This window comes from Mesorhizobium sp. B2-1-3A (assembly GCF_006442655.1).
Taxonomy (GTDB): Bacteria; Pseudomonadota; Alphaproteobacteria; order Rhizobiales; family Rhizobiaceae; genus Mesorhizobium.
On the sequence record NZ_VFWK01000001.1, the window covers coordinates 165,087 to 276,659 of the forward strand.

The 111,573-nt window shown below is 62.4% G+C and carries 109 protein-coding genes and 3 tRNA genes (2 of these 112 running past the window's edge); 45 read left to right on the forward strand and 67 right to left on the reverse strand.

Going from position 1 to position 111,573, the window contains the following annotated elements; all coding sequences use genetic code 11:
* A protein-coding gene (locus tag FJ977_RS00925; RefSeq protein ID WP_140767836.1) for an RNA methyltransferase crosses the window boundary here: on the reverse strand, positions 1-394 show its 5' end (the start). It extends 524 nt beyond the left edge of the window; the window shows 394 of its 918 coding nt (coding positions 1-394); its start codon is at positions 392-394; its stop codon lies beyond the left edge, outside the window.
* Positions 395-610: 216 nt separating this feature from the next.
* Between FJ977_RS00925 and FJ977_RS00930 the strand changes: the two genes are divergently transcribed.
* Both FJ977_RS00930 and FJ977_RS00935 read left to right on the forward strand, forming a co-directional pair.
* Positions 611-1,822 (forward strand): NADP-dependent isocitrate dehydrogenase, encoded by a 1,212-nt coding sequence (locus FJ977_RS00930; protein ID WP_032930036.1) that lies wholly within the window; start codon positions 611-613, stop codon positions 1,820-1,822.
* A gap of 81 nt (positions 1,823-1,903) precedes the next feature.
* On the forward strand, positions 1,904-2,530 hold the full coding sequence (locus tag FJ977_RS00935; protein ID WP_140767837.1) for a glutathione S-transferase family protein: 627 nt from the start codon (positions 1,904-1,906) through the stop codon (positions 2,528-2,530).
* 98 nt (positions 2,531-2,628) lie between these two features.
* Here the strand turns inward: FJ977_RS00935 and alaS are convergent, their stop codons facing one another.
* Both alaS and recA read right to left on the reverse strand, forming a co-directional pair.
* Positions 2,629-5,295: an alanine--tRNA ligase gene (gene alaS, locus FJ977_RS00940; protein ID WP_140767838.1), complete on the reverse strand. Its 2,667-nt coding sequence runs from the start codon at positions 5,293-5,295 to the stop codon at positions 2,629-2,631.
* A gap of 375 nt (positions 5,296-5,670) precedes the next feature.
* Positions 5,671-6,771, reverse strand: a complete 1,101-nt coding sequence (recA, locus tag FJ977_RS00945; RefSeq protein WP_013895892.1) for a recombinase RecA — start codon at positions 6,769-6,771, stop codon at positions 5,671-5,673.
* A 281-nt stretch (positions 6,772-7,052) separates the two neighbouring features.
* On the opposite strand from recA, the gene FJ977_RS00950 reads away from it, so the two are divergent.
* Positions 7,053-7,997 (forward strand): carbohydrate kinase family protein, encoded by a 945-nt coding sequence (locus FJ977_RS00950; RefSeq protein WP_140767839.1) that lies wholly within the window; start codon positions 7,053-7,055, stop codon positions 7,995-7,997.
* 77 nt (positions 7,998-8,074) lie between these two features.
* Positions 8,075-8,992 (forward strand): pseudouridine-5'-phosphate glycosidase, encoded by a 918-nt coding sequence (locus FJ977_RS00955; RefSeq protein ID WP_140767840.1) that lies wholly within the window; start codon positions 8,075-8,077, stop codon positions 8,990-8,992.
* 10 nt (positions 8,993-9,002) lie between these two features.
* Here the strand turns inward: FJ977_RS00955 and FJ977_RS00960 are convergent, their stop codons facing one another.
* Complete coding sequence (locus tag FJ977_RS00960) at positions 9,003-9,326, reverse strand: TfoX/Sxy family protein (RefSeq protein ID WP_140767841.1); 324 nt, start codon at positions 9,324-9,326, stop codon at positions 9,003-9,005.
* Positions 9,327-9,416: 90 nt separating this feature from the next.
* Here FJ977_RS00960 and FJ977_RS00965 point away from each other — a divergent pair, with 90 nt between their 5' ends.
* On the forward strand, positions 9,417-9,914 hold the full coding sequence (locus FJ977_RS00965) for a GFA family protein (RefSeq protein WP_140767842.1): 498 nt from the start codon (positions 9,417-9,419) through the stop codon (positions 9,912-9,914).
* Positions 9,915-9,948: 34 nt separating this feature from the next.
* On the opposite strand, the gene sufA is transcribed toward FJ977_RS00965, so the two are convergent.
* The 8 genes from sufA to FJ977_RS01005 form a co-directional block, all read right to left on the reverse strand.
* Positions 9,949-10,329 (reverse strand): Fe-S cluster assembly scaffold SufA, encoded by a 381-nt coding sequence (gene sufA, locus FJ977_RS00970; RefSeq protein ID WP_140767843.1) that lies wholly within the window; start codon positions 10,327-10,329, stop codon positions 9,949-9,951.
* 184 nt (positions 10,330-10,513) lie between these two features.
* Positions 10,514-10,906: an SUF system Fe-S cluster assembly protein gene (locus tag FJ977_RS00975; protein WP_080680448.1), complete on the reverse strand. Its 393-nt coding sequence runs from the start codon at positions 10,904-10,906 to the stop codon at positions 10,514-10,516.
* Between the two features lie 8 nt (positions 10,907-10,914).
* The gene (locus FJ977_RS00980) at positions 10,915-12,159 is read right to left on the reverse strand and encodes a cysteine desulfurase (protein WP_140767844.1); all 1,245 of its coding nucleotides are present in this window, start codon (positions 12,157-12,159) and stop codon (positions 10,915-10,917) included.
* A gap of 4 nt (positions 12,160-12,163) precedes the next feature.
* Positions 12,164-13,432 carry a Fe-S cluster assembly protein SufD gene (sufD, locus tag FJ977_RS00985; RefSeq protein ID WP_140767845.1) on the reverse strand — a complete coding sequence of 423 codons (1,269 nt, stop codon included), beginning with the start codon at positions 13,430-13,432 and terminating at the stop codon, positions 12,164-12,166.
* A 25-nt stretch (positions 13,433-13,457) separates the two neighbouring features.
* On the reverse strand, positions 13,458-14,213 hold the full coding sequence (sufC, locus tag FJ977_RS00990; RefSeq protein ID WP_015318168.1) for a Fe-S cluster assembly ATPase SufC: 756 nt from the start codon (positions 14,211-14,213) through the stop codon (positions 13,458-13,460).
* Positions 14,206-14,451, reverse strand: coding sequence for a hypothetical protein (locus FJ977_RS00995; protein WP_140767846.1), 246 nt, complete (start codon positions 14,449-14,451; stop codon positions 14,206-14,208). Before FJ977_RS00995 ends, sufC begins: the two co-directional genes overlap by 8 nt.
* A gap of 32 nt (positions 14,452-14,483) precedes the next feature.
* Positions 14,484-16,001 carry a Fe-S cluster assembly protein SufB gene (gene sufB / locus FJ977_RS01000; protein ID WP_140767847.1) on the reverse strand — a complete coding sequence of 506 codons (1,518 nt, stop codon included), beginning with the start codon at positions 15,999-16,001 and terminating at the stop codon, positions 14,484-14,486.
* A 183-nt stretch (positions 16,002-16,184) separates the two neighbouring features.
* Positions 16,185-17,363 (reverse strand): cysteine desulfurase family protein, encoded by a 1,179-nt coding sequence (locus FJ977_RS01005; protein ID WP_140767848.1) that lies wholly within the window; start codon positions 17,361-17,363, stop codon positions 16,185-16,187.
* Positions 17,364-17,601: 238 nt separating this feature from the next.
* On the opposite strand from FJ977_RS01005, the gene FJ977_RS01010 reads away from it, so the two are divergent.
* Together FJ977_RS01010 and FJ977_RS01015 are read left to right on the forward strand one after the other, a co-directional pair.
* Entirely contained in the window at positions 17,602-18,276 is a 675-nt protein-coding gene (locus FJ977_RS01010) for an alpha/beta hydrolase (protein ID WP_027042409.1), read from the forward strand.
* A gap of 21 nt (positions 18,277-18,297) precedes the next feature.
* Positions 18,298-18,948 carry an FMN-binding negative transcriptional regulator gene (locus FJ977_RS01015; protein WP_140767849.1) on the forward strand — a complete coding sequence of 217 codons (651 nt, stop codon included), beginning with the start codon at positions 18,298-18,300 and terminating at the stop codon, positions 18,946-18,948.
* A gap of 18 nt (positions 18,949-18,966) precedes the next feature.
* Here FJ977_RS01015 and FJ977_RS01020 read toward each other — a convergent pair whose 3' ends face one another.
* Genes FJ977_RS01020 through FJ977_RS01035 form a run of 4 tightly spaced genes read right to left on the reverse strand, consistent with a single transcriptional unit; the run spans position 18,967 to position 22,563 of the window.
* Positions 18,967-19,788, reverse strand: coding sequence for a phosphatase PAP2 family protein (locus FJ977_RS01020; protein WP_140767850.1), 822 nt, complete (start codon positions 19,786-19,788; stop codon positions 18,967-18,969).
* A 25-nt stretch (positions 19,789-19,813) separates the two neighbouring features.
* Entirely contained in the window at positions 19,814-21,463 is a 1,650-nt protein-coding gene (locus tag FJ977_RS01025; RefSeq protein WP_181179466.1) for a glycosyltransferase family 39 protein, read from the reverse strand.
* Between the two features lie 40 nt (positions 21,464-21,503).
* On the reverse strand, positions 21,504-21,836 hold the full coding sequence (locus FJ977_RS01030; protein WP_056562293.1) for a lipid-A-disaccharide synthase N-terminal domain-containing protein: 333 nt from the start codon (positions 21,834-21,836) through the stop codon (positions 21,504-21,506).
* Positions 21,829-22,563, reverse strand: a complete 735-nt coding sequence (locus tag FJ977_RS01035) for a glycosyltransferase family 2 protein (protein WP_140767851.1) — start codon at positions 22,561-22,563, stop codon at positions 21,829-21,831. The genes FJ977_RS01030 and FJ977_RS01035 overlap by 8 nt, the downstream gene beginning before the upstream one ends.
* A 369-nt stretch (positions 22,564-22,932) precedes the next feature.
* Between FJ977_RS01035 and tyrS the strand changes: the two genes are divergently transcribed.
* Positions 22,933-24,186: a tyrosine--tRNA ligase gene (gene tyrS, locus FJ977_RS01040; RefSeq protein ID WP_140767852.1), complete on the forward strand. Its 1,254-nt coding sequence runs from the start codon at positions 22,933-22,935 to the stop codon at positions 24,184-24,186.
* Positions 24,187-24,269: 83 nt separating this feature from the next.
* Here the strand turns inward: tyrS and FJ977_RS01045 are convergent, their stop codons facing one another.
* Both FJ977_RS01045 and FJ977_RS01050 read right to left on the reverse strand, forming a co-directional pair.
* On the reverse strand, positions 24,270-26,012 hold the full coding sequence (locus tag FJ977_RS01045; protein WP_140767853.1) for a restriction endonuclease: 1,743 nt from the start codon (positions 26,010-26,012) through the stop codon (positions 24,270-24,272).
* 160 nt (positions 26,013-26,172) lie between these two features.
* On the reverse strand, positions 26,173-29,553 hold the full coding sequence (locus tag FJ977_RS01050; RefSeq protein ID WP_140767854.1) for a DUF3971 domain-containing protein: 3,381 nt from the start codon (positions 29,551-29,553) through the stop codon (positions 26,173-26,175).
* A 95-nt stretch (positions 29,554-29,648) separates the two neighbouring features.
* Between FJ977_RS01050 and FJ977_RS01055 the strand changes: the two genes are divergently transcribed.
* Positions 29,649-30,116, forward strand: coding sequence for a peroxiredoxin (locus FJ977_RS01055; RefSeq protein WP_140767855.1), 468 nt, complete (start codon positions 29,649-29,651; stop codon positions 30,114-30,116).
* A gap of 31 nt (positions 30,117-30,147) precedes the next feature.
* On the opposite strand, the gene FJ977_RS01060 is transcribed toward FJ977_RS01055, so the two are convergent.
* Positions 30,148-31,290 (reverse strand): GNAT family N-acetyltransferase, encoded by a 1,143-nt coding sequence (locus FJ977_RS01060; protein ID WP_140767856.1) that lies wholly within the window; start codon positions 31,288-31,290, stop codon positions 30,148-30,150.
* A complete protein-coding gene (locus FJ977_RS01065) occupies positions 31,287-32,282 on the reverse strand; it encodes a sterol desaturase family protein (RefSeq protein ID WP_181179469.1) in 996 nt (331 codons plus the stop codon). The genes FJ977_RS01060 and FJ977_RS01065 overlap by 4 nt, the downstream gene beginning before the upstream one ends.
* Before the next feature lie 304 nt (positions 32,283-32,586).
* Here FJ977_RS01065 and FJ977_RS01070 point away from each other — a divergent pair, with 304 nt between their 5' ends.
* Positions 32,587-33,891 (forward strand): M23 family metallopeptidase, encoded by a 1,305-nt coding sequence (locus FJ977_RS01070; RefSeq protein ID WP_140767857.1) that lies wholly within the window; start codon positions 32,587-32,589, stop codon positions 33,889-33,891.
* A 93-nt stretch (positions 33,892-33,984) separates the two neighbouring features.
* Here FJ977_RS01070 and FJ977_RS01075 read toward each other — a convergent pair whose 3' ends face one another.
* Both FJ977_RS01075 and FJ977_RS01080 read right to left on the reverse strand, forming a co-directional pair.
* Complete coding sequence (locus tag FJ977_RS01075; protein ID WP_140767858.1) at positions 33,985-35,223, reverse strand: amidohydrolase; 1,239 nt, start codon at positions 35,221-35,223, stop codon at positions 33,985-33,987.
* On the reverse strand, positions 35,210-36,388 hold the full coding sequence (locus FJ977_RS01080) for a M24 family metallopeptidase (RefSeq protein ID WP_140767859.1): 1,179 nt from the start codon (positions 36,386-36,388) through the stop codon (positions 35,210-35,212). The genes FJ977_RS01075 and FJ977_RS01080 overlap by 14 nt, the downstream gene beginning before the upstream one ends.
* A gap of 211 nt (positions 36,389-36,599) precedes the next feature.
* On the opposite strand from FJ977_RS01080, the gene FJ977_RS01085 reads away from it, so the two are divergent.
* From FJ977_RS01085 to FJ977_RS01105, 5 genes are all read left to right on the forward strand, one after another.
* Positions 36,600-37,766 carry an ROK family transcriptional regulator gene (locus FJ977_RS01085; RefSeq protein WP_140767860.1) on the forward strand — a complete coding sequence of 389 codons (1,167 nt, stop codon included), beginning with the start codon at positions 36,600-36,602 and terminating at the stop codon, positions 37,764-37,766.
* On the forward strand, positions 37,763-38,527 hold the full coding sequence (locus FJ977_RS01090; protein WP_135864119.1) for an ATP-binding cassette domain-containing protein: 765 nt from the start codon (positions 37,763-37,765) through the stop codon (positions 38,525-38,527). Before FJ977_RS01085 ends, FJ977_RS01090 begins: the two co-directional genes overlap by 4 nt.
* A 40-nt stretch (positions 38,528-38,567) precedes the next feature.
* Positions 38,568-39,608 (forward strand): sugar ABC transporter substrate-binding protein, encoded by a 1,041-nt coding sequence (locus tag FJ977_RS01095; RefSeq protein ID WP_140767861.1) that lies wholly within the window; start codon positions 38,568-38,570, stop codon positions 39,606-39,608.
* Positions 39,609-39,727: 119 nt separating this feature from the next.
* A complete protein-coding gene (locus FJ977_RS01100) occupies positions 39,728-40,723 on the forward strand; it encodes an ABC transporter permease (protein WP_065005129.1) in 996 nt (331 codons plus the stop codon).
* A gap of 13 nt (positions 40,724-40,736) precedes the next feature.
* The gene (locus FJ977_RS01105; protein ID WP_140767862.1) at positions 40,737-41,507 is read left to right on the forward strand and encodes an SDR family oxidoreductase; all 771 of its coding nucleotides are present in this window, start codon (positions 40,737-40,739) and stop codon (positions 41,505-41,507) included.
* A 65-nt stretch (positions 41,508-41,572) separates the two neighbouring features.
* Here FJ977_RS01105 and FJ977_RS01110 read toward each other — a convergent pair whose 3' ends face one another.
* Both FJ977_RS01110 and FJ977_RS01115 read right to left on the reverse strand, forming a co-directional pair.
* A complete protein-coding gene (locus FJ977_RS01110) occupies positions 41,573-42,340 on the reverse strand; it encodes a hypothetical protein (RefSeq protein ID WP_140767863.1) in 768 nt (255 codons plus the stop codon).
* Positions 42,341-42,355: 15 nt separating this feature from the next.
* Positions 42,356-42,431: transfer RNA gene (locus tag FJ977_RS01115), tRNA-Val, on the reverse strand.
* 216 nt (positions 42,432-42,647) lie between these two features.
* Between FJ977_RS01115 and FJ977_RS01120 the strand changes: the two genes are divergently transcribed.
* Positions 42,648-42,724, forward strand: a tRNA-Asp gene (locus FJ977_RS01120).
* A 659-nt stretch (positions 42,725-43,383) separates the two neighbouring features.
* Here the strand turns inward: FJ977_RS01120 and FJ977_RS01130 are convergent.
* From FJ977_RS01130 to ugpC, 4 genes are all read right to left on the reverse strand, one after another.
* Positions 43,384-44,070 carry a GNAT family protein gene (locus FJ977_RS01130; protein WP_140767864.1) on the reverse strand — a complete coding sequence of 229 codons (687 nt, stop codon included), beginning with the start codon at positions 44,068-44,070 and terminating at the stop codon, positions 43,384-43,386.
* Positions 44,071-44,621: 551 nt separating this feature from the next.
* Positions 44,622-45,566, reverse strand: a complete 945-nt coding sequence (rbsK, locus tag FJ977_RS01140; protein WP_140767866.1) for a ribokinase — start codon at positions 45,564-45,566, stop codon at positions 44,622-44,624.
* 4 nt (positions 45,567-45,570) lie between these two features.
* Positions 45,571-46,023 (reverse strand): RbsD/FucU family protein, encoded by a 453-nt coding sequence (locus tag FJ977_RS01145; protein ID WP_140767867.1) that lies wholly within the window; start codon positions 46,021-46,023, stop codon positions 45,571-45,573.
* 27 nt (positions 46,024-46,050) lie between these two features.
* Positions 46,051-47,106, reverse strand: coding sequence for a sn-glycerol-3-phosphate ABC transporter ATP-binding protein UgpC (ugpC, locus tag FJ977_RS01150; RefSeq protein WP_140767868.1), 1,056 nt, complete (start codon positions 47,104-47,106; stop codon positions 46,051-46,053).
* A gap of 286 nt (positions 47,107-47,392) precedes the next feature.
* Between ugpC and FJ977_RS01155 the strand changes: the two genes are divergently transcribed.
* The 3 genes from FJ977_RS01155 to FJ977_RS01165 all read left to right on the forward strand — a co-directional run bounded on the left by FJ977_RS01155 (position 47,393) and on the right by FJ977_RS01165 (position 51,207).
* On the forward strand, positions 47,393-49,060 hold the full coding sequence (locus FJ977_RS01155; protein WP_140767869.1) for a sugar ABC transporter substrate-binding protein: 1,668 nt from the start codon (positions 47,393-47,395) through the stop codon (positions 49,058-49,060).
* A gap of 96 nt (positions 49,061-49,156) precedes the next feature.
* A complete protein-coding gene (locus FJ977_RS01160; protein WP_140767870.1) occupies positions 49,157-50,278 on the forward strand; it encodes a sugar ABC transporter permease in 1,122 nt (373 codons plus the stop codon).
* A gap of 11 nt (positions 50,279-50,289) precedes the next feature.
* Entirely contained in the window at positions 50,290-51,207 is a 918-nt protein-coding gene (locus FJ977_RS01165; RefSeq protein ID WP_056562348.1) for a carbohydrate ABC transporter permease, read from the forward strand.
* Positions 51,208-51,321: 114 nt separating this feature from the next.
* Here the strand turns inward: FJ977_RS01165 and FJ977_RS01170 are convergent, their stop codons facing one another.
* A complete protein-coding gene (locus FJ977_RS01170; protein WP_140767871.1) occupies positions 51,322-52,065 on the reverse strand; it encodes a creatininase family protein in 744 nt (247 codons plus the stop codon).
* Positions 52,066-52,068: 3 nt separating this feature from the next.
* Positions 52,069-52,635, reverse strand: coding sequence for an SIS domain-containing protein (locus FJ977_RS01175; RefSeq protein WP_140769651.1), 567 nt, complete (start codon positions 52,633-52,635; stop codon positions 52,069-52,071).
* 164 nt (positions 52,636-52,799) lie between these two features.
* On the opposite strand from FJ977_RS01175, the gene FJ977_RS01180 reads away from it, so the two are divergent.
* On the forward strand, positions 52,800-53,822 hold the full coding sequence (locus FJ977_RS01180) for an aldo/keto reductase (RefSeq protein ID WP_140767872.1): 1,023 nt from the start codon (positions 52,800-52,802) through the stop codon (positions 53,820-53,822).
* A gap of 88 nt (positions 53,823-53,910) precedes the next feature.
* Here FJ977_RS01180 and FJ977_RS01185 read toward each other — a convergent pair whose 3' ends face one another.
* From FJ977_RS01185 to clpP, 4 genes are all read right to left on the reverse strand, one after another.
* The gene (locus tag FJ977_RS01185) at positions 53,911-54,183 is read right to left on the reverse strand and encodes an HU family DNA-binding protein (RefSeq protein ID WP_006201846.1); all 273 of its coding nucleotides are present in this window, start codon (positions 54,181-54,183) and stop codon (positions 53,911-53,913) included.
* A gap of 297 nt (positions 54,184-54,480) precedes the next feature.
* Positions 54,481-56,892: an endopeptidase La gene (gene lon / locus FJ977_RS01190; RefSeq protein WP_140767873.1), complete on the reverse strand. Its 2,412-nt coding sequence runs from the start codon at positions 56,890-56,892 to the stop codon at positions 54,481-54,483.
* Between the two features lie 273 nt (positions 56,893-57,165).
* The gene (gene clpX, locus FJ977_RS01195; RefSeq protein ID WP_023759839.1) at positions 57,166-58,440 is read right to left on the reverse strand and encodes an ATP-dependent Clp protease ATP-binding subunit ClpX; all 1,275 of its coding nucleotides are present in this window, start codon (positions 58,438-58,440) and stop codon (positions 57,166-57,168) included.
* Between the two features lie 295 nt (positions 58,441-58,735).
* Complete coding sequence (gene clpP / locus FJ977_RS01200; RefSeq protein WP_056562366.1) at positions 58,736-59,365, reverse strand: ATP-dependent Clp endopeptidase proteolytic subunit ClpP; 630 nt, start codon at positions 59,363-59,365, stop codon at positions 58,736-58,738.
* A gap of 340 nt (positions 59,366-59,705) precedes the next feature.
* On the opposite strand from clpP, the gene FJ977_RS01205 reads away from it, so the two are divergent.
* Positions 59,706-60,296, forward strand: coding sequence for a hypothetical protein (locus FJ977_RS01205; protein WP_140767874.1), 591 nt, complete (start codon positions 59,706-59,708; stop codon positions 60,294-60,296).
* Between the two features lie 49 nt (positions 60,297-60,345).
* Complete coding sequence (locus FJ977_RS01210; protein WP_140767875.1) at positions 60,346-61,725, forward strand: pyridoxal-dependent decarboxylase; 1,380 nt, start codon at positions 60,346-60,348, stop codon at positions 61,723-61,725.
* A 30-nt stretch (positions 61,726-61,755) separates the two neighbouring features.
* On the opposite strand, the gene FJ977_RS01215 is transcribed toward FJ977_RS01210, so the two are convergent.
* A complete protein-coding gene (locus FJ977_RS01215; RefSeq protein WP_140767876.1) occupies positions 61,756-62,859 on the reverse strand; it encodes an FAD-dependent oxidoreductase in 1,104 nt (367 codons plus the stop codon).
* Between the two features lie 104 nt (positions 62,860-62,963).
* Here FJ977_RS01215 and FJ977_RS01220 point away from each other — a divergent pair, with 104 nt between their 5' ends.
* Positions 62,964-64,214 carry a cytochrome P450 gene (locus tag FJ977_RS01220; RefSeq protein WP_140767877.1) on the forward strand — a complete coding sequence of 417 codons (1,251 nt, stop codon included), beginning with the start codon at positions 62,964-62,966 and terminating at the stop codon, positions 64,212-64,214.
* A gap of 135 nt (positions 64,215-64,349) precedes the next feature.
* Positions 64,350-65,309 (forward strand): hypothetical protein, encoded by a 960-nt coding sequence (locus tag FJ977_RS01225; RefSeq protein ID WP_140767878.1) that lies wholly within the window; start codon positions 64,350-64,352, stop codon positions 65,307-65,309.
* Here the strand turns inward: FJ977_RS01225 and FJ977_RS01230 are convergent, their stop codons facing one another.
* The 7 genes from FJ977_RS01230 to FJ977_RS01260 all read right to left on the reverse strand — a co-directional run bounded on the left by FJ977_RS01230 (position 65,310) and on the right by FJ977_RS01260 (position 70,579).
* On the reverse strand, positions 65,310-65,660 hold the full coding sequence (locus FJ977_RS01230) for a cupin domain-containing protein (RefSeq protein ID WP_140769653.1): 351 nt from the start codon (positions 65,658-65,660) through the stop codon (positions 65,310-65,312).
* A gap of 89 nt (positions 65,661-65,749) precedes the next feature.
* A complete protein-coding gene (locus FJ977_RS01235) occupies positions 65,750-67,030 on the reverse strand; it encodes an O-acetylhomoserine aminocarboxypropyltransferase (RefSeq protein WP_140767879.1) in 1,281 nt (426 codons plus the stop codon).
* Positions 67,031-67,276: 246 nt separating this feature from the next.
* On the reverse strand, positions 67,277-67,798 hold the full coding sequence (locus FJ977_RS01240; RefSeq protein WP_140767880.1) for a CoA-binding protein: 522 nt from the start codon (positions 67,796-67,798) through the stop codon (positions 67,277-67,279).
* The gene (locus tag FJ977_RS01245) at positions 67,785-68,543 is read right to left on the reverse strand and encodes a GNAT family N-acetyltransferase (RefSeq protein WP_140767881.1); all 759 of its coding nucleotides are present in this window, start codon (positions 68,541-68,543) and stop codon (positions 67,785-67,787) included. Before FJ977_RS01245 ends, FJ977_RS01240 begins: the two co-directional genes overlap by 14 nt.
* Positions 68,544-68,550: 7 nt before the next feature.
* Positions 68,551-69,333 (reverse strand): AAA family ATPase, encoded by a 783-nt coding sequence (locus tag FJ977_RS01250; protein WP_140767882.1) that lies wholly within the window; start codon positions 69,331-69,333, stop codon positions 68,551-68,553.
* Positions 69,333-69,755, reverse strand: coding sequence for a VOC family protein (locus FJ977_RS01255; protein ID WP_140767883.1), 423 nt, complete (start codon positions 69,753-69,755; stop codon positions 69,333-69,335). Before FJ977_RS01255 ends, FJ977_RS01250 begins: the two co-directional genes overlap by 1 nt.
* A gap of 2 nt (positions 69,756-69,757) precedes the next feature.
* Positions 69,758-70,579, reverse strand: coding sequence for an enoyl-CoA hydratase (locus FJ977_RS01260; RefSeq protein WP_140767884.1), 822 nt, complete (start codon positions 70,577-70,579; stop codon positions 69,758-69,760).
* Between the two features lie 153 nt (positions 70,580-70,732).
* Between FJ977_RS01260 and FJ977_RS01265 the strand changes: the two genes are divergently transcribed.
* The 3 genes from FJ977_RS01265 to rpsI all read left to right on the forward strand — a co-directional run bounded on the left by FJ977_RS01265 (position 70,733) and on the right by rpsI (position 72,360).
* Entirely contained in the window at positions 70,733-71,197 is a 465-nt protein-coding gene (locus tag FJ977_RS01265) for a PaaI family thioesterase (protein ID WP_140767885.1), read from the forward strand.
* Positions 71,198-71,411: 214 nt separating this feature from the next.
* A complete protein-coding gene (gene rplM, locus FJ977_RS01270) occupies positions 71,412-71,876 on the forward strand; it encodes a 50S ribosomal protein L13 (RefSeq protein ID WP_010915638.1) in 465 nt (154 codons plus the stop codon).
* Between the two features lies 1 nt (position 71,877).
* Positions 71,878-72,360, forward strand: coding sequence for a 30S ribosomal protein S9 (gene rpsI, locus FJ977_RS01275; protein WP_013895952.1), 483 nt, complete (start codon positions 71,878-71,880; stop codon positions 72,358-72,360).
* Positions 72,361-72,423: 63 nt separating this feature from the next.
* On the opposite strand, the gene FJ977_RS36590 is transcribed toward rpsI, so the two are convergent.
* Entirely contained in the window at positions 72,424-72,558 is a 135-nt protein-coding gene (locus FJ977_RS36590; protein ID WP_281406787.1) for a hypothetical protein, read from the reverse strand.
* A 79-nt stretch (positions 72,559-72,637) separates the two neighbouring features.
* Between FJ977_RS36590 and FJ977_RS01280 the strand changes: the two genes are divergently transcribed.
* Positions 72,638-73,426 carry a class I SAM-dependent methyltransferase gene (locus tag FJ977_RS01280; RefSeq protein WP_027042359.1) on the forward strand — a complete coding sequence of 263 codons (789 nt, stop codon included), beginning with the start codon at positions 72,638-72,640 and terminating at the stop codon, positions 73,424-73,426.
* 73 nt (positions 73,427-73,499) lie between these two features.
* On the opposite strand, the gene FJ977_RS01285 is transcribed toward FJ977_RS01280, so the two are convergent.
* Positions 73,500-74,558 carry a glycerophosphodiester phosphodiesterase family protein gene (locus FJ977_RS01285; protein ID WP_140767886.1) on the reverse strand — a complete coding sequence of 353 codons (1,059 nt, stop codon included), beginning with the start codon at positions 74,556-74,558 and terminating at the stop codon, positions 73,500-73,502.
* Positions 74,559-74,643: 85 nt separating this feature from the next.
* On the reverse strand, positions 74,644-75,852 hold the full coding sequence (locus tag FJ977_RS01290) for an acyltransferase (protein WP_140767887.1): 1,209 nt from the start codon (positions 75,850-75,852) through the stop codon (positions 74,644-74,646).
* Positions 75,853-75,975: 123 nt separating this feature from the next.
* Between FJ977_RS01290 and speB the strand changes: the two genes are divergently transcribed.
* The 4 genes from speB (at position 75,976) to FJ977_RS01310 (ending at position 79,179) form a co-directional block, all read left to right on the forward strand.
* Positions 75,976-76,983, forward strand: a complete 1,008-nt coding sequence (gene speB, locus FJ977_RS01295; protein ID WP_140767888.1) for an agmatinase — start codon at positions 75,976-75,978, stop codon at positions 76,981-76,983.
* 30 nt (positions 76,984-77,013) lie between these two features.
* Positions 77,014-77,940, forward strand: a complete 927-nt coding sequence (gene argC, locus FJ977_RS01300) for an N-acetyl-gamma-glutamyl-phosphate reductase (RefSeq protein ID WP_140767889.1) — start codon at positions 77,014-77,016, stop codon at positions 77,938-77,940.
* Positions 77,937-78,779: an aminoglycoside phosphotransferase family protein gene (locus FJ977_RS01305; RefSeq protein ID WP_210243828.1), complete on the forward strand. Its 843-nt coding sequence runs from the start codon at positions 77,937-77,939 to the stop codon at positions 78,777-78,779. Before argC ends, FJ977_RS01305 begins: the two co-directional genes overlap by 4 nt.
* Before the next feature lie 76 nt (positions 78,780-78,855).
* Positions 78,856-79,179 carry a hypothetical protein gene (locus FJ977_RS01310; RefSeq protein WP_140767891.1) on the forward strand — a complete coding sequence of 108 codons (324 nt, stop codon included), beginning with the start codon at positions 78,856-78,858 and terminating at the stop codon, positions 79,177-79,179.
* A gap of 76 nt (positions 79,180-79,255) precedes the next feature.
* Here the strand turns inward: FJ977_RS01310 and FJ977_RS01315 are convergent, their stop codons facing one another.
* A complete protein-coding gene (locus FJ977_RS01315) occupies positions 79,256-80,350 on the reverse strand; it encodes a COX15/CtaA family protein (protein WP_140767892.1) in 1,095 nt (364 codons plus the stop codon).
* A gap of 152 nt (positions 80,351-80,502) precedes the next feature.
* Between FJ977_RS01315 and FJ977_RS01320 the strand changes: the two genes are divergently transcribed.
* Both FJ977_RS01320 and FJ977_RS01325 read left to right on the forward strand, forming a co-directional pair.
* Positions 80,503-80,718, forward strand: a complete 216-nt coding sequence (locus FJ977_RS01320; protein ID WP_140767893.1) for a DUF2842 domain-containing protein — start codon at positions 80,503-80,505, stop codon at positions 80,716-80,718.
* A gap of 106 nt (positions 80,719-80,824) precedes the next feature.
* On the forward strand, positions 80,825-81,229 hold the full coding sequence (locus tag FJ977_RS01325; protein WP_140767894.1) for a hypothetical protein: 405 nt from the start codon (positions 80,825-80,827) through the stop codon (positions 81,227-81,229).
* A gap of 51 nt (positions 81,230-81,280) precedes the next feature.
* Here the strand turns inward: FJ977_RS01325 and FJ977_RS01330 are convergent, their stop codons facing one another.
* The gene (locus FJ977_RS01330) at positions 81,281-82,339 is read right to left on the reverse strand and encodes a polysaccharide deacetylase family protein (protein WP_140767895.1); all 1,059 of its coding nucleotides are present in this window, start codon (positions 82,337-82,339) and stop codon (positions 81,281-81,283) included.
* A gap of 90 nt (positions 82,340-82,429) precedes the next feature.
* Between FJ977_RS01330 and FJ977_RS01335 the strand changes: the two genes are divergently transcribed.
* Both FJ977_RS01335 and FJ977_RS01340 read left to right on the forward strand, forming a co-directional pair.
* On the forward strand, positions 82,430-83,659 hold the full coding sequence (locus FJ977_RS01335; RefSeq protein ID WP_140767896.1) for a GNAT family N-acetyltransferase: 1,230 nt from the start codon (positions 82,430-82,432) through the stop codon (positions 83,657-83,659).
* Between the two features lie 21 nt (positions 83,660-83,680).
* Positions 83,681-84,517: a GNAT family N-acetyltransferase gene (locus tag FJ977_RS01340; protein ID WP_140767897.1), complete on the forward strand. Its 837-nt coding sequence runs from the start codon at positions 83,681-83,683 to the stop codon at positions 84,515-84,517.
* 27 nt (positions 84,518-84,544) lie between these two features.
* Here FJ977_RS01340 and FJ977_RS01345 read toward each other — a convergent pair whose 3' ends face one another.
* Positions 84,545-86,854 (reverse strand): Wzz/FepE/Etk N-terminal domain-containing protein, encoded by a 2,310-nt coding sequence (locus tag FJ977_RS01345; protein WP_140767898.1) that lies wholly within the window; start codon positions 86,852-86,854, stop codon positions 84,545-84,547.
* 256 nt (positions 86,855-87,110) lie between these two features.
* On the opposite strand from FJ977_RS01345, the gene FJ977_RS01350 reads away from it, so the two are divergent.
* The 4 genes from FJ977_RS01350 (at position 87,111) to FJ977_RS01365 (ending at position 91,688) form a co-directional block, all read left to right on the forward strand.
* Entirely contained in the window at positions 87,111-87,674 is a 564-nt protein-coding gene (locus FJ977_RS01350; protein WP_056565427.1) for a polysaccharide biosynthesis/export family protein, read from the forward strand.
* A 10-nt stretch (positions 87,675-87,684) separates the two neighbouring features.
* Positions 87,685-88,815, forward strand: a complete 1,131-nt coding sequence (locus FJ977_RS01355) for a glycosyltransferase (RefSeq protein WP_140767899.1) — start codon at positions 87,685-87,687, stop codon at positions 88,813-88,815.
* A gap of 90 nt (positions 88,816-88,905) precedes the next feature.
* Positions 88,906-90,441: an undecaprenyl-phosphate glucose phosphotransferase gene (locus FJ977_RS01360; protein WP_140767900.1), complete on the forward strand. Its 1,536-nt coding sequence runs from the start codon at positions 88,906-88,908 to the stop codon at positions 90,439-90,441.
* Positions 90,438-91,688: an O-antigen ligase family protein gene (locus FJ977_RS01365; RefSeq protein WP_140767901.1), complete on the forward strand. Its 1,251-nt coding sequence runs from the start codon at positions 90,438-90,440 to the stop codon at positions 91,686-91,688. The genes FJ977_RS01360 and FJ977_RS01365 overlap by 4 nt, the downstream gene beginning before the upstream one ends.
* 98 nt (positions 91,689-91,786) lie before the next feature.
* Here the strand turns inward: FJ977_RS01365 and FJ977_RS35650 are convergent, their stop codons facing one another.
* The 5 genes from FJ977_RS35650 to FJ977_RS01385 all read right to left on the reverse strand — a co-directional run bounded on the left by FJ977_RS35650 (position 91,787) and on the right by FJ977_RS01385 (position 94,289).
* Complete coding sequence (locus tag FJ977_RS35650; RefSeq protein WP_181179476.1) at positions 91,787-91,951, reverse strand: hypothetical protein; 165 nt, start codon at positions 91,949-91,951, stop codon at positions 91,787-91,789.
* Positions 91,952-92,835: 884 nt separating this feature from the next.
* Positions 92,836-92,912, reverse strand: a tRNA-Pro gene (locus FJ977_RS01370).
* Between the two features lie 108 nt (positions 92,913-93,020).
* On the reverse strand, positions 93,021-93,482 hold the full coding sequence (locus tag FJ977_RS01375) for a YbaK/EbsC family protein (RefSeq protein ID WP_140767902.1): 462 nt from the start codon (positions 93,480-93,482) through the stop codon (positions 93,021-93,023).
* A 229-nt stretch (positions 93,483-93,711) separates the two neighbouring features.
* A complete protein-coding gene (locus FJ977_RS01380) occupies positions 93,712-93,996 on the reverse strand; it encodes a helix-turn-helix transcriptional regulator (RefSeq protein ID WP_140767903.1) in 285 nt (94 codons plus the stop codon).
* A gap of 104 nt (positions 93,997-94,100) precedes the next feature.
* Positions 94,101-94,289 (reverse strand): hypothetical protein, encoded by a 189-nt coding sequence (locus FJ977_RS01385; protein ID WP_140767904.1) that lies wholly within the window; start codon positions 94,287-94,289, stop codon positions 94,101-94,103.
* Here FJ977_RS01385 and FJ977_RS01390 point away from each other — a divergent pair.
* On the forward strand, positions 94,279-94,893 hold the full coding sequence (locus FJ977_RS01390) for a hypothetical protein (protein WP_140767905.1): 615 nt from the start codon (positions 94,279-94,281) through the stop codon (positions 94,891-94,893). The two genes, FJ977_RS01385 and FJ977_RS01390, sit on opposite strands and share 11 nt — an antisense overlap.
* A 643-nt stretch (positions 94,894-95,536) precedes the next feature.
* Positions 95,537-96,538 carry an ATP-grasp fold amidoligase family protein gene (locus tag FJ977_RS01400; protein ID WP_140767907.1) on the forward strand — a complete coding sequence of 334 codons (1,002 nt, stop codon included), beginning with the start codon at positions 95,537-95,539 and terminating at the stop codon, positions 96,536-96,538.
* A gap of 89 nt (positions 96,539-96,627) precedes the next feature.
* On the opposite strand, the gene FJ977_RS01405 is transcribed toward FJ977_RS01400, so the two are convergent.
* The 7 genes from FJ977_RS01405 to FJ977_RS01435 all read right to left on the reverse strand — a co-directional run bounded on the left by FJ977_RS01405 (position 96,628) and on the right by FJ977_RS01435 (position 101,468).
* Positions 96,628-96,930: a hypothetical protein gene (locus FJ977_RS01405; protein WP_140767908.1), complete on the reverse strand. Its 303-nt coding sequence runs from the start codon at positions 96,928-96,930 to the stop codon at positions 96,628-96,630.
* A 102-nt stretch (positions 96,931-97,032) separates the two neighbouring features.
* Positions 97,033-97,572, reverse strand: coding sequence for a MerR family transcriptional regulator (locus FJ977_RS01410; RefSeq protein ID WP_027042329.1), 540 nt, complete (start codon positions 97,570-97,572; stop codon positions 97,033-97,035).
* Positions 97,573-97,784: 212 nt separating this feature from the next.
* On the reverse strand, positions 97,785-98,108 hold the full coding sequence (locus tag FJ977_RS01415) for an integration host factor subunit alpha (RefSeq protein ID WP_010915609.1): 324 nt from the start codon (positions 98,106-98,108) through the stop codon (positions 97,785-97,787).
* A gap of 101 nt (positions 98,109-98,209) precedes the next feature.
* Positions 98,210-99,181, reverse strand: coding sequence for a beta-ketoacyl-ACP synthase III (locus FJ977_RS01420; protein WP_140767909.1), 972 nt, complete (start codon positions 99,179-99,181; stop codon positions 98,210-98,212).
* A gap of 9 nt (positions 99,182-99,190) precedes the next feature.
* The gene (gene plsX, locus FJ977_RS01425; protein WP_140767910.1) at positions 99,191-100,261 is read right to left on the reverse strand and encodes a phosphate acyltransferase PlsX; all 1,071 of its coding nucleotides are present in this window, start codon (positions 100,259-100,261) and stop codon (positions 99,191-99,193) included.
* A 113-nt stretch (positions 100,262-100,374) separates the two neighbouring features.
* A complete protein-coding gene (locus FJ977_RS01430) occupies positions 100,375-100,923 on the reverse strand; it encodes a DUF177 domain-containing protein (protein WP_140767911.1) in 549 nt (182 codons plus the stop codon).
* On the reverse strand, positions 100,923-101,468 hold the full coding sequence (locus tag FJ977_RS01435) for a ubiquinol-cytochrome C chaperone family protein (RefSeq protein ID WP_140767912.1): 546 nt from the start codon (positions 101,466-101,468) through the stop codon (positions 100,923-100,925). The genes FJ977_RS01430 and FJ977_RS01435 overlap by 1 nt, the downstream gene beginning before the upstream one ends.
* A gap of 114 nt (positions 101,469-101,582) precedes the next feature.
* Between FJ977_RS01435 and FJ977_RS01440 the strand changes: the two genes are divergently transcribed.
* The 3 genes from FJ977_RS01440 (at position 101,583) to FJ977_RS01450 (ending at position 103,803) form a co-directional block, all read left to right on the forward strand.
* Positions 101,583-102,098: an outer membrane protein assembly factor BamE gene (locus tag FJ977_RS01440; RefSeq protein WP_140767913.1), complete on the forward strand. Its 516-nt coding sequence runs from the start codon at positions 101,583-101,585 to the stop codon at positions 102,096-102,098.
* 159 nt (positions 102,099-102,257) lie between these two features.
* Entirely contained in the window at positions 102,258-102,803 is a 546-nt protein-coding gene (locus FJ977_RS01445) for a dTDP-4-dehydrorhamnose 3,5-epimerase family protein (RefSeq protein ID WP_140767914.1), read from the forward strand.
* The gene (locus FJ977_RS01450; protein ID WP_246682796.1) at positions 102,739-103,803 is read left to right on the forward strand and encodes a glycosyltransferase family 2 protein; all 1,065 of its coding nucleotides are present in this window, start codon (positions 102,739-102,741) and stop codon (positions 103,801-103,803) included. Before FJ977_RS01445 ends, FJ977_RS01450 begins: the two co-directional genes overlap by 65 nt.
* An 83-nt stretch (positions 103,804-103,886) precedes the next feature.
* Here FJ977_RS01450 and FJ977_RS01455 read toward each other — a convergent pair whose 3' ends face one another.
* From FJ977_RS01455 to nusB, 7 genes are all read right to left on the reverse strand, one after another.
* On the reverse strand, positions 103,887-106,028 hold the full coding sequence (locus FJ977_RS01455) for a sodium-translocating pyrophosphatase (protein ID WP_140767915.1): 2,142 nt from the start codon (positions 106,026-106,028) through the stop codon (positions 103,887-103,889).
* 263 nt (positions 106,029-106,291) lie between these two features.
* The gene (locus tag FJ977_RS01460) at positions 106,292-107,041 is read right to left on the reverse strand and encodes an ABC transporter permease (protein ID WP_056562481.1); all 750 of its coding nucleotides are present in this window, start codon (positions 107,039-107,041) and stop codon (positions 106,292-106,294) included.
* Positions 107,038-107,976 (reverse strand): ABC transporter ATP-binding protein, encoded by a 939-nt coding sequence (locus tag FJ977_RS01465; RefSeq protein ID WP_140767916.1) that lies wholly within the window; start codon positions 107,974-107,976, stop codon positions 107,038-107,040. Before FJ977_RS01465 ends, FJ977_RS01460 begins: the two co-directional genes overlap by 4 nt.
* On the reverse strand, positions 107,973-109,172 hold the full coding sequence (locus tag FJ977_RS01470; protein ID WP_181179479.1) for an ABC transporter permease: 1,200 nt from the start codon (positions 109,170-109,172) through the stop codon (positions 107,973-107,975). The genes FJ977_RS01465 and FJ977_RS01470 overlap by 4 nt, the downstream gene beginning before the upstream one ends.
* 18 nt (positions 109,173-109,190) lie before the next feature.
* The gene (locus FJ977_RS01475) at positions 109,191-110,102 is read right to left on the reverse strand and encodes an ABC transporter substrate-binding protein (RefSeq protein WP_140767918.1); all 912 of its coding nucleotides are present in this window, start codon (positions 110,100-110,102) and stop codon (positions 109,191-109,193) included.
* A gap of 174 nt (positions 110,103-110,276) precedes the next feature.
* Positions 110,277-111,494, reverse strand: coding sequence for an MFS transporter (locus FJ977_RS01480; protein ID WP_140767919.1), 1,218 nt, complete (start codon positions 111,492-111,494; stop codon positions 110,277-110,279).
* Positions 111,491-111,573: the final stretch of a transcription antitermination factor NusB gene (gene nusB / locus FJ977_RS01485; RefSeq protein ID WP_056562492.1), read on the reverse strand. Its footprint extends 418 nt past the window's final position; 83 of the gene's 501 nt are visible here — the last part of the coding sequence; its start codon lies beyond the right edge, outside the window — the gene reads right to left on this strand; its stop codon occupies positions 111,491-111,493. The genes FJ977_RS01480 and nusB overlap by 4 nt, the downstream gene beginning before the upstream one ends.

The following is a 111,573-nucleotide window of genomic DNA, read 5'->3' on the forward strand; positions in this document are numbered from 1 at the left end:
GGCCGAAGCGCTCGCGGCCGAACAGGATGCCTGTGCGCTGCCCCATGCCGTGACGGGCGCGGAGCACCCTGCCCGCTTCCACGGGGCCGCGCACGGCCTTGAAGCCGTCGCGCTGCCTGGCGGTGGTGGCGAAAACGAAATTCAAATCGGCAAGCGCCGAGGCAAGATCGTCGAACACTTTCACGGCGTCTATGACATGGTCGGCGCGGCTGGCGGCGGCGCGCGCCTTCTCGCTCGGCCAGCCGTCGCGCGGATTGACCAGGCGCAGTTCGACCAGGCCGAAATTGGCCATGGCGCGGGCGACCATGCCGATGTTCTCGCCAAGCTGCGGCTCGACCAGGATGATCGCCGGGCCGGCGGGTGGGATGTTATCGGGATCTTTGGTGACGGGCATGATTGTCAAAGAACTGCTGTTTGCGGCATTTCAGCGTCCCCTGCCATATTCGGCCGCGAAAATGAAGCATTCGCAAATGACGGCAGCCATTGCCTCGCATTCGTGACCGATCGCCGTTTGCGCGGCCAAAAACCCTTTGATATACGGGCGGCATCTCCCGGCCGAACGCCACGCGGGCAAGGCCGTCCCATATCCCAGCAACGAGGCATTCTTTCCATGGCGAAGATCAAGGTGGCGAACCCGGTCGTCGAACTCGACGGCGACGAGATGACCCGCATCATCTGGCAGTTCATCAAGGACAAGCTGATCCACCCTTATCTCGACCTGAAGCTGGAATATTACGACCTCGGCATCGAGCACCGCGACGCCACCAACGACCAGGTGACGATCGATTCGGCCAACGCCATCAAGAAATACGGGGTCGGCGTGAAATGCGCGACCATTACCCCCGACGAACAGCGCGTCGAGGAATTCAAGCTGAAGAAGATGTGGAAGTCGCCGAACGGCACGATCCGCAACATCCTCGGCGGCACCATCTTCCGCGAGCCGATCATCATGAAGAACGTGCCGCGCCTGGTGCCCGGCTGGACCAAGCCGATCATCGTCGGCCGCCACGCCTTCGGCGACCAGTACCGCGCCACCGATTTCCGCTTCCCCGGCAAGGGCAAGCTGACGATCAAGTTCGTCGGCGAGGACGGAAAGGTAATCGAGCACGACGTATTCGATGCGCCCGGCGCCGGTGTCGCCATGGCCATGTACAATCTCGACGAGTCGATCCGCGAATTCGCCCGCGCCTCGCTGAATTACGGCCTGCTGCGCAACTATCCGGTCTATCTCTCGACCAAGAACACCATCCTCAAGGCCTATGACGGCCGCTTCAAGGACATCTTCCAGGAAGTCTACGAGGCTGAATTCGAGGCCGAGTTCAAGTCGAAGAAGCTGTGGTACGAGCACCGGCTGATCGACGACATGGTGGCCTCCAGCCTGAAATGGTCGGGCGGCTATGTCTGGGCCTGCAAGAACTATGACGGCGACGTGCAGTCCGACACGGTGGCGCAAGGTTTTGGCTCACTCGGCCTGATGACCTCGGTGCTGATGACGCCGGACGGCAAGACGGTGGAAGCGGAAGCCGCGCACGGCACCGTCACCCGCCACTATCGCCAGCACCAGAAGGGCGAGGAAACCTCGACCAATTCGATCGCCTCAATCTTCGCGTGGACGCGCGGCCTCGCGCACCGCGCCAAGCTCGATGACAATGCCGAGTTGAAGCGCTTTGCCGAGACGCTGGAAAAGGTCTGCATCCAGACCGTCGAGAGCGGCTTCATGACCAAGGACCTGTCGCTCTTGATCGGCCCGGACCAGCCCTGGCTCTCGACCACCGGCTTCCTCGACAAGATCGACGAGAATTTGCAGAAGGCGATGGCGTAAGTACTCGCAGCTCTACACCCCGAAGGCTCCGAAAGGAGCCTTCGTTTTTTGGGCCGATGAAAGCGACGAAGGGCCGGCAGCATGACCAAGCCAATCCTCTACGGCGCGGACTACAGTGTCTATGTGCGCATCGCGCGGATGACGCTGGAGGAAAAAGGCGTCGCTTACGAACTCTTCCCGCTCGACATCTTCGCAGCCGAAGGCATCCCGGCCTGGTATCTGGAGCATCACCCGTTCGGCCGCATCCCAGCCTTCGAGCATGACGGGTTTCGGCTCTTCGAGACGAATGCGATCGCGCGCTATGTCGACGAAGCCTTCGACGGCCCGGCGCTGCAGCCCGCCGATCCACGCGGCCGCGCCAGGATGGGCCAGATGACAGGCATGCTCGACGCCTATGGCTATCGCGCCATGGTCTGGGACGTCGCCGTCGAGCGGCTGGAAAAGGCGGAGCCGGATGAGAGCCTGATCGCGGGCAGCCTGCGGCAGGCGGAGACGGTGCTGAAAGTGCTGAGCTCGCTCAAGCCACCGGGGCCGTGGCTGCTCGGCGATCAGGTGACGCTGGCCGATTTGCATGCGGCGCCGATCATCGGCTATTTCCTCAAGGTTGCCGAAGGCCAAAAGCTGCTGGCGCAGTTCTCCGACATCCAAGGCTGGTACACGCGCATTGCCGCTCGTCCGAGCTTTGCTCGCACCGAAAAAATCGGCTGATAAGTATTGAGACGTCCGCGGGACAGCGCCCCCCTCTGTCCTGCCGGACAGAGGGGGGCGCTGTCCCGCCAACCGTTGCGATAAATTCAGCCGCTCGCCTACGCCGCTTCGAGTGCCGCCCTTACAGCTGCAATCGCATCATTGGCCTTCGAGGCATCCGGGCCGCCGGCCTGGGCCATATCAGGCCGCCCGCCACCGCCCTGCCCACCCAAGGCGGCGGAGGCCACGCGCACCAGGTCCACCGCGCTGAAGCGACCGACGAGGTCATCGGTCACCGCGACCACGACGCTTGCCTTGTTGTCCTCGCCGGCGCCGACGAAGACGACGACGCCGGAACCGAGCGAGGTCTTGCCGGCATCCGCCAGCGGCTTCAGATCCTTCGGCGACACTCCGGAGACCGCCTTGCCGAGGAAGCCGATGCCCGCGACCGTCTCGTTCTCCGAAGGCGCGCCGGCCGCCGCACCGCCGCCGAGCGCCAGCTTCTTGCGCGCTTCGGTGAGTTCCTTCTCGAGCTTCTTGCGCTCCTCAAGCAAAGCCTCGACGCGCGCCGGCACGTCGGCGGGCGAGATTTTCAGCACGGCTGCCGCCGTCTTCAGCCGCCGATCCTGCTCATCGAGATGTTTTCTGGCCGCCTCGCCGGTCAACGCCTCGATGCGGCGCACGCCGGCTGCAACCGCGCTGTCGGAGACGACACGCACCAGGCCGATATCTCCGGTCGCCCTGACATGGGTGCCGCCGCAGAGTTCGACCGAATAGGGCCGGTTGGCCTTGGCACCATGCAGCCCGGTGCCCATCGACACGACGCGCACTTCATCGCCATACTTCTCGCCGAACAGCGCCATGGCGCCCTCGGCGATGGCGTCGTCGACCGACATCAGGCGCGTGGTCACCGGGCCGTTCTGCACGACGATTTCGTTGGCCATGCGCTCGACCTCTTCGAGTTCCTCGGTCGAAATCGGCTTGTTGTGCGAGATGTCGAAGCGCAGGCGCTCCGGCGCGACGAGCGAGCCCTTCTGCGCGACATGGGTGCCCAGCACCTCGCGCAGCGCCTCATGGATCAGGTGGGTGGCGGAGTGGTTCGCACGCAGCCTGGAGCGCCTGTTATGGTCGACCTTGAGCTCAACGGCAGCGCCCATCTTGACCGTGCCGCTCGCCACCTTGCCCAGATGCACGAATAGCCCATCCGCCTTCTTCTGCGTATCGGAGATTTCGATCGAGAAGCCTTCGCCTGAAATGACGCCGGTATCGCCCATCTGGCCGCCGGATTCGCCATAGAATGGCGTCTGGTTGACGACCACCGCAACCGCGTCACCCTTGTCGGCGCTGTCGACGGTCTTGCCGTCCCGCACCAACGCCTGGATGAGGCCTTCCGCAGCTTCAGTCTCGTAGCCGAGGAATTCGGTGGCGCCGGTCTGTTCGCGCACCGAGAACCACACCGTCTCGGTCGCGGCCTCGCCAGACCCCGTCCAGTGCTTGCGCGCCTCGGCCTTCTGCTGCTCCATCGCATTGGTGAAGCCGGCAAGATCGACCGAGATGCTGCGCTGGCGCAGCGCGTCCTGCGTCAGGTCGAGCGGGAAGCCATAGGTGTCGTAGAGCTTGAAGGCCGTCTCGCCATCCAGCATGTCGCCGGCATGCAGCGTTTCCGTCGCCTCGGAGAGCAGGCCGAGGCCGCGCACCAGCGTCTTGCGGAAGCGCGTCTCCTCGAGCTTCAGCGTTTCCGTGATCAACTGTTCGCCGCGCAGCAATTCGGGATAGGCCTGGCCCATCTCGCGCACCAGAGCCGGCACCAGCTTCCACATCAGAGGCTCGCTCGCCCCGAGCAACTGCGCGTGGCGCATGGCGCGGCGCATGATGCGGCGCAGCACATAGCCACGGCCTTCGTTCGACGGCAGCACGCCGTCGGCGACCAGGAAGGAGGACGAGCGCAAATGATCGGCAATGACACGGTAGGACGCGACTGTTTCGGCATCCGGAGCGCGCCCAAGCGCGGAAGACGCCGCATCGATGAGGTGACGGAACAGATCGGTCTCGAAAACGCTTTCCACGCCCTGCAGGATGGACGCCATGCGCTCCAGGCCCATGCCGGTGTCGATCGACGGACGCGGCAGGTCGATGCGCTCCTCCTTCGTCACCTGTTCATATTGCATGAACACCAGGTTCCAGAATTCGAGGAATCGGTCGCCATCCTCTTCCGGGCTGCCGGGAGGGCCACCCCAGATGTGCTCACCACGATCGATGAAGATTTCCGAGCACGGCCCACAAGGACCGGTGTCGCCCATCGCCCAGAAATTATCCGAGGTCGGGATGCGGATGATGCGGTCGTCCGAGAAACCGGCGATCTTCTTCCAGAAGCCCGCCGCCTCATCGTCCGTGTGGTAGACGGTGACCAGCAGCTTGTCCTTCTTCAGCCCGAACTCTTTGGTGATCAGGTTCCAGGCAAGCTCGATGGCGCGCTCCTTGAAATAGTCGCCAAAGGAGAAATTGCCGAGCATCTCGAAGAAGGTCAGGTGGCGCGCGGTGTAGCCGACATTGTCGAGGTCGTTGTGCTTGCCGCCGGCGCGAACGCTCTTCTGGGCGGTGGTGGCGCGCGAATAGGACCGCTTCTCCAAACCGGTGAAGACGTTCTTGAACTGCACCATGCCGGCATTGGTGAACATCAATGTCGGATCGTTGCGCGGCACGAGCGGGCTCGAGGCCACGACCTCGTGGCCCTCCTTGCGGAAATAGTCGAGAAATGTCGACCGAATCTCGTTCACGCCACTCATGACTGCTGCCTTTTCGCGAAAACCGCCGGCGCGGCCGGCGGAAACTGGTCTCTGCTTTTTAGAAGATTGACTTGGCCTTTTAGCGGGCACGCCGCACCCTGTCCAGAAACACGGAATTAGGCCAATCCATTGCACGTCGCCCAAAACGACCTCGGTTTTGGCAGAGCGACATGCATGAGAATAAAGACCTGAAGCGCGTCGCGTGAATCCACTCAGGCGCGAAGCGCTTCAGGAGCTTATCAGGCCGGCTCCACACCGCCCAAAAACAAAAACCGCCGGCTCGAAGGCCAGCGGTTTTGAACGCGGTACTAAAGAACTCGATTACTTAAGCATCAGGTCATAAGCCGACTTTATGGCCGAACTCTGGCCGTTGCCTTACATCGCGCCGGCTTCGTCCTCAAAACCGTCGTCGCCGTTGCCTTCGGAGCCACCATTCTCGAGGAATTTCTCGGCGATCAGACCGGCATTCTGTCTCAGTGCCAGTTCGATCTCGCGCGCGGTATCGGGATTGTCGCGCAGGAACAGTTTTGCATTTTCGCGGCCCTGGCCGAGACGCTGCGAATTGTAGGAGAACCAGGCACCCGACTTCTCGACCACGCCGGCCTTGACGCCGAGATCGACCAGTTCGCCGGTCTTGGAGACGCCCTCGCCATACATGATGTCGAACTCGACCACCTTGAAGGGCGGCGCCAACTTGTTCTTGACGACCTTGACGCGGGTCTGGTTGCCGACGACCTCGTCGCGATCCTTGACCGAGCCGATGCGGCGGATGTCGAGGCGCACCGATGCATAGAATTTCAGCGCGTTGCCGCCGGTCGTGGTCTCGGGCGAACCGAACATGACGCCGATCTTCATGCGGATCTGGTTGATGAAGATGACCATGGTGTTGGAGCGCGAGATCGAGGCGGTCAGCTTGCGCAACGCCTGGCTCATCAGGCGGGCCTGCAGGCCGGGCAGCGAATCGCCCATCTCGCCCTCGATTTCGGCACGCGGCGTCAGCGCCGCGACCGAATCGACTACCAGCACGTCGATGGCGCCGGAACGCACCAGCGTGTCGCAGATCTCCAGCGCCTGCTCGCCGGTGTCGGGCTGCGAGATCAGCAGGTTTTCCAGATCGACACCGAGCTTGCGGGCATAGACCGGATCGAGCGCATGCTCGGCATCGACGAAGGCGCAGATGCCGCCCTTCTTCTGGGCTTCGGCCACAGTATGCAGCGCCAGCGTCGTCTTGCCCGAGCTTTCGGGCCCGTAGATCTCGATGATGCGGCCGCGCGGCAGGCCACCAACGCCGAGCGCGATGTCGAGGCCGAGCGAACCGGTCGGCACCGTTTCGATCTCGACGACCTGCTCGTTGGCGCCGAGCCGCATGATCGAGCCCTTGCCGAAAGCCCGCTCGATTTGCGACAGAGCCGCATCCAGAGCCTTTGATTTGTCCACTGCCTTATCCTCTACAAGCCGCAAAGAATTCTGAGCCATGATACATCACCCCTTGGTCGTCAATGAAGGCCGGACAATCCGTAATCCCTGGCATTTTGTACCTTTTTTGTTCTCATTTGGCAAGAGGCAACAAGCATTTGAAAAACAAGCGATATCCGGATTTGTTCTTTTTTCGTCCCAGAAACGCGGGCAGCAACCCACCTCGCATTAGGCCAGCCGGCACCGCTGTCCCGGCCTGCCGAATCGCTGCCTTGCATGCGAAGCTCTGTCGCGCAGCCTAGCGCTTGTGCGGCTGCAACAACAAAGGTCATATCGCCGCCATGGTGAAATCCGCAGAGATACTGGCCGTGGGCGGGGCCCATATCGACCGGCGCGGCCAGGTGTCCGGCCTCTACGTGCCGGCCGCGTCCAACCCCGGCACGATGCGCGAAGATGTCGGCGGCGGCGTCTTCAACGCGCTGCGCAGCACAGTGCTGCGCGGCGTCTCCGCTTCGCTGCTTTCGATGCGGGGCGGCGATGCGGCGGGCGACACCGTTTCCCGCGCCATAGCCAAGGCAGGGATCGCCGATCTGTCGGCGGTGTTCCTTGACCGCACGACACCGAGCTATACCGCGTTGATCGATCGCGAAGGCGAGTTGATAGTCGGCTTTGCCGACATGGCGCTGTACGATCTGGCGTTTCCCAAGCAGATCCGCCGATCCAAGGTGCGGGAGGCGATCTTGGCCGCCGACGCCATCCTGTGTGACGCCAATCTGCCATCGGCGGCACTGGAGCGGCTGGTTTCGCTTGCCGCCGGCAAGCCCGTATTCGCCATTGCCATTTCGCCGGCCAAGATCGTGCGCCTGAAGCCGGTGCTCGGCAATCTGGCCGTCGTCTTCATGAACCAGCGCGAGGCCCTCGCGCTGGCAGGCCTGGACGGCGCGGCTTCCCAGCGGGGCATCGTTGACGGTTTGAAGCGCGCCGGCCTCACCAGCGCTGTGGTGACGGCGGGCATCGGCCCGGTGCTGGGTTTTGATCGCGACGGCACGTTTGCCATCAAGCCGCCGGCCCCGAGGAAAGTTGTGGACGTCACCGGCGCGGGAGATGCGCTGGCCGGGGCAACGGTCGCCGCCTTGCTGCGCGGCATGCCCTTGCGGGCGGCGTTGCGGGAAGGCGTCGCCGCGGCAACGCTGGCCATCGAGAGCGCCGACGCCGTTCCCGATTTCACCGCGGCCGCCTTCATGGAAGCGCTGGCCCTTGTGCCCGATGTGCAGGAAGTGGCATGAGACCGGCAAATTCATAGTACCGGAGTGCCGCCGCACGCACCTTGATGGATGCATGCACACCGGATTGGAGACCTGAGATGACCCCGGAAACCGCCCGCCCCTTCATCGATATCCACGCGCCGGTGGCGCAAGCCCTGGCCGCCGGCCGGCCGGTGGTGGCGCTGGAAAGCACCATCATCACCCATGGCATGCCCTACCCCGACAATGGCGCCATGGCGGCGAACGTCGAGAAGATCATCAGCGACGGTGGTGCCGTGCCGGCAACGATCGCCGTGGTCGGCGGGCGCATCAAGATCGGCCTTTCCGATGGCGAGCGCGAATCGCTGGCCATGACCGGCGACGCCATGAAGCTGTCGCGCGCCGACCTCGGCTTCGCCGTCGCGCAAGGGCGCACCGGGGGCACCACGGTCGCCGCGACGATGATCGCCGCCCATATGGTCGGGATAAAAGTGTTCGCCACCGGCGGCATTGGCGGCGTGCACAAGGGAGCGGAAAAGAGCTTCGATATTTCGGCCGACCTCGACGAACTGGCGCGCACGCCGGTCATCGTCGTCTCGGCCGGCGCCAAAGCCATCCTCGACATCGAAAAAACGCTGGAAGTGCTGGAGACGCGCGGCGTGCCTGTCATCGGCCACAGCTGCGAGACAATGCCCGCCTTCTGGTCGCGGCAGTCGCCGTTCCGTGCGCCTCTCACCTTGTACAAGCCGAAAGACATCGCGCATTTCTACCAGACCCGGGCTGCGCTTGGGCTCGGCGGCGGCATGCTGATCGCCAACCCGGTGCCGCAGGACCACGAAATCCCGGCCGAAGAGATGGCGGGCTACATCGAAGCGGCGCAAAAGGCCGCCGAGGCTCTGCACGTGACCGGCAAGGCGGTGACGCCGTTCCTGCTATCGAAGATCCTGGAGCTCACCGGCGGCCGCAGCCTGAAGACCAACATCGCGCTGGTCGAAAACAATGCGAGGCTGGCGGCCGAGATCGCAAAGGCGCTGTAGGTTCGCGCGGCTATTTGCCGGCGCGCCTTCCAGCCTCATAGGCGCGGCGTGCCCATACCGTCATCTCGTCCGGATCGTCAAAGGCACTGTCGGGAATGCTCCAATAGGGCATGGCGACCAGCTTGCCGTGGCGCGAGCCGGTATAGGTCCATTGCTTGCAGCCCTCGGCTTCGAAGTCGGGCGCGCTTTGCTCGTCGGCCTTCAGCAGCAATTCGCCGCGCAGCACGATGGCGACGATGACGCCGTCGAAATAGATGCCCTTGCCGCCGAACAGCCTGCGGACGCTGACCGGGCCGAGGCCGGCGAACAGTTCGGCGATGCGTTCATTGTCCATGCCGCGATCATGTCACCGGCATTTGACATTGTCATCGCGCAACCAAGATCATGCTGACAGGTTGAGATCATTCCGTCGGAGTTTTTTGTCATGCCGCTTCTGCTCAAGGGATCCTGCCGCTGCAACGCCGTGCGTTTCGAGGTGGAAAGCCACACGCCGGTGCCATTCATGCTTTGCTACTGCTCGATCTGCCGCAAGCAGCAGGGCGGCGGCGGTTTCGCCATCAATCTCGGCGCCGACTACGAAACGCTGAACATCAGGGGCAAGAGGAGCCTTGGCGTCTACCGTGCCGAGATCGAGGACGACGAACATCCCCATTGCGAGGTCTCGACCGGCGAACGCAATTTCTGCCGCAAATGCGGGTCGGCGCTCTGGCTCTACGATCCGACCTGGCCGGAACTGGTGCATCCCTTCGCCTCGGCGATCGACAGCGACCTGCCGAAACCGCCTGAAAAGGTGCACCTGATGCTGAAATACAAGGCGAACTGGGTCGAACCCGAGATCGGCAAGCGCGACAAGATGTTCGACGTCTATCCGGAAGAATCGATCGCCGACTGGCACAAGCGGACGGGTATGTGGGTGGAGTAGTGTTCTTCGCCCCGTAAGCAGGACGAAGGAAGGATCAGGCCGAGGCGCGCGCCTCTGCCAGTGCCTTGAGATCCGCCGGCTTCAGTTCGACGGATTCGCCGCAGCCGCAAGCAGAACTCTGGTTCGGGTTGTGGAAGGTGAAGCCGGTGCGCAGCGTCGTCTGCTCGAAATCCATCTCGGTACCGAACAGGAAGAGCGCCGCCTCCGGCGCGACATAGACATGGGCGCCATCGCGCTCGATATGGTCGTCCTTGGTGTTGGGTTCGGTCACCAGGTCGACCGTGTATTCCATGCCGGCGCAGCCGCCCTTCTTGATGCCGAGGCGAATGCCATGCGCATTGTCGCGGGTCGCGACGATCTCGCGCACCCGCTCGGCGGCCTTTTCGGTCATCGTGATGACGGCGAAGCGTCCCATTCTCTTTCCTTCTCCATTCCATGCAGGTTCAAGGCCTGCCGAATGATTCCTCACCTAAAATGGTGAAGTTTTACCACTGGCGCAAGTGTACCAACCTCGACTTGCCTAAAGCGTGACGCGCTTTAGGTTTTTGTTTTTTGCATGTCGTTGCCCAAAAACCGAGGTCACTTTTGGGCGGCATGCCTTAGTACCAGCCCACCGCCACCTGTGCCTCTTCCGACATGCGGTCGGGCGACCAGGGCGGGTCGAAGGTCATGTTGACCTCGACGCCGGACACGCCTTCGACGGCGCCGACGGCGTTTTCCACCCAGCCAGGCATCTCGCCGGCCACCGGGCAGCCCGGTGCGGTCAGCGTCATGTCGATCTTGACCGAGCGGTCGTCCTCGATGTCGATCTTGTAGACGAGGCCAAGCTCGTAGATGTCGGCCGGGATTTCCGGGTCATAGACCGTCTTCAGCGCCGAGACGATATCGTCGGTCAGCCGCGCCAGTTCGTCGGCGGGGATGGCCGAGGCCGATACGATGCCATTTGCAGCCGTTTCAGGCGCGGTCTCTGCGGTTGTGCTCACATCGTCCATGGTCGTCATCACCCAAAGAACTTTCGCGCTTTTTCAAGCGCCTCGGCCAAAGCGTCGACTTCGGCCCTGGTATTATACATGCCGAACGATGCCCTGCATGTGGAGGTTACGCCAAAGCGTTTCAACAGCGGCTGGGCGCAATGGGTGCCGGCCCGCACTGCAACGCCCTGCCTGTCTATCACCATCGACACGTCATGGGCATGAATGCCCTGCAATTCAAAGGAGATGATCGCGCCCTTGCCGGGCGCATCGCCGAAGATGCGCAGCGAGTTGATGGCGCGCAGCCGCTCATGGGCATAGGTCTTGAGGTCTTCCTCGTGGGCGGCGATGCGCTCGCGGCCGATCTTTTCCATGTAGTCGAGCGCGGCACCGAGCCCGATCGCCTGGACGATCGGCGGCGTGCCGGCCTCGAAGCGATGCGGCGGCTCGTTGTAGGTGACGATGTCTTCCGTCACCTCCTCGATCATCTCGCCGCCGCCCATGAAGGGGCGCATGGCCTGGAGAATGTCCTTCTTGCCGTAGAGCACGCCGATTCCCGAGGGTCCGTAGACCTTGTGGCCGGTGAAGACGAAGAAGTCACAGTCGAGATCCTGCACGTCGATCGGCATGTGCACCGCGCTCTGGCTGCCGTCGACGAGTACGGGAATGCCGCGCGCATGCGCGATGCGCACGATCTCCTTGATCGGCGTCACCGTGCCCAGCGCATTCGACATCTGGGTGATGGCGACGAGCTTGGTGCGGTCGGTCAGCCGCTTCTCGAATTCCTCGATATGGAAGACGCCGAGATCGTCGACCGGCACCCAGACGAGTTTCGCGCCCTGCCGCTCGCGGATGAAATGCCAGGGCACGATGTTGGAGTGGTGCTCCATGATCGACAGCACGATCTCGTCGCCCTCACCGATATTGGGCATGCCATAACCATAGGCGACCGTGTTGATCGCCGAGGTCGTGTTCGAGGTGAAGACGATGTTGTCGGTGCTCGGCGCATTCAGGAAGCGGCGCACCGTCTCACGCGCCTTTTCATAGGCGTCGGTCGCGGCATTCGACAGGAAATGCAGGCCGCGATGGACGTTGGCGTATTCCTGCGAATAGGCATGCTGGATCGTATCCAGCACCACCTGCGGCTTCTGCGCCGAGGCACCATTGTCGAGATAGACCAGCTTCTTGCCGTAGACTTCCCGCGACAGGATCGGGAAGTCGCGACGGATCGCCTCGACGTCGTAGAAATCTCCGATCTTGCCTGGAGCGTTCATCATTTCACCCGTGTGTCAAAAACCAATCGTCCAGCCGCGCTTCCAGCGCCTCGACGATTGTCTCGTCATCCAGTTCCTCGATCACCTCGGCGACGAACGCCTTGACCAGCAGGCCACGGGCCGACTTCTCGTCGACGCCGCGCGCCATCAGGTAGAACAAATGGTCGTGGTCGATCTCTGTCACCGTCGCGCCATGGCCGCAGACGACGTCGTCGGCGAAGATTTCAAGTTCAGGCTTGGTCGAGAACTCGCCATCGTCCGACAGGAGCAGCGTGTTGCAGGCCATCTTGGCGTTGGTTTTCTGCGCATATTGGTGGACGTTGATACGGCCCTGGAAGACGCCGCGCGCCTTGCCGGTCACCACGTTGCGGATGATCTCGGTCGAGGTCGTGTGCGGCACCGCGTGGTCAAGCACCATCGTCACGTCGCTATGGGTATCGCCGGCCAGCAGGTTGATGCCGCGCAGCTTGAAATCGGCGCCTTCGCCCGTCGTCCTGACCATGACCTCCTGGCGCACAAGCTTGCCGCCGGCGTTCATCACGAACAGGGTCAGTTTCGCATTCTTGCCGATATGGGCCTTGAACTGCGCCAGATGAGTCGCCGTCTCCGGCTGTTCCTGGACGATCAGCCACGTCACCTCGGCACCCTCACCCAGCACAAGCTGGCTGACCGAACTGACCAGGGCAGCCCCGTCTCCCGCCTGACGCTCGACAATGACGGTCTTGGCGCCAGCGCCGACGCGAACGGCCAAGCGCACATGACTCTGGCCGCCGGCCTGCACATTCTGCAATTCGATCGGCTTTTCGAGTTCCGTGCCATCGGCGATATCGACAAAGTAGCCATCGGCGACGAAGGCGGTGTTCAGCGCGCCGATCGCATCATCGCTGCCATAGGGATCGAGCCCGGGCGCGATGCTGCCGTCGATCAGTTTTTCCGACAGGCGCTGCACGGTGACGCCTTCAAGGACCGGCACCTTCGCGTCGGACTTGCCGTTCAGGACCGGCAGAACGGCGGAGCCTTCGACGATCGGTGCGACGGCCTTGGCCATGGCGGCCGGGTCGAAGTCCGGCACCACGTTCAACAGCCGGCGCAGATCCGTGTAGTGCCAGGACTCGACGCGCCGCGTCGGCAGGCCGTGCTTGATCGCCTCGATCGCGTCGTCGCGCTTCAGCATCACCGCGCCATCGCCCGGCAGCAGCGACAGCCGGTCGCCAAACGCGTCGATCAACGCGGTTTCGGCAGGTGTCCGCTGCGGTTGTGTGTGCATGTTCATCAGTTTGACCTTGCCTTCTGGCATCTCACGCGGCTTCGCCGATCACGCCGGCATAGCCATTGGCCTCGAGGTCGAGCGCCAGCGACTTGTCGCCGGACTTGATGACCTGGCCCTTGTAAAGCACGTGCACGCTGTCGGGCACGATGTGTTCGAGCAGGCGCTGATAGTGGGTGATGACCAGAAAAGCCCGGTCCGGCGCGCGCAGCGCGTTCACGCCGTCGGAGACGATCTTCAGCGCATCGATATCGAGGCCAGAATCGGTTTCGTCGAGCACGCAGAGTTTTGGCTCCAGCAGCTTCATCTGCAGGATCTCGGCGCGTTTCTTCTCACCGCCGGAGAAGCCGACATTGAGCGGCCGCTTCAGCATGGCCATGTCCATGCTGAGCGAGGCGGCGGCTTCCTTCACGCGCTTCAGGAATTCCGGGATCTTCAGCGGCTCCTCGCCGCGCGCCTTGCGCTGCTCGTTCATGGCCACTTTCAGGAATTCCATGGTCGCCACGCCCGGTATCTCCATCGGATACTGGAAAGCGAGGAAGATGCCCGACGTCGCGCGCTCGGCCGGATCCATTTCGAGGATCGACTGGCCATTGTACAGGATGTCGCCTTCGGTCACCTCATAATCCTCGCGGCCGGCGAGGATGTAGGACAATGTCGATTTGCCCGAGCCGTTCGGGCCCATGATCGCGGCGACCTCGCCGGCTTTCACCGTCAGGTTCAGGCCGCGGATGATTTCGGTGCCGTCATCGACGATGCGGGCGTGCAGGTTCTTGATCTCAAGCATTCTTTTCTACTTTCGTGTTCTTGATGTTCTCGACGCTCTGCCCTTGACGGGATCCCCTTGGAAAGAAGCGTGCTAGTTTGCCCGTAACTAACATCCAGCCAAAAAAACCAACCGCACCTAGGGTTGCAATCGAACCACCAATATTCTTCACCGAACTCAAGCTAAACATCGCGCCTATCAGAGCCACCACGGCACCTCCAATAGCCAGCGTCAACAAGAGCATCAGCACGACGACCATCAAGCTCTCGATCAGCTGGAAGAATTTCCTAATCAACCCACCGAGCCTTCCAGCGAGATGCCGATCAGCTTCTGCGCCTCGACGGCGAACTCCATCGGCAACTGCTGGATGACGTCCTTGACGAAGCCGTTGACGATCAGCGCGATGGCTTCCTCCTCGGGAATGCCGCGCTGCATGACGTAGAACTTCTGGTCCTCGGAAATCTTGGACGTCGTCGCCTCGTGCTCGAACTGCGCCGTCGAGTTCTTGGCTTCCATGTAGGGCACGGTGTGCGCGCCGCACTGGTCGCCGATCAGCAGGCTATCGCAATTGGTGAAGTTGCGGGCGTTGATCGCCTTGCGGTGCGCGGAAACCTGGCCACGATAGGTGTTCTGCGAGAAGCCGGCGGCGATGCCCTTGGAGATGATGCGGCTCGACGTGTTCTTGCCGAGATGGATCATCTTGGTGCCGCTGTCGACCTGCTGGTAGCCGTTCGACACGGCGATCGAATAGAACTCGCCGGAGGAATCGTCGCCGCGCAGGATGCAGCTCGGGTACTTCCAGGTGATCGCCGAACCGGTCTCGACCTGCGTCCAGGAGATCTTCGAACGGTCGCCACGGCAATCGCCGCGCTTGGTGACGAAATTATAGATGCCGCCCTTGCCCTCGGCGTCGCCGGGGTACCAGTTCTGCACCGTCGAATATTTGATCTCGGCATCGTCGAGCGCCACCAGTTCGACGACCGCGGCATGCAGCTGGTTCTCGTCGCGCTGCGGCGCCGTGCAGCCCTCGAGATAGGAGACGTAAGCCCCCTCCTCGGCGATGATCAGCGTGCGCTCGAACTGGCCGGTGTTCTTCTCGTTCATGCGGAAATAGGTCGACAGTTCCATCGGGCAGCGCACGCCCTTGGGCACGAAGACGAAGGAACCGTCGGTGAAGACAGCCGAGTTCAGCGTGGCGTAGAAATTGTCGGAGGTCGGCACGACCGAGCCGAGATATTTCTGGACCAGTTCCGGATGCTCGCGGATGGCTTCCGAGATCGAGCAGAAGATCACGCCGGCCTGCGCCAGTTCCTTCTTGAAGGTGGTGACGACGGAGACGGAATCGAACACCGCGTCGACAGCGACACGGCCCGATTTGTAGACATTGTCGCTAGGCTCCTCGAGATCGGAGGCATCCGTCTTCTGAACGCCGGCAAGGATCTCCTGCTCGCGCAGCGGAATGCCGAGCTTTTCATAGACCTTCAAGAGTTCGGGATCGACGTCGCTGAGCGACGACGGGCCGGGCGTGCTCTTGGGCGCCGCGTAATAGTAGATGTCCTGGAAATCGATCTTCGGATAGTGGACGCGCGCCCAGGTCGGCTCCTCCAGCGTCAGCCAGCGCCGATAGGCTTCCAGGCGCCATTCCAGCATCCAGGACGGCTCGTCCTTCTTGGCCGAAATGAAACGGATGATGTCTTCGCTCAGGCCCTTGGGGGCCTTATCGACTGCGATTTCCGTCTGGAATCCGTATTTGTATTGGTCGACGTCGATCTTTCGGACCCGATCGATCGTGTCCTGCACAGCAGGCATATGCGTTCTCCATCCACGCCGGGGTCAAGGCCCGACAGTTTTCAAACTATGGCACCGCCAAATGAACGCACGAGGCATCCGCGGCAGCGTAAGTTCCATATAGTGCGCCTCGACCGGAAATTCACCCGGCCAGCATGAAACGCACGGCTCTACCAGGCCGAAGGCCCAAAATCGTCCAACCGCTCAAGCGGCTTCTTCTCTATCCGCCTTTTCCCTGGCGGCTTGCCGTGCGGCAATACCCGCCAGCGCGCTACGGAACAGTTCTATGTCCTCGGCACCCGTCGCCGGGCCAATCGACACACGCAAGGCGCCGAGACTGTCGCCGTAGCCCATAGCCTTCAGCACGTGGCTCGGCCCGACCTTGCCCGACGAACAAGCGGAGCCGGCCGACAGCGCAACACCGGCGAGATCAAAGGCGATCTGCGCGGTTTCAGCCTTGACGCCCGCAATAGCGAAGAATGTCGTGTTGGCAAGCCTTGGCGCGCCGGTTCCAAAGATTTCCGCGTCCGGGACCAGCATTTTCACGATTGCCTCGATCTCGTCGCGACGCTCGCGCACCGCATCGATCGCCGGCAGTCCGGCCAGCGCTTCGCGTGCGGCGGCGCCAAAGCCTGATGTGGCGGCGAGGTTTTCCGTGCCGCCGCGATAACCCTTTTCCTGGCCGCCGCCGTTAATCAGGGGCTTCGGCATCATCAGGTCGGCTGCAGCGACGATGGCGCCGACGCCCTTGGGGCCGCCGATCTTGTGCGAAGACAGAATCAGATAATCGGCGTAACCCGCTGACATATCGATCGAAACGCGGCCCGCGGCCTGAACCGCATCGACGACAAGAATACCGCCGGCGGCCTTGACGATTTCGGCGATACGATCGATCGGCTGGATAACGCCGGTCTCGTTGTTGGCTGCATGGATCGCCACCAGCGGCAGGCCATCGGCCTTGTCATGACCTGCAAGCGCCGCCGCCAGGGCTGCAAGATCGGCAATGCCGTCGGCATCGACGCCGATGCGCGTGACTTGCACGGCCGGAAAGCGGCCGCCATTCAACAGACAGGGATGATCGGCCTCGCAGACGTAGAGCCGGCTCATGCGCACGCTGCCGCGCCCCATCTGCCAATCGGGGGAGAGCAGCGTCGAGGCGGCTTCGGTCGCACCGGAGGTGAACACGACATGTTCGGGCCTGGCATTCACCAGTGCCGCGACCTCGCGCCTTGCCGTCTCGATCAGGCGCCGCGCGGCGCGGCCCTCGGCATGGACCGACGACGGGTTGGCCGCCACGTCAAGCGCCGCGACCATAGCCTCGCGCGCCGCTGCAAGCAGCGGCGCACTGGCATTGTAGTCGAGATAGGCACGTTTTGCGGCCATTTTCGTCCAGTTGATCCCGTCAGAAGCCATTCGGTCGTCGTATGGCGTTATTTCCTTGAAATTCCAAGGCGAGCCGTCCTATTTACGCGGCTTGCGGCGCGGGTGGCCGGGCTCGACGTCTGGCCACTCAGTTTTGAATAGTTCTAAACTAGCTTCTAAGAAGACGCTCGCCCTGCGTCAAGGCCAGAGGAAGACACGTTCCGGGCGCCGCGCATTCGTATACCAAGTGGAGTATTTCATGCCTGAGGTCATTTTCACCGGTCCGGCCGGTCGCCTGGAGGGACGCTACCAGCCCTCCAAGGAAAAGAGCGCGCCGATCGCCATCGTCTTGCATCCGCACCCGCAATTCGGCGGCACGATGAACAACAAGATCGTTTACGACCTCTTCTACATGTTCCAGAAGCGTGATTTCACCACGCTGCGCTTCAATTTCCGCGGCATCGGCCGCAGCCAGGGCGAGTTCGACCACGGCACCGGCGAATTGTCGGATGCGGCGGCCGCACTCGACTGGGTCCAGTCGCTGCACCCGGATTCCAAGAGCTGCTGGGTCGCCGGTTATTCCTTCGGCTCGTGGATCGGCATGCAGCTTTTGATGCGCCGGCCGGAGATCGAAGGCTTCATCTCGATCGCGCCGCAGCCCAACACGTATGATTTCTCGTTCCTGGCGCCCTGCCCGTCATCGGGCCTGATCATCCATGGCGATGCCGACAAGGTGGCGCCGCCGAAGGACGTGCAAGGCCTGGTCGACAAGCTGCACACGCAGAAGGGCATCACCATCACGCAGAAGACGTTGCCCGGCGCCAACCACTTTTTCGCCAACGACGCCGACCTGCTGATCGAGGAATGCGCCGACTATCTCGATCGCCGGCTGGCGGGCGAGTTGTCCGATCCGCGGCCGAAGCGGCTGAGATAAACAGGGAAGGCGCCAGCGCCAATGTACGAGCCTCCCCATTTCCAGGAAACGCGCCCCGATGTCCTGCATGGACTGATCAGGGCGCATCCGCTCGGCATGTTGATCTCGAACGGGCCTGACGGCCCGGTCGCCAACGCCATTCCCTTCCTGCTCGACGCCGAAGCGGCGCCGAACGGCAGGCTGCGGGCTCACCTGGCCAAGGCCAACCCGCAATGGCGCCTCATTGCCGACAATCCGGCATCGCCCTTGCTGATCGTCTTCCAGGGCACCGACGCTTATGTGACGCCCTCCTGGTACGAGACCAAGCGCGAGACCGGCAAGGTGGTGCCAACCTGGAACTATGCCATCGTGCAAGTGCGCGGCACCGCCAAGGTGATCGACGACCAGGAATGGCTCGCGCGGCAGATCGCCGACCTGACCGCCTCCCAGGAAGGTGCGCGCGAGGCGCCCTGGGCGGTGACCGATGCACCGCCGCCCTTCATCCAGTCGCAGATCAAGGGCATCATTGGACTGGAGATCGAAATCAGCGAGATCCACGGCAAGTGGAAGGTCAGCCAGAACCGTCCGGTCGCCGATCGCGCGGGCGTCGCGCAAGGGCTCGAAAGCGAAACCGCCAATTCGTCCGACATGGCTCGCTTGGTGAGATCCTACGGTGGACTGGACAGCAATTAGACCAATCCGCCCGGCGACCTATCTTTCAGGGGCAATCAGCCGGAACGATGCTTTGCGGACCGGCAATCCCGACTGCATCGGCCGGAAGATGAAGCCGAGACGCGCAAACACCACCCCGCAGGCGAGCGCGAAGGCGCAGCCAAGGCCAAAGCCGGCGACCGTGTCGCTCGGGTAGTGGGCACCAACAAAGACCCGGGTCGAGGCGATGCAGGCCGTCACCGCCAGCGCGATATACCAGCGTCGCGGAAACAAGAGCAGAAGAACGCCGAACACAGCGCCCATCGTCGTGGCATGGCCGGACGGAAAGCCGGCGAAGCGTGCATCGAAAGCAAAGGGATGCAGGGCCAGCACACCAAAATCCTGGAAGTAGAGCGGGCGGGCCCGGCCGATCGCGTATTTCAGGACATTGACCGTCAGACCGGACAGGCCGACGGCGCTCAGCACCAGGAAAGCCAGGCAAGTCCAGTTGTAGGCGAGCATCAATGATCGTCTCGAGAGACTTCGCCAATCGATCAGATTGGCCGCGACGAGCAACAGCGCGGGCGGAATGAGATACCAGCCGCCTAGGCCGAACTGCGTGAAAAAGTCGGCCAAACGGACGAATCCCGGCGACCATTGATCTCGAAGCATCCCCGCCGGGGTGTCGAGACGCACAAACGCCGCAGCGGTCAGCAGAACCCAGCCCAGGCCCCAGACCGACCATACTATATTCGGGTACCTGGCGGGACGGGCGGCAAAGCGCCCTCTCACGATCCGCATCGTGTCGAGAAAATTGTCGACCGACCGGCGCCCTGTCCCCAGGAGCCTGCCAGAAACGGGTGGACGCGATTTCACGAGCATTGGGAAGTCGACCTCATCGCCGAAGTCATTGCGCGATACGATAAAGGCCGAGCGACAATTTGTCTCCCGACGAATAGTTGATGCCGTCGACTTCGGCGACACGGTTCACCGATTTGCCTCGCACCGACAGCATGCCATTCAGTTTCTGCTCATCCTCGATCGGCGCCAGCGCCAACGCGCAGGCCGGATCGGCAAGCAGATGCTCCGCCACCCCGCCGATATCGGTCAGCACCGTCTTGGTGCCGACCAGGAATACCAGGCTCGGTTCCTGATAGCGCGCCGAGGCCAGCACCGTCGTGTCGCAAGCCTTGTTGGCAAGCACCGCTTGCTTGATCGCCGGGCTCAGCCAGATCGGCGTCAGGGATGGGGCGATGACACCGAACAGCAAGGCATAGGTGATGCCGGCGCCGGCGGCGGTGGCTCCGATACGGGGCAGCGGCACCTGCAACTGCCGCGAAAAACCCAGGTAGCCAGTGCCGAGCGCGGCGGCGGCGGCCGGAATGCTCCACCAGGAAAATGTGTGGGTGAGGTAGATCGGCGCTCCGATACAGACCGCCGCCAGACCAAGGCTGACCACGACCAGACCGAATGCAGTCGCCCACCACAGCCATTGTTGCCAGCGCCTGAGCGGTGCGTTGGCATCCTGCGGCTGCAGGGTCAGCAGCCAGCCGATCAGCAGCGCCATGCCGGGATAGGCCGGCAGAACATAGTGCGGCAGCTTCGTCGGAATGAGCTCGAATACGAGCCAGAAAGGGATGTACCAGGCGAGGCAGAAGCGCAGCCTGACATCGTCGCGCAGACGGTTGAGGGCCTGGAGGCCGGCGCCGACGGCGATAAGGCCGAAAGGCCACATGAACAGCGAATAGGTCAGCATGTAGAAGCCGGGCGGCAGGCCATGCGATTCCTCGCCCGACGCGACCTTGCCAAGCATGTCCTTGCCGACAGCCTGCTGCAGGAAAGCACCATGGCTTTTCCAGGTGATCGCGGCGAGCCAGGGCAATGTGATCAGCACGACGAGCAGCAGGCCGCGCCCGACCTTGAGTTTCGACAGCCAGCGCCCGTCACGCTCGAAGGCAAACAGCGCGGCGATTGTCAGCGCCGACAGCAGCGGCGCAATCGGCCCCTTTATGAGGATCGCTGCCCCTTGCGCGATCCAGAATATCCACCAGAGATGGCCGGCGACAGGTTCGTTGCGGCGCGCTGCCAGGTAGATCTGCCCCAGTGCGCCTTGCGCCGCCACGCAGCAGGCGAGCAGCATCGCATCGGTCTTGGCGTCGCGGCCCTCGAAGGCCGTGGCGAAGATCGCCGCCATCACCAGGCCGGCGGCGAGGCCGGCATTGGCGCCGAAAAGATTGGTCCCTGTCCAGGCGATCGCCAGCACCGCAATGGCAATGCCAAGCGCGGAGATCGTGCGGTAGACCCAGATCGGCGCTTCGGCCCCCTTACCGCTCAAGGTCACGGCGGCAGATTGCAGCCAATAGATACCGATCGGCTTCTGGTAGCGCGAGGCGTCCTGGAAGCGGATGTCGACATAGTCGCCGCTCTCCGCCATCTGCTTGGTGGCCTGGACGAAGCGCGACTCGTCCCGGTCGATCGGCGGCAAGGATGCCAACCCCGAAACCGTCATCACCAGACTGAACAGGAAGAGAAAGATGTAGTTCCTGTTCAACGCCATGCTCGAGCCTCTCTGGTCATTTCTTGATGTGACAGGCCGCTCAATCGACCTTGGTCATCGCCGCCTTGCGCTCATTGGCGATCAACCAGAGATTCCTGATGTAGATGAACATACCCATGGCCTGACCGGCGATGAACACCGGATCCTGGCGTTGGATGGCATAGATCAGAAGCAGGCCGCCGCCGAACAGGGAGAAGAACCAGAAGGCCACCGGGACCACGCTGCGCTTGGCCTTTTCGGAGGCGAGCCACTGCACGACGAAGCGCATGGTGAAGAAGAACTGGGCGATGAAGCCGAGCAGGACCCACGCATCGAATTGCTTGATGAAAACCTGGTGAAGCCACGTCGCCAGTTCCTGAAGCACGTTAAACACGCTTGATTTCCTCTACTTTGGGCATTCTGCGGCGCCTGCGGCGCAGCCACCAGACACCGCCGAGATCGAGCGCGCCCTGCAGGCCGCGGTCGAAAATGCCGTAGTTCGACTTGCCGTGCCGGCGCGAGCGGTCGACGACGTCGCAATGCACGACGCGATAGCCCTCCTGGATGACCAGGGCCGGGACGAAGCGATGAGTGCCGTCGAAGAAGGGCAGCTTGCGCAGGATATCGGTATGGACGGCCTTGAGGCCGCAGCCGGTATCGCGCGTCTCATCATGCAGGATGGCGTTTCTGAGCCAGTTGGCGAAGCGCGACGCCAGTTGCTTGACCTTGCTGTCGCGGCGCTTGAGGCGCTGCCCCTGGGCGGCGCCGAAATCAGGGCCGGCCTGCCGCAAGGCGTCCACCAGCACGGGGATGTATTGCGGATCGTTCTGGCCGTCACCGTCGATCGTGGCAATGATGCTGCCGCGCGCCGCCCAGGCGCCCGAACGCACCGAGAGGCTCTGGCCAGCGGATTTCTGGTGCCGCAATTCCCGCACAGGAAAGGAGCGAAGTGTCGCCTGCTCGGTCAGGACGGCAGCCGTCTCGTCGGTCGAGCCGTCATTGACGATGATCAGTTCGAAGTCGCGCCCGGCCATCGCCGTCTCGATCTCGTCGATCAGCAGCGGCAGGTTTGCCGCCTCGTTCCTGCAAGGAATGACGATGGATATCAATGCGTCCGGCATGTCGCGTCGGGGCTCTGTCGTCGGATATGGCATTCCTGGATGCCGTGCGGTGCCGCTCGAGGTCGTGGGCTGCAAGAACCTTTGGCGCGGCGCCTCATTACGCCAGCCGAAACGATGAAGCAAGCATTGGTGCCGGGCGGTCCGTTGCGCCGTTTCAACAACCGGTGATCATCAGGATATCTTGTGGTCCTTCGCGCGCAGGCGATCGGACGCAAAACCGGATTCCACTTTTGCTGATCGCGAACTCCTGGTTGCCGCGCGATCGGACGCAAAACCGGATTCCACTTTTGCTGATCGCGCTTGAATGCTAAACGCGCCCGTTCACATACGCCCGCGCCGGACCGGGCGGACGCTTTCGGGAAAGAAACCATGCCTGCCTTCAAATCCGATTTCCTGCGCACGATGAGCGAGCGCGGCTTCATCCACCAGATTTCGGATGAGACCGGCCTCGACCAACTTTTCGCCAAGGAAACGGTCACCGCCTATGTCGGCTACGACGCCACCGCCACCAGCCTGCATATCGGCAATTTGATCTCCGCGACCATGCTTTACTGGCTGCAGGAGACCGGGCACCGGCCGATCGCGCTGATGGGCGGCGGCACGTCGATGATCGGCGACCCGTCCTTCCGTGACGACCAGCGCAGCCTTCTGACACCCGAGGCGATCGCCACCAACATCGAGGGCATCAAACGCATCTTCGGCCGCATCCTGCGTTTCGGCGACGGCCCGAACGACGCCATCATGGTCAACAACGCGGACTGGCTGATGAAACTCAACTATGTCGAGTTCCTGCGCGACGTCGGCCGGCATTTTTCCGTCAACCGCATGCTGACCTTCGACAGCGTCAAGCTGCGGCTCGACCGCGAGCAGTCGCTGTCGTTCCTCGAATTCAACTACATGATCCTGCAGGGCTACGATTTCGTCGAACTCGCCCGGCGCCAGAACTGCCGCCTGCAGATGGGCGGATCGGACCAGTGGGGCAACATCATCAACGGCGTCGATCTCGGCCATCGCATGGGCACGCCGCAGCTTTACGCTTTGACCACGCCGCTGCTCACGACATCGTCGGGCGCCAAGATGGGCAAGTCGGCGAAGGGAGCGGTGTGGCTCAACGGCGACCTCTTCTCGCCTTATGATTTCTGGCAGTACTGGCGCAACACCGAGGACGCCGACGTCGAGCGCTTTCTGAAGATATTCACCCGCCTGCCCCTCGATGAGATCGCCCGCCTGGCGGCGCTCGGCGGCTCCGAGATCAACGAAGCCAAGAAGGTGCTGGCCACGGAGACGACGGCGATCGTCCATGGCCGCGAAGCGGCAAACCAGGCCGAGGAAACCGCGCGAAAAACCTTCGAGGAAGGCGCTCTAGCGGAGACATTGCCGACGGTCGAGACCGACAAGGCATCGCTGGAGGCCGGCGTCGGCATCCTGTCACTGCTGGTCACGGCCGGGCTGGCATCGTCCAATGGCGAGGCGCGGCGGCACATCCAGGGCGGTGCGGTTCGCATCAACGACCAGTCGGTCAGCGATGATCGCCGCATGGTCACGCTTCAGGATCTGAGTCCGGAAAACGTCGTAAAGCTTTCACTCGGCAAGAAAAAACACGTTCTGGTGCGGCCGATCTGAGACTCCACTCGTATTTGTTCTGCGTTAGTTCGGCCGATCTGATTCGCCGGGACTATGGCTATTCCTGGCCACAAGACCGGGGGCTATTGCCTTGTGGCATAGTCGCGCAAGTTAAGTTCCTTGCGAGCCTCGCGCAAATCGATCTTTGCACTGTACCCATGCTTCTCAAGGAGGTGCAGTAAGTTGGCCCCAGTTAAAAGTGTGATGGGCTTTCCTGCCGCGAATTTGTGCGCATCAGGGCCATAGTCAGCAGTTGTAATAAGGAGTCCGCGTGATGCACCTTCGTGTTGCATAGTTCCGTATAGATCGCGGACAGCCGCAACGCCGACTGTCCGGGTATATCGCTTGGCCTGGATTACGATCTTCCCACCCGTAATCGGGTCCGGATCGAAAGCTACAGCGTCAACGCCTCCGTCACTGCTCGACTGTGTGACCTTTACCTCGCCTCCACGAGAGGCGAACTCCCTTTCAAAGAGTTCCCGTACGAGGTGTTCGAAATCTTCCCAATCCATTGACGCCAAATTCATTGCCGTATCAAGCGTGTCTACAACCATGCGAGGGTCAATAAAACGCCTGTCTTCCTTGTTCAGGACCATGACGGGAGGGATAGGTGCCAGCGCTGCAAGTGAAGAAGCCGAGACGCCCTTGAGGCTTTTGAAGCACGCCTTGGGATCGACGCGGCCGAGGTCGATTTTCAAGAAGTCCTCTCGGTTCACCATAATCGACATAATACACGATGTGGTATCCTGACCTGTCGTCCGGTCCACGTACGTCGAAATGCCGTTGAACAGCACTCTTTGCAGATTTTGGCACTCATCGGCTTCGAACAGTTCGTGAATGGTTCGAAGGCAAATCTGGTAGCAGACTGAGTCATAGTTTGCCTTCTGTTCTCTTTCTGAAATGTGCGTATCTTTGAGTTCGCCGGTCGCAGCAACGAAGCGAATGGATTTGACGGTTGGCAGTTCATTCGGCGACGGCAACTGATATTCCAGCATCAAAGTTTTTGTATCCGAGGCGTATTGAACCTCATAAGATTTTTCATAAAGATCGTCATAATCTGAAGCGTCAAGAACCAGCATCGCGTGTTCTATCACCGCCTGCGGATCGCCATTGGCGATATTCGCGGCCAAAGCATCGACACGTCGATTAGCCTCCGCCTGTCGTTCTATAAATTCATTCCTTTGTCGGGCCGCAGTTTCTTCAAACTCTGCTTTTTCGACGGTCCATTGCGCTATCGACTGGTTAAGCTTCCCGGTTTCCCTCTGCTCGTACGCGAGCCAATCGGCTCGCTCTCGCTCGAACCTTGCGTGAGCGTCCGCAATCCGCCGCTTTACCCTACCGAATAACCTGTCCAAGAGTGAGATGTCGGGCGGAGTGAACTTGGGCTCGATACGCTTAACGCGTTGCGGCATGACCCTTTGAAAGGTCATTTGCCCTTCGTACAAACTGTGATCCTTAAGGGAGCTCCAATCGATACGGTCATTGATGGCAAGTGTGTGACCTAAAATCTTGTGTAGCCCTTCAAGCCGTATCGTTGCTTCAGCTGTATCTTGATCTGCCTGATATTTGCTAGCAAACACTTTTAGCTTTCGATTCTGCTGGTCCGCCCTTTCATCCCATTGCTCCATCAGCGTGTCTATCTTGTGCTGAAGCATGAACAGATCTGGTGCGCTTAACTCCTTATGCACGTGGAGCAGCTTGTGCCTAAAGTCGATGTACCAACGCAGGATGCGCGAGCCGTCTGCGCTAAATTTTGCAGTGAGCTCGCCGCTTTCAATAGCGCTCTGATGTTTTGAGCGCCAAGTAACGTTTGCCTCTTTTACCATTATTCCCAAGTCCTCCCGATCAGTCCGATCTAATCGACTTTCGGCAGGAATCACAAGCGAGATGGATCACATGTCTCTATCAAAATCTGCTCGCGGACGCGCTTCTGTAGGCACTTGTCAGAAGTTTCGTTAGTTATGCGCGAAAGCTGATTGACTGATATCACCGATACTCGAAGATCGACCTGAATATTCCCGGCGCGATAACCGACAGCGGATTGACGTCGAGCACCGGCTTGTTGGCATTGCCCCTGAGCCGGTAGGTGACGCCAATCAGGCCGCGGTCGCGGCCGTTGCCAAGCAGCGCGCCGACGATGGGCAACTCGCCGAAGATGCGGTTGAGCCCATAGACCGGCATGAAGGTGCCCGTCATGTCCATATTGTTGTTCTGGTCGTAGAGGATGCCCTGGAACGTCGTGCCGATGCGAGGGCCGCGCAGCACGCCATTGGCAAGCTTCAGATAGCCGCTGCCTTTCTCGATCTCGGCGTAGCCGCGCTCGAACTTGACCCGCGACGTGTCGAGATTGCCCTTGACCGCCTGATTGAGACTGCGGTTGTCGCCGGCCGGCGTGGTCGAGACGATGGAGGCCAGTTTCGGTTCATTGACGATGAAGAAGTTGCTGGTATCGACCTTGCCCTTCATCGGCCCGTCGCCTGCCCCCGTCAGCGCCAAGGTGATCGACCCGCCTTCCATATGCTCGTAGATGTTGAGGAATCTTAGGATAGCGCCTGCATCCGCCGACTGCACGTTGAGCGAGCGCCGGCCGTCGCCGGCAGTGTTGCTGACTGCTATGGCCGCGCCCGAACTGGCCGTGGCGCTGACCTTCAGGCCGTTCACCCTTGAACCGGCCGCGCTGTAGTCCAGCTTCAGGTTGGACAGTTGTTCGTCGTGGAAACCGGTAAGCTGCTCGACGTCGGCGCTGACTGAAATGTTGTCTGTTCCCGTGGTCTTGGTTGCGGTGTCGACATCCGACATGAACTGCTTGATGAGCGATCGGGCGTCGAGCGCATTGCCATTGATGTCGACCGCGTAGCCCTTGCCCGACCGCTTCACCGAAATCGCGACATCGTCACCTCTGTTCAAGGTGACCTTGCTGAATTTTGCCGACGACAGGGCACCGTTGACCAGCACGATGCTGCCGTCGATGGAGAATGTTTTGCCGTCGAGGTTGAAGTCGGACAGTGTCGTGGTGTCGCCGGACTTGGTCATGACGAACGTGACACTGGCCGGGACCCCTGCCCCCTTGCTCCAGCCGGCCCAGGGAATGTCCAGCCTGGCATTGGTCAGGTCGGCCGAGACGTTCTGATTGCCGCCACCGCTCTTGTCGATCGCGACCTTCACCGTTCCGCCCAGCAGCGGCGTCAGGCCGGGCATGGCGGCGGCGCGGATCTTGTCGTCAAGCACCAGGGCCACCTTGCGGCTGCGCGGCGGCCCGTTATCCACCAGCGGCTCGACGAGGTCGAGTTCGGCCGGAATGTTGTTCAACGACGCCTTGGCGGAAATCACCGCCTTTTCCGGGTCGACCGTGATCGAGCCGTCGGCATCGGTGACGGTCTGTCCCTCGAACGGCTTGGCCAGCGACAGGCCGGTGTAGTCGAGTGACACCAGCCAGTCGAGTTTCGAGGTGTCGACGCCGGACTGCAACGGAATGTCGGCCCTCACATGGCCGGTAACGCTGCCGGACAGGTCCTCCGGCAGGAAGCCGACATGGCGCATGGCGTTGATCGGTTCGTAGGAGGCGAGTTCCGCGACAGCCGACGCCTCTCCCTCCACGTCAATGTCGAGTGCGCCGATGACCGGCGGGTGGTTCGCCGCCTTGACCGACAGTGTGCCGTTGCTGGCCGCCACGGTGCGGCCGCTGGGCATGAAGACGGTGCCCGAGGAGAGCGAAATGTCGACGTCGTTGCCGTGGAAGGCGACGACGCCGACCGCGTCGCGTATCGGCGGAATGCGCCCGGCCGTGTCGAAGCGCGACCCTTCGATCTGGAAGCGGCCGAACACTTCGTCTGCAGAAAGCGGAACACCATTGCCGAGGCGATCCGGCACGACCTGGAACTGAAGATTGGCATCGACAACGCGGCCGCCGAACAGATTATCGAGCACCCAAAGCCGTGCGTTGCGCGCCGAAAACCACGGCCACAGCTGCTTGACGTGCGAGACCAGCATGTCATGGACGTTGAGCGCCAGATTGATACCGGGAGCCTTGCCGTCAACGAATTCCACGGCCGCGGTGCCAAGCACCTCGCCGGAAGCGTCGGACCGAACCGCGATCTGCTCGGCCACCAGCTTATGGCTCTTGGTCTGATAGACGCCGGCGATACGGGCGATAAACGCCAGCGCGGGCTCGGGCGATTCCGATGGCGCCAGGGTCGAACCGTCGCTGGTCAGGTCATAACGATAGGAGGGTTCCTCGCCCGCCGCCCCTGTCGCCGGCTTTGGCCCTATCGAGCCGCCGAAATTGAAAGAAGACCGACCGGTTTTCAACAGCAGCCTGTCGACCTGGATCTTGTTGCTGCCATGGACAAGAGTTGCATCGACATCGAAATCGGCCGGCAGCAGTCCGCGCGTGCCAAGATCAAGAACGGACCCGGCGGACGAGATCGCGGCTGTCAGCCGCGATGCATTCGCGCCGGATCCTTCCGATCCTGTCAGCTTCAATGCGACCGCACCCAGCTTCCCGGCTCCGGCAGTGGTGTTGTCGGCAGGCGCCAGGTCGATGTTCGCTGTCAGCGCCGTCACGCGGTGCGCCTCGATATCGCGGGTGGCGGAAGCGGCAAGGGTAACCTTTCTGCCGTCGACATTCGCCTCGGAGAAAAACTCCATACCGCCCGGACCCGATTGTACGACGGTGGCGTCGGTGATCGTGATCAGCCTGACCGCCCCGGTTTCGGGCAATACGAATTCGACATTGCTGAGATCGATCCGGCGCAGCGAATCCTCCCGCACGGCGTCGAGCGCCTGATGGATGTTGCCGAACACCGCGTCGGACAGTTTCTCCGGGTCGACAAGGCCATCCTCATTGCGCAAGCCGGCTGTCCAGTCACCGCCTGACGGCATCGCGGCCGTGACGATGCGCGCGTCGGATATCCTGGCGCTGGTCAGCCGCACCTCCCCCCACAGCAGCGGTATCAGGCGCATGCCGAAGCGAACACGGCCGGCATCCGCCATCGGCTTGCCATCCGATGTCTTCAGGCTGACGTCGCTGACCTGAAGCGCGACGAAGCTCGAACTGTCGAGCGTGATGCGCGCCGGCCCGACAGCGACATGGACATCGACACCGGCAAGTCTCTCGATGGCGATCTCGGCTTCCGTCCGAAGCCGCTCGGAGCCGATGCCGGACGCTCCGACCAGATAGACGACGACTGCCGCCAGCAACACGAGGCTGACAACGCCGGCGAACACGCGCGAAAGGATGCGAAAGCCGCGGCCGATCGACGCCTGACCGAGCGGCGGGACTCGGCACGCGGACGGCAAAGCCCCCAGGTCGGTGATTTCATCCCGCCTGAACCTGATCTTCTCGTGCTGCGGTTGCTCCTGATCCACGCCATCTTCCGTTGTACGAATTCGCTCGTGGACGAATCCCCGCTCGACACTATATCGGTGTGGCTTCGCGCGTAACCTCAAACAAGGGCATCGATATGGCTGACCTCGACGTGGGCGATCTTGCGCCGCAATTCGACCTGCCGCGAGATGGCGGCGGTTCGCTCAGCCTGGCCGCGTCGGCCGGCAAACCCGTGGTGCTCTACTTCTATCCGCAGGACGACACCACAAGCTGCACGCAGGAGGCGATCAGCTTTTCACAGCTGAAGCCGGACTTCGAGAAGGCCGGTGCCGTCGTGATCGGCCTGTCGCCCGATCCCGTCAAGAAGCATGACAAGTTCAAGTCGAAATACAATCTCACCATCGATCTCGCCGCCGACGAGGAACGCAAGGTGATCGAAGCCTACCATCTCTGGGTCGAGAAATCGATGTATGGCCGCAAATACATGGGCGTCGAGCGCGCGACATTCCTGATCGGCCGCGACGGGCGGATCGCCAGGATCTGGCGCAAGGTCCGGGTCAAGGGCCATGCCGAGGAAGTGCTGGAAGCCGTTCGCGCGCTTTGAGCGCGCGATGCCACGTTCACATGAGCCGGCCTTACTCGTCGGGTGTTTCCGCCTTCGGCTGCCGCCGCTCCCGCCAGGATTTCGCAACATGGTTCGCATGATCGGCCAGCGCGGCTAGATGGCCGCGCAGACCGCGCGCGCCCATCATCGACCACAGCGTTACTGATTCCGTGGCAAAGCGGCGCTTGAAGTCCTCGCCGCCGCAGAGAAAATCAACCTTGGCCAAGCCGCGGTCGAGCGACCACTGGATGTAGTCCATCATCAACACCATGCCCGGCGAGGCGCGCTCGTATTCGGGATCGTAGGTGGTGACGAAAGCCATCATCGTGCCGTGCTGCTCGAAATTGATGGAGACGGCGATAATCGTGCCGTCAAGCTCCAGCACGAAGATGCGCAACAGCCCGAGTTCGGCCAGCACGGAAACAAGCGCGGCGAGAACGGGCGAGCCCTCGTCGAACAGGTCCGAGACGCGGCCATGCCGGGCGAGCCAGAGGCGCTTCAGCGCCGCAACCCGCGCGAGCACAGGCTCGCGCGGCTCGTCCGCATCCAGCAGGCGGAAACGCAATTCCCCGCCTTCCTCCATGAACTTGCGGCCGCGACGGTAGTTCTGCCGGGCCTTCTTGGACAGCGTCTCGAACCATTTCGCCCCACCCTGCCAGGAACCGGCGACACGGTAGCTGATTTCACTGCGGTGGTTGGGCCGTAGTGCCTTGCCATGGCGCGAGGCCGGGTCCAGCAGAGCACCAACACCGGCATCCGGCAGCAGACGGTTGAGATAGATCAGGTCGAAGCCACCCTGATCAAGAACATACTGCCAGAGCCGGGAGAGCACCTGCGGATCACAGTCGGGGGCCAGCAGCGCGTCGCCATAGTCGCTGTGATCCTTCGCCGCCCATTCGAGCATACGGATGCCGGAGCGCTTGAAAGTGGCGAGCGCAATCACGCCATCGAGCCGGTCGCCGTTCCAGGCCAGTCCGATCCTGAGCGTGCGCAGTTCCTGCTGCGGCGTCGTGCGCCACCAGGCCGCGATCCATTCCGGGTGCTGGAAGACCAGCCCGCCGACGCGCCGCCAAAGTGCGCTCCAGGCCGGCGTGATCTCGGCCAGCCGCTCCGCCGATGTCACGACTTCGAAGGTGCGTGTCCGCGGGATGGCGAGCACGAAAGGAGCGTTCATGGCCGTGTCCCTTCAGATGATCGTGAGGTCCTTGGTTTTCCAGGTCGCATGCGCCTGGCGATGTGCCTCCACATCCGCTTCAGCGGCATGACATAGAGGCCGGCGAGCGACTGATAATCGCGCACATCGCGGTCAATCAGTCCGAACTTGAAGTCCTCGTCGGGCTTCGGCACGCACAATGTTCCGAACAGCCGGTCCCAGAACGAGAACAGCAGGCCGAAATTCTTGTCGTAGTGGCGTGGATCGGTGCTGTGATGCAACTGGTGCCAATGAGGACACAGGATCACATTGTTGAGCGGGCCGAACGAGATCTTGAAATGCGTGTGCCTGACGAAATCCATCATCAGGATGTTGCGCATGACATAGACGTTCACGCCAAAGACGGTCAGTTCGACAAGGTTCAGCGAAATCAGCGACCAGATGCCGAAGCAGACGCCGACGATGAGGCCGTCCCAGGCCCGATTCATCAGTTCGTCGAGCGGGTGGACCCGATCCTTGGTGATCCCGACCATCACCTCGGCCGAGTGATGCACCTTGTGCAACTCCCAAAGCAGCGGATAGCGATGCTGGGCGACGTGATAGAGATAATAGGAAATGTCGTAGGCAAGCAGCATGGTGATGGTGAAGATCAGCACCGTCACCGGCCCCGCCGGCCCCTCGATCAGAGGCGGCTGGAACTGGAAGAGTGTCGAAAACAGCCAATTGGTCGCGTAGCCAACCGCGGTGACGAAGACAATGCCGGCGGGCAGCATCAGGAAGGGCATCAGGGCCTTCTTCGTCACCCAGAACAGCAGATCGGCCTTCGCCGAGGGATGGGTGATGACCTCGTGCGGGATGACGAACTCGAAAAACTCCTTCCAGCTCTTATTCTCGACCGTGCGCCAATAGGCCACGAGCGCGCTGACAAAGGCAGTCAGCAGCAAAAGCCCCATCGCCAGCAGACCAGTGCCCGAAATCTTGTCGAGGATCTTGCCAACCAGATCGCTCAGCATTCCCATAGCCATAATGAATCCCAAATCCCGGCACGCTTTTACTCGAAAACCGTCAACTAAAAGCAATCGAAGACAGTTAAGAAACTAACCTCTAACGCGCGAGCGACAATCGCTTGTCCTGCCAGCACATTGGTGACGATTGCCAGGGATTTCGCGACACCGGGGCCTCAACTTGGCGGTTTTCATGCAACCTCCCGCCCGCTCCGCGTGCATTCGTCGCCGCGCATTCAATCCCGCAAAGCTTTGTTAACCTTAATAATGTGTAGTCAGGGCGTCGTGATGTCGTAAACGAAAGCTTGGTCCCGTGAACGCAACCGGTCAGTCCGCAGTCTTCGGCAGGCGCAAGGAACCTCACACGATAATCATCGCGCGCGGCAACGAGATCAGGCATTTCACGATCCGGCCCTGGCTCGCGGCATTCATCGGTTCAGCATTCGCCGCCATTGCCATCGGCTACCTGCTGGCCACGTCCTATCTCGTGCTGCGCGACGACCTGATCGGCGCCACCACCGCGCGCCAGGCGCGCATGCAGCAGGCCTATGAAGACCGCATCTCGGCGCTTCGCGCCCAGGTCGACCGCATCACCAGCCGCCAGTTGCTCGACCAGCAGCTGATGGAAACCAAGGTCAGCGAACTGCTTGAACGCCAGACACAGCTCAGCCAGCGGCACGGCCGTCTCGGCCCGCTGCTCGAACGCGCTGAGAATGAGGTCGGAACGGAGCCCGCCGAGGATCCCGCAGCAGCTGCCAAGCCCGACAAGCACGCCGAAGTGACTGGCAGCATCAACCAGCCGGCGCCGAGCTACGCGGTCGCCAGCCTGGGCGTGGACCTGGGTGCCGCCGACACCAGGCCGTTCTCCCTGTGGTCGACCCGTACCGATCCACTGCCCAGCGATTCCGCAGCAGATCGCGCGGACAAGCTGTTCGTTTCGATCAACCAGTCGCTGAGATCCATCGAGAACGAACAACTCACGCGCATCAGCACGCTCGCCGACAATGCCTACAAGAGCGCGGATGCCATCCAGCAGGCGCTGGCGGCGGCCGGGCTGCCGGTCGACAGCGATTTCGGCAAGAATGAGAGCGATGTCGGCGGCCCGCTGATCCCGCTCGACAGTTCGATGATCTTCGACAGCAAGGTCAAGGAACTGGACGAAGCCCTGGATACGCTTGATCAATTGAAGAAGGAAGCGCGCCGGCTGCCGCTTGCCAACCCCGCCCCTGGCCACTCCGTCACCAGTCCGTTCGGCGTGCGCACCGATCCTATCCTCGGCACCGCCGCGCTGCATTCGGGAATGGACTTCCGGGCTCCCATCGGCATGGCGGCCAAGGTCACGGCGCCCGGCATTGTCACGAAGGCCGGCTGGAACGGAGGCTATGGCCGCATGGTGGAAGTCGACCACGGCAATGGCTTTGCCACCCGCTACGGACATCTGAGCGAAATCGACGTGACCGTGGGCGAGAAGCTGGACGCCGGCGCCATCGTCGGCAAGACCGGCAGCAGCGGCCGCTCGACCGGCCCGCATCTGCACTATGAGGTGCGCCACAATGGCGAAGCGATCGATCCCCTGCGCTTCCTCACCGTCGGCAAGAAGGTTGCCCAGTATCTCTGAGGCGCGCCAGCCCGGGTTGGATCAGCAATATTGAACATGCATTTCAAGGGGCCCTCATGCAAACCATGCATGAGCCGCTCTTGGATCGCCTGATCAGTCTGTGCATCCCGGCTGCGTCGACAGAAACCTGGTACACGCTGCAACCAACGTGGCCGCACCAATCTTCAAGGCGGCCTCATCCACCCGAAACCGGGGATGGTGAAGCGGAAAGACCGAGCCGACCTGCTCGTTACGGATTCCGAGCCGGAAATAGACCGATGGGCGCTTCTCGCTGTAGTAGCCAAAATCGTCGGCAATGGTCCATCCGGGCGTGTTGAGGACATTGTCGGCGCCGATGCAAGCCCTGCCGCTGGCGGCAATCAGTTCGGCCATCTCGCCGTCGTTGACGACCCCCGGTTCGCCCTTGTGGATGGCAAGCTCTACACTGGCGCCGTGGCTGGCCGCCATGCCCTCCAGTATTTCGCGAACACGCCGCCAGGCCCGTTCGCGGGTTGCATCGCTGCCGCTGCGGATGGTCCCTTTCAAAGTGACCTTGCCGGCGATCACATTGTAGGCGCTGCCGCCATTGATACCGGTAACTGAAATGACCAGCGGATCGTAGGGATCAATCTCGCGCGAGACGATCTTCTGCAATTCGCTCACCATGGAGCAGGCAACGGCGACCGCATCGATGCCCTCATAGGGCTTTGCCGCATGGGCCGCCTCGCCGATGACGACGGCATCGAACGTATCGCACGCCAGCGTGTAGGGGCCCGAGCGGACCGCGATCTTGCCTGATGGCGTATACGGATCGACGTGAAGACAGATCGCGGCGTCGATATCGTCGAGCAGCCCCTCCTCCACCACACGTTTGCCGCCCGAGGGCGAGTCCTCCTCGGCCGGTTGGAAGATGAGACGCACGGTGCCGCCAAAATCGGCCCTTGATTTATGGAGGTGCGCGGCAACCGTGAAACCCATCGATGCGTGGGCGTCGTGGCCGCACGCATGCATCACTCCGGGATTGGTCGACGCGTAGTCGACGCCGGACTCTTCTTCGATCGGCAAGGCATCGATATCGGCGCGAATGGCAATCTTTCGATTTGACGGCTTGCCGGTGCCGACAATATCGACGGCCAGGCCGAAGCCCGCGACATCGCGAATATCTGACATTCCCTCGCCGGCCAGTATCTGCCTGAGATAACGCTGCGTGTTGGCCTCGCGGTTCGACAGTTCGGGATTGCGGTGCAAATGGCGCCGTATCTCGATCATGCGATCGAGAAGTCCGGCGTCGATATCGACCGCGCCGGGACCGGCAACATCGCCTGCCATGGCCGAGCCCTCAGGATCTGACATGGATCTCTCGCGGGAACTTCGTCAGGGTCTCATGGCCGGTTTCGGTTACCAGGATGGTCTCGGAGACCTCGATGCCCCAGCCATCCATCCACATGCCGAGGATGGAATGAAGGACGTTGCCGGGTTGAAGTATCGTCTTGTCGCCGGGCCTGAGGCTGATCGTGTGCTCGCCCCAATCCGGCGGATAGGCTACGCCGATGGAATAGCCGATGCGCGATTCCTTCTTCAATCCGTAGCGCTGGATGACCTTGCGCCACGCACCCTCGACCGCTTCGGCCGACGTTCCCGGCCTGACCGCATCGAGAACCGCGTCCATGCCCTCGATCACCGCCTTCGCCGTGTCCGAGACACGCGTCGGCGTCTTGCCGAGCTGCATCGTTCTTGCCAGCCCGGCCGCATAGCGGCGGCAGACACCGGCAAGTTCCAGCGCAATCGTCTCGTTGTCTCCAAACCGCCGGTCGCTCCACATGATGTGCGGGGCCGAGGCATTCTCGCCGCCGAGGATGGTCGGCGGAAGAGCGGTGATGTCGCCCGCGAAATCCGGGCTGCCGGCGATCTGCGCCGCCTGGATGGAAGCGATGGCATCGCACTCGCGCACACCAGGCGCGATCACCTCGAAGGCCCGTGCCACCGCCGCTTCGGCCAGGGTCGATGCCTTGCGCAGATAGGCGATCTCGGGTGCCGATTTGACCGCGCGGATCCAGTTCACCAGAAGGTCGGCATCGTGCCATTTGGCGTTGGGAAGGCCGGCGACGAGCCTGGCATGTGCCTTTGGCGAAAAATAATAGGCTTCGAGCTCGATGCCGATATGTCTGACACCCCATCCCTTGGCGGCGATCCAGTTCGCGATCCAGTCCATGGGATGGCGATCGGCCCGCTGAACATGATCTTCCGGGAAGCCAACCACGTTCTCGGGCTTCATCCATGCCGTCAGAAGACCACCAGCCGCATCCATGGCGCGCCCGATCCAGACCGGCTCGACCTCTTCCAAGGGAACCAGCACCACCTGCGGCGTGTAGAATGACCAGCCATCATAGCCGGTGATGTAATGCTGGTTGGCAACGTCGTTGACGACAAGAAGCTCGAGACCGCGCCTCGCCATCTCGGTGCGGATCTTGCGAAGCCGCTGCTGGTATTCGTTGCGGGCAAACGGCAGTTCGATCATCTTTGCTCCATGCTCTCTTCAACGGTTGCGAGGCTCACCATTGAAGCGTTTTGCCGTGACGGCAATCGGCCAAGGGCGACAGGTGAACAGGTCCTAGGCCGGATACGACCTACACCACCGGGAGCTTGGGATGCCGCTCAATTTATTTTTGAATTCCATTTGACTGAATAAATCTTTGGTGCGAACCTCGTGCTAACCGAGGGCGCAAGGCATGGCATTGCGGGGGACCAATCAGGAGTTCGGGCGGCCGTACAACCGGCGCATCGTGCTTGAGTCCATCCGCCTTCATGGACCGATCGCCCGTGGCGAGATCGCCAACCGCGTCGGCCTTACCGTCCAAACGGTTTCGACCATCGTTCGTGAATTGGAAGAACAGGGCTATATCCTCTCGGTGCGCGAAGAGCCGAAGGGGCGCGGCCTGCCCCCTGCGACGCTGCGGATCAATCCCGAGGGCGGCTATGCCGTCGGCATCCACATCACCCCGCTCGGCATCAATGCCGCCTTGATCAATCTGAGCGGCGACGTGATCGAGAGCACCTATCGCGAGGCCCCGAACGCGACACCGGACCATGCCTTCGACCTGATCGGCGCGATGGTGATTGAATTGACCAGGTTGCGGGCCGGAGGACGGGTGCTTGGGGTCGGCCTGGCCCTGCCCGGACCATTCGGCGTCGAATCCATGAGTTTTGTCGGCCCGACCACCATGACCGGCTGGAAGGATGTGGCGCTGCGCGAGCGGCTGGCGGCCTCGACCGGGCTGCCGGCCTTCTTCGAAACCGACATGGCGGCGGCAGCCATGGGCGAGCGGCTCTACGGCCTCGGCGCTCAATTCTCTGAATATTACTACCTCTATTTCGGCGTCGGCCTTGGCGGCGTCATGGTTCATGACGGCAGCCCGCTGCGTGGCGCCTGGGGAAATGCCGGCGAGGTCGGGCACATCCCTGTCGTTCCCGGCGGCGAGGCCTGTCCCTGCGGTAACCGGGGTTGTCTCGAAAGATACCTCTCGCTCGAGGCGCTCCGGCGCTGGAATGGCAGCGAGGCCGATTGGGTCGCGGAAGTCGCACCGATCTTTCACAATGCCATTGCCGTCATCGAGAATCTCTTCGACCCCGAAACGGTCATCCTCGGCGGGCTGGCATCCACCGACCTGCTCGAACGGCTGGCTGGCTCGACCGACGGTCTCCACAACTCCGTTTCCGCGCGCAAGGACCGCACGACGCCCCGGGTCATGGTCGCACGCGGCGGGCAACATTCGGTATTGCGCGGTGCCGCCGCCCTCGCGGTTTCCGGGGTTTTGTCGCCCCGCTTCGGCCAGATGTTCACGGCCGAGCGCGAACGCGGCCGCGATCTCCTCGCGGCCAAGGAGATCGCCGCATGAGCGAACCGCTGCTGGTACTCGACAACGTCACCAAGAACTACGGCGCGATCGAAGCGCTCAAGGGGATCAGTTTCTCCATCGGCAAGGGTGAGGTCGTGGCGCTGCTCGGCGATAATGGCGCCGGTAAATCGACACTGGTCAAGATCATCGCCGGCGGGCTGGAGCCGACCTCCGGCCGCATGCTGTTCGAGGGCAAGGAGTTTCTTGCCAGATCGCCGGCCGAGGCGAAGGCGGCGGGCATTGAAACCGTCTACCAGGACCTGTCGCTGTGCACCAATGTCGACGTGGTGGCGAATTTCTTCATGGGCCGTGAGATCACCAGGAAGGTCCTCGGCATTCCCGTGCTCGACGAGCGCGCCATGGAGGCCGTCGTCGGCAAGGCACTGGCAAGTGCGGGCACCCGCATTCCATCACTGCGCACCAATGTAGAGCATCTGTCGGGCGGCCAGCGCCAGGCCATCGAGCTCAACCGGTTCGTGCATTGGGGCGGCAAGCTCGTGCTTCTCGACGAGCCTTTCGCGGCGCTGGGCGTCGAACAGACGCGGCGCGGCCTCGACATGATCCGCCAGGTGGCGAGCCAGGGCATCGGCGTCGTCATCATCACCCATATCATGCAGCAGGCTTTTCAGGTCGCCGACCGGATCGTGGTGATCCGGCAAGGGGTCGTGGCCGGCGATGTCGCCAGAAACAAAACAAGTCCCGATGCGGTGATCAACATGATCACCGGCGAGACGCTTGCCGGTGCCGGACCGGCTGGCTGAGGGACAAAAAGAGGGGTCCGGCTCAACAGGAGCGAACGACATGAAGCGAATACTTCTTGCTGTCTTCGGTATCCTGGCACTGGCCTTTGCCACGCTCACGCCGGCATTCGCCCAGTCCAAGGGAACCGTCTACTATATGGTGCCGACATTGCTGGACGAGTTCCAGACCGGCTCGGTGACCGCGCTGGAGCTGTTCCTGAAACAGGTCGGCTACGAGATAAAGACGCTGAACGCCGACAACAAAACCGACGCCCAGCAATCGCAGATGAACGACGTCATCGCGCTGAAGCCAAAGGCGATCATCCTGGCGGCTGTCGATTTCAACGCGCTGAAGCCGTCCATCGAGGCCGCACGCGCCGCCGGCATCCCGGTGGTCGAGTTCGACCGCCAGATCACGTCGACGCCTTCCGACTTCACCTCGGTGGCGGGTACCGTCGAGATCGGCCATATCGCCGCCGACCAGGCGGAGAAGCTGCTTAAGGCGAAGAACGGATCGGTGAAGGGCAAGGTGCTGCAGGTGCTCGGCGATCCCGGCGATCCCTACACGCTCGACATCCAGAAGGGTTTCGAGGAGAAGATGAAGGCGTTCCCGGACGTCAAGATCATCTCGCTGCCTGCCATGCAGTGGGAAGCCAGCAACGCCGGCACCATCGTTGCCGACCAGATGCTGGCCAACCCCGACATCGACCTGATCTTCAGCCATGCCGCGCATCTCTCGGTCGCCGCCGTCGCCTCGCTCGAGGCCGCCGGCAAAAAGCCGGGCGACGTCATGCTGATGAGCTCGAATGGCGCGCCGGTCGGCCTCGACCTGATCCGCAAGGGTTGGCTCAACGTCGAAGTCGAGCAGCCGCTCTACGCGCAGGCCGCGGCCGTCGCCATGTTCATGGACAAGGTCGCCAACAAGCAGGAGATCAAGCCCGGTGAATATGACGTGCTGGGCCTGAAATCGACCGTGACCAAAGAAGCGTGGGGGCCGAACATCAAGATCCCGGGTGCAGCCATCACCAAGGAAAACGTCGACAATCCGGCCTTCTGGGGCAACCAGAAGGCGCCGACGGATACCGTCAAACCGGTCGAATAGGCCGGTCGCCTAAGCGCTCCGGACCAATTGGTCCGGAGCCGCCTCTCCGCAACATCAATCCGCGCAAGATCGCCGCCGAAATCGAGTTTTCGGGGTTCATGCGCCAGCCGGATCAGCTCATGAACCCCCGCACCCGCCAAGCCCTGGAGTTCGTCCTCGACAACCTTGTCTGGTTCATGCTGGTCTTCGTGCTGGTGGTCTTCTCCATCTTCATCCCGAACTATTTCCAGCTCGGCATCTTCGCCAACATCATCGAGGCCTCGAGCGTGCTCGGCGTCATGTCGATCGGCCTGGCGCTGGTCATCATCGCCGGCCACATGGACCTGTCGGTCGAATCTGTCGCGGCGCTCAGTGCCATGGCGGTGGGCATCCTGTTCTGCTCGTCCGGCATCGGCCTTGGCATCCAATTGCACCCGGAATGGCTGATGGTTCCGGTGTCGCTGCTGCTGGCTCTGGCCGTCGGCGGTCTCATCGGCGCCTTCAACGGGTTTCTGGTCGTCAAGGTCAAGATGAGCGCCTTCATCATAACGCTGGCGTCCTACATCTGGGTGCGCGGCCTGGTGCTGGTCATTTCGGGCGGCCGCTCGGCTCAGGATTTGGCCCCCGCCATCCGCTGGTTCGGCATCCAGCGGCTGATCGGCCTGCCGCTGACCGCCTGGATCGCCATCGCGTGTTTCGTCGTCTTCTCGCTGATCATGGCCAAGACGCCGTTCGGCCGGCACCTCGTGATGATCGGCGGCAACGAGACGGCGACCTTCCGCGCCGGCATCCGGGTCAACCGCAACCTCATCATCGCCTTCGTGCTTGCCGGCGCCATCGCCGGCCTTGCCGGCTGGCTGCTGGCGATCCGCACCTCGGGCGCCACCGCAAATCTCGGCGTCGGTCTGCTGTTCAACGCCTTTGCCGCGGTGGTCATCGGCGGCGTCAGCCTGAAAGGCGGCGTCGGCACCTTGCCCGGCGTTTATGCCGGCGTGCTCCTGCTGTCGGCCATCAACACGGCGATCAACCTGATGGGACTGCCGGCCAACTTCACCCAGGTCATCCATGGCCTGCTGGTGCTGGCCGCGGTGCTGCTGGACGCATTCAAGCAAACCATTCGCCAGAGACTCGCATGACAGGACGGCTCGCATGACCGGAAGATTGAAGGACAAGGTGGCGCTGATCGTCGGCAGCGCGCGCGGCATCGGCAAGGGAATCGCGCTGCGCTTCGCCGAAGAAGGCGCAAGTCTGGTACTCGCCGACACCGAGGCCGAGGCCGGACAAGCGACAGCCGACGAACTGGGCGTGCCCTTCATCCGCACCGACATCTCGCAAATGGCCGACGCTGAGGCCGCGGTGGCACTGGCGCTGAAGCATCACAGCCGCCTCGATATCATCGTGCAGAATGCCGGCATCTATCCCTGGCAGCTGATCGAAAATACCAGCGCCGACGACTGGGACCGCGTGATGGCCGTCAATCTGCGCGGCACGTTCAATGCCAGCCGCGCCGCACTGGTGCCAATGAAGGCTCAGAGTTCCGGGCGCATGCTCTACACCTCGTCCATCACCGGCCCGCACGTGACCAGTCCCGGCCATGGCCATTATTCGGCCAGCAAGGCCGGCATCAACGGCTTCATCCGGGCAGCGGCGCTGGAATTCTCCGGCTACGGCATCACCGTCAACGGCGTCGAGCCCGGCAATATCCTCACAGAGGCCATCCAGCAGCATCGCGGCGCCGCCTATATCAAGAACATGGAGGATTCCATCCCGCTCGGCCGCCTCGGCAGTCCGCGCGACGTCGCCAATGCCTTCCTGTTCCTGGCCTCGGACGATGCCAGCTACATCACCGGCACGACCATCGTCGTCGACGGCGGGCAGTTGCTGCCCGAGGGCAAGGATTTCCGGATGGCGCCGCCGTGATTCGTAAACCTTAGACGGAAAGTCGCCGCTCTTTCCGTCGCCGTTCCGCGGCTTCCTGCAAAGGCTTACCGAAACCAGTTGAACAGTTGTTCGAGCATTCCGGGCGGCTCCAGCGAGAACACGGCGCGAAATGTCGTCGGCCGATCGCTGGAAAATGCCGATGCAAGCGGTCGAGAATAGGATGCCGTGCGTCCGTCATCCGATATCGTGCCGCTTGTCTCGATGATGCGCGGAGCCGTCACCGTCCATGCGATATGCCTGCCTGACATCTTCGCCAATATGAGGGTCTGCAGCCCTTGCGCCATCGGATCGTCGTCATACTTGTCGGTTGGCTTGAGACTGGGGAAATTGACGACGAATTCGTAATTGTCCCCTACTCGATTGAGCTGCACGCCTTGCTTCTTGTCTCCTCCGACATTGGCGTTCGAAAGAGCCGCAACGAGATCGTCTGTCTTGCCGGAGAAAAACAGCGAGCAGACCTCATCGCGGCCCTCGGTTTTCTGCTCGGCGGTTCCGGTTATGCCCGGCGACGACAACAGCTTGTCGGTACTGCACCATTTGCCGTTCGCGTTCTTGGCCATCGCCAGTAGTGAAGCATCCACCGCTATCCGGATATTGGCCGTCGCGGTCCCATCGCGCCGGAATGCCAGATCCTGCTTCACGTCGAAGCAGCCCGCCACCAACAGACATCCGACCAGCGACACCACGATGTTGAGACGAACAGGGAATATCCAAAAACGCATCACATCTACGTTCAAATCTTGGCTCGGTGTCTCTTTTCGCGGCACCCTTCGCAAAAAGCGGCCAGCCGACGATGCGAAATAACCTATCAAAACCATAAGGCTATTTGGTGGGCGATGACGGACTCGAACCGCCGACATCTTCGGTGTAAACGAAGCGCTCTACCAACTGAGCTAATCGCCCGCTCCGGCGGGACCTTTAAGCGGTCGGGACCGGGTTCGCAAGGCCAAATGAACAGCCGACGCCCTGTTCGCACGCCGGATTTGTCCACAGAATGGCGGCTGTCAAAAAACCTTCTCCAGTTTGTGTTTATGATGGTTTGGTGCGCTTGACACCCGGAGGCGAACCCCTTATCCACCGCCCCAACGACGAACACGGCTGACACGTGCTCGTCAATGCGCGGGTGTAGCTCAGTTGGTTAGAGTGCCGGCCTGTCACGCCGGAGGTCGCGGGTTCGAGCCCCGTCACTCGCGCCAAGTCTTTTCAAGGACTTGGCCTTTGTCGCGCATAAGAAGTTTCAACTTTTCCTGCCGCCGGGCGCCCTGCTTTAGAGCCGGGGCCGAAGGTTCTAGAGCGGAAGGTTAAAGCCTCGTCGAGAGGCTCAACCGCAAAGCGGACCGAGGCACCCGAAGTCGATTGCCATTCGCAGTGGTGCGGCTCAAACCGTCTCCCCAATTCGAAAAACTCCCGTCGTGCCAGATAAGTATTGGGCCGATGGCCTGGACTCCAATTCACCCTTCCAAGACGCCCGGCGCCGTTCCCTAAATTGCAGAGATTTACATTAGCGATCTCTCAACTAAGTGGGACGACCATACTCCGTGTTGGGTCGACAGTTGGGTGTTGCGATGCAAAGTGACTTTGCAGCGGCGCGCGAGCTGCTCGAATGCGCGCAAAACCGCCTATCCGGAAACGACGAAACAAGCCGGAGCGTCCGCGCGAAGCTCGATGTCCTGATTGAAGAGATCGCAGCCGCGGAATTTCAGAAGGCGCCCTTGACGATCGTTCCATTTCCGCGAACGCGACCGCCACGGTAGTCGGCTGCCCAGCGCCTTCCCTTCAAGCGGCGGACTGGCGGAGCTTTTTCATCTGCTTCGGGCCTCGAGGCCGCGCGGACATTATCGGACCGCCACGACCTTCATACCCGCACCCTGACCTGCTCCAGGGACTGCACCTGGCGTCCATCGACAAAATTGTCGGGATGCAGCCAAATCAAGAAGGCGGCGTTGGCAGCCACCCATTCCCGCGCCAGGAGGGAATACATGCAGATGTCGCATGGGCGCCCTTTCAAGGTGAGACCTTCACGCAATATGCCCTCGAAGACGAAACCCAGCCGATCGGCTGCTCGTCTGGATTTCGCGTTGGCCGTCGTGCAGGTCCATTCCAGGCGGCGATAACCCAGATCCTCGAACACGTGTCGCATGATGAGGAACAGCGACTCGCTGGCCGCGACAGTCCTTTGTAGAGCCGGTGCGAAGAGGATATAGCCCAGTTCGATCACCCTGTGTGCCGGCCTTGCCTCCATCAGGCAAAGCCAGCCAACAGGCCCTGCGGCGGTTCGTAGTGTCAGAAATGTGCGCGATTGGTCGCCAAGCAGGTCGCCCACATGCGCCCGGAAAGATTCGACCCCGTCGAACGGTCCCACTTTCATATCGGCCCAGATCACGTCGCGTTCGCCGGCATGTGTTAGCCGGAAGATATCATCGGCATCTTCGCGACAGAGCGGAACCAGACTTATATGATCTCCGGTCAAGGTTACCGGCCGGGGAACGCTCGCACTGCCGGCTGCTTTCGACAGTTCCTTCCATCTCTCTTGCTCAGCCATGCTCTGTCACCGCTGATTGGCGCCCTTGGGGAGGGAATCTGGTTCGGACGGTACCCCAATGGGGCATTCGGCCTCAACCTTTTCGGAAAGGCCAGAATAAGAGGGGGCTTGTGGGGTCAACAGCCGGCCGTGCCTCCGAGGTTTTCTCCGATCGCCTGGAAATCAGGCGAATGACCAGGCAGACGTAGCCGACCTGCAAGACGACCAACGTCAGTACCGCCCAACCAAGCGACGCCCAGATCGACCCGGACTCCAAGTAAACCCAGATCGAAATGCCGATTGTCGTTGCAAGCATTCCGACCAGAAATTGCGGAAAGTACATCTCGATTGCCCCGCCCACCCCCAACCTTTCGGTTCGAGATCGATATCCACGTGCCCCGCATCTGTTATTTAAGTTGCCACTAAATTAGCAATTACGCAATTTGTTAATCATGAACTTGCGGGCGGTTGTGGTTGGCATCATGAGCAGCGAGAACAGATGGTATTGGCCGGCGCTTCTCTCGCGCACGGCCGCTGGCGGCAACGACAACAGTCGATCGGCGACACCGATCCTAGTTCCGGGCCAGCAGCGCCTCGACCTCGCGCAGTGTCGGCATCGACGGCGCTGTGCCCGGTCGCGTCACCGAAATGCCGGCGACCGCGCAGGCGAAGCGCACCGCTTGCAGCGGCTCCACGCCTCGCGAAAGCGCGGCGGCGAAGCCGCCGTTGAAGGCATCTCCGGCTCCCGTGGTTTCGACCACCGGCCCGGCGCTGATGGCGGGGACATGCTCGGAGCGGTCCCTGGTGTGCAGCAGTGCGCCCTTGTCACCGAGCGTGACGATGACGGCGCCGACGCCCTTTTCCAGCAGCTTGCCGGCAGCGGCCCGGGCGTCATCGACCGAGGAGACTTTCAGCCCCGTCAATTCCTCAGTCTCGGTCTCGTTCGGCGTGAGATAGTCGCAGAGCGTATAGATGCGGTCGGGGAGCCTGGCCGCGGGAGCGGGGTTGAGGATGGTCGTCACCCCTGCCCCGCGCGCGATCTCCAGCGCCCTCAGCGCCGCGTCGATCGGCTGTTCGAGCTGCGTGACAAAGACCCCGGCACCGCCGATCAGATCGGCATTGGCCTCGATATCGGCCGGCGAGATCAGCATGGCCGCACCAGGGCTGACGATGATGGCGTTGTTGCCGCTTCCCTCCTCGACGAAGATGTAGGCGGCGCCGGTGTAGCTATCCGGCGTATCGATGGCGGCGCTTTTCACGCCGGCATCCTTCCAGGTCCGCTTGGCCATGTCGGCGAAGGCATCGACGCCAAGCCGGGTCAGGAAGGTGATATCGGCACCGAGCTTGCCGGCGGCCACCGCCTGGTTCGAACCCTTGCCACCCGGCCCGAGCTTGAACGAATTGCCGAGGATCGTTTCGCCCATGCGCGGCTGGCGATCGGCGCGATAGGCGGTATCGGCGACGAAGACGCCCAGGACGACGACAGGTTTCATGACAACTGGCTTGCCGGAGGCCATGCTGCTACGCCGCGTCCGGCGGCACGACGCCCTTGCGGAAGGCGAAGCAGCCGTAAAAGCGGCGCTCGCCGGTCTGGATCACGCAATAGGCCCGTTTGGCGCGCTCATAGAAGGCGTAGCGCTCGACCGGGAGCATCGGCCAGGACTTGCCCTCGGCCGCGTCGATTTCCTTTTGCACTTCCTTCTGCACGGGCGGAATCTCGTCCGGCTTGCCGACGATCTCCATGCGCGCCGCGGAGTCGTCGACGAACGTATCCAGCGGGTAGAGCGACAGCACCGCCTTCACCACTTGCGCCGCCGGGGCATCGATGCGCAACAGGCGGCCGAGCGCCGTCTGGCGCGCCACCGAATCGGACGGGAAATTGGTGTCGGCTATGATCAGGTCGTCGCCATGTCCCATCGCCCGCAATGCCTGCAGCACGTCGGCATTGAGCAACGGATGGATCCCTTTGAGCATGATGGTCCTCGTGAAGTCCGTTTGAGATCAGAGACGCTTGCCGGTCTCGGCGTCGAACAGGTGGATATGGTCGAGCCTGGGCCGGAGCTTGAGCGTATCGCCCGGCTTGAAGTCGTGGCGCTCGCGAAACAAGGCCACCATCTCGCCGTCGCCGAAACGCAGGAATACCAGCGTTTCGGACCCGGTCGGCTCGACCACCGAAATCTTCGCCGGGACGCCATCAGGATGGATCTCGAGATGCTCCGGGCGCACGCCATAGACGACGGCCTGCCCGTCCTGCGCGGCATTGTCGCCAATCGGGAACAATGTACCTGATATGTCGACGCCGGGCTTGTCGCCCTTGCGCAGAACACCCTTGAGCAAGTTCATCGAAGGTGAGCCGATAAAACCGGCGACGAACAAATTGGCCGGCCGGTCGAACAGCTCCAGCGGCGCACCGACCTGCTCGATGCGGCCGTCGCGCATGACGACGATCTTGTCGGCCATCGTCATCGCCTCGATCTGGTCGTGGGTGACATAGATGGTGGTGGTTTTCAGCCGTTGGTGGAGTTCCTTGATCTCGGTTCGCATCTGCACGCGCAGCTTGGCATCGAGGTTCGAGAGCGGCTCATCGAAGAGGAACACTTGCGGATTGCGCACGATGGCACGCCCCATCGCCACGCGTTGACGCTGGCCGCCCGAAAGCTGCCGGGGATAGCGCTTGAGATAGGGATTGAGATCGAGAATGTCGGCGGCGCGCTTGACCCGCTCCGCGACCACGGCCGGATCGGTTTTCCGCAGCTTGAGGGCAAAGGCCATGTTCTGCTCCACCGTCTTGTGCGGATAGAGAGCGTAGTTCTGGAACACCATGGCGATGTCGCGTTTTGCCGGCGGCAGATGATTGACGACACGGTCGCCGATGGCGATCGTGCCGCCGGAAACGGTCTCCAGCCCGGCCACCATTCTGAGCAGCGTGGACTTGCCGCAACCTGAAGGACCGACCAGCACGACGAACTGTCCGTCAGCGATGTCGACGCTGACTTCGTGCAGAACCTTGACGGTTCCAAAAGCCTTGGCCACCTTGCTGATCGCGACTTGAGCCATATCTCCCCCATCGGCCCCACTGGCCGTAGGCGCAGAAGCTAACCAACGCGACCTGCCAGGGCAAGTCGGTCTCTTATAGATAAAAACCTGTTCTCGTTGACACGGCGTTTGGTTGTGAGAATAGTGGCGGGCGCTGGTCCAAATGTCGGTAACGATCCGCAGGGAACTTCAATCGACGCAGGGTGGGGTCCTGCCTAATTCAATGCCCAGCCTGGAGCACAATTGCGCTCCAACGTCCGACAGGTGGCCACATCCATTCACACTGATATTCTGGGAGGAATAGTCGATGAGAACAGGTCTTTACGATAAACTGGTCCGCGCCGGCGCCACAAGGCGCGACATCTTGAAGGGCGCGGCCAGCATGGCCGCGATCGCGGCGGCATCCGGCGCGGGGCTCGGTGCACTGACGCGTCCTGCCTCCGCGGCAAGCGAGCTTCGCTCGAAGATCCTGCAGATTCCCGGCGTTGGCAAAGGCCAGCCGACCGATGCCGATTTCCAGAAGGTCGGCGAACTCTGCCTCGACGCGACCAAGGCCAATGTCAAGGAAGGCGAATTCGCCGGCGTTGAGCTGACCTTCATGGGCCTCAACAACCAGAACCTGCACAATGTGCTGTTCCGCGGCTTCCTGAAGCCATGGGAGGCCTATACCGGCGCCAAGATCAGCTGGATCGACCTGGCGCAGGCCGACTACAACGCCCGCCTGCAGCAGTCGATCGCCACCGGCACCGTCGACTTCGACATTATCGAGATGGGCGCCCCCTTCGAGGGCGATGTCTGCGGCAAGGGCCTGACCTCCGAAATGCCCGACTGGGTCAAGAAGCAGATCGATTTCGACGATCTGGTCAATTATCTGAAGCCGCCCGTCGGCACCTGGGATGGCAAGCAGTACCGCGTGACCATCGACGGCGACACGCACAATTTCAACTACCGCACCGACGTGTTCGCCGATGCCGACCTCGCCAAGCAGTGGAAGGACGGCGGCGGTGAAGGCGAATGGGGCGTGCCGAAGACCTGGCAACAGGTGCAGGCCGTGACCAAGTTCCTCAAGGGCAAGAAATTCAAGGGCCAGGACGTGTACGGCTATCTCGATGCGCCCAAGCCCTGGGGTGGTTTCGGCTTCTACTTCCTCGGCAGCCGCGCCACCGCCTATGCCAAGCATCCTGACGACAAGGCCTGGCTGTTCGACGCCGACACGATGAAGCCGCGCGTCAACAATCCGGCTTGGGTGCGCGCCATCCAGGACGTGATCGACGCGCTGCCGTCCGAACCCGCCGACCAGATCAACGCCGATCCGAACACCACCGCCTTCCAGCAGTTCCTGGCCGGCACCGGCTCGATGATCCCCTGGTGGGGTGACGTCGGCTCGAACGTCAAGACCAATGATTCCTCTGTCATCGGCGACGTCACCGGCTTCTCGATCCTGCCGGGTTCGGACGACGTCTACAACTCCAAGACCGGCGCCTGGGAAAAGCTCGCCAGCGGCCCGAACTACTCGCCGAACTGCGCCTATCTCGGCTGGGGCGTTTACGTGATGGCCCGCGTCGACAGCGACGAGAAGAAGAAGAAAGCGGCATGGTCCGCCGCCGCCCATCTCGGCGGCAAGGACCTGTCGATCTGGACGGCAATGTATCCGTCCGGCTTCCAGCCCTACCGCAATTCCCATTTCGACATTCCGGAATGGGTGGCGGCCGGCTACGACGAGGCCTTCATCACCTCGTACCTCAAGTCGGAAGGCGACAGCTACAACCATCCGAATGCGGCGATCGAGCCACGCATCCCCGGCATCTTCCAGTATTATTCCGCCGCCGAGGACATTCTGGCCAACACCTTCGCCGGCAAGATGAAGGCGCAGGAAGGCGCCGACGCCATTGCCGCGGCCTGGGAGAAGCTGACCGACCAGATCGGTCGCGAAAAACAGATCAAGCTCTACAAGGCCTCGCTCGGCCTGGCCTGATCAGAGCCTGAAACTGGGTCCGGCGACGAGAGCCGCCGGACCCTGTCTTGACCGGTACGCCGGTCGCGAAGTGCCTTCTGCAACCGGACGAGACGTGTGGCTGACCAGATTTTGCCCACCAATGATTGGCCGGCAAACGCCGTCCCATCCGACCTGATCCCGCCAGGCCGCAAACGCCTTGGCTGGGCGCTGATGGCGCTGGCCACGTTCGGCCTCCTGGCAACGATCCTGGTACAGATCCTCTACAAGAGCGAAGTCGACACGATCGGCTTCGAGACATGGCGTCCCGTCGTCTACGCCTATGTGCTATGGGGCGTGGCGCTCGGCATCGGCCAGGTGCTGACGCGCGGCGAGGACGGGCAGCGCGCGCTATTCCTGTTGCCGGCGCTGCTGTTCACCATCGCCATGGTGATCTTCCCGACGCTGTTCGGCTTCTACATCGCGCTCACCGACTGGAACCTCTCCTCCTTCAGTGGCCGCAGGTTCAACGGGCTCGACAATTTCTGGCAGATGCTTGGTGACCCCTACTACCGCAATGCGCTGTTCAACATGGTGCTCTATGTGCTGGCGGTGCTGGTCGAATATGTCATCGCCTTCGGCCTGGCGCTGTTGCTCAACGCACAGATCAGGGCGCGAAAATTCTTCCGCGTCGTCTTCCTGATGCCTCTGATGCTGTCGCCGGTCGCGGTATCCTGGATGATCGGCAAATCGCTGATGGAATACCGGTTCGGGCCGGCGGCGACGCTGGCGCGCCATCTCGGCTGGGATAATCCCGCCTTCTTCTCCGATCCGATCACAGCACGCATCTCGATCATGCTGCTCGATGCCTGGACCTTCATTCCCTTCATGATGATCATGCTGCTGGCCGGCCTGCAGGCCATGTCGCGCGAGGTGCTGGAGGCGGCGCGCGTTGACGGCGCGACCGCATGGCAGACCTTCTGGCAGGTCACCTTCCCGCTGATGCTGCCGGTGTCGGTGACGGCGGTGATCCTGCGCATCATCTTCAAGCTGAAGCTTGCCGACATCATCATCACGGTGACATCAGGCGGCCCGGGCGGCGCGACGGATTCCGTGTCGAGCTTCATCTACCGCGAATACCGCGACCGTTCGAATGTCGGCTACGGCACCATGCTGGCAATGGCCTATCTCGTCATCATCGTCGTGTTCGTGACCTGGCTGCTGAAGCTCGCCAACCGCTTCGTGCGCAACGTCAACTGAGTGGCCGGATCATGAGCGTTCAGACCACCGACTATACCGTCTCCGAAATCCGCTCTCCGGCGAGCTTCATCACCAGCCGCGTCTTCATCTATGGGGCGCTCGTCTTCTGGGCCTTCATCTGCCTGTTCCCGATCTACTGGACGATAACGACCTCGTTCAAATCGGCGGTCGACGTCACGCAAGGCCATCTCATCCCCTTCGTCGACTTCTGGCCGGACTGGAAGGGCTGGCGTTCGCTCGGCCTGTCGCCGGATTCGATCTTCCAGACCTCCACGGTGCGCGATGAGTTCTTCAAGCGCTTCATGAACTCGGTCATCACCTCGGTCGGCGCATCGAGCCTCGCCATCGTCATCGGCAGCCTCGCCGCCTACGGCCTGACGCGCTACCGCTACAAATTCGCCTGGTTCAGGAACGAGGACATCTCCTTCTTCTTCCTGTCGCAGCTGATCCTGCCGCCGGTTGTGCTGGCCCTGCCCTTCCTGGTGCTCTATCGGGAAGTCGGCCTGCTCGACACGCGCGTCGGGCTGATCCTGCTCTATACGCTGATGGTGCTGCCGATCGTCATCTGGATCATGCGCGACCAGTTCAACTCCATCCCCGTCGAGCTGGAGGAAGCAGCCCTCGTCGATGGCCTGTCGATCTGGGGCGCGTTTTTCCGCATCGTCATGCCGATCGCGCTGCCAGGCATGGTCGCCGCCTTCATCCTGGCGATGGTGCTATGCTGGAACGAGTATTTCTTCGCCGCGCTGCTGACCTCGACCGACGCCAAGACCATTCCGGTCATGGTGGCGAGCCAGACCGGCTCGCAAGGCATCAACTGGTGGTCGATGGCGGCGCTCGCCACCGCGGCGATTGCGCCGCTGGCGGTCATCGGCATCGCGCTGGAGCGCTATCTGATCATGGGCATGACTGCGGGAGCGGTGAAATAGGCTCGAGGCGCAATATCCGCGTTGGCCACAAAGGCCATGACCGCTAGGCAAGGGTGTCATGCCGATCGCCTGGCAGGGTCGGACCTACCGGGCGGAACGGCTGAAAACCCGTGATTAGGCCTTCAGGATGGACCGCAGGTGATCCATGATCATGGCGACGCCCTTTTGGCCGAGTTCCGCCGATGCGTCCTTGGCACCAGCCGTATACCAGCCGGTATTGTCGGCGAAGCGGGCGGCATCGACAGCTTCAGGGCATAGCGCCAGCATCAGCGATGTCTCGCCGATGCCCGCATGGTCGAACGGATACTTGCCGTTCATGGCGGCCGGCATCAACGGATGCACCTGCACCCAGTTGAAGAAGTTTTCCCCCTCGGCATGTCCGGCATAATAGTCGGCCATCGTCTCGGAACCCCACCAGCCCTCGCCGCGCTGCTTCTCCAGAAAACGGAAGATCGCCTGACGGCCGGCGGTCTTGAAGGCGAGATCGGTCGGCATGCCGGCGGCAAAGTTCTCGGTCTGGTGATGGACGATGGCGTGTATGTTGCGGAAGCCGATGCGCAGCAGGCTGTAGAACAGCTCCTCGCCGAACGGGGCCAATTGATTGCCGCCGACCTGCACCGAACCAGTGCCTTCCGGCGGCGCCACCGCGTAGCTCGCCGCGCCGTAGTAGAAGGGCGGCAGGATGACGACGTCCCTCTCCTTCTCGAACAGCTCCAGCGTCTTGATGACGGCCAGCGTGTCCATGCCGACAGCCATGTGCTCGCCATGGTATTCGAGCACGCCAAGCGGCAGCGCGACCGGCCAATTCTGCGCGATCGCCTTGCGGATCTGGTGTGGCAGCATCAGTTCATAACGCATGGTCTATTCCATGTTGGTGTGGCGCGCGCGCATGGCTTGCGGCGACGCACCGGTCAGGGATTTGAGTTTCAGCACCATCACCTCGAACAGCAGGAACAGGGCGCCTTCGAACACCGAGCCCATCGGCAGGACCGAAGTCTTTTGCGGACCCTCGTCATCGGCCATGGTCTGGGCCGGGATGAGCAGCGTGGTGTCGGCCTGTCCCGCGGCACTGCCGCCGGCCTGGGCGGTCAGCAGCAGATTGGTCGCGCCGGCGTTGCGCGCAACCTGCATCAAGGTCAGCACTGTCGAGGTTTCTCCCGGCCCGGAACTGGACAGGAAAACATCGCCTGGACCCAGCGGCGGCGTGGTCATGTCGCCGACCACCGAGACAGGCAGGCCGAGATGGTAGAGCCGCATGGCGAAACCCTTGACCTGCAAGGCCTCGCGGCCGCAGCCATAGACGACGATTTGCCCTGCATCGGCCAGCAGCTTGCAGGCGGCGTCGATGCTGCCTTCATCCACACGTGCCAGCACGCCGCCGAGCTCATCGAGCGCGGTCTTGAACAGGTTTTCGTTCCGGCCGCTCACGGCAAATCCACCCTCGAAATCGTCCGGGAATTTTTTCACGAACAGCTTGATCTGGTTCATGCTAGCAACCGCGAAAATGCGTGTCCAACGCCGCGCAACGCTTTTGCCTGATCACAGGCGTGATAGTGTCATGTCAGACAAATCAACCCGGGAAACTGCAGGACATGAAGACACGGCATTTCGACCGCACCGGCAATGGCGGCATCACCTTCACCGAGCTCGGCTTCGGCACGGCACCGCTCGGCAATCTCTACCGCACCGTTTCGGACGAGGATGCCAATGCCACGCTGGATGCCGCCTGGGCGACCGGCTGCCGCTACTACGACACCGCGCCGCTCTATGGGCTCGGCCTGTCTGAAACGCGCCTCAATCCCTTCCTGCGCGGCAAGAAGCGCGACGACTATGTGCTGTCGAGCAAGGTCGGCCGGCTGATGCGCGCCTGCCCGCCCGAGCAGCGCACGGGCATCGGCAAGTTCTTCGACACGCCGTCGCGCCGCGAGGTCTACGATTACAGCTATGACGGCGTGATGCGCTCATTCGAGGCCTCGCTCGAGCGGCTTGGCGTCGACCGGATAGACATACTGTTCGTGCACGATGTCGACATCTTCACCCATGGCAGCAAGGAGGCGTCCGACCAGCGCATCGAGGAATTCATGCGATCGGGCTATTACGGGCTGCTGTCGCTGCGCGACCAGGGCGTCATCAAGGCGTTCGGCGGCGGCATCAACGAATGGCAGGTTGCCCAGACGCTGGCCGAGCGCGGCGATTTCGACCTGTTCCTGCTTGCCGGGCGCTACACGCTGCTCGAACAGGAAGCGCTGACATCCTTCCTGCCGCTCTGCCAGAAACGCGGCATCGGCATCGTTCTCGGCGGACCCTACAATTCCGGCATCCTGGCGACGGGACCGAAACCCGGCGCCTACTACAATTACTCCGAAGCGCCGAAGGACATTCTCGAGCGGGTCGCCGGCATCGAGGCTGTCTGCAAACGCCATGGCATCAGGCTGATCGAGGCGGCGCTGCAGTTTCCGTTGCTGCATCCCTCGGTCGTCTCGGTGATCCCCGGCGGCCAGCGACCGAGCGAAGTCGAAAGCAACCGGACGCTGCTCGACGCGAAACTGCCAGCAGCCCTTTGGGCCGACCTCAAGAAGGAAGGCCTGATGAGCGCCGATGCGCCGACCGCATAAGCGGGGGCCATTCGCGTCGGCGTCGGGCACAAAAAAGAAAAGCCGAGGCAAGCCCGGCTTTTCTGGTCTCTGAAAAAGAAAAACGCGTTTAGTTGACGGCGTCCTTGAGGCCTTTGCCGGCCGAAAACTTCGGCACGGTGCGTGCCGGGATCTTCACTTCAGCGCCGGTCTGGGGGTTGCGGCCAGTCGAGGCCGCACGCTTTGACACGGTGAAATTGCCAAAGCCGACAAGCCGGACATCGCCGCCCTTCTTCAGTTCGCCGGTGATGACGGAAAACACCGCATCGACCGCCGACTGCGCGTCACCCTTCGAAATGCTCGCGGCGTCGGCGACAGCGGACACCAGTTCGTTCTTGTTCATAAAAATTCCCTTCCATGAGAACACCGGAACTAACGACTCATCCGGCAGGAAACGGACTTTAGAAAGAAGCGTTCCCGCAACCAAGTCGAAAAGGCAGGAAAAGTGGGAAAAAGCCCGGAAATCCGGGGTTTTTCACATGAAAAAGCCGGGCGCGAGGCCCGGCTTTCTGTTTGTGCGCTGCAACCTTAGAAATTTCTAACGCATGGCCCCGAAAACCGTAGCCGGTTTTCGGAAAGACCATGCGCAAGTCTGCAGTGTTAGAGCGTCCTTTACGCGTCCAATCGGACGCGCGGCGCTCTAATGTGCAAGCGACTTTCCAGCATCATCGGCACTGTCCGTCGAGGCCGGAGGATTGACCGGTTCGACCCATTCGATCGGCTCCGGCATACGCACCAGCGCGTGGCGCAACACCTCACCGACGCGTGAGACCGGAATGATCTCCATGCCGTTCTTCACGTTATCCGGAATCTCCGCCAGATCCTTGGCGTTGTCTTCCGGGATCAGCACCTTCTTGATGCCGCCGCGCAGAGCGGCGAGCAGCTTCTCCTTGAGACCACCGATCGGCAAGATGCGGCCGCGAAGCGTTATCTCGCCAGTCATCGCCACATCGGCCCGGACCGGAATGCCCGTCAGTACCGACACAATGGCTGTCGCCATGGCAGCACCCGCGGACGGACCGTCCTTGGGCGTGGCGCCCTCCGGCAAGTGCACGTGGATGTCGCGCTTGTCGAACAGCGGCGGCTCGATGCCGAAATCGATGGCCCGCGAGCGGACATAGGAGGCCGCCGCCGAAATCGATTCCTTCATCACGTCGCGCAGGTTGCCCGTCACCGTCATGCGACCCTTGCCGGGCATCATGACGCCTTCGATCGTCAGCAGTTCGCCGCCGACTTCCGTCCAGGCAAGCCCGGTAACGACGCCGACCTGATCGTCAGCCTCGACCTGGCCGAAGCGGAAGCGCTGGACACCAAGGTAGTCGGCGAGGTTCGCCGCCGTGATGTTCACCGTCTTCTTCTTCGTCTTCAGTATCTCGGTCACCGCCTTGCGCCCGAGCTTCATCAGCTCGCGCTCCAGGCTCCGGACGCCCGCTTCGCGGGTGTAGGTCTGGATGATGGCGCGGATCGCATCCTCGCCGACGGAGAACTCCTTCGGCTGCAGCGCGTGATCGCGGATCACCTTCGGCATCAGATGCCGCTTGGCGATCTCGATCTTCTCGTCCTCAGTGTAGCCGGCGATACGGATGATCTCCATGCGGTCCATCAAGGGCGCCGGGATGTTCAGCGTGTTCGCCGTCGTCACGAACATCACGCTCGACAGGTCGTATTCGACCTCGAGGTAATGGTCCATGAACGTCGAGTTCTGTTCGGGGTCGAGCACCTCGAGCAGCGCCGACGACGGATCGCCACGGAAGTCCTGGCCCATCTTGTCGATCTCATCGAGCAGGAAGAGCGGGTTGGACTTCTTCGCCTTCTTCATCGACTGGATGACCTTGCCGGGCATCGAGCCGATATAGGTGCGCCGGTGGCCACGGATCTCGGCTTCGTCACGCACGCCGCCGAGCGCCATGCGGATGAATTCGCGACCGGTCGCCTTGGCGATCGACTTGCCGAGCGAGGTCTTGCCGACGCCGGGAGGGCCGACGAGGCACAGGATCGGCCCCTTCAGCTTCTTCTGACGGCTCTGCACGGCCAGGTACTCGACGATGCGGTCCTTGACCTTGTCGAGGCCGAAGTGATCGGTATCGAGCACGTTCTGGGCATAGGCCAGATCCTGCTTGACCTTGGAGTTCTTGCCCCACGGGATCGACAGCAGCCAATCGAGGTAGTTGCGCACGACGGTCGATTCCGCCGACATCGGCGACATCGTCCTCAGCTTCTTCAACTCGGCTTCCGCCTTTTCGCGGGCTTCCTTGGAGAGCTTGGTCTTCTTGATGCGCGCCTCGATCTCGGCGGCCTCGTCGCGGCCGTCCTCGCCTTCGCCGAGCTCCTTCTGGATCGCCTTCATCTGCTCGTTGAGGTAGTATTCGCGCTGCGTCTTCTCCATCTGGCGCTTGACGCGCGAGCGGATGCGCTTCTCCACCTGCAAGACGGAGATTTCGGCTTCCATGAAGCCCATCGCCTTTTCCAGCCGCTCCTTGACCGAGAGCGTGGCCAGCATTTCCTGCTTTTCAGGGATCTTGATGGCGAGATGCGAGGCAACCGTATCGGCGAGCTTGGAATAGTCGTCGATCTGGCTGGCGGCACCCACCACTTCAGGCGAGATCTTCTTGTTCAGCTTGACGTAGTTCTCGAAGTCGGTGACGACCGAACGGGCCAGCGCCTCGACCTCGACCTCTTCCTCCTCCGGCTCGACCAGCGCAGCGGCGCGGGCCTCGTGGAAGTCGGGACGGTCGGTGAAGGAGACGATTTTCGCACGCGAGGCGCCCTCGACCAGAACCTTGACGGTGCCGTCGGGCAGCTTCAGCAATTGCAGCACATTGGCGAGCGTGCCGATGTCGAAGATCGCATCGGGCTCGGGATCGTCATCAGCGGCATTCATCTGGGTGGCAAGCAGGATCTGCTTCTCCTGACCCATCACCTCTTCCAGCGCCTTGATCGACTTTTCGCGTCCGACAAAGAGCGGAACGATCATGTGCGGGAACACCACGATGTCGCGCAGCGGGAGGACTGCGTAGACGCCGTCGCTGGGAGCCTTGGATATTTTGGCCATTGTCCAACCTTTCATGTCGCGGTCGCCATCAGGCCAACCGCGAATCTTATATTAACGACCGGGGATCGTTCCGCCTACCACCGTTTGTGACGGGAGTTTTACAGCACAGAAATCGGGCACCTCGGCCTTCTGGTGTTAGGTGGATGCAGGCGGGGCAAAGATCAAGAGTTAACATCGTCCGCAATCCACTCCATCGCCGAAGTCGCGTGCCCTTCACAGCAAAACGGCGCCGCAACGGCGCCGTTCCATAAAAATATAGGGTGAAGTGCCACGTCAGGCACTGACGTTGCCCTTCTTTTCCTTCTGTTCGGAATAGATATAGAGCGGCCGGGCGCTGCCGGTCACCACTTCCTCCGAAATCACCACTTCGCGCACGCCTTCGAGCGCGGGCAGTTCGAACATGGTATCGAGCAGGATCGCTTCCATAATCGAACGCAGGCCGCGCGCGCCGGTCTTGCGCTCGATGGCGCGCTTGGCGATCGCCGACAGGGCGTTCTCGTGGAAGGTCAGGTCGACATTTTCCATCTCGAACAGCCGCTGATACTGCTTGACCAGCGCGTTCTTCGGCTCGGTCAGGATCTGGATCAGCGCCGGCTCGTCGAGGTCCTCCAGCGTCGCCAGAACCGGCAGACGGCCGACGAACTCCGGAATGAGGCCGAACTTCAGCAGATCCTCGGGCTCGACCAGGCGGAAGACATCGCCGGTACGGCGATCCTCGGGCGAGGCGACGATGGCGCCGAAGCCGATCGAGGTCTTGCGGCCGCGATCCGAGATGATCTTGTCCAGCCCGGCGAAGGCGCCGCCGCAGATGAACAGGATGTTGGCGGTGTCGACCTGCAGGAATTCCTGCTGCGGATGCTTCCTGCCGCCCTGCGGCGGCACGGAGGCGACCGTGCCTTCCATGATCTTCAACAGTGCCTGCTGCACGCCCTCGCCCGACACGTCGCGGGTGATCGAGGGATTATCGGACTTGCGCGAAATCTTGTCGATCTCGTCGATGTAGACGATACCGCGCTGGGCGCGCTCGACATTGTAGTCGGCCGACTGCAACAGCTTCAGGATGATGTTCTCGACGTCCTCGCCGACATAACCGGCTTCGGTCAGCGTCGTGGCATCCGCCATGGTGAAGGGCACGTCGATGATGCGGGCCAGCGTCTGCGCAAGCAGCGTCTTGCCGCAACCGGTCGGACCGATCAGCAGGATGTTGGACTTGGCCAGCTCGACATCGTTGTTCTTGCCGGCATGGGCGAGGCGCTTGTAGTGGTTGTGGACCGCCACCGACAGCACGCGCTTGGCGTAGGGCTGGCCGATGACATAGTCGTCGAGAACCTTGAGGATCTCCTGCGGTGTCGGCACGCCCTCGCGCGACTTCACCATCGAGGTCTTGTTCTCCTCACGGATGATGTCCATGCAGAGCTCGACGCATTCGTCGCAGATGAAGACCGTCGGACCGGCGATCAGCTTGCGCACCTCATGCTGGCTTTTGCCGCAAAACGAGCAATAAAGCGTGTTCTTCGAGTCACCGCTGTTGTTGCCGACCTTGCTCATTTTCCTGTCCTTTCATGGCCGCCCGCCGATGGTCTGGCTGAAAGGGCGCATACCCTATTTATCGCGGGAATCCGCCGCCGCCAGTATCCCGGCTCCCGCAACGTATTCCGTACGAAACACAAATCAGAAAACGTGGCAATGATTCGCAGCAACCCCACACAAAGCTAAGCCGTCGAAAATCAACATAGCCTTAACGTAGGCAATCCCGACCGTCGAGGGAACAGCCAATTGTGGCCGAAATGCCGCAAGAGGCACCAAAAGCGCGTGATGGTGCCATCCAACTGCCACCAAGCCCTTATGCCACGGCGCCTTCGGCCGGTTCGCGCGACGAAATGACCTTGTCGATGAGGCCGAAATCCTTGGCTTCGTCGGCGGTCATGAAATGATCGCGGTCTAGCGTGCGTTCAATCTCTTCGTAGCTCTTGCCGGTGTGCTTGACGTAGACCTCGTTGAGACGGCGCTTCAGCTTGACGATATCCATGGCATGGCGCTCGATGTCGGAGGCCTGACCCTGGAAGCCGCCGGACGGCTGGTGAACCATGATGCGGGCATTCGGCGTGGCGAAGCGCATGTCCTTGTGGCCGGCGGTCAAAAGCAGCGAGCCCATCGAGGCCGCCTGGCCGATGCAGAGCGTCGACACGGCCGGCTTGATGAACTGCATGGTGTCGTAGATCGCCATGCCAGAGGTGACGACGCCGCCTGGCGAATTGATGTAAAGGTTGATTTCCTTCTTCGGATTCTCGGCTTCGAGGAACAGGAGCTGCGCGCAAACCAGCGTCGCCATGCCGTCCTCGACCGGACCGGTGATGAAAATAATGCGCTCCTTGAGGAGGCGCGAGAAGATGTCGTAGGCCCGCTCGCCGCGATTGGTCTGTTCGACCACCATCGGAACGAGGTTCATGTAGGTTTCGACGGGGTTCTTCATCTGATATCTCTTATCTCGCGGTGGGATTCCGGCGCCGGGAATGCCGGCAGATCGGGCAGAATCGGTTCTGGATCGTTGTTCCGTAGATAGGATGCCGGCTCATCCTTGTGCAAGGCCGACCCGTCCTAGCCATCTGGGTAAGTCGAATCAAGCTTTACGGCCAAGGATTCGTCACAGTGACGGCTTCCAACGCGCCGAGCCGCACAACCAAGCCGCCGGCGCGTAGCAATTTCTTAACCGCGTCACTTAACGAAATGCGGCGAAACCGCTTTTCTCCTGGACCGCTTACCCTACAATTCAACGTTGAACTTGTGGCTGCGGTTCAAACAGGGGGAGTGTCATGTTCAGGAGAAGCGCATCCTTCGCCATTGCCGGGCTGGCCATGCTCGGCACGACTTCGCAGACGGCGGCCGGCGGCCGCGCCGTGGAATGCTACGAACCGGTCCGCACGCCTGATCTCTATGACACTGTCTATGAAGACGTCATGGTCAGCCCACCCGGCCAGCAGGTCGACTACACCCCACCCATCTACGGCACGCGCGAACGCGTGGTGATGACCGCTCCGGCACAGGTGACCTACGAGGTCGTGCCCGCAGTCACCCGCACCGTCTATCACACGGTGAGGGTCGATGGCGGCGGCTATTCCTGGGAATGGCGCGTTATCCACGGCCGCAAGGTGCTGTGCAAGATCTGGCACAAGGCACGCTACGAACGCGTCGCCGAGACGGTGGTGATCCAGCCTGAACGCACGCGGCGGGTCGTCATTCCGGCGCAATACGACCAGATCGCCGAGGAAGTGCTGGTGCGGCCGGAGCAAAGGCGCATCATCGACGTCCCCGCTTCCTACCAGACCGTGGCGCGGCGCGTGCTGGTCCGCGAAGGATCGTCAGGCTGGCGGCGCGTGCATATTCCCAGGCATTGCCAGGATTAGCGGGGATAGCATAGCCTGCGCCACAGCGGATCTCCATTGGGCCGAGGACATGCGCGACCTGGAAATTTCCAATCAAGAACTATCGGATCTTGCGGAAGAAGCCCTGGATCTGGCCAAAAGCTATTGGGCGTCCGTCGAGGAACGTCGGGCGTATCCCTCGACCAGCGGCAAGAATACGACTGAACTCTTCTCGCGGCCTTGGGCGGAGAATGCGCGTGGCCGGGACGTCCTCCAGGACTTCAAGTCGATTACTGAGCATGCGCGGCCTGCAACCGGCAGATTCTTTGGTTACGTCCTCGGCTCAGGCGAACCAATCGGCGCCCTCGGCGAATTGCTGGCCGCGGTGCTCAATCAGAATGTGACGTCGTGGCGGTCGGCGCCGGCGGCGACGTCGATCGAACGCACCGTTGTTGGATGGTTGGCGGAAGCCGTCGGCTGCGCGGGATTTACCGGCAGCCTGTGCGGTGGCGGCTCGATGGCCAACCTCATGGCGTTGGCGATGGCGCGGGAAGCGAAGCTGCCCGCCAACGAAACAGGCGCGCGAGCCTGCGTAATCTATGCTTCCGAACAAGTGCACATGTCGATTCCAAAGGCCGTCGCGCTGTTGGGCATAGGCAGAAGAAATCTTCGCCTGATCCCTGTCGACGATAAATTCAGGATGCGCCCGGATGCCCTCCGGGCGGCAATAGCTGCCGACCGCGAGGCCGGCAACACGCCAATCGCCATCGTGGCCACGGTCGGCACCATCGTCTCCGGCGCGATCGATCCCCTCCCCGAAATTGCCGACATCGCCCGAAGAGAGGCCCTGTGGATGCACGTCGATGGTGCCTATGGGGGACTGGCGGCCCTGGCGGTTCCGGAGAAATTCCAGGGATTGTCTTTGGCGGATTCGCTGTCGCTCGACGCACACAAATGGCTCTATCAACCACTCGATTGCGGCTGCCTGCTCAATCGCCATCCAGACATTGCGCGCACGACGTTCTCGCACAGCGACGATTACGTCAGGATACTGAGCGAAGACCCCACGGAAGCATTTGCCTTCTTTGAGGAATCGATCGAGCTCTCGCGACGCTTCCGCGCGCTGAAGCTCTGGATGTCGCTGCAATATCACGGACGCAGTGCCTATCGCGAAGCCATTGCGCGCGATCTCCACCATGCGCAAATGCTGGCTCAGGCAATCGCAACGAGGCCTGAACTGGAACAGCTTGCGCCGGTATCGCTGAGCGCGGTCTGCTTTCGCCACCGCTCGAAGGACAATGAAGCGATCCTGCGCCGCGTGATTGCGCGCGGCCGGGTATATCTGTCAAATGCCTCGATCAACGGCCAGTTCGTGCTGCGGGCGTGTTTCGTCAATCACCGAACGACGCCAGATGACGTACGGGCGATTGTTTCCGAAGTCATCGCCGCCGCTGACGAGCTCAATCACTGAGCCGTCGCACGTCCTCGGCCTGGCTTGCACTCAAGCCACCTCCGCCCGCAACCATTGCTTCAGCCCCGCGATGTCGCCATTGCCGACCGCAGCCGCAACGCGCCGACCGACCGCCGCCCCGAACTTGTAGCCATGACCAGAGCAGGCCGAGACGACAAGGCACCTGCCCTTCTCATGGGCCAGAAATTTCTCGTCCTCGGTGAAAGTGTAGGCGCAGGTGACGACCTCGGTCACCTCATACTCCTCGATGCGGGCGATCGGCGGTGAAAACAGGTTGCGGATCGCCTCGCCCTCGCCCGGCACCGGCTCACGGTTCCAGTCGGCATCGCTGGTCGGCACCTTGTGCAGGCCCGAGCCGAACTTCATGCCAGTGCCGCGCGAAAGCGGGACAATGTAGCCGTCGGTCTTACCACCGACGTCGAGAATGACGGGAGCGGCCTGCCAGGCCGCCTTCAAATCGGCCGGCGGTTCGACATAGGCAAGGGCTGTTCGATAGGTCTTCAACTCACCGTCCAGTTCCGGAAACAGCTTCAGCACCCAGGCGCCGGCAGCGACGACGATGCGATCGGCCTGCATGGTTTCGCCGCTTTCGAGCGCGACATGGCCGGCCTCGGTATCGACCTCCGTCACCTTGCTGTGCTCGTAAACATTGGCGCCGTTGGCTCGGAGCCAGGCGGCAAGGCCGGAAGCGATCTTGCGGCAGTGGAGCGCGCCGCCTTCCGGCGAATAATAGGCATAGCGGAACGACCCTGGCTCAAGGAAAGGCCAACGCTTGACCGCGGCGTCGGGCTCGAACAGCTCGAAGGGAAAATTCCCTTCTTCCAGGCCCTCGCGGTATTCCTCGGCCTCGTCACCGGGCTCGCGCGAAATGCAGACGAAACCGCGCGCATCGAGATGGTTTTCGCTGAGATCGGCCCACATCTCGTCCCAGGCTTCATAGGCTTCGGTGATCAGCCGGCCGTAACCGGTTCCGGCCCGATAGGCGCGACGGATGATGCGGTGATGGTCGCCCGACGCGGCCAGCGGATTGGGGATCGGTCCCTGCTCGACGATCGACACGTTGTGGCCGGCCTTGACCAACGACCACGCCGTGGAGAGACCAGCAATACCCGCACCGACGACAATCACATTCATCCGCTCAGACCTTCCGCAGCCGCTTCGGCTGGCTCAATTCATGGGTTGTCGCGCGCCAACATACGGTCTGGAATGAGGCTGGCAAGCCGCGCTATGGGTCTGGCATGACCAAATTGACGCTCCCCTACATCGCCTTTGATCCAGCCACACGACAGCTGAGGCTCGACCCGCACGAGCCGGCTTTCTTCCTGAATCCGTATGAAGCGTATGCCTTCCTGCACGGCGCATCGAATGCGTTCTACTGGGAAGAGTTCGGCTTCTGGTGCTTCGGCGGCTTCGACGATGTCAACCGGCTGCTGCGCGATCGCCGTTTCGGCCGCCAGAACCCGGCCGGCATTCCCGACAGCCGCGGCGTCGGCCAGGACCGAAGCCATCTCACGGCATTCGACGGCATCGAAGCCAATTCGATGCTGGAGCTGGAGCCGCCGGTGCACACGCGGCTGAGGACGCTGGTCAACCGGGCCTTTGTCTCGCGCCAGGTCGAACGGCTGCGACCGCGGGTCGAGGCACTCGCCAATGAGCTGATCGACCGTTTTGATCCGGCTGGTCCAGTCGACCTTTTGCCCGCCTTCGCTTCGCCCCTGCCGATCACCATCATTGCCGAAATGCTCGGCGTGCCGGTCGAGATGGGACCGCAACTGCTCGACTGGTCCCATCAAATGGTCGCCATGTACATCCATGGCCGCAGCCGCGAAACCGAGGAGACGGCCAACCGCGCCGCGGGCGAATTCGCCGATTTCCTGCGCGGCTACGTCACTGAACGACGCAAGAATCCCGGCGACGACCTGCTTTCGTTGCTGATTTCGGCGCAGGAGGACGGCCAGAGGCTGTCGGAGGACGAGATGGTGTCCTCGGCGATCCTGCTGCTCAATGCCGGCCATGAGGCGACCGTGCACCAGACCGGCAATGCGGTGCGCTCGATCCTGGCGCAAGGCGGTGATCCCGGCCGCTTCTTCACCTCGCCCGAAGCGACCGCCGCCACTGTCGAGGAATGCCTCCGCTTCGACGCGCCGCTGCACATGTTCACGCGCTATGCCTATCAGGAGATCGAAGTGGCGCCCGGCATCGTCGTACAGCCTGGCCAGACCATCGGGCTCTTGCTGGGCATGGCCAATCATGATCCGCGCGCCTTTGCCGAACCGCAGGCCTTCCGGCCGGATCGTGCGGACCAGAAGAACGTGTCCTTCGGCGCCGGCATTCATTTCTGCATCGGTGCGCCGCTGGCCCGGCTTGAACTGCAGGTGTCGCTGAAGACTTTGTTCGAACGGCACCCGCGACTGCATCTTGCCGAACAGCCCCGCTTCCGCGACACTTACCACTTCCATGGGTTGGAAACGCTCGCCGTCGGCTTCTGACGATAGCGGGCCTGGGGCTGCGCGATGAGACTGTTTTGGAGACCGGCGACGGCGTTCGCATTGGCGTTTCTATGCGCCTGCATGGGAGCGGCACGCGCCCAGCAACAGCCGGAAAACATTCCCTGGGAAAACAGCATGGCCATCGCCCAGAAGATGGCGATGAGCCTGCTGGAGCGGCAGACCGGGTCGAAGGGCCTGCCGCTGGCATCCTTCGCCATCGAGGTCGATCTCAATCTCGACGGCTTGCCTGAAATCTTCGCCTACCGCTACGCACCGGATTGCGACGGCGTCAATTGCGGCAACTTCCTGTTCGTCCTGGAAGGCGACAGCTATCAGGAAGTTCTCGGCGGCATTCCCGGCGCGCGGCTGATGCCGCAAGACAAGATCGCGCTCAGCCCCTTCAAACGAAGCGGGTTTTTCGACATCCAGTCCGACAAGATGACGATCGGCTGGGATGGAACGCACTATGTCGATGCAGCCACCTTTCCTGCTTCGTCGTTGAATGGCACCGCCTTTGTCTCGGCTTGCCAAGAAAACAAGCTGAGCCAACAGTCGTTAAAGGGTGAAACAGAGCAAGTGAGTGCCGCTTGCCAGTGCCAAATCAACCGATTTCAGACGCTCGGTTTCACACAGGCCGACCTTGATGCCTATACGGCCTCGATGGTTGGCCAGGATTTCGAGTACCCCAAAGGGGACAAGGAGAATGCCTGGCTCACCCTCACGAGAAATGCCCAGGACATCGCCACGGGCTGCGATGTCGCGAGCGGCAAGAGCCAATGGCCGCCGGCCTATTTCAACCATGGCGACCAGCCACAGCAAAAGCTGGACTTCAACGGCTTTCTCGACGCCTGCCCGACGCAGGATTTCATCCTGACCAACCACAAGATCGGCTCGCCCGATCGTGCGCTCGGCCTCTGCGGCTGCCTTGCCCGCGAGATCCCGACCTATGGCGTCAGCCAGGAAGGGCTCGACCTCCTGGCGCAATATTATCGAGACGAGATATCGGATTCCGATCTCGAAGCGCAGGACGCCGATCTGCTGACGGCGCACGACAAGGCGTCGGAAGCCTGCCTCAGCCAGTTTCCGGCGAAGTGATCACAGCTTGATCACATACTCCTTGCGGGTCGTTTCAAGCACTTCCCAGCTGCCCTTGAAGCCCGGCCTCAGCACGAAACTGTCGCCGGACTTGACGGTGCGCGCTTCGCCACCGTCTTCCGCGATCACCGAAACGCCGGACAGGATGTGGCAGAACTCCCATTCGTCATAGGCGATGCGCCATTTGCCTGGGGTCGACTCCCATATGCCGGCATAGAGGCCGTCGTCACGCTCCTCGGCATTCCAGGTGCGGAATTTCGGGTCGCCCGAGATCAGACGATCCGGCGCCGGCGCGCCAGATTCGGGTTCGACGCCGTCAATCGATATTGTCAGGTAATGCGCGGACAGAATTTGCCTCCATGAAAGAGCCGGCGTCACGCCGGCTCACCCCCACCCCGGCGCTATGCGCCGACCCTCCCCACAAGGGGGAGGGTAAAGAATCAGACCTTTGCGAGCGCCTGTTCGAGGTCGGCGACGATGTCGGTGACGTCCTCGATGCCGATGGAAAGCCGCACCGTGTCCGGGCCGGCGCCGGCCTTGACCTTCTGCTCGTCGGAAAGCTGGCGGTGCGTGGTCGACGCCGGATGGATGACCAGCGACTTGGTGTCGCCGACGTTGGCCAGATGCGAGAACAGTTCGAGCGCCTCGACGAATTTGACGCCGGCCTCATAACCGCCCTTGAGGCCGAAGGTGAACACGGCGCCGGCACCAAGGGGCGAGTATTTCTTCTGCAGCGCATTGTTCTTATCGCTGGGCAAGCCGGGATAGTTCACCCAGGCGACCTTGGGGTGGTTGGACAGCCAGCCCGCGACCGTGACGGCATTGTCGCAGTGGCGCTGCATGCGCAGCGGCAAGGTTTCGAGGCCGGTCAGGATGAGGAAGGCATTGAAAGGCGAGATCGCCGGGCCGAGGTCGCGCAGGCCGAGCACGCGCGCGGCTATGGCGAAAGCGAAATTGCCGAAGGTCTCATGCAGGACGAGGCCGCCATATTCGGGGCGCGGTTCCGAAAGCATCGGGTACTTGCCCGATTTCGACCAGTCGAAGGTGCCGCCGTCGACAATGACGCCGCCGATCGAATTGCCATGGCCGCCGATGAACTTGGTCAGCGAGTGGACGACGATGTCGGCGCCGTGCTCGATCGGCCGGATCAAATAGGGCGAGGCCAGCGTGTTGTCGACGATCAGCGGCAGGCCGTGCTTGCGGGCGATGTCGCCGATCTTTTCGATATCGACGAAAGTGCCGCCCGGATTGGCAAGGCTCTCGATGAAGATCGCCTTGGTCCTGCCGTCGATCTGGCTTTCGAAGGTCGAGATGTCGTTGGTGTCGGCCCAGCGCACTTCCCAGCCATAATTCTTGAAGGCGTGGCCAAACTGGTTGATCGAGCCGCCATAGAGTTTGTTGGCGGCGACGAAATTGTCGCCCGGCTGCATCAGATTGTGGAACACGATCACCTGCGCGGCGTGACCGGACGCGACCGCAAGCGCAGCCGTGCCGCCCTCGAGTGCCGCGACGCGCTCTTCGAGCACCGCCTGCGTCGGGTTCATGATGCGGGTGTAGATGTTGCCGAACGCCTTCAGGCCGAACAGCGAGGCGGCGTGGTCGGCGTCATCGAAGACGAAGGAGGTCGTCTGGTATATCGGCGTGGCGCGCGCGCCGGTGGCCGGATCGGGCTTGGCGCCGGCATGGACGGCGAGCGTGTTGAAACCGGGCGTACGGGTCACTTAAACCTCCCTTTGAACTTCTCGAATTGGCCGCGCATTCTTGGCGAAGGCCGTGCATGAATGCAAAGAAGAAAATACCTTTTGGCAAACGATCTGCGATGAACGCGCCAGAAAATACCTTTCTTCCCGGAATAATTTTGCGCCTAAGGCACGTCGCGTTTGAAGGAATCCATGCGACGCGCCTTAGGCATCCTTTTTGTGCATGTCGTTATCCCAAAACCGCTGCGCACTTTTGGGCGACATGCATCATTTCTGGCGCACGCCAAAGCTCTGGAAGCCCTGGCGCATCAGCGGCTTCTTTGATGACAACACCCCGGAATTGACACCGGTCCAGCCGATCTCGCCGGACAGCTTGCCGTACTCGATCTTGGGGCAACGGTTCATCACAACCTTGATGCCGGCGGCTTCGGCGCGGGCGGCCGCCTCGTCATGGCGCACGCCAAGCTGCATCCAGACGACCTTCGGCAAGGGGTCGAGGCGCAAGGCCTCGTCGACGATGCCGGGCACAGCCGCCGGGGCGCGAAAGATATCGACCATATCGATTGGCCCGGGAACATCGGCGAGGCTGGCATAGGTCATGCGGCCGAGGATTTCCTTGCCGGCCTGGCCAGGATTGATCGGGAACACCGAAAAGCCCTTGGCCAGCAAGTACTTGAGGACGAAATAGCTTGGCCTCACGTCGTTGGCGGACGCGCCGACCATGGCGATGGTCTTCACCGAATTGAGGATGCCGGCAATGTAGGTGTTGTCGTAGCTATCGTGGTTCATACGGCTTCCTGCGGTAGTGATATCGATAGAGTTCGCGATTGAACCCCAGCGAGGCATAGAGCGCGCGGCCCGGCACATTGTCGGCCACAACCTGGAGGCATGCCGCCGAGGCACCCGCCTGTCGCGCCCAGTCGATCAGGCCGCCAACGGTCTTGCGCCCCAGGCCTTGCTGCCTGAAGCGGCCATCCGTTTCAACCGATTCCACCACAAGCAGCCCATTGCGAATGACGCCATAGGCCAAGGCGGCAATTTCGCTGTCGTGTTCGCAGGATACGAACGCCTGGCCACCGACGATCAGCCCAGTCATCTCGCGAAAGACGCGGCTGTCGGTGTCGTCATAGGCGCCCATGCGGAACCGCGCGGCAAACCAGTCCTCACTTGGCATTGGCGAAACCGTGACGTGTTCGTCGCGAACCTCCGCCAAATCGTCGATCCCCGCATGGAGATGGATGGTTCCGCCTTCCAACTCGTAGCCGCGACCGTTGAGCGCCGCTACCAGTTCGTCGGCGATATCAGGCACGCGGAAGAGAGGCGTCTGGCCATGGCCGACATAAAACGCCTCGGCAGCGTCGAGCACTGCTTCAGGCGCTCCCCGCCTGCCTCGCAAAGGATTGGCTGAGTTCGCGCGCCGGGTCCTGCCACCCGAGCGCCTCAGGACCCAGCCATCGACGACCGTCTCGGTCGCCGCCGGCCAGGCCTCCCTGCACGCCTCTTCCATGCGCCAATTGAGATCGTCGTCTGTCATGCGCCCGTCACGCGTCGTCTTCCCGCAGCGCTTCCTCCATAAACATGTCGGGGTCGCTACAGAAGTCGCGCATCATGCGAAAATGATCGGTGTCGGTGAAATCTGTCGGGTCGAGGCCGAACCGGCTGATGCGGAACAATTGCGCTCCGGGGCAAGCCATCAGCAGCGGTGAGTGCGTCGCCATGATCACCTGCGCGGTGCCGGACTGGTTCATGCGCCGCAGCATCTTGAGCAGTTCGATCTGGCGCGATGGCGAAAGCGCGCTCTCCGGCTCGTCGAGGATGTAGATGCCTTGCCTGCGGCAGCGCTCCTCGAAAAAGCGGATGAACCCCTCGCCGTGCGACCAGGACAGGAAATCCGGCGGCGGTGGCTTGAATGGATCTTCCAATGCCGCTTGGTCGAGGTAGCGGGCCACCGAATAGAAGGATTCGGCGCGAAAGAACCAGCCGGCGGTGACCTTTGGCAGCCAGTGGCCACGGAACGTGTTTGCCAATGCGGCGCCGCTCTTGTCGATGGCGCTGGAGTGGTCGACCGGTCGATAGCCCTTGCCGCCGCCAGCCTCGTCGTAGCCGGCCAAAGCGCCGATCGCCTCGAGAAGCGTGGATTTGCCGGTGCCGTTCTCGCCGACGATGATGGTGATCGGGGTGGTGAATTCGAGTTCGAATTCGCGGCCGCGAAATAGCGGCAGGTTCCAGGGATATTTTTCCCAGTCGGACACCCGCTCTGGATCGAGCAGGATACGCTTGAGATAGGGCGCCTTGAGCCGTGTCAGCTGTTTGCGGTAGGCCATCAATCAGGCAGCGAAATCGTGCCGTCTTCGGCGATTGGAAAGGCCGGATTGTGCGCCACTTCCCAGACATGCCCGTCGGCATCGGCGAAATAACCGTACCAGCCGCCCCAAAAGGCGCGGCCGGCCGGCTTGACGATGCGGCCGCCGGCTTTCTCAGCCATCGCCAGCACCTCGTCGACTTCAGCGTCGGAGCGGGTGTTGTAGGCAAGATAGACGGCGGAGGGTGCCTTTGCGAAGGTGATGCCCGAATCCGCCTCGGCGCTGGCGCGCGGGAACAGGCCGAGGATGACGCCGCCCATCTGGAAGAAGGCGACGCCATCGGTGATGCCGGCATGCCGTCTCAGGCCCATCGCCTCGTAGAACCGCACCGCACGGTCGAGATCGTCCGTGGCGATGGTGACGATGGAGATGCGCGGTTCCACGGTTACTCGTCAGTCCATTCCGGCTTGCGCTTGCCGATGAAGGCGCCGATGCCCTCCTCCGCGTCGCGCGCCAGCATGTTTTCGACCATGACGCGGCCTGTGTAGGCATAGGCATCCGCCAGACCCATCTCGGCCTGCGCGTAAAAGGCCTCCTTGCCGGTCTTCACCACCAAAGATGATTTGGAAGCAATGGTTTGCGCGTATTTGGTGACGATCTGATTCAGGTATTCGCGCGGCACGACGCGGTTGACCAGGCCGAATTCCTTGGCGGTCGCCGCGTCGATCGTCTCGCCGGTCAGGAGCATCTCCATCGCCTGTTTGCGCGAGACGTTGCGCGACAGCGCCACCATCGGCGTGGAACAGAACAGCCCGATGTTGACGCCCGGCGTGCAGAAGGTCGCCTCATGGGAGGCGATTGCCAGATCGCAGCTGGCGACAAGTTGCAGCCCGGCGGCGGTCGCCAGGCCGTCGACTTCGGCGATGACAGGCAGGGGATGGCGCACGATCGCCTGCATCAGTTGAGCGCAAGCGGCAAACGTCTCTTCGAAGAAGGCCTTGCCGCGATCGGCGTCGGCACGGCGCGCCGTCATTTCCTTGAGATCATGGCCGGCGCAGAACACTTTTCCGGCCGCCGACAGCACGATGACGCGAACGGCCTTGTCATCCTTGGCGCGGTCGAATTCGGCGGTCAGTGCCGCCATCACCCCAAGCGACAGGGCGTTGGCGGGAGGATTGGCGAGCGTCAGGCGCAGCACGCCCTTGTCCAGCCTGGTCGTCACCGGCCCCTCGACAGCGACAGGCTTGATGGCAAGGATTTCGGCCATGGCTAAGGTCTCCGCGATTCCGAACGGGCTGGCAGACTATCTAATATCGGATCGGGTTTCATCCAACACCCATCGCTTGCGCCAGAAGACCGAAGGTGTTGCCAGCAACGCCCGGCTGCGCCCATACAGGCCTGCGCAGAACGAGAGACCGACATGCCCGCCCAGACCAATCTCAAACCGGTGCTGACCGCAGCGCAGATCAATACGCTGATGGAGACCGTCTTTCCGCAACTCAACGAGAATTCCGCCGCCTACGAGGCGGTCGAGGTGTTTCCCGGCGGCTGCATCGTGCGGCTCAACGCCGGCGAGCGGCATCTGCGTCCCGGCGGCACGGTGTCCGGCCCTGCCCTTTTCACGCTGGCCGACATTGGCGGTTATGTGTGCGTGCTCAGTCATGCCGGGCCGAATGCGCTCTCGGTCACGACCAACCTCAATATCAACTTCGTGCGCAAGGCCGAGGCCGGACCGATCGACGGCCATTGCCGCATCCTGAAGCTGGGAAAGAGCTTGATGGTGTTCGACATCGACATCGTCGCCGGCCCGGAAGGACACACGATCGCGCATGCCACGGGCACCTATTCGATCCCGCCGAAGCGCATCGGCGATGTGGTAAAATAAAACCTTTTTGCTAGGCCATTGTTTTTGCTATCGTTTCTCCGCTTGGGAGCGTTTTGATTGGCTTGACGTGCAATTCGCCCTCGCCTATAAGCCCTCACGAAGCAGCGGCCCGCAAAGGCCGCCGTTTTGTTATTGGCGGCGGGCAAGCGCCCATCGTCAATCCAAGCAACAAGAAACGCCTTCCCCGTGAAGGTCAGAACCGAGAGCAGAAAACATGACAACCTTTTCGCAGAAGCCTGCGGATGTGGTGAAGAAGTGGATCTTGATCGACGCCGAAGGTCTCGTCGTTGGTCGTCTGGCCACTGTCATCGCCAATCATCTTCGCGGCAAGCACAAGCCGACCTTCACCCCGCATGTCGACGACGGCGACAATGTCATCGTCATCAATGCCGACAAGGTGGTGTTCACCGGCAAGAAGTTCACCGACAAGGTCTATTACTGGCACACCGGCCACCCCGGCGGCATCAAGGAGCGCACCGCGCGCCAGCTGCTCGAGGGCCGTTTCCCCGAGCGTGTCGTCGAGAAGGCCGTTGAGCGCATGGTGCCGCGTGGCCCGCTCGGCCGTCGCCAGATGAAGAACCTGCGCGTCTATGCAGGCGCAGAGCATCCGCATGTCGCCCAGCAGCCAGAAGTCCTCGACGTGGCCAAGCTGAATTCCAAGAACAAGAAGGTCGCATAAGATGGCTGAGCTTTCCTCGCTCGCAGAACTGGGCGCCGCCACCGGCAACACCAACACCCAGGCCGCGGCTCCGGTCCACGTCCAGAAGCTCGACAAGTCGGGCCGCGCTTATGCCACCGGCAAGCGTAAGAACGCCATTGCGCGCGTCTGGGTGAAGCCGGGTTCCGGCAAGATCGTCGTCAACGACAAGGAATTCGCGACCTATTTCGCGCGTCCGGTCCTGCAGATGATCCTCAATCAGCCGATCATCGCCTCCAACCGCGCGGGCCAGTACGACATCGTCGCCACCGTCGTCGGCGGCGGTCTATCCGGCCAGGCCGGTGCGGTTCGTCACGGCATCTCCAAGGCGCTGACCTACTACGAGCCGGCGCTGCGCGCCGTGCTCAAGAAGGGCGGCTTCCTGACCCGCGACAGCCGCGTCGTCGAGCGCAAGAAGTACGGCAAGGCGAAAGCCCGTCGTTCCTTCCAGTTCTCGAAGCGCTAAGCGTCTCGAACGTTCCGAATACCGAAAGGCCGCCTCCGGGCGGCCTTTTTGCATTGTGCGCTCTCAGCCGGCGGAATGATCGGCGTCGCGGATGAACAGGAACGCGCAGAGCGCCGCACCGGCCACGGCGAGCGCAGAGCCGAGGAACGCCAGTTGCTTGCCATGGGCAAATTTGCTGCGGTCCGTCGCGCGCGGCACGGCACCATGCTACAAAACAGGGACCGGCCTTTTCGGTCCAAAGGATATCTGGATAGGTAATTCTTAGGGGAGATCTCAGATGTCGTCACCCGAACCGATCAAATTCACCGACGGCGCGGCTTACGAGCGCTTCATGGCTCCCTGGAGCCGATCCGCCGGGGCTTTGTTCCTCGACTGGCTGGCGCCGGACTCCGGACGGGCCTGGGTTGATGTCGGTGCCGGCAACGGCGCGTTCACCGAGCTCATTCTAGCGAAGTCCGCCCCTTCGTCCGTTTGCGCGATCGATCCCTCCGACGCGCAGATTGCGACTGCTCGGCAAAAAATCTCGGCAAAGCAGGTCGAGCTGTCGATTGGCGATGCGATGGCCCTTCCCTACGACGCCAACCGCTTCGACGTCGCGGTGATGGCGCTGGTTCTGTTCTTCGTCCCCGACCCACGCAAGGGCGCCTCGGAAATGCTCCGCGTGACGAAGCCCGGCGGCATCGTCGCGTCCTACACCTGGGACGTTATGCGCGGCGGCACCCCTACGCAGCATTTGTGGGAGGAGATGGACGCGATGGGCAAACCGGCCGCACGTCCGCCGAGCGCGGAGGTCTCGCGTTTCGCGGCGCTGAAGGCGCTTTGGGCGGAGCTCGGCATCCGCGATGTCGAAACGCGCGAGCTTGTCGTCGAACGCACCTTCGCTGACTTCGACGATTATTGGCTATCCATGGTCGTGAGCAGCCCGAGCGGAATCGTCGGGAAGCTGTCGGATGCGGAGAGCGCGGAGCTGAAACGCCGACTAAAGGACAGACTGCCGGCAAGCGCCACGGGAGCGATCACGGTTCACGCCTGGTCGACGGCGATCAAGGGGCGAAAGGCCGCTTAATGCGTGCGGCGCCTTACAGGTGCGTCCGGATCGTCGCCGTTAAACAGGAGCACCAAGCGCTCGTAGCTCTGGCTCAATTGATGCTGGCGGTCGCGGCGGGTTCGAGGCGTTCGCCCGTCCCGGCATAAGGCACGCGAAAACCGTTCGCCGCCAGCCAGTCGATGGCCGCTTTCGGCTCGTCGGTCTGGATGATGGTGGCGCCACGATCGGCCCAGAAACCCCATGCTTCGCGCGGCAGGCTGGCCTGCACGGCCAGTTCGTCGCCACGGCCGCCGGCGAGAAAACCGCCGGGCTTGTTGACGATGGCGTAGGTGTCGGCCCAGATGTGCCAGTTGCCGCGTACCGCGGCCGCGCGCATGCGCGTGCTGAACAGCGGTCCGCCGGTCTCGGTCAGTGTCTCGGCACCCGCCCGCCAGTTGATCAATTCGATCGCGCGCGGCGAGAAAGCGTGGTCGACCGTCTCGGCGAAACCGGCATCATGCACCGCGTCATCGGCGATGATCGGCATAAACTGGACACCGCCGCCGATGGCGGTCATGGCGGCCTTGACCGTGGCGATCCTGTTCTGGTTCCACAGGTTCTCCTTGATGATGACCTGGTCGGCCATGCCGAGATCGCGCGCCACAGCGATCATGCCCGGGAGGTCGCCGACTTCAAGCTTGTTGTCGAGATTGATCAGGATCCTGTCCCTGGTCGCTAGCAGCATTTCGCGCAGCGTCGAGACCCGCTCGTTGGTGACGGCACCGGTGCCCTCGACCACCAGCCGGCAGGCCTTCAGGTCGGCCAGCGTATAGTTCACCACCTCGCCCTTGCAGGTCGTGGTGCGATCCAGCCAGCTGTCATGCATGATGACCAACTCGCCGTCCTTCGAGCGCCTGATGTCGACCTCGACGATTTCGGCACCCATGGCGATTGAACCTTCAACCGCAGCAATCGAGTTTTCCGCATAGAGCGTCTTGCCGGCCTGGATGCTCCCGGCGCGATGCGCGGCCACCATGACGTGGTCGCGCCACTGGTTGGCATGTTCGAAGCGGTCGAGGATCTGCCTGGCGCGGCTTTCGCCAGCCAGGACCTGGCCGGAGGTGGCCGCAATTGCCGTGGAAAGCAGAAGGCTCAACCAGATTGTCCGCATCGAGAATCGCTCCTTGCCGGATCGAAACCGGGATAGGCGATGCCCGTGACAGGCGGGTGAATGAAGCCGGCTAGCGGATGGTGCGTCAGATGCGCCTGGACACCCGGCGAAACCATGCCATGGCCGGCATTTCGACCAGGCGCCAGGTCATCCAGGAGGCGGCGATGGTGGCGACGAGCATGACGACGATTGCCACGGTCCCGGCCCAGCCTGCGCCGAAGCCGGTCGCGGGTTGGCCGCGCAGCACGAAGTCGCCGATCAGGCCGAGGCCGAGCTTGCGTTCGACGAGCCCGGCAAGATTGATCAGACGCGCCTGGACGAAGATGTGGACCATGTAGATCGAGTAGGACAGCGCGCCGAGCGTCAGCATGAACGGCGCCTTCAGCAAGGCGGAGATCCAGCCGCCTTCATGGGCGAAGAGAAACAGCGCCAGTACGAACACCACAGGTGCGGCGATGCCGAAATCATTGCTGCCCGCCAGCGAGACGAAAAGGACGATGACCGCCACCATGACGATTTCGGCAAGGGTCCAGTCCATCCGCGGGCCGCGCCTGGCGAGAAGCTGTCGCGCCGCTGCAATGGAATCATGCTGAAACCAGGCCAGCAGGGCGCCGAGCGAGAAGCCGTAGAGACAGCGGATGAAGCCGAAATCGTAGGACACGTCCATATGATGCGTGGAGAAGCCGAGCAGGAACAGCGGCGCGGTGACGGCAGCGGCGACAAACCATATCCATGCACGCGCGCCGGCGACGAAGACCACGCCCGCGAACAGGAGATAGGCGAAGAACTCGGCCGAAATGCTCCAGCTTGGTGCATTCCAGGTCAGCCGGTCCTCGAAGCCCATCCCTTGCAGCAGGAACAGATTGGCAAGCAGGCTCTTCAAATCGAAACCGCCGGTGAAAGGGGCTGCGCCGGTGCCATGCAGTTGCGGCAGCATCAGCCGCAGCAACTCGAACCCCGCAAAGGCCGCAAGCATCAGCAGATGCAGCGGGTAGATGCGGCCGAAACGCACCAGCGTGAAGCGGGCGACCTCTTCCGGCCGGCTCAGCCGATTGGCATAGCTGCTGGCGATGACGAAACCGGAAAGAACGAAGAAGAAGTCGACGAAAAGGTAGGACGAACCCACAAAGGCGCTTTGCGAGATCGACGAGGCGGTTGGGAAATGAAACAGCGCCACCAGAAGCGCGCAGATGCCGCGCCACGAATCGAGAACCTGGAAGCGTTCTCCCGCTACCGTACCGGCATGGGTCGACACCACGGCATGGGACGGATTAAGAAACGCGGTCTGCGTCATGATGATACAAATCCTGTCTTGCCGTGGTACCCGGGCGGCACCGTTTCGTCTCCCCAAGCCGTGACTGGCATCTTCCGTGCCGGTTCTGTAGTTGTTGCACCCCGATGAAAACGAGGACCAGTAATGGCGACCAAGAACATCGACCATGCCTTCACCGCCCGCTCCAAAACCGGCGGCGCCCTTGAGCCGACCTATTCCGGCGCGCTGTCGTTCATGCGGCGCAAATACACCAAGGACGTGAAGGGCGCGGACGCGGTGGTGTGGGGCATTCCTTTCGACGCCGCCGTTACCAACCGGCCTGGCGCCCGCTTCGGGCCGCAGGCGATTCGCCGTGCGTCTGCGATCCTCGATAATGACCCGCAATACCCGTTCTCGCGCGATCTGTTCGAGCATCTGGCTGTGGTCGATTATGGCGACTGCCTGCTCGACTCCGGCAACCACCAGAAGACGCCCGGCACGATCGAGCGCGAGGCGACAAAAATCCTGAAGTCGGGCGCCTTCCTGCTGACGCTTGGCGGTGACCATTTCGTCACCTGGCCGCTGCTCAAGGCACATGCCGCGATCCACGGGCCGCTCGCCCTGGTGCAGTTCGACGCGCACCAGGATACGTGGGAAGATGACGGCAAGCGCATCGACCACGGATCCTTCGTCGGCCGTGCGGTCAAGGAAGGCATCATCGACCCCGACCGGTCGATCCAGATCGGCATCCGGACGCACGCGCCCGACACGTTCGGCATCAAGATCCTCTACGGCCATGAGGTCGAGGAGATGCGTGCATCCGACATCGCGTATGCCATCGTCGACCGCACGGGCGGCAAGAAGACTTATCTGACCTTCGACATCGACTGCCTCGACCCGGCCTATGCGCCCGGCACAGGCACGCCGGTGGCCGGCGGGCCTTCGTCGGCGAAGATCCTGTCGACGCTGCGTCAGCTCAACCAGATCGATATTGTCGGCGCCGACGTCGTGGAGGTTGCGCCGGCCTACGATCACGCCGATATAACGGCGATCGCCGGCTCGATGGTCGCCATGCAATATCTCGGCCTGCTGGCTGAACGAAAGGCACGACAGGTAGAGATGAACAACGGCAATCATAATGGTGCCGCGGTGAATCAAGGTCACGGCATATAGTGTTGAAATATCAGGGAATTTGATCAGGTCATGAAACCGAAAATCTTCATCGACGGCGAGCACGGCACCACCGGCCTCCAGATCCGGGCGCTGCTTGCTGAGCGTGGCGACCTGGAGATCATTTCCATTCCCGCCGAGCGCCGCAAGGAGACGGCGGCGCGCGCTGAATTCCTCAATGCCGCCGATATCGCGATCCTGTGCCTGCCGGACGATGCGGCGAAGGAGAGCGTCTCGCTGATCGCCAACGACACCACCAAAGTCATCGATGCGTCGACCGCGCATCGCGTCGCCGAAGGCTGGGCATATGGCTTCGCCGAGATGGACAAGGATCAGGCCAAGGTGATCGCCACGGCCAAGCGCGTCGCCAATCCCGGCTGCTGGCCGCAGGGACCGATCGCGACATTGCGGCCACTGGTTGCCGCCGGCCTGCTGCCAACCGATTTCCCCATCACCGTCAACGGCATTTCGGGCTATTCGGGCGGCGGTCGGCCGATGATCGAGGACTATGTCGCCAAGGGCGAGGACGCCTCGGAGTTCCTGCCCTATGGCCTGACCCTCCAGCACAAGCACGTGCCGGAGTTGAGGGCCTATGCGAAACTGTCGCATGATCCGATCATGCAGCCGGCGGTCGGCAATTTCGCCCAAGGCATGATCACCGTGGTGCCATTGCAGCTTGGCGGCCTGGACCACGTGCCGACGGGTGCGGAGCTCCATGCGGCCATTGCCGACCATTTCGCCGCGATCAAGGGCGGCGTGGTGGAAGTGGCGCCTTACGCCCATCTGGAGCGTGTGCCGGAGATCGATCCCGAGATCTACAACGGCACCAACCGCATGAAGGTCTATGTCTTTGCCAACGACAACAGAGCGCAAGCGCTGCTGCTGGCGGTCTATGACAATCTCGGCAAGGGTGCCTCGGGCGCGGCCGTCCAGAACATGGACCTGATGCTCGGCCTTTGATGGACGCACCGGACTTTCCGGCGCGCTGGAAGGTCAGCGCGCCAGAACTCATTGCCGAGACCCTTTCGAGCCGCATCTGGAAGGTTGTTCGCGAGGACGGCTCGCCGGCCGTCGTCAAGGCGCTCAAGCCATTCGACGATGTCGCCGACGAGTTGCGCGGCGAGCATTTTCTTGCCTGGCGGCGGGGCGAAGGCGCGGTGCGCCTGCTTGCCCGCGACGGCCACAGCATGCTGCTTGAATATGCCGGCGACACGCTGCTCTCGCGGGTTCTCGATGAACAGGGCGACAACGCCGCAACAGAGATAGCGGCGGATGTAATGGCGAAATTGTTTTCGCCATCGAAGCACCCCTTCCCGCCCGAACTTCAGCCGCTCAGGGAACGGTTCGCCAGCCTGTTCAAGAAAGCCGCAACAGACCGCGGCGCCCGCCATGACAGCCTCTATGTCGAGGCCGCCGCCATCGCAGAACGGCTGCTGGATGATCCGCATGACGTCAGGCCGCTGCATGGTGACCTGCATCACGAAAACATCCTGCAAGGCCCGCGCGGCTGGCTGGCGATCGACCCGAAGGGCGTGCTTGGCGATCCCGGCTTCGACGCCGCCAACATGTTCTACAACCCGCTCGACCGCGACGCGCTCTGCCTCGATCCCCCACGGATCGTGCACATGGCCGAGGTCTTTGCCAGGACGCTGGGGCAGTCGCCGCCCGCGATACTGGACCATGCCATCGCCTATGGCTGCCTGTCCGCGTCATGGCATCACGAGGACGACAATGCGGCCGAGGAGAACCGCGAGCTGTCAATCGCCAAGGCGATCCAGGCCGTGCGGACGAATTTCTGACCCGCGAACGGCTGAAGTAATCGATTGTTCACCATGATCGGCTAGTGACCATGTCCTGGCTTCACAAGGATTTGCCATGGTCAGCGCGATCTCGGGTTCTTCCTCGGCAACCCAGTATTCCTCGTCCAGTTCCTCGAGCAATGCAGCCCAGGAGGCAGCGCTCGAAAAGCAGATCCAGGACCTGGAGGATCAGGCCAAGGCGATCACGGATGAAGTCAAGGCCGCCCAGATCCGGCAGGATATGGCGGTGGCCCAGGCCAAGCTTGACGCGCTCCGGGCCGCCGACGCCGACAAGGCTGCCAAGGCCGCTCAGAGCCAGTCAACGCCGTCCGCCGCCGCTTTGCGCCAGGCGGAATTCGACGGCGAGAAAACCACGCAGTCCAACGAATTCTGGATGTGACGAGCTGATCGCTCTAACTGTTTGTTTTGACGCAATTCCGGACGGAAAACCGCTCACACTTTTCCTGGAATTGCTCTCAACTCCTGAGCGCGATCTCTTGCGGCAAGGGATAAGCTCCCTTGGTGCCACGCCAATGAGCGGCGGCAAAGCCCAGCACGATCAGTGCGAAACCCTGATGGGTGAGCGCCATATGCAGCGGCACGTGCATCAGCAGCGTGCCGATGCCGATCGATGCCTGTACCAGCACCAGCACGAACAATAGCGTTGCACGACGGGCATGGGTTGAGCCCGGCAGGCGGATCCGTGTCGCGATCATGTGCCAGAGCGCGACGGCGAAGACCGTATAAGCGCCGAGCCGATGGACGAACTGCACCGTCTTCGGGCTTTCGAAGAAGTTGCGCCATGCCGGCTCGAGGATCAGCAGGTCGCCGGGGATGATCTTGCCGTCCATCAGCGGCCAGGTGTTGTAGCTCAAACCGGCATTGAGACCGGCGACAAGACCGCCGAGATAGATCTGGATCAACGCCAGAAGCACGATGAAGCCGGCCATGCGCTGCGTAGAGCGATCGGCCGCAGGCTCCGAATGCGGGGCCAGCCCACGCGCCACGACCATGGTGGCGGTGAAGATCAGCGCCGCTAGCGTCAGATGCGTCGCCAGCCTGTACTGGCTCACCGACACACGGTCGACAAGGCCGGAAGCGACCATCCACCATCCGATGGCGCCCTGCAGGCCACCGAGGAGAAGAATGCCGACGAGTTTCGGCCCCAGGCCGCGCTCGATGCGGCGTGTCACCCAGAACACCAGCAGCGGCAAGGCAAAGACCAGGCCGACGCTGCGCGCCAGCAGACGATGCGCCCACTCCCACCAGAAGATCGACTTGAACGCCTCGATGCTCATGCCCTTGTTGAGCTCGGTGTATTGCGGGATCTGCTGGTAGCGCTGGAACTCCTCTTGCCACTCGGCGTCGTTGAGCGGCGGGATGACGCCATGGATCGGCTGCCATTCGGTGATCGACAGGCCCGACTCGGTAAGCCGCGTGGCGCCGCCGACCAGCACCAGTGCAAACAGCACCAGAAGCACGACATAAAGCCAGCCCCGAACCAGCGCCCGGTTGTGCAGGTCGCGGTCGCGGGCAGCGTATGGCGTAGCGGCGGCTGATATGGCAGCCATGATCTTGTCCCGGCAGGTTGAAGTCGCGGATAGGTGAACCATCGCACCCCTGCTGGCAAGGCCATCCGGCGCGGCACGCCGTCGCGCCGCCCGCGGCGGGTTGCACGCATCTTGCGTTCGGCTTAAGCGATAAAGATCAACGAGGCCAAGCCATGCCCATTCGCCTGAAGAAGCTGATCGGAATGTTCCTGCTGGTGGCGCTGGTGATCATCTATGCGCTCGTCGCATCGATCTTCGCGGTCGCCCGTTTGTCGGAATCGAGCGCGTTGGTGCAATTCCTGTTCTTCCTGCTCAGCGGACTGCTGTGGGTGCTGCCGGCGATGGGCATCATCAAGTGGCTGATGCTGGATCCGCGCTCGAAAGGCTGAAACAGGCCCGCGTCGGTTTACAGGGTCACGCGTCAAGAACGCGAATGTGATTCATCGACCCACGAACAAGGGACTATCCTGACCGTTCTCACCTGGGGAGGCCGGCATGCTGAAAGCGATGTTCGCAGGGCTGGCCTTGCTGTTCACCTCACTGGCCGTGTCGGCCGCGGCAGCCGAAACCATCAACGTCTCGGACAACCATGGCGGCAGCGTCGCCGCCTACACCCAGCGGTGGAAAGCGTTGGCGGCGCGCGGCGTCAATGTGCGCATTGTCGGCAAATGCCAGTCCGCCTGCACGGTGCTGCTCGGCTATGTCCCCCGCAGCCGCATATGCGTGATGCCAGCGGCGAGCTTTGGCTTCCACCTCGCGCACCGCACCGACATGACCGGCGTGTTGTGGAACGCTTATGCCTCCGACATCCGCGGCTGGATCAACGCGCATGGCGGATTGACAGCCGACTTCAAATGGATGAGCGCACCGGACACCTACCGCTATTTCCACAAATGCTGACACGTTGCGGATGTTCGCCGGCTCGATCGCCTTGCCCGACAAGGCAGCCCGTCAGACGGTGACAACCATCTTGCCGGCATTGGCGAGCGGCGTGGTCACGCCCGACAGCATGGTGCGTATGTGGGCGAGGCTCTGGTAGCGGCCATTGATCGAAATGCGCGGCAAGGCATGCAGGAAGCCGGCATGTTCGGCGCGCAGCACGCCATGGCGGGTCGTCACGGCGGAGACATAGCCGGCGTCACGGGCAAAGCCCACTTCGCGGCAGCCGACGGCACTCGCGTAGCCATAGGGATAGGCGAAATGGCGGGGCTCCCTGCCGAGCTCGGCGCGCAACTTATCCTTTACCGCGCCGATCTCATGCCGCGCATCGGCTTCGGACAGCCGCTTCAGATTGCTGTGGTTGATCGTATGGGCGCCAATCGTCACCAATGGATGCGCCGCGACAGTGCGAATCTCATCCCAGTTCATCAGTGTCCGCAGGCGCGGAGCGTCCGCGTCGACGCCATTTGAACTGGCCAGATCGCGCAGCACGGTCCGCAAATCCTCCTCGCGAACCTCGGTGGCGAGATAGGCATGCAGCCGGGCTATCGCCTGGGTTTTCCTGGCAGGGGTCGCGCAATCGATCACCGCCGGACCGTTCGGGGTCGCGAGCGTCAGGCGCTCGCACGCATTGACGATGTCCTCGGCTACGTCCCACCACAGATCGGCGGTGCCGTCGATCAGGCCGGGCGCGACATAGATGGTTATCGGCGCGCCGTGCTTTTCCAGCACCGGCAGGGCCTCGGTCATGTTGTCACGATAGGCATCGTCTGCGGTGATGGTGGCGAACCGACCGCCCTTGCCGCCTGCCTTGATGCGCTCCACGGCTTCGTCCATCGAGACGAAGGCATAGCCGTCCGCCTTCATGTCGGCGATCACCGCGTCGAGGAAGCTGGGCGCTATGTTGAGATGCCGGTTGACGCTGTCGGGCTTTTCCGGTGTCGCCGTCACGCGGTGCAGCATCAGGATGGCGCCGATGCCGCCGACAAATGGCCTCGCCAACGGTGCAAGGCCGGTATAACGGGCGACGTTGAGCGCCAGTTTCCGGATTGCCTCCCCACCGTCGATCATTCATTCACCTTTTGCGCCTAGGCTGATCCAAGCACGGAATACGCCTGAGCGCCCCCCAAATCGGGATCAATACGCCTTAAGGATTGAGGTATGGTTGACGCAATGGCGTCATTTGACGGCAATCGGCTCGCGGCGACCGAGGCGTCGCCACGCGCCCTGCCGAAGGATGCCGAGAGGCTGTCGGTTTCCGTCGTGGGTACGGACGGGCTAGCGGCCTATGCGGAGTTCTGCCGGTCGGCGCTTAGCGCGCCGGCACAGGGCGCGACATGGATCCTGAACTGGGCCGCCCAGGTCAAGCCGGATCTGCTCGTGGCGACGCTCACTCTCGAAGGCAAGCCGGTCTTCGCGCTGGCGCTGGAGATTGTCAGCCGCGGCCCGTTCCGGGTCGCCCGTTTCATGGGCGACCGCCACGCCAATGGAAATTTCGCGGCAGCCGACACCCAATGGCTGACCAGGGCGGATCGCGCGACCGTCCGCGCGATGTTCGCAGCCATCGCCAAGGCTCGTCCCGACATCGATCTCATCGCGCTGGAACGGTTGCTGCCCGATCTCGACGGCATCGCCAATCCGCTTGCGTCGCTCGACCATTTTGCCAGCCCCAATCTTTCACTGGCCGTGAACCTTGCCGGTGGGTTCGATGCATTGCTGCTGCGCGCCAGCGGCAAGCGCAAACGCAAGAAGCATCGTTCGCAGACGCGCAAATTCGAGGCCGTCGGCAGCCACCGGCGCATCGAGGCGCGAACTTCGGACGAGGTGGACAGGCTGCTCGACGCCTTCTTCGAGATGAAGGAACATCGCTTCCGCAAGATGGGCATTGCCAACGTCTTCGGCGACGCCCGGACACGGGCCTTCTTCCGGGGGCTGTTCACGCAAGCCCTGGCCGAGGACAAGCCGTCCTTCGTGCTCCATGGCTTGGAGGTCGCCGGCAAGCTGCGCGCCGTCACTGGGTCGAGCCGTTCGGGCAAGCGCCTGATCTGCGAATTCGGCGCGATCGCGGAGGACGATCTCGCGAACAGCAGTCCCGGCGACTTCCTGTTCTTCGACAACATACAGGAAGCCTGCGACACCGGTTTTGCCGTCTATGATTTCTCCGTCGGCGACGAGGCCTACAAACGGCAGTGGTGCGATATCGAAACGCGGCATTTCGAGGTGCTGGCCCCGCTGACACTGAAGGGCCGCGCCCTGGCGCAGACGCTACGGCAGGGCGCGCGGCTGAAGGCCTTCATCAAGAACAGCCCGACGATCTGGAAGCTGACCAAGATGCTGCGCCGCAAGGCAGCCGGACAGCCGGCGCCCGCGGCTGTCGAGGACGACAGTTAAGCTCGCTTCGAAATGAGCGCCATGAAGCCGACCATCCGCACGCTAACCCTCCGGGAACTGACCGACCTGATCGACTGGGCAGCCGCCGAGGGCTGGAACCCGGGCCTTGAAGACGCGGCGATGTTCCAGGCCGCGGATCCGGAGGGATTCATCGGGGCTTTTGTCGGCGACGACATGGTCGCCGCGATCTCGGCGGTGGCCTATGGGCGCGATTTTGGTTTCATCGGCCTCTACATCAGCCGTCCGGACATGCGCGGCAAGGGCTATGGCAAGGCGGTGTGGGCCGCCGGCATGGCCAGGTTGGCCGGGCGCACCATCGGGCTGGATGGCGTCAAAGAGCAGCGGGCCAACTACCAGAGCAAAGGATTCAGGCCGGTCTACGAGACCATCCGCTACAGCGGGCGCCTTGCGGGCTCACCCGTCGGCGCCGGGCGGCCTCGCATGGTGAGTGCGCAACCGGTGCCCGATATCGTCGGCTATGATGCGCTTTGCTTTCCCGCGCCCCGGCACTCTTTCCTGCAGCAATGGCTGCAGCCGCCTCACCGTGCCTTGGCGGCGATCCAATCGTGGGGAGCGGCCGGCTATGCAGTGGCCCGTTCCTGCCGCAGCGGCTTCAAGGTCGGCCCGCTCTTCGCCGACGACACGCAGACGGCGCTCGAATTGCTCGCAGAGCTGTCAAATGCGTGCGAAGGCGGCGAACTGAACATCGACGTCCCGGCTACCCAAGTCGATTTCATCGCAGCACTCGAGGCCGCGGGCTTCTCACCGACCTTCAGCACCACCCGCATGTATCAAGGCCCACCCCCGACGCTTGATGCCAACAAGGTATTCGGCGTGACGACGCTGGAACTGGGATAGGCCAGGCGGTCTGCGAACAGCGGCTGTTCAGGCCGCCGAACGCCGGCCCGGAGTGCCGGGTGGTTCGTGGCCAAGCGGCGTCACCAGCGTCAGGTCGGGGTAACCGCTCTCGATCAGCTTGACCGCGGCCCGCGTCACCTCGTCGTCCGGCTCGAGCATGGACAAGAACACTTCGGTCGCGTCGCCGCCCAGACGGCTGATGCCTTGCGCATCGGCCGGTCCGCACTCGACCACCACCAGATCATAGGCCGTGGTCAGCGACTGCATGATGATCGGCAACCTGTCGGCGGCGCGCATGGCGCGGACCGGATCGGCGGTGCCGACCGGAATGACGTGACAGTCGGAATAGAGATCGGCATGGATCACGTCGCTGAACTGCGCCTGCGAAGCGAGCAGATCGGTGATGCCCGGGAAAAGCCCGCTGTCCAGCATCGGTCGCGAAGCAGCACCCGAGGCGGTAAGATCGAGCAGCAGGACGCGCAGGCCGGCGTCGGACACCTCGCGCGCCACCAGGACCGCCGACGCGGCTGCCTCATCGCCTTCGGGCGAAACGAATATGGCGCGTGCGGCCCCGCTGGCGATCAGCTTTTCCGCGGCCTTCTCGATGTCGATTTCACCGAGCACGGAGCGCGGCCGCTGGACCTCCACGACGGGTTCCGGCTCGGCAGCTGATACGGCCTCGGCGACAGGCTCCGCCTGGGCGGCAGGCTCAGGCTCAGGCTCAGTAGCAGGCTCAGGCTCGGCAATGGGCTGGGCTCGCACCGTCATCTCAGATTCCGCGACCGTTTCGGGCCATGACGCCCCAGCATCACGATTGGCGAACTCGCTGGCGACAACTGGCTCCAGCCGGGCAGCTGGTTCCAGGGGCGCGGCCGGCTCCTGGCGGGCAGTTGTCGGCATCGCCACTTCGTCGATCGGTGCAAAACGGGCGCCCGTAGCCGGGCGCATGGCGCGGCCCGAGAAGAGCTCCCGCAGCAGCGTGAAGACCGCCGCCAGCAGAAGCGAAGCCGCAGCGGCGGCGCCAACGATCGGCCCGACCTTGGGGAAGTATGGCTCGGAGGGCACCGAAGCCGGCGAGGAGACACGAGCGTCGACCGGCACATAGTTGCGGTCCTGGCGCGAGGCTGCCTCGCGGTAGTTGGTCAGATAGAGTTCGAGCTGTTGGCGCTTGGCCGCCGCATCGCGCTGCAGCGCGTCGAGACCGACCTGCTGTTCGCCAGCCTGTGCCGAGGCCGCCTTCAGCGTGTTGACGTCGGCGACGAGCTGGTTTTCACGCGCCTTGGCGGCATCGGCCTGCATAACCAGGCCCTTCATGACCTTCTGCGCTTCGCTGCGGATCTGCGCATCGAGATCGGCCAGCTGTGATTTCGCCGCGCGAACGCGCGGATGATTGTCGAGCATCGTCGTCGACAGATCGGCGATGTTGGCGCGCAGCTCGACCTGGCGCTCCCGCAAACGCTGGATCAGGTCGGACGACAGCACTTCCGGCAGCGAATCCAGCGAGCCGCCATTCTGCAGCGCCTTGCGTACGCTGTCGGCGGTGCCTTCGGCCGCGGCGCGGTTGGCCCGCACCCGCGACAATTCGGTCGACAGCTCGGCCAGTTGCTGTGTGGCCAGGGTGGAATTGTTGCCGCCCATCAGGAGGTCCGACTGGCCGCGGTACGCCGCGACCTTGGCCTCGGCATCCCTGACCTGCTTCGACAGGTCGGCGATCTCAGGCGCCAGAAAATCCGCGGCGGCGGTGTTCGATTCGCTCTTGGCCGCGCCCTGCCCCGCAATATAAGCAGCGGCAATGGCGTCGGGGATAGCTGCGGCGAGCTTGGGATCCTCGGATGAGAACTCGATGGCAATGATGCGCGTCTTCTCAACACCAAAGACGTTGAGCTTCTCGCGCATCTTCTTCAACACGCGTTCGTCGGCCGGAATATCCATCGGATCGTTCTTCAGCCCAAGCAGGATCAGCATACGGCTAAGCGACGACATGTTGATCGTTTCGTCGAACTCGGGCAGCCGCGCCAAGCCGAGTTTCTGCGCCACCTGCTTGAGGATTTCGTTGGACGAAATGATCTGGACCTGGGTGGCGACACCTTGCTCGTCGAGGATCGGCTTGTCGCCGTCATTGTTGCTGCCGGCCGGGCGGGTATAAACGGATTCGCGCGGGGCGATTTCCACCTGCGTCTGCGCCTTGTAGTGCCGTGTCGCGAGCGAAGCGAAAGCAAACGCCAAGCCTGTCACCACGAGAACAAAGAGCAATATGCGCAGCCAGTTCCTCGCCAGGCTGGCGAAAAGCTGCCTGAGGTCGACATCGACATCTGCGGCCGCGGACTGAACGGACATGCATCCCTACTCCGAAACTGGGTCAGGATGCACCGTAAACAACTATGGTAACTCAGCAGTTAAGATCGCGGTAATACTCCGTTAGGGATTACTGGCGAGCGGCTAGAAAAAACGACAAAATGGCAAAATCCCTGCCGGCGCGAGATCTAACGGCCGACGCCTTTACCGGCCATTAACCCTAACAGGATGATAACGAACCCGATCCCAGATGTTTGCTGCGACGCCGCAGCGGCCAGTCGAAGGTACGTATCCGGTCATGAAAAGCACTGCTTCCCTTGTTCGCGCGCTGCTTGCCGTATCGATGCTCGCCGGCTGCTCCAGCTACCGCCCGCCGCCGGCGGCCTTCCACGAGGTCCTCGACCAGCCTTATCGCCTCGGCGCCGGCGACCGCGTCCGCGTCACCGTGTTCGAACAGGACGGCCTGACCAACACCTACAGTGTCGACCAGTCCGGCTATCTCTCCTTCCCGCTTGTCGGCGCCGTACCCGCGCGTGGTCACACCGCCCAGCAGATGGAAAAGGAGATCGCCGACAAATTGCGGCAAGGCTATCTGCGCGATCCGGACGTTTCGGTCGAGATCGACCGCTACCGGCCGATCTTCGTCATGGGCGAAGTGGGTGCTGCCGGCCAGTATTCCTACGTGCCCGGCCTGACGGTGCAGAAGGCCATCGCCATTGCCGGAGGCTTCACGCCACGCGCCAACCAGGAAAGCGTCGACATCACCCGCGATATCAACGGCAAGGTGATGACCGGGCGCGTGGTCACCTCCGACCCGCTGCTGCCCGGAGATACCGTCTTCGTCCGCGAACGCCTGTTCTGACAGATACCACGTGGCGGACAAGCTCAGGATCGTCCACTGCTTTCGTTCACCCGTCGGAGGAATTTTCCGGCATGTGCGCGACCTGACGGAAGCTCAGGTCGCGGCCGGTCATGTGGTCGGGATCGTCTGCGATTCGACCACCGGCGGCGAATTCGAGGAACGCCTGTTCGAGCAGATGAAGGACACGCTGGCGCTCGGTATCCATCGCACGCCAATGCAGCGCCATGTCGGCCCGGGCGATCTCGCCTCGGCCCGGCGCACCTACAGGATCATCAAGGAATTGCAGCCGGACGTCCTGCACGGGCACGGCGCCAAGGGTGGCGCCTATGCCCGTCTGTTCGGCTCATTGTTGCGGGTATCAAGGTCTCGCGTAGCCCGCCTTTATTCGCCGCATGGCGGCTCCCTCCACTATGACGAAACAACGGCCACGGGGAGGCTGTTCTTCGCTCTGGAGCGCTCCATGGCGCGCTTCACCGATTGCCTGCTCTTCGTCTCGGATTATGAGCGGCGAACCTATCGCCGGAAGGTGGGCGAGCCACCGATCCCGAACACGCTGGTCTACAACGGACTGCGCGCCACGGAATTCGAACCGGTGGCCGTCGGCCCCGATGCGGCGGATCTGCTCTATATCGGCATGATGCGGGACCTGAAGGGCCCCGACATCTTCATCGATGCGCTGGCCGCCGCCGGTCCCCGGCTTGGCCGTGCGCTGAGCGCGGTGATGGTCGGCGACGGCGACGACCTGCCGCGCTACCACGCGCAGGTGAAGCGCCTTGGGCTTCAGGACCATGTCCGCTTCCTGCCGCCAATGCCGGCCAGGGAGGCCTTCGCGCTGGCGGCGCTCGTCGTCGTTCCCTCGCGCGCCGAAGCCATGCCCTATATCGTGCTGGAGACACTCGCAGCGGCAAGACCCATGATCGCAACCTCGGTCGGCGGCATACCGGAGATTTTCGCTGCCGGCTCCCCTGCCCTGATCAGGCCTGATCCCGTCGAACTCACCGACAAGATGAGTGAAGCGCTGGCCGATCTCGCAGCCTACGGCAAGCTGATGCCCGACGGCGCCGGCCTCAAGGCGCGCTTCGGCGCCGACGTCATGGCCGCCGAAATCGAAAAGGCCTATTTCGCCGCGCTCGGCAGGTGACACCCCAAGCCTTTCCAAAGCCACGCGTTGTTTCAAGGGTTTCTTAGCTCTCTTTTGCTAATCACCCTGGGGAAGCTTGCGGACTGTCCCATGAACGAGATTGACCCCGCGCGCCGCTTTTCAGCAGAAGCTGTGCGTAAATTCGACGGCCCGGCCGATGGCGATGCGCCCGGGGGCATGAACGATGTTGCCCGACAGGTCGCGTCGCAATACCGGCGCGATACGATGTCGCCGATCATGGTCAGCGGCGTCCTGCGCATGATCGAGTTCGCGATCCTGTTCCTTTCGGGGCTCTGCGTCTATTTCTACTATGTCGGGTTCTTCAACTATCTCGCCTGGCAATATCCGGTGACGATCGCCGCCGCGTCGTTCCTCGCCGTGGTTCTGCTCGATGTCACCGACTGCTACCAGGTCGTTTCCCTGATGCGGCCGATCGCCAATTTCAGCCGCATCCTGCTGGTCTGGGCCGGTACCTTCGCGCTGATGGCGTTGACGGCTTTCACCATGAAGATGTCGGAAGACTATTCGCGACTGCTGTTCGGCACCTGGTTCGTGGTCGGCTTCGTCTTCCTCTTCGGCCTCAGGCTGGTGATGTCGAAGCTGATCCGGCGCTGGGCCCGCGATGGACGCATGGAGCGGCGCGCCGTCATCGTCGGCGGCGGCAAGGCGGCGGAAATCCTGATCCGTTCGGTCGAAAAACAGCCTTACAACGACATCCGCATCTGCGGCATATTCGATGACCGCAGCGACAAGCGCTCGCCGCCCATCGTTGCCGGCTATCCCAAGCTCGGCACCATTTCGGAACTGATCGAGTTCGCTCGCATCGCCCGCATCGACATGCTGATCGTGTCGCTGCCGCTGACCGCCGAAACGCGTGTGCTGCAGCTGTTGAAGAAGCTGTGGGTGCTGCCGGTGGACATTCGGCTTTCGGCGCATTCCAACGCGCTGCAGTTCCGCCCACGCGCCTATTCCTTCATCGGCTCGGTGCCGATGCTCGACATCTTCGACAAGCCGATCAACGACTGGGATTCCGTCGCCAAGCGCGCCTTCGACATCATTTTCTCGCTGATCGGCATCATCGTCTTCTCGCCGGTGATGCTGGCGACCGCGATCGCCATAAAACTCGACAGCAAGGGACCGGTGCTGTTCAAGCAAAAGCGACACGGCTTCAACAATGAGATCATCGAGGTCTACAAGTTCCGCTCGATGTATACCGACCGGTCGGACCCGACCGCCAAGCAGACAGTGACCAAGAACGATCCGCGCGTCACCCGCGTTGGCCGCTTCATCCGCAAGACGTCGATCGACGAACTGCCGCAGTTCGTCAATTCGCTGCTGGGATCGCTGTCGCTGATCGGCCCGCGCCCGCATGCGATCGCGGCGCAATCGCACAACCTTCTCTACAACGAGGTTGTCGACGGCTATTTCGCCCGCCACAAGGTCAAGCCGGGCGTCACCGGCTGGGCGCAGATCAACGGCTGGCGCGGCGAGATGGACACCAACGAGAAGATCCGCATGCGGACGGAATACGACCTCTACTACATCGAGAACTGGTCGCTGCTGTTCGATCTGCGGATCCTGTTCCTGACACCGATCCGGCTGCTCAACACGGAAAACGCCTATTGAGCGCGATTTCCCATGAGTTGCCGCCGGCCGCGGTCAACGCCAAGCTGATCGCGCTGATTTCTTTCAGTGCGGTGGTGTTCGGCATCCTCCTGTCCGGCTTCGTCATCAGCGAGCCGGCGCCTTACGAAATCTACATGGCCGGGCTGATCGCCATCTGGGCGCTCTTCGGCTTGCGGATTTCCCGCGCGGCCATGCCGCTGCTGGTGCTGCTGGTAACAATGAACATCGGCGGCATGATCTCGATGACGCAGATGGCGGACCTCGCCTTCACGCCCCTCTATCTCTCCGTGTCGCTGTTCCTGGCCTTCAGCGCGGTGTTCTTCGCCTCGGTCACCGCCACGCAACCAGGTCTCTACCGGCTGATCTTCAATGCCTATGTCGTCTCGGCCGTGGCGACGTCGCTGCTCGGCATAGCAGGCTATTTCCATGCCTTTCCCGGCGCCGAGATCTTCACCAAATACGACCGCGCCGCCGGCGCCTTCCAGGATCCGAACGTCTTCGGGCCGTTCCTGGTGCTGCCCGGCATCTATCTGCTCTATCTGCTCCTGACCGGTCCGGTCTCGCGCATGCCGCTGCTGGCGGTGCCGCTGCTGATCATCGCATCGGGCATTTTCTTCTCCTTCTCGCGCGGCGCCTGGGGCATGTTCGCCGTTTCGGCGATCCTGCTCACCGGCTGCCTGTTCCTGCAGAGCAACAGCGGCAAGTTCCGGTTGCGCGTGGTGATCATGACCATCGCCGCGCTGTCGTTGCTGACGATCGCCGTCATCGTCATCCTGCAATTGCCCGGCGTGTCGGAGATGTTCTCCAACCGTGCGCATCTCGAGCAAAGCTATGACACCGCCCGCCTCGGCCGTTTCGCCCGCTACGCAATCGGCTTCCAGATGGCGATGGAGCGTCCATTCGGCATCGGGCCGCTGGTCTTCGGCAAGATGTTCGGCGAGGACACGCACGACATCTGGCTGAAGATGCTGATGGATTATGGCTGGCTCGGCTTCGTGTCGTTCCTGACGCTTGTACTGTGGACCATAGCCTCCGGGTTCCGCATCCTGCTGCGCGACCGGCCGTGGCAGCCTTACCTCTTGTGCGCCTATGTCGCCTTCATCGGCAATATCGGGCTCGGCACCTTCATCGATATCGATCACTGGCGCCACGTCTACCTGCTGCTCGGCCTGATCTGGGGCGCCATCGCCTTGGAGTACCGCCATCAGCGGCTGTTGCGGCCGGCTCTGGCTCAAGCAGGACGCTGAAGGCGCGATCTGCCCAGGGTTCAGCCAAGACGAACCGGAAGAAGTGCCATTTCCAAATGGCCAGGTTTCACCGTTCGGGCCATTGATGGCGACAAAGCCTACCGCTCGCCAGACTTCGGCGGGATCGTCTCAACGCGCACCTTGTCACCAATCCCCTTTGCCATCGCGAACGCTTGGGCCCTGTCTTTCGTCGTCAACACCGTGCGCCAATGTGGCTTCTCAAAAACGGAAACGACGAAGGTCGTTTCCGGCTTTTCGTTCATCGCGCGGCTCCTTCATTTGCATGCTTCGGCCATATTAGTATCAGTGCATAGATTTGCCAGCCGGCGGTTCGGTCCCTAAACAGTCCGCCGGTCAGGCCCGGTGTCCCAATTCATCCCAACGCAGGCACCGGGCCGCCTTGAGCTTCGGAAATCCCGGGATTTGGTCTCGACCCAAGCGTCGACGAGATAATCCTAAGCCGGCTTTGTTCCATGCCTGCCACTTGCGGTCGAGCTTGCGCTGCGCAATACTACCTCTTGGGGTAAAGGGTTGCAGGGGAGTAGCATGCCAATCTACGATGTCGCAGAAATGCGCTACGATCGGGTAATCAGATGCAAGGCAGTCGAAGCGACTAGTCCTGCCGTGGCCGCATCGGAAATGAATACCTGCGAGGCAGCCTCGCAAAGGTGGGCGCGGGACTGGATTCGCGTAACTGATGAGGCTCGTGGGGAAGTATTCGCCTACACGGTCGCTCGCCGAATGAATTCGGCTCAACCACCATCATGAAAATACAAATGTTGGTTCGCAGTGGGGACCAGCCCGCTGCTGGGACTTCTTTGGGGGTGCAGCGGGCTGCGGGTGTGGGCACCCAAGGAACAGCGAAGGGCTGAATCAGTTCGCTGTTCGCGGTCAACATATGAGACATCGGCTCAAGGGCGCGACTTACGGATTCGTAAGGAGCCCACCTCTCTCGCTTAACGATGCTACACGTTCGAGGGGATTTGCCGACGAATTCCAGAATCGCCGACGCAGGAACATTCGCTGTCTGTTGGGGACTTCTTCGGAACGCCGTGTCCGAAACGGGCGACTGGAGCGCCTTTCGCCTCAAAAACGAGAAAAGGCGCCCAAGGCGCCTTCGGTAAAACCAGGGATTTCAAGGAACTAATGGTCGGAGTGGCCGGATTCGAACCGACGACCCCTTGACCCCCAGTCAAGTGCGCTACCGGGCTGCGCTACACTCCGGACCGGTCGCGATGTATCGTGATAACCCCGCTCGGGTCAACCGAATTCCGCGACTATCTTGCAGGTAGATTGTGAGACAATGGCGGCCGGCTGCGTCAGTACCTTACCTTAACCCTGGCACACATCGACCCATTCCGCACCGATAAGATCGACCATGCGCTGCGGGGCGATCCGCACCGCGGCGTTGGTGGCCCCGGCGGCCGGCACGACCTCTTCAAATTCGCGCAGCGACACGTCGCAGTAGACCGGCAGAGGCGCCGGCAAGCCGAACGGGCAAACACCGCCAACCGGATGGCTCGTGGCAGCGACAACTTCCTCCGCATCCAGCATGCGCGGCTTGCCGCCGAACCGGTCCTTGAACTTGCGGTTGTCCAGTCTGGCGATGCCGCTGGTCACGACCAGCATGGTGCGGTCGCCGACGCGCAGGCAGATCGTCTTGGCGATCTGCGCCGGAAGGACGCCATGCGCTTCCGCCGCCAGCGTCACCGTTGCCGAACTCGCTTGGGTAACGATGACTTCGACATCAGGCGCATGGGCGGCAAAGAACGCACGAACGGATTCCAGGCTCATATCGAAAAACTCACGGTTCAAAATCCGACGTACAAGGCGCCCGACACATAGGGCGCCCGACACACAGGGCGCCCGACACACAGAGCGATTGGCGCAAATCTGGATGCGGCACGTATAAACACGTGCGATTCATGAATCGGCAAGCCCGGCCGCCGGGGAACGCCGATGCATCAACAAGAAACCCGCCAAGCTGGCCTTGACGGGTTCCGTGGCACGGCTGTTGCCGGTTTTATGCCAGGGGTCGACCTTGTACGGCCGGTGTCGGTGCAGCGAAAGCGATGAGAGCATCCTGCGGCAGCCGAAGCGCGGCCGCGATACGACGCAGCTTCGCCGGATCGGCAGCCCTGCCGTTCTCGATGTCCTCAATTTCGCCGACCGCGAGACCGCAGGTCAGGGAAAGCTCTTCCAAGCTGTATCCGCGGGTCTCCCGCATTGCTCTGAGGCTACTGGAATCTGGCCCGATCTCACTGACTAACGGTTCGGAGAGGGCATTGATTTTTGCATTTTGGGGCATTGGCAACTCCGGTGGCTGAAAGAGTTTGATCAAAATGGAGTGTTGCCTGAGACGAGCAGGAAGATGCCCGCTCGCCAGTGATTTGCCAAGAGCCAAACGGACCGTCACGCTATCGTGAACCGGACGCCTTCGCGCCAGCTTACGCACATCGGCGCCATCAAGTTCTTTTGAACAGCCGGCACCTTTTTGCTCGAAGGTTTGGGCCCACCTGTTCGTTGTTCTGATGCACTGGCGTGAAAACCATCCGGTTCCAGCCAGGCCATTCCCAGAAGGATATCTGCAATGAACGTCAAGGCATCCCTCCTCGTGCTCGGCACGGTCTCCAGTCTTTTCATCGCCAGTGCGGCGACCGCTCAGGCGGCGGACGCGTTGCGCGTTCGTGGTACTGTGATCAGCTTCGAGCCCTCCCTGCTCACCGTCAAAACCCGCCAGGGCGACACCTCCGCGATCAAGCTCAATACCGGCTGGAAGATCTCGGGCGTCGCCAGTGCCTCCGAAAAGGACATCAAGCAAGGCGACTTCCTCGGCATCGCTTCCGTTTCAAAGGCGGATGGCGGCAGCGGGGCGCTGGAAGTCGTGATTTTCCCCGCTGCCTTGAAAGGCACCGGCGAGGGTGACCGCCCGTGGGACCTGCAGCCGAACAGCCGCATGACCAACGGCACGGTGGCGGACGTCACCGACATAAGCGGGCGAGCCGTGACGCTGACCTACGACAATGGGCAGACCAAGAAGATTTCGATCCCCGACAGCACGCCCGTCGTGACCTTTGCCCCGGCCACGCCGACCGATCTCAAGCCGGGCGCAACGGTTTTCGTGACCGCCCAGCGTGAGGCCGACGGGACGCTGAGCTCCAGCCGCGTCGTGGTGGGAAACAATGGCGTGGTCCCGCCGATGTAGCCAAACAGCCGGAAAGAGCGCGGCTTTTCGGCCTTGGTGATGATGGTTGGAAAGCCGGCTTCTTCGGAAACAGTCCAGAAACAAAATTCTACAATCGGGAAATACTGACGAAAAAATTCGGGAGCGTAATCCCATGTGCGGCGGTCGGGCTATCGACCCGATTTAATATCTGCCTGCGAAAAAAGGAAACGATCCATGAAGAAGTCCCTCCTCTCGGCTCTCGGGCTTGCGGTTGCAGTTGCTTTCACCGTGCCGGCTATCGGCGCGACGAGCGCGGATGCGGCCCCGATGGCGAAGCATCATCGTCATCATCACCACCATCGTCATCATCACCGCCACCACCACCACCACCATCATCACCACCACCACATGAAGACGATGAAGAAGGCCTGACACCACACTGCAATGAGAAGACCGGCCTTGGCTTCTTGTTCAAGGCTGGTCTTCTTGGTTGCGCCGCCAGACCCGACATGAACCGGGCCTATCGAATTTCGCCTGACGACACTGCTGGCCAGGATTTCGGCCAATTCCAATACTTCGAGAAGCGAGACTTTCACGCCGCGCCAAATCGCGATACGGCAAGGGATGCTTCTGACCGGCAACTGTACCGGATCAGGCTTTCGCGAACAGGCCAGGTATCCCGATGACGGCCAAGGCCGACCTCTCCCGGACAGACCGCCTTGTCCTGTCGGTTGCCCGATTGTGGCTCACACTTCGCCACCCTGCCCTTGTCGTGCGGTTCTTCATGAAACTGGGCTATCTGCCCAATCCGGCGGCGCCCGTGCGCTACCATGAATTGTTGCTTTGGCGAAAGATTCTCGATCGCAACCCGCTGTTCGTGACGCTGACCGACAAGCTGGCGGCCAAGGCTCATATCCGTGAAGTCTGCCCCGGGATCCCCATACCGAAGACGCTCTGGCGCGGGCGCGACGCCACCGACATCCCGCCGGGCCTGCTGGCCGGCGCCGTGGTGGTCAAGACAAACCATGGCTGCGCGATGAACATATTCGTCGCCGATGGCGACCCCAGTCGCGGCCTCATCATCGCCAAGACGAGGCACTGGCTGAGAAAACGCTATGGCCGCCGCAATGGCGAATGGGCTTATTGGCCGATCGTTCCCACCGTTTTCGTGGAAGAGCGGCTGGCGCTCTCCGGGGCAAGGGTCGCAACCGACATCAAGGTGCACGTCTGCGGCAGCGTGGTAACGCATGCCTGGGTCGAGGATAAGGCCGCCGGCCGTTCGTTGCTTTTTGACCGGGACGCCAATCCATTGCCCGGGCGCGATCCAGACTATCCCCGCGAGGATCAGGCGGTGCCCGTCAATACGCAGCTTCTCGACTATGTCCGTCAGGCGGTATCCATCGCCCCCGCCATCGCCGGCAACCTCGACTACATCCGCGTCGACTTCCTTGTCACCGACCTTTGTCTCTATGCCGGCGAGATCGTCGTCTATCCCGGTGCTGGCTATGGCACCACCACCAATCCGGCGTTCGCCAGCGAAATCGAGCGGCTCTGGCGGCTCGACCAATCAGCCTTCCTGCGCCGGCCTCACAAGGGGGCTGTGCGCCTCTATGCCGACGCGCTTCGCGCCAAATGCCGGAGCAACATTGCGAATGGCCAGGCCGACGCCGCGCAGCACTCCTGATGAAGCCGCCGGGATCAATGGCGGCTCGCCCTTCGCGGTCGGCCGCCATTTTCTTGGCTGAATACCTTGTCTTATGACCAGAGGACTCCTCAGCGTCGGTTGAAAAGCAGGCTGGCGACCAGGCCGAGTACCACAAGGCCGACCGCGGCGGCGGCGGCCGGATGGTCGCGGGCCGATTTCTCGATCACCCTGCCCTGTTTGCGGATTGCCGGCATGGCATCCCGCAGACGTCCGGCAAGATCCGAATATGTATCAAGAGCGGCATCGCGGCCGTCTTCATAGTAAGCGCCGCCCCGTTTTGACATTGCCTTGCGCAACGCCGCGAGTTCCCTCGAGAGGGCCGCGACCTGCTTTTCGAGGTCGATGTCCGAAAGGGTCGAAAATGATGCCATCATGCGTTTCCTTGTCTTGCTGAGCGTCTTGCAGAAGGAAACGTAACGCCTCACCCGAAGGCGAGTTCCGGCCCAAAGGCTTCAAAACGCGTCGTGCGGCGGTCAGCGCACCTGGTCAAGCAGACGCTTGCATTCGAGCAGGTCGAACAGCGCCTCCTGCAGCAGCGCCCGGTTGTCGCGCGAGAGTTTCGACGCATCCGGCTGAACCGGACCTTCCTCGTCGCTCTTGCCCAGGCCAAAAAAGCGGCGGCTGGGCTTGACCCTTGGCTGGCCAACCAGCTCATCATCTCCGCCACGCGGCTGCGCCGCCGGTGTCAGCGGCACCTGATCGGCCTGCTTCCGTTGCGAGATCGCCTCGACTGCGGCCATGTCACCATTGCCGATGGCGACGAGGAAGTGATTGCCGTTTTCGCGCAGCAGCTTCTGCACGCCCTTGATCGTGTAGCCCTGGTCGTAGAGCATGTGGCGGATGCCCTTGATCAGCTCGACGTCCTGCGGCCGGTAGTAGCGACGGCCGCCGCCGCGTTTCATCGGCTTGATCTGGTTGAAGCGCGTCTCCCAGAAGCGCAGCACATGCTGGGGCAGGTCGAGATCTTCAGCGACCTCGCTGATGGTGCGGAAGGCGTCAGGGCTCTTGTCCATGGGCGAAATCCTCACGCTGGAGCGTGATCCGGAACGGTATTCAGCGAGATCACGCTCACCAAAGAGAAAAGCTCATTCCAGTTGCGCGGAATGGACCATACGCGGAACACCAATCCGGCCATGCTGCCGAATCGGACCTTATTTCAGCGGTTTGTGAAGCAATATTCAAGCCCGGCGTCATGGCGGCGCCGGTTTTCAACCGCCAATGGAGGCTATTTGCCGCCCTTGGCCTTGCTGTTCTGATGCGAGCGCAGGATGCGGTTCTTCAGCACGTTGGACGATTTGAAGGTCATCACCCGACGCGGCAGGATCGGCACCTCTTCACCGGTCTTGGGATTGCGCCCGATGCGCTCGTTCTTGGAGCGGACGTGAAACGTCGCGAAGGACGACAGCTTGACCGTCTCGCCGCGCACGATGGCTTCGCAGATTTCGTCCAGCACAGCTTCGACGAGTTCGGCGGATTCAGTGCGCGACAGGCCGACCTTTCGATAGACGGCCTCCGCAAGGTCGGCACGCGTAAGTGTCTTTCCCCCCATGCGACCGTCCCATCAGCTCAAACATAAAATCGGCACAACAACGGCTGAGCCTAAGTAATTGATCCGGCAAGGTCAAGGACCGAAACCGACCCGTTCGGCACTTACCAGCGAACCAGAACGGCACCCCAGGTGAAGCCGCCGCCCATCGCTTCCAGGAGGACGAGGTCTCCCTTCTTGATGCGACCATCGGCAACGGCCACAGACAGTGCCAGCGGCACGGAAGCAGCCGAGGTGTTACCGTGCAAATCGACCGTAACCACCACCTTCTGCTCGGCTATCCCGAGCTTCTTGGCGGAAGCGTCAATAATTCGTTTATTGGCCTGGTGCGGCACGAACCAGTCGAGATCGTCAGCGGTGATGCCCGCGGCCGCGAAGGTCGCCTCGATAACGTCGGTGATCATGCCGACTGCGTGCTTGAAGACCTCGCGGCCTTCCATCCTGAGGTGCCCGACCGTTCCCGTTGTCGACGGTCCGCCGTCGACGAAAAGCTTGTCCTTGTGCGCGCCGTCAGAGCGCAGGCTGGCCGCCAGAACGCCATGGTCGGCAATCGTGCCGGCCCCCTCGCCCGCTTCCAGGACCAGCGCGCCGGCGCCGTCTCCGAACAAGACGCAGGTCGAGCGGTCATTCCAGTCGAGGATGCGCGAGAATGTTTCCGAGCCGATGACCAGTACGCGCTTGGCGAGGCCGCCACGGATATAGAGATCGGCTGTCGTCACCGCATAGACGAAGCCGGAGCACACTGCCTGCATGTCGAAGGCAAAGCCGTGATGCATGCCGAGCCTGTTCTGGATCTCGACCGCGGTGGCCGGGAATGTGTTGTTGGGCGTCGACGTCGCCAGCACGATCAGGTCGATGTCGTCCGGCGTCAGCCCGGCATTTGCAAGGGCGGCACGGGCCGCGGCCTCGCCCAGGGAAGCCGTCGTCTCGTCGTCGGCCGCGATATGACGCTGGCGGATTCCGGTGCGCTGGGCGATCCACTCGTCCGAGGTTTCGACCATGCCCTCGAAATCGGCATTCTTCATGATGCGGCGGGGCAGCGCGGCGCCCGTGCCGCGCACGACTGATCTGATCAAAGTTCTTTCCTATTCCTTCGCGTCGGTAACGACGTCGGATTTCCGAGATGACAGGGCACGCGGGTTGCGCGCATGAAACAGGTCCAGGTCGGCCTCGATCCGGTCAAGCAGATTGTTGCGAACCATGTCGTAGCCGAGTTCGATCGCGGCGGCGAACCCGTCCGAATCGGCACCACCATGGCTTTTGACGACGATGCCGCTCAGCCCCAGGAACACGCCGCCATTGGAGCGGCCGACATCCATCTTTTCGCGCAGGCGATCGAAGGCGCCCTTGGCGAAGACATAGCCTATCTTGGCCATCAGGGTGCGGCTCATGGCGGCGCGCAGATAACCTGCGATCTGGCGCGCGGTGCCTTCCGCCGTCTTCAGCGCGATATTGCCGGCGAAGCCTTCGGTCACCACCACGTCGACCGTGCCCCTGCCGATATCGTCGCCTTCGACAAAGCCATGATAGTTCATCGAGGCCATGTTGGCCTCGCGCAGCATGCGTCCTGCTTCCTTGACCTCTTCCTGGCCCTTGATCTCTTCCACGCCGACATTGAGCAGGCCAACCGTCGGTCGGGCGATGCCGAACACGGAGCGCGCCATGCCGGTGCCGAGAATGGCAAAATCGATGAGCTGTTGGGCATCGGCGCCGATGGTGGCGCCGACGTCCAGAACCACGCTTTCGCCGCGCAATGTAGGCCACAATGCCGCGATCGCCGGGCGATCGATGGTGGCCATGGTGCGCAGGCAGAATTTCGACATCGCCATCAACGCGCCCGTGTTACCGGCGGAGATGCAGGCGTCCGCGGCACCCGACTTGACCGCTTCGACCGCCTTCCACATCGACGACTTCCAGCGGCCATGGCGCAGCGCCTGGCTGGGCTTGTCGTCCATCCTGACCGCGATCTCGCAGTGGAAGAATTCGCTCACCTCGGCCAATTTGGGGAACTTGGCCAGTTCGGGGCGCACCAGTTCCTCACGCCCGTAGATGACGAAGCGGATGTCGGGACGGCGGGTCGCGACCGTCATGAGCGCCGGAATGACCACGGATGGTCCGTGATCGCCGCCCATGGCATCGATGGAAATCCTGATCACGCGGTATTTATCTCACGGTTATGCGGCAGGTCGCTTTAGTGATCGCGAAGGTTCGGCGAAAATAGCGGTTTTGGGTTTTCACACAACCGACTTTTCCATCGCGGGCGAGGTTTTCAGGATTTTCCCAGCAAGGATCGCAGTTTTTGCTGAAATTCATTCTCAGCCGCTTCGGTCCTGCCGCCGGTGTCCAGCGACGCGCCCGCCTTGCGCGGATAAGGGTCGATCGCCAATCCGAAGAACTGTTCGGCGAGTGCCCCGACATCGATGGTGTCGCCGGAAAATGTTTCGGGACTGTCGGGCCCGTCCGCATCGAGAAGTATCTCGCCGCCGCCTTCGAATCCCTGCCGTCCAAGCTTGGAGTCCTCGGGCAACAGCAGCGCCTCGACCGGCTCGTCGATATGCGCCTGGACCGGATCGAGCGTGACGATGCAGGCCTGGGTGATGTCGGCCTCGACACGGCCGCTGACCTTCACGCCATTGCGCTTCCAGGACGCCACAAGGAGCTCCGCACGATAGGCTTCCACCGAAAGCAGCCCATGCTCCCCGGCGAGCGCCGCGCGCTGGGCGGCATCGGCCTCGATCACCACGGGCAGGCCCTTCTGCGGCAGGCGGGCGACATTGGCGAAAAACGATACCGGGCTTCGCGTATCAGCGTGTTTCATCAAGCACCTCCCTTGGCGAGCGGAAACGTCGCCGTACCGGAAACGATTGATTCGGACGGCTGAGCGGCCAGTTGCCGGCAAGCGTCGGCGACATAGTCGGCCAATTGCGATGCCTCCGGCCACGCGCCGGTGTCGGGCCGAACATTGCGGGCAAGTGCCGCGGTCAGCCCGTCCTGGTCGTTTCTTTCCAGCGCATCATCATAGGCGGCGGTACGGCCATAAAACATCTTCGCCAGCTTCTTCATGCGTTTGGGCACGCCCACATCGCCAATGCCCAACTCCCGCAGCGAATGATCGACGTCGAGGAAGAACTCGTCGATCAGCACCTGGGCGATCTCCTGCGCCACGCCGTCTTCACCGCGCAAGCGATGCTGGAACAGGAACATATGCAGCGAAAGCATCTCGAAACGGCCGAGCGGCGTGTCCGGTACATTCCAATGGGAATAAAATACAGTCTGCCGCGCCGCTGCCACGATTTGTGCGTAGAGCGCGTCGGTGATGGCGCGGTTGGCGTGGCGTTCGCGACCAAAAAGGCGCTGGAACATGGGGATGGTCTCCGGGGACCGTTTGTTGAATTGGCCTTGTTGCATCGGCAGGCAAGCTGGTTTACCGGTTTTGCGGCCCAGCGCAAGTTGCGGCGATATAATGGAGAATTGTTGTTGCGCGCGCTGAATTTCAAGTCGACCTTCTCGTCCAGGCCTGCTGGCGCGATCTCACTGCTGCTCGTCGTATCGGCGCTCTCGGCGTGCCACACCAACAAGATGATCGGCGACCTCAATCCAAGCGAGACGTTTACGCAAGGGTATGTCTACGATCAGCAGGCCGTCGATTCGGTGCCTGTCGGCTCCAGCCGCGAGCAGGTGCTTCTGGCGCTTGGCACGCCATCGACGACGGCGACGTTCGACAACGAGGCGTTTTATTACATTTCGCAAACCCGCAAACGCTATGTGGCCTTCGACAAGCCCAGGCTCGTCGACCAGAAAGTGCTCGCGGTCTATTTCGGGGCCGACGGCCGCGTCAGCCAGATCGCCAATTACGGCTTGAAGGACGGCAAGATTTTCGACTTCATTTCGCGCACCACGCCGACTGGCGGCAAGGACCAGAACTTCCTCAGCCAGATCATCAACGGCGCCAGCAAGCTGGCGCCCAGCATTCCCGGCGGCGGAACTCCCTGATCATCAGAACCCTGCTTCCTTTCGGGCAACAGCAACATCTCAGGCGACCGAAAACCCGTGGGAGCGATCTCACGGGTTTTTGTTTGGCCAAGGCAAGGCCAGCTTGCCAGCAATGGGGCAAGCCCGTATCAAATCCCCCGGGCTTTGGGGTTTTTGAAAATGAGCAGTGGCGAACGCGTAGCGCCGGACGGCTGGATGGCCACCGGCACGTCTGACAGGCAAACCGTGACCTCCGACTGGCTTGCCATCGATCCTCCGGCAATCGACGGCGTCAGGGTCAAGGAAATCAGCCCTGTCGCGACGTCCAACGGCTATCTCACCGAGGTATTCCGGGACGAGTGGAATCTCGATCAGTCGCCGGTCGGCCAGGTCTTCCAGCGCACGATGTATCCAGGTGCGGTAACCGGCTGGCATGCGCATGAGGCGACACTGGATCGGCTCTTCTGCTGTGTCGGGAGCGTGCGCATATCGCTCTATGACGGCCGAAAGGCCTCGCCCAGCTTCGGCACTGTCTGGCACAAGATCGTCGGCGCGTTGCGACCGGCGATCGTCATCATCCCGCCCGGCGTGTGGCACGGTGTGACGGCGCTCGGGCCGGAGATCGCCCTGCTGCTCAATCTCGTCGACAAGGCCTATGCGTATGACGCGCCTGACCATTGGCGCCTGCCGCCGGACACCGATCACATCCCCTATAAGCTGGTGTAGCGTGGCGCGCCCCGGCCAGTCCGAGGCAGCCGGGCAGAAGTCGCCGCTCGTCTCGGTGGTGATCGCAACCCACGACCGCCCGGCCGCCTTGCGGCAAGCATTGCGCAGCGTCTTGGGCCAGACCCTGCAGGACTTTGAAATTCTGGTGATTGGCGACGCCTGCCGCCCCGACACGGCGGCGGTCATCGTTGAATTCGCCGATCCGCGCATCGTCTATATCAACCTGCCGGTCAATTTCGGCGAGCAGTCCGGCCCCAACAATATCGGCTTTGCCAGGGCACGCGGCCGGTTCGTCGCCTTGCTCAACCATGACGACCTCTGGTTTCCGGACCATCTCGCGGCAACCACGGGATGGATCGATGCGACCGGCGCCGACGTGGTGATCGCAAGGGGCGTCGTTGTCGAACCACCGCTGGTCGATGGCAAGCCTGTCAAGAACTCGATATTCGGGATCGGCAAGGACGGCTTCTACGATCCCGCGTCAACGACCGGGTTCGGATCGGCCCAGATTGTGCGGCGGACGGCGTTGGACTGGTTGGGGCCTTGGCGTCCGGCCAGTCAGTGCTTCTGCGAGTCATCGCAGGACTGGTTGTTCCGAGCTTGGCGAAAGGGTGCGGTCATCGCAACGATGCCGCATCTGACCGTGCTCAAGCTGCATTCCGGCAACCGCCGAGGCAGCTATGTCGAAGACCTGGCGACGGAACAGGAAGAGCTCGTCGCGGCAATGGAGACGCCCAACACCTTGCGTGTCAGAGTTCTTGCCGGTGCCGACGGACCGCCTCGCTCGACAAGAGCCACCTATCTCAGGCGCAGATTGCTCGCGGCTTGCGGCATCCACCCCAGGGCGCGGTCCTTCCGTCATCGACACAAACGTGGCGCATTCGTCGCGCTGCTGCGCGAGATTCGCGGCCTCCCGCCAATGCCCGAGCGCGAGCCGGGTGTGCGGGAACTGTCGGAGATCTACGGCAGCCGCCCGGATACGGACGCCAGCGGCGGTTGAGATCACGTCGAAGCCGACGCATTAAATGAAAAGCCCGCGGGGATCGCTCCCCGCGGGCTTTTTCGGACCACCGGCCCGGCCGGTTAGCCGTGCGCGAGCACGGCCAGCAGCAGGAGGGCCACGATGTTGGTGATCTTGATCGCCGGGTTGACCGCGGGGCCCGCGGTGTCCTTGTAGGGATCGCCGACCGTATCGCCGGTCACCGAAGCCTTGTGCGCCTCGGAGCCCTTGAGGTGCTTGACGCCGTCCTTGTCGGTGAACCCATCCTCGAACGATTTCTTCGCATTGTCCCATGCGCCACCGCCCGAGGTCATCGAGATGGCGACGAACAGGCCGTTGACGATAACGCCGAGCAGCGAGGCTCCGAGGGCCGCGAAGGCCGATGCTTTCGAACCGGAGATCAGCAGCACGCCGAAATAGACGACGAGCGGCGCCAGCACCGGCAGCAGCGACGGGATAATCATCTCCCGGATCGCCGCCTTGGTCAGAAGATCGACCGCACGCGCATAGTTCGGCTTGGACGTGCCTGCCATGATGCCCGGATCTTCGCGGAACTGCTTGCGAACCTCCTCGACGATAGCGCCCGCCGCGCGGCCAACGGCCGTCATGGCGATGCCACCGAACAGATACGGGATCAGGCCGCCGAAGATCAGGCCGGCGACGACGTAAGGGTTGGAGAGATCGAAGGAGATTTCACCCATGCCCTGGAAGTAGGGGTATTTGTCGCCATTGGCGGCAAAGAACTTCAGGTCGTTCGAATAGGCGGCAAACAGCACCAATGCGCCGAGGCCGGCCGAGCCGATGGCATAACCCTTGGTCACGGCCTTGGTGGTGTTGCCGACCGCGTCGAGCGCGTCAGTGGAGTGGCGCACTTCCTTGGGCAGGCCCGCCATTTCGGCGATGCCGCCGGCATTGTCGGTGACCGGGCCGAAGGCGTCGAGCGCCACGATCATGCCGGCAAGGCCGAGCATGGTGGTGACCGCGATCGCCGTGCCGTAGAGGCCGGCGAGCTGGTAGGTCGAGATGATGCCGCCGACGATGACGATGGCCGGCAACGCCGTCGATTCCAGCGAAATCGCGAGGCCCTGGATGACGTTGGTGCCGTGGCCGGTGACCGAAGCCTGGGCGATCGAGTTGACCGGGCGCTTGTTGGTGCCGGTGTAGTACTCGGTGATCACCACGATCAAACCCGTCACCACGAGGCCGATGAGGCCGCAGATGAACAGGTTCTTGCCGGTGATGACGATGCCGGCGACAGTACCGACCTCGCCCCAGCCGAGCGTTGCCGAAGTGGCGATGGCGAGGCCGACGATCGACAGCAGGCCGGTGACAATGAGCCCCTTGTAGAGGGCGCCCATGATCGAGCCGTTGGAGCCGAGCTTGACGAAGAAGGTGCCGACGATCGAGGTCAGGATGCAGGCGCCGCAGATGGCGAGCGGATAGAGCATCGCAGTCTGGAGAACGGCGGTACCGCCAAAGAAGATGGCGCCGAGAACCATGGTGGCGACGACCGTCACCGCATAGGTCTCGAACAGGTCGGCGGCCATGCCGGCGCAGTCGCCGACATTGTCGCCGACATTGTCGGCGATGGTGGCCGGGTTGCGCGGATCGTCTTCCGGGATGCCGGCTTCGACCTTGCCGACCAGATCGCCGCCCACGTCGGCGCCCTTGGTGAAGATGCCGCCGCCGAGACGGGCGAAGATCGAGATCAGCGAGGCGCCGAAGCCGAGCGAGACCAGCGAGTCGATGACGATACGGTCATTGGGCTGCAGGCCCATGGGACCGGTCAGGATCAGGTAGTAGATCGAGACGCCAAGCAATGCCAGGCCCGCCACCAGCATGCCGGTGATGGCGCCCGACTTGAAGGCGATGTCGAGACCGGCGGCGAGGCTGTTGGAGGCCGCCTGCGCGGTGCGCACATTGGCACGCACCGAAACATGCATGCCGATGAAGCCGGCGGCGCCCGACAGGACGGCGCCGATCAGGAAGCCGATCGCGGCGGTGATAGAAAGCAGCCACCAGGCGAGCAAAAGCACGACCACGCCGACGATGGCGATGGTGGTGTACTGGCGCGCCAGATAGGCTTGCGCGCCTTCGCGGATGGCGGCGGAGATTTCCTGCATGCGTGCATTGCCCTGATCGGACGCGAGAACCGATCGTGTCGCCCAGATAGCGTAAAGGACAGAAAGCAGACCGCAGGCGATGACGGCGTAAAGTATGGTCATTGCCAAATTTTCCTCGATTGTTGGCCCAAATGAACCCCTCCCTGGGCCGTTGAGACAAAGACCGGAATCCGCGCACGGAATCCACCTCTTCGCATCGGTGTATGCGAAACAGGGCTCGGAACGTCAAGATATTGTTCAGTTTTTGCCCGGCTTTCGCCCAAAAGACAAAGCCGCGACCACAATGCCCGCATGGGCCTTTCATTTAGATCGATTGAAATGACGCAAAGGAATCACTGCGGCAGGACCGCCGGCTCCCCTAAGGACTATTCCGCCTCGCGGCCCATCCGGCGTGCGGTGTAGCGTTCGACCGCCGACAGACCGTCATAGATCAGCACGGCAAGGGCCGCCACGATCAGGCCACCCTGCAGGATGAAGGCGAGGTTGTTGGACAACAACCCGGCGATGATCACCTCGCCCAGCGTCTTGGCGGCCACGGTCGAGCCGATGGTGGCCGTGGCCAGGCTGATCACCACCGACAGCCTGATGCCGCCCAGGATGATCGGCGCGCTCAGCGGCAGTTCGACCTTGGTGAGCCTTTGCCAGCCGGTCATGCCGGCACCACGCGCCGCCTCCATGACATTGGCCGGCAGCGTCGTCAGTCCGGTCAGGGCATTCTCGAAGATCGGCAGCAGACCATAGAGAAACAGCGCGATCAGCGTCGGCTTCTCGCCAAAACCGACAGCCGGCACGGCGAGCGCCAGCACCGCCACCGGCGGAAAGGTCTGGCCGATGTTGACTAGGCTGCGCGACAGCGGCAGGAATTCGGCGCCGGCTGGCCGGGTGACGAGGATGGCCAGGGCCACGGCAACTATGGTCGCGGCGACGGTGGCGATCAGCACGGTGCGCAAATGCAGCAGCGTCAGCGTCAGCAGGCTGCCTTGATTATAGATCGCGGGAGCGTTGTTTTCTGTCAGCGGCTTGAGCAGTGGCTCGAACCAGCCTGGACTGGTGACAAAGGCCACGAGCAACACCACCAGGGCAAGCCTCAGCAGCAGAGGCAGCCAGGCTTTCATGCCGGCCTCGCCGCGCGCTTGACCAGCCCGTCCACCGTGACGCGGCCGAGCGGTTTGCCGTCGGCGCCTTTTACCGGCAGCGCGGGCCGGCCCGACCACAGGAGTTCGGCCAGCGCATCGCGCTGGCTGGCATCACCGGGGATCGCCTCGCCATCGGCGGTGCCCTTTTCCACCGCGTCGCGCACCCGTCCGAGCGAGAGCAGCCTGAATGGCCTCTCGCTGGCGCCGACCAGGGTCTCGACAAAGCTGCTGGCCGGGTTTGCCAGGATCTCGGCGGGCTTGGCGTATTGCACGAGCTTGCCGGCATCCATGACAGCGATCTTGTCTCCCAGATGCACGGCCTCTTCCATGTCGTGAGTGACGAGAATGATGGTGGTGCCGAAACGCTTCTGGATCGCCAGCAGATCTTCCTGCGCCTTGGTGCGGATGATCGGGTCGAGTGCGCCGAACGGTTCGTCCATCAGGAGCACGTTGGGCTCGGCGGCGAGCGCCCGGGCGACACCGACGCGCTGCTGCTGGCCGCCGGACAATTCGTGCGGATAGCGCGGCCCGAACGCCTCGGGATCAAGCTGGTAGAGCGTCATCAGTTCATCGACGCGGGCCTTGATACGGGCCTTGTCCCAGCCGAGCAGCACCGGCACGGTGGCGATGTTCTGGGCCACGGTGCGATGCGGAAACAGGCCGTGGCCCTGGATGGCATAGCCGATGCTGCGGCGCAGTTCGTAGCCGGGCACCGAACGATTGTCGGCGCCGTCAAGCTTGATGATGCCGGCGGTTGGCTCGACCAGCCGATTGATCATGCGCAGCAACGTCGTCTTGCCGGAACCGGAGGTGCCGACGATGACGCAAACCGTGCGTGGCTCGATAACCATCGACACGTCGTCGACAACGGTGGTCGCATCATAGCGCTTGGTAATGCCCTCGATCTCGATCATGCCGTTTCAACCCTGCGCCTGGTGGCGGTCATTTCGATCACCGCATCGAGGATGATGGCGGCGGCGAAGGCGAGCGCGACCGTCGGCACCGCGCCAAGCAGCACCAGGTCCATCGCCGTCTGGCCAACGCCCTGGAAGACGAACACGCCAAAGCCGCCGCCGCCGATAAGCGCGGCGATGGTGGCAAGGCCGATATTCTGCACCAGCACGATGCGGATGCCGGTGAGGATCACCGGAAAGGCCAGCGGAAATTCGACACCGAACAGGCGCTGGCGGTCCGTCATGCCCATGCCGCGCGCGGCGTCGTTGGCGGCACGCGGCACGCCGGCGAGACCGACAACCGTGTTGGCCACCACCGGGAGCAGCGAATAGAGGAACAGGGCGACGAAGGCAGGTGCGGTGCCGATGCCGCGGATGCCGAGCGCGGCCGCTCCCGGCACATGTATGGCGACCCAGCCGAGCGGCGCGATCAGCAGGCCAAACAGCGCGATCGAAGGAATGGTCTGGATGATGTTGAGCACGTTGAGCACGCCGGCGCGCAGCTTTTCGACGCGGTGGCAGAGGATGCCGAGCGGCAGCCCGACGATCACTGCCGCGGCCAGCGAGCCAAGCGCCAGCGTCACGTGCTTGGAGCCTTCGGCCCAGAAACTGTCGGCACGGTTGGCGTATTCCTTGAGGATGGAAAGGTCGTTCCAGGCCCCCGACACCAGAAGCAGGCCGATCGCCACCGCGGCTGCGACCAGCACGCCGACGCGCGCCGACGGCGACAAATTCAGGCGCGTCAGCACGTCGGCCAGCAAGAGCGTGAAGGCAAAGATGAGAATCCAGAAACCGGAGGCCGGAGATACCCTGGCGAAGGTGTTGCCGGCCGGCGTCAAGAACGTGCCGGCGACGCCGATGAGCAGCGCCAGCGCGGCAAGCGCGACCACACCGGCGGCAAGGCGCAGCACAAGCGGTGTCCTGAAAAATGCTATGAGCGCGGCGACGACCACGATAGCCAAAAGCAATGGCCCGGCGGTTGCCGGCAGCGCCTCAAGAATCGAACGCGCCTGGCCCGGAACGATCCGGTTGGCGCGAAAGGTGGCGAAGGGGGCGAGGAACGCCGCATAGGCGGCGATCGCGGCGATGACCACGCCGAGCTTGTCGAAACGGATATTCACGCCCTCCCCCGCCGGTCGTTCCGGCGCGCCACGCATGCGGCGCGCCGGAATCGCCTACTTCAGAAAGCCGTTCTTCTTCAGGAAGTCCTCGGCGACGCCCTTGACCGGCTCACCGCCGACCTGCACGCGGCCGTTCAGCTCCTGCAGCGTGACGAGATCGAGCTTGGCGAAGACCGGCTTCAGCAGCGTCTCGATCTCGGGATGTTCCTTGAGCACGGATTCGCGGATGATCGGGGCCGGTTGGTAGACCGGCTGCACGCCTTTGTCGTCCTCGAGCACGACCAGGCCGGACGGCGCGATGCCGCCGTCGGTGCCATAGACCATGGCAGCGTTGGCACCGCTGGTCTGGTTGGCCGCCGCGGCGATGGTCGCCGCCGTGTCGCCGCCCGAGAGCGTGATCAGCTGGTCCGGCTTCAGCGTGAAGCCGTAGGTGGTCTGGAAGGCCGGAAGGGCTGCCGCCGAATTGACGAACTCGGAGGAAGCCGCCAGCACCACCTTGCCGCCGCCGGCGACGTATTTGCCGAAGTCCGACAGGGTGACGAGCTTGTTCTCGTCCGTCACTTCCTTGCGCAGCGCGATCGCCCAGGTGTTGTTGGCCGGCGCCGGCGACAGCCAGACGATCTTGTTGGCGTCATAGTCGAGCTTCTTGGCCGTCTCATAGGCCTTGGCTGCATCCTTCCAGACCGGATCATCGGCCTTTTCGAAGAAGAAAGCGGCGTTTCCGGTGTATTCGGGATAGATGTCGATCTCGCCCGCTGTGATCGCCTTGCGCACCACCGGCGTGCCGCCGAGCTGGATGCGGTCCGTGGTCTTGATGTTGTTAGCGTTGAGAACGAGCTGGATGATGTTGCCGAGCACGCCGCCCTCGGTGTCGATCTTCGAGGAGACGACCACCTGGGCACTGGCGGAAGCCGCCGTGATGCCGAGCGCGAGCGCCGCGCCAGCCAGAGCCTTGATTGAAAACATTGTGAAAATCCCTTGCTATGAACCGAAATACGGTGGCCGCATATGAGCATGGCCCAAACGCGGCGTCGGGGCATACGGTTTCATAAGAGTGGGTATCAGCGCAATAATTTTGTTCTGAAGCGGCGACTTCGACCGAAGCTATCCTGACAGCATCATGTCACGTCAGGGCGAGGCTCAGGCGTCGGATCTGCGCGGGCCCGTCAGCTTCAACGTACCAAGTGCCAAAAAGCACAGAACGGCGACCGGAAAGATCATCCAGTTCAGCATCTCCCAGCCCCAGGCGTTGTAGACCATGCCCGAAAGCAGCGACGCGCAGGCGACGGAGCCGAACAGGGCGAAGTCGTGAAAACCCTGCACCTTGCCCTTTTCCGACGGCCGGTAGCTGGCAGCGACCATGGCGGTGGCGCCTATGAAGCCGAAATTCCAGCCGAGACCGAGCAGGATAAGCGACGTCCAGAATTGCCACAGCGCCAGGCCCGACAAGGCTACCGCAGCGCAACCGATCAGCAGCAGCAAGCCAGTGGCAACGATGCGCTCGGCGCCAAACCGATGGATCAGCGAGCCGGTGAAGAAGCTCGGCGCGAACATCGCCATGACGTGCCAGGAAATGCCCAGCGTCGCATCATTCTCCGACAGGCCGCACCCGACCATGGCCAGCGGCGCGCCGGTCATGACGAAGCTCATCAGCGCATAGCAGCCGACGGCGCAGAACAGTGCGGCGACGAAGCGCGGCCTGGTGACGATTTCGGCCAGGGGCCTGGCATCGCCGCCGGCAACATCAACCTTGCTGGCGGCCTTTGCCGGAAGGCGCAGAAACGACAGGATAACGGCTCCGACCGCGGCAAGCGGCAAGATAGCGGCGAATGACCCCGCAAACATCACCGGCGCGAACAGTTCACGGGTGAAGATGACGATCTGCGGCCCAAGGATGGCGGTGACGATGCCGCCGGCCAGCACGAAGGAGATGGCGCGCGCCTTGAATTCCGGCGGCGCGTTGTCGGCGGCGGCGAAGCGGAACTGCTGGACGAAGGCACCGCCGACGCCGATCACGAGCAGCGCGAACGCGAACAGCCAGAAACTGCCGTGGAAAAGCGCCAGAGTGGCGATCAGGCCGCCAAGCGCGGTGACGACCGTTCCGGTCATGAAGCCACCGCGCTGGCCCAGCCGGCGGATGATGGCCGCGGCAGGCAAAGCGCCGAGCGCCACGCCAAGGTTGAAGCCGGTGACCGGCGCCGTTGCCAACGACTTGTCGGCGCCGAGCAGATATTGCCCGGCCAGTGCGCCCATGGAGATGGCTATCGGTGCCGCCGAGCCGATAATCGCCTGCGAGGCAGCGAGGATCAAAGCGGTGTGCCGCGCGTCCTTGCCCACCTCGACGGTGATGGCTGTCACGATGCGTCCTTGCCGCGCCCCTCGCCGCGCACCCGGCGTGACACGCGGTCGAGCACGGCATTGACCAGCTTCGGCTCGT

What these genes read in the sequence shown, in the direction of transcription:
- FJ977_RS01330 (WP_140767895.1), bottom strand. Translation starts at nt 82,339, where the DNA reads ATGATCGACGGTGGGGAGGCAATCCGGAAACTGGCGCTCAACGTCGCC.
- FJ977_RS01360 (WP_140767900.1), top strand. Translation starts at nt 88,906, where the DNA reads ATGAACGAGATTGACCCCGCGCGCCGCTTTTCAGCAGAAGCTGTGCGT.
- FJ977_RS01215 (WP_140767876.1), bottom strand. Translation starts at nt 62,859, where the DNA reads ATGAATGTGATTGTCGTCGGTGCGGGTATTGCTGGTCTCTCCACGGCG.
- clpP (WP_056562366.1), bottom strand. Translation starts at nt 59,365, where the DNA reads ATGAAGAACCCCGTCGAAACCTACATGAACCTCGTTCCGATGGTGGTC.
- FJ977_RS01315 (WP_140767892.1), bottom strand. Translation starts at nt 80,350, where the DNA reads ATGGCTGCCATATCAGCCGCCGCTACGCCATACGCTGCCCGCGACCGC.
- FJ977_RS01085 (WP_140767860.1), top strand. Translation starts at nt 36,600, where the DNA reads ATGGCATTGCGGGGGACCAATCAGGAGTTCGGGCGGCCGTACAACCGG.
- FJ977_RS01470 (WP_181179479.1), bottom strand. Translation starts at nt 109,172, where the DNA reads ATGCGTGGCGCGCCGGAACGACCGGCGGGGGAGGGCGTGAATATCCGT.
- rpsI (WP_013895952.1), top strand. Translation starts at nt 71,878, where the DNA reads ATGGCTGAGCTTTCCTCGCTCGCAGAACTGGGCGCCGCCACCGGCAAC.
- FJ977_RS01400 (WP_140767907.1), top strand. Translation starts at nt 95,537, where the DNA reads ATGACGGCCAAGGCCGACCTCTCCCGGACAGACCGCCTTGTCCTGTCG.
- FJ977_RS01460 (WP_056562481.1), bottom strand. Translation starts at nt 107,041, where the DNA reads ATGAAAGCCTGGCTGCCTCTGCTGCTGAGGCTTGCCCTGGTGGTGTTG.
- alaS (WP_140767838.1), bottom strand. Translation starts at nt 5,295, where the DNA reads ATGAGTGGCGTGAACGAGATTCGGTCGACATTTCTCGACTATTTCCGC.
- FJ977_RS01170 (WP_140767871.1), bottom strand. Translation starts at nt 52,065, where the DNA reads ATGCGTTATGAACTGATGCTGCCACACCAGATCCGCAAGGCGATCGCG.
- FJ977_RS01035 (WP_140767851.1), bottom strand. Translation starts at nt 22,563, where the DNA reads ATGCCGGACGCATTGATATCCATCGTCATTCCTTGCAGGAACGAGGCG.
- FJ977_RS01375 (WP_140767902.1), bottom strand. Translation starts at nt 93,482, where the DNA reads ATGAGCCTGGAATCCGTTCGTGCGTTCTTTGCCGCCCATGCGCCTGAT.
- FJ977_RS01450 (WP_246682796.1), top strand. Translation starts at nt 102,739, where the DNA reads ATGACGCGCCTGACCATTGGCGCCTGCCGCCGGACACCGATCACATCC.
- FJ977_RS01225 (WP_140767878.1), top strand. Translation starts at nt 64,350, where the DNA reads ATGGCCATCGCCCAGAAGATGGCGATGAGCCTGCTGGAGCGGCAGACC.
- recA (WP_013895892.1), bottom strand. Translation starts at nt 6,771, where the DNA reads ATGGCTCAGAATTCTTTGCGGCTTGTAGAGGATAAGGCAGTGGACAAA.
- FJ977_RS01015 (WP_140767849.1), top strand. Translation starts at nt 18,298, where the DNA reads ATGTACGAGCCTCCCCATTTCCAGGAAACGCGCCCCGATGTCCTGCAT.
- FJ977_RS01445 (WP_140767914.1), top strand. Translation starts at nt 102,258, where the DNA reads ATGAGCAGTGGCGAACGCGTAGCGCCGGACGGCTGGATGGCCACCGGC.
- FJ977_RS01265 (WP_140767885.1), top strand. Translation starts at nt 70,733, where the DNA reads ATGCCCGCCCAGACCAATCTCAAACCGGTGCTGACCGCAGCGCAGATC.
- FJ977_RS01350 (WP_056565427.1), top strand. Translation starts at nt 87,111, where the DNA reads ATGAAAAGCACTGCTTCCCTTGTTCGCGCGCTGCTTGCCGTATCGATG.
- FJ977_RS01335 (WP_140767896.1), top strand. Translation starts at nt 82,430, where the DNA reads ATGGTTGACGCAATGGCGTCATTTGACGGCAATCGGCTCGCGGCGACC.
- FJ977_RS01325 (WP_140767894.1), top strand. Translation starts at nt 80,825, where the DNA reads ATGCTGAAAGCGATGTTCGCAGGGCTGGCCTTGCTGTTCACCTCACTG.
- FJ977_RS00935 (WP_140767837.1), top strand. Translation starts at nt 1,904, where the DNA reads ATGACCAAGCCAATCCTCTACGGCGCGGACTACAGTGTCTATGTGCGC.
- tyrS (WP_140767852.1), top strand. Translation starts at nt 22,933, where the DNA reads ATGCCTGCCTTCAAATCCGATTTCCTGCGCACGATGAGCGAGCGCGGC.
- speB (WP_140767888.1), top strand. Translation starts at nt 75,976, where the DNA reads ATGGCGACCAAGAACATCGACCATGCCTTCACCGCCCGCTCCAAAACC.
- FJ977_RS01250 (WP_140767882.1), bottom strand. Translation starts at nt 69,333, where the DNA reads ATGGCCTACCGCAAACAGCTGACACGGCTCAAGGCGCCCTATCTCAAG.
- FJ977_RS00960 (WP_140767841.1), bottom strand. Translation starts at nt 9,326, where the DNA reads ATGGACAATGAACGCATCGCCGAACTGTTCGCCGGCCTCGGCCCGGTC.
- FJ977_RS01130 (WP_140767864.1), bottom strand. Translation starts at nt 44,070, where the DNA reads ATGGCTGAGCAAGAGAGATGGAAGGAACTGTCGAAAGCAGCCGGCAGT.
- FJ977_RS01390 (WP_140767905.1), top strand. Translation starts at nt 94,279, where the DNA reads ATGAACGTCAAGGCATCCCTCCTCGTGCTCGGCACGGTCTCCAGTCTT.
- FJ977_RS35650 (WP_181179476.1), bottom strand. Translation starts at nt 91,951, where the DNA reads ATGAACGAAAAGCCGGAAACGACCTTCGTCGTTTCCGTTTTTGAGAAG.
- FJ977_RS01345 (WP_140767898.1), bottom strand. Translation starts at nt 86,854, where the DNA reads ATGTCCGTTCAGTCCGCGGCCGCAGATGTCGATGTCGACCTCAGGCAG.
- sufD (WP_140767845.1), bottom strand. Translation starts at nt 13,432, where the DNA reads ATGAACATGCACACACAACCGCAGCGGACACCTGCCGAAACCGCGTTG.
- FJ977_RS01320 (WP_140767893.1), top strand. Translation starts at nt 80,503, where the DNA reads ATGCCCATTCGCCTGAAGAAGCTGATCGGAATGTTCCTGCTGGTGGCG.
- FJ977_RS01080 (WP_140767859.1), bottom strand. Translation starts at nt 36,388, where the DNA reads ATGATCGAACTGCCGTTTGCCCGCAACGAATACCAGCAGCGGCTTCGC.
- FJ977_RS01105 (WP_140767862.1), top strand. Translation starts at nt 40,737, where the DNA reads ATGACCGGAAGATTGAAGGACAAGGTGGCGCTGATCGTCGGCAGCGCG.
- sufC (WP_015318168.1), bottom strand. Translation starts at nt 14,213, where the DNA reads ATGCTTGAGATCAAGAACCTGCACGCCCGCATCGTCGATGACGGCACC.
- FJ977_RS01245 (WP_140767881.1), bottom strand. Translation starts at nt 68,543, where the DNA reads ATGACAGACGACGATCTCAATTGGCGCATGGAAGAGGCGTGCAGGGAG.
- sufA (WP_140767843.1), bottom strand. Translation starts at nt 10,329, where the DNA reads ATGGGACGCTTCGCCGTCATCACGATGACCGAAAAGGCCGCCGAGCGG.
- FJ977_RS01290 (WP_140767887.1), bottom strand. Translation starts at nt 75,852, where the DNA reads ATGACGCAGACCGCGTTTCTTAATCCGTCCCATGCCGTGGTGTCGACC.
- FJ977_RS01025 (WP_181179466.1), bottom strand. Translation starts at nt 21,463, where the DNA reads ATGGCGTTGAACAGGAACTACATCTTTCTCTTCCTGTTCAGTCTGGTG.
- FJ977_RS01205 (WP_140767874.1), top strand. Translation starts at nt 59,706, where the DNA reads ATGTTCAGGAGAAGCGCATCCTTCGCCATTGCCGGGCTGGCCATGCTC.
- FJ977_RS01310 (WP_140767891.1), top strand. Translation starts at nt 78,856, where the DNA reads ATGGTCAGCGCGATCTCGGGTTCTTCCTCGGCAACCCAGTATTCCTCG.
- FJ977_RS01285 (WP_140767886.1), bottom strand. Translation starts at nt 74,558, where the DNA reads ATGCGGACAATCTGGTTGAGCCTTCTGCTTTCCACGGCAATTGCGGCC.
- FJ977_RS01455 (WP_140767915.1), bottom strand. Translation starts at nt 106,028, where the DNA reads ATGACCATACTTTACGCCGTCATCGCCTGCGGTCTGCTTTCTGTCCTT.
- ugpC (WP_140767868.1), bottom strand. Translation starts at nt 47,106, where the DNA reads ATGGCTCAAGTCGCGATCAGCAAGGTGGCCAAGGCTTTTGGAACCGTC.
- FJ977_RS01340 (WP_140767897.1), top strand. Translation starts at nt 83,681, where the DNA reads ATGAAGCCGACCATCCGCACGCTAACCCTCCGGGAACTGACCGACCTG.
- FJ977_RS01410 (WP_027042329.1), bottom strand. Translation starts at nt 97,572, where the DNA reads ATGGACAAGAGCCCTGACGCCTTCCGCACCATCAGCGAGGTCGCTGAA.
- FJ977_RS01220 (WP_140767877.1), top strand. Translation starts at nt 62,964, where the DNA reads ATGACCAAATTGACGCTCCCCTACATCGCCTTTGATCCAGCCACACGA.
- FJ977_RS01240 (WP_140767880.1), bottom strand. Translation starts at nt 67,798, where the DNA reads ATGAACCACGATAGCTACGACAACACCTACATTGCCGGCATCCTCAAT.
- FJ977_RS00950 (WP_140767839.1), top strand. Translation starts at nt 7,053, where the DNA reads ATGGTGAAATCCGCAGAGATACTGGCCGTGGGCGGGGCCCATATCGAC.
- FJ977_RS01010 (WP_027042409.1), top strand. Translation starts at nt 17,602, where the DNA reads ATGCCTGAGGTCATTTTCACCGGTCCGGCCGGTCGCCTGGAGGGACGC.
- FJ977_RS01005 (WP_140767848.1), bottom strand. Translation starts at nt 17,363, where the DNA reads ATGGCCGCAAAACGTGCCTATCTCGACTACAATGCCAGTGCGCCGCTG.
- FJ977_RS01415 (WP_010915609.1), bottom strand. Translation starts at nt 98,108, where the DNA reads ATGGGGGGAAAGACACTTACGCGTGCCGACCTTGCGGAGGCCGTCTAT.
- FJ977_RS00995 (WP_140767846.1), bottom strand. Translation starts at nt 14,451, where the DNA reads ATGGTCGTCGTGCTGATGCTCTTGTTGACGCTGGCTATTGGAGGTGCC.
- FJ977_RS01020 (WP_140767850.1), bottom strand. Translation starts at nt 19,788, where the DNA reads ATGCTCGTGAAATCGCGTCCACCCGTTTCTGGCAGGCTCCTGGGGACA.
- FJ977_RS01280 (WP_027042359.1), top strand. Translation starts at nt 72,638, where the DNA reads ATGTCGTCACCCGAACCGATCAAATTCACCGACGGCGCGGCTTACGAG.
- FJ977_RS01100 (WP_065005129.1), top strand. Translation starts at nt 39,728, where the DNA reads ATGAACCCCCGCACCCGCCAAGCCCTGGAGTTCGTCCTCGACAACCTT.
- FJ977_RS01055 (WP_140767855.1), top strand. Translation starts at nt 29,649, where the DNA reads ATGGCTGACCTCGACGTGGGCGATCTTGCGCCGCAATTCGACCTGCCG.
- FJ977_RS00955 (WP_140767840.1), top strand. Translation starts at nt 8,075, where the DNA reads ATGACCCCGGAAACCGCCCGCCCCTTCATCGATATCCACGCGCCGGTG.
- FJ977_RS01155 (WP_140767869.1), top strand. Translation starts at nt 47,393, where the DNA reads ATGAGAACAGGTCTTTACGATAAACTGGTCCGCGCCGGCGCCACAAGG.
- FJ977_RS01430 (WP_140767911.1), bottom strand. Translation starts at nt 100,923, where the DNA reads ATGAAACACGCTGATACGCGAAGCCCGGTATCGTTTTTCGCCAATGTC.
- FJ977_RS00930 (WP_032930036.1), top strand. Translation starts at nt 611, where the DNA reads ATGGCGAAGATCAAGGTGGCGAACCCGGTCGTCGAACTCGACGGCGAC.
- FJ977_RS01260 (WP_140767884.1), bottom strand. Translation starts at nt 70,579, where the DNA reads ATGGCCGAAATCCTTGCCATCAAGCCTGTCGCTGTCGAGGGGCCGGTG.
- FJ977_RS01380 (WP_140767903.1), bottom strand. Translation starts at nt 93,996, where the DNA reads ATGCCCCAAAATGCAAAAATCAATGCCCTCTCCGAACCGTTAGTCAGT.
- lon (WP_140767873.1), bottom strand. Translation starts at nt 56,892, where the DNA reads ATGGCCAAAATATCCAAGGCTCCCAGCGACGGCGTCTACGCAGTCCTC.
- FJ977_RS00975 (WP_080680448.1), bottom strand. Translation starts at nt 10,906, where the DNA reads ATGGACGATGTGAGCACAACCGCAGAGACCGCGCCTGAAACGGCTGCA.
- FJ977_RS01475 (WP_140767918.1), bottom strand. Translation starts at nt 110,102, where the DNA reads ATGTTTTCAATCAAGGCTCTGGCTGGCGCGGCGCTCGCGCTCGGCATC.
- FJ977_RS01065 (WP_181179469.1), bottom strand. Translation starts at nt 32,282, where the DNA reads ATGCTGAGCGATCTGGTTGGCAAGATCCTCGACAAGATTTCGGGCACT.
- FJ977_RS01435 (WP_140767912.1), bottom strand. Translation starts at nt 101,468, where the DNA reads ATGTTCCAGCGCCTTTTTGGTCGCGAACGCCACGCCAACCGCGCCATC.
- FJ977_RS01045 (WP_140767853.1), bottom strand. Translation starts at nt 26,012, where the DNA reads ATGGTAAAAGAGGCAAACGTTACTTGGCGCTCAAAACATCAGAGCGCT.
- FJ977_RS01185 (WP_006201846.1), bottom strand. Translation starts at nt 54,183, where the DNA reads ATGAACAAGAACGAACTGGTGTCCGCTGTCGCCGACGCCGCGAGCATT.
- FJ977_RS01090 (WP_135864119.1), top strand. Translation starts at nt 37,763, where the DNA reads ATGAGCGAACCGCTGCTGGTACTCGACAACGTCACCAAGAACTACGGC.
- rplM (WP_010915638.1), top strand. Translation starts at nt 71,412, where the DNA reads ATGACAACCTTTTCGCAGAAGCCTGCGGATGTGGTGAAGAAGTGGATC.
- FJ977_RS00980 (WP_140767844.1), bottom strand. Translation starts at nt 12,159, where the DNA reads ATGAACGCTCCAGGCAAGATCGGAGATTTCTACGACGTCGAGGCGATC.
- sufB (WP_140767847.1), bottom strand. Translation starts at nt 16,001, where the DNA reads ATGCCTGCTGTGCAGGACACGATCGATCGGGTCCGAAAGATCGACGTC.
- FJ977_RS01465 (WP_140767916.1), bottom strand. Translation starts at nt 107,976, where the DNA reads ATGATCGAGATCGAGGGCATTACCAAGCGCTATGATGCGACCACCGTT.
- FJ977_RS01095 (WP_140767861.1), top strand. Translation starts at nt 38,568, where the DNA reads ATGAAGCGAATACTTCTTGCTGTCTTCGGTATCCTGGCACTGGCCTTT.
- rbsK (WP_140767866.1), bottom strand. Translation starts at nt 45,566, where the DNA reads ATGGCCTCCGGCAAGCCAGTTGTCATGAAACCTGTCGTCGTCCTGGGC.
- FJ977_RS01180 (WP_140767872.1), top strand. Translation starts at nt 52,800, where the DNA reads ATGAAGACACGGCATTTCGACCGCACCGGCAATGGCGGCATCACCTTC.
- FJ977_RS01405 (WP_140767908.1), bottom strand. Translation starts at nt 96,930, where the DNA reads ATGGCATCATTTTCGACCCTTTCGGACATCGACCTCGAAAAGCAGGTC.
- FJ977_RS01210 (WP_140767875.1), top strand. Translation starts at nt 60,346, where the DNA reads ATGCGCGACCTGGAAATTTCCAATCAAGAACTATCGGATCTTGCGGAA.
- clpX (WP_023759839.1), bottom strand. Translation starts at nt 58,440, where the DNA reads ATGAGCAAGGTCGGCAACAACAGCGGTGACTCGAAGAACACGCTTTAT.
- FJ977_RS01060 (WP_140767856.1), bottom strand. Translation starts at nt 31,290, where the DNA reads ATGAACGCTCCTTTCGTGCTCGCCATCCCGCGGACACGCACCTTCGAA.
- FJ977_RS01075 (WP_140767858.1), bottom strand. Translation starts at nt 35,223, where the DNA reads ATGTCAGATCCTGAGGGCTCGGCCATGGCAGGCGATGTTGCCGGTCCC.
- argC (WP_140767889.1), top strand. Translation starts at nt 77,014, where the DNA reads ATGAAACCGAAAATCTTCATCGACGGCGAGCACGGCACCACCGGCCTC.
- FJ977_RS01165 (WP_056562348.1), top strand. Translation starts at nt 50,290, where the DNA reads ATGAGCGTTCAGACCACCGACTATACCGTCTCCGAAATCCGCTCTCCG.
- FJ977_RS00965 (WP_140767842.1), top strand. Translation starts at nt 9,417, where the DNA reads ATGCCGCTTCTGCTCAAGGGATCCTGCCGCTGCAACGCCGTGCGTTTC.
- FJ977_RS01145 (WP_140767867.1), bottom strand. Translation starts at nt 46,023, where the DNA reads ATGCTCAAAGGGATCCATCCGTTGCTCAATGCCGACGTGCTGCAGGCA.